The organism is Halobacillus sp. A1-3, from assembly GCF_050971765.1.
Lineage (GTDB): Bacteria > Bacillota > Bacilli > Bacillales > Halobacillaceae > Halobacillus > Halobacillus mangrovi_B.
Map to the genome: position 1 here is coordinate 1 of NZ_JBPCEO010000003.1, position 115,343 is coordinate 115,343.

The window sequence follows — 115,343 nt, forward strand, 5'->3', positions numbered from 1 at the left end:
ACCTTTTAGAGAAGATCCTCTTTTTTTGGGGTACAGACAGCAAAATGTGGAAAACGTACTAAGCATTATGTTGTATAAGCGCCATAATCGTTAAAGGAGTCACCTTTGATATTCTTAGGTCTGCTAAAGTTCTTAGCATGGTGGTGCAACAATTGACTCATTCCACCAGCTGATTTATTTTAATTTTCAGATTTATCATTGACTTTATTAATCTACTGCTGTACAGTGGTAGATAAATTTATACGGAAACGACATCCTTATCAAGAGCAGGGGAGGAATTTGGTCCCGCGATCCTGCAGCAACCTGTCAGTTCTGACAAGGTGCTAACTCCAACAGACGTTAAGTCTGAAAGATGAGGAAGAGAAACGGCCTCTTCCTTATTTGGAAGAGGTCGTTTTTTGTATAAACAACTTAGAGGGAGGCTTCAAAAATGACAACAGTCGGTTATTGGTTTGTCGGTTTTGCTTTAGCGTACACGTTTTTTCTTATTCTTATCAGCCAGGTGGCAAGGAGGAAAGCTTCAAGCGGAAACGGCTACTTTGTAGGTGGAAGAGGGTTTAACACTCTTTTTGTAACGGTTTGTATTACTGGACTTTTCTCAGGTTCTTCTTATATAGCTATTATCGAATTAAGTTATCTGCAAGGCGTATCAGCGATATGGTATGGGGTAGCGGAAACAGTACAAGTCCTCATTATTGCCCTCGTGCTTATTGCCCCATTCAGGAAAAAGGCGCTTGTCACCATCTCTGGACTTTTAGGGGATCGATATGGTGAGAAGGTGCGCGGATTAGCTGGTGCGATTACGGCGTTCACTTTTCCAATGTGGTCGGTAGCAACAGCTTTAGCCTTTGCTTCAGCACTCTCAGTGTTTACCGGGCTTTCTCTCATGCTGTCTGTTGGAGTTACCGCACTACTATTATTTGTATACTTGCAGTTTGGCGGTATGTGGTCTGTGGGATTAACCCAGCTAAGTAATGTCATTGTATTTTTCGTCATGCTTGCGATTGGAACTTATGCCTTTTTTGTCAATCCAGGTATTGATGGTCTGCAGACGCTATTTCAGGACAAGCCAAGTTATGCCTCTGTAGGCAGTGTGGGCGTGCAAACGATCTTAGCTTGGTTCGGAACCTTCCTATTTAATGTTATTCTTGCTCAGGCAGCATTTCAGATGGCCCTTTCCTGCAAGACACCGGAACAAGGCCGCAATGGTTTGCTTTATGCGTCACTCTTAGGTATTCCTCTTATTATTGGGGCAGTAGTCTTCGGATTGGCGGCTGCTCAGGTCGTTCCGGGGGAGACACAAGGGTTGGTTGCGGTTCCTCTCTATCTGATGGAAACTCTTCCGGCTCCTTTAGTAGCCTTATTCTTCTTAGGATTCTGGGCAGCAGCGCTAAGCTGGGGAGCACCTTGTCAATTTTCCGGTGCTACAAGTCTCGGACGTGATGTAGGAAAAGCCCTGAACCCTAAAGCTTCAGATAAACAGCTTGTTACGTATACGAAATGGTCTCTGCTGTTACTTACAGTGCTAATGGTCGGATTTGCTTTCCTGAGGTCAGATCAATCCGCCTGGTGGAACGTACTGGCATGGGTGACACGAAACTCAGCCACCTTCGCACCCGTGGTGGCCGCAATCTTCTGGCCGGTGGTCACAAAAAGGGCGGCGTTCGTTTCCTTGTTTACGGGTTCATTTTCTGGTCTGCTCTGGTACCATCTTGGAGGATGGGGAATTAACGAATTCTACTTGAATATCCACCCGGTGTGGATTGGAATGATGGTTAATATCATTACAATTGTAGCTGTCAGCCTACTTGATCGAAACAACCCATGGGTCTGGAGCGCTTCTGTAACAGGAGCTGGAGCTTACTCCACAGCTTTCGCCTTACTATTGATTGTCGTACTCGTTCCAGGTTTTGATTATCTATATACAACAGGAATTTTAGGTATGGTTTTAGCTTTGATTGTTTCAAGTTTGTTCATCACCTGCATGAGTTTTATTCGAGAAAAATCAACAAAATCTGTAAAATCTCTTCAAACGGGATAATTGAAGAGCCTTTCAGGGTACTAGAAACCCTGAAAGGTTTTTTTGTTTGCGGCTCACTGTTCTACCCAAAGTTTGAGGTATCCTTCCTAATGAGGCGGTTTGTTTAGATATTGGTACCCAGTGGATTGATATGAAGAACATTCCATTTAAACCATTAAATTCGTGGAAACATGGCTAAATTGTTGCAGAAATTTTAAGGATTCTTGAACCTTATGTGACAACTCAGTGAACAAGTCCCTAGAAATCGACGTAATCTGCTATAATCATTCAAGCCTTACTATAAATATCTCGGATACTTATTAGGACAAATTTTATAGATTGATAGGAGTGTGAAACTACATGAAACACAAGCGGCATCGGTCTAAATGGTTGTTATTGATTCCGCTCAGCTTAGTTTTCTTCTTAAGCGGATGTGAACAGATGGTTGTTTTTGATCCTAAGGGTCCTGTGGCTCAAAGTCAAAATGACCTGATTATATATTCTCTTTGGTTCATGCTGGGAATTGTAGTCGTTGTTTTCGGGCTATTCGCCTATATGCTTATCAAATACCGCGATCGACCTGGACGTGGAGATAAAGACTACGATCCTTCTATTCATGGCAATACATTAATCGAAATCATTTGGACAGTTGTTCCTTTCGTTATTGTTATTGCGCTGTCTATACCCACAGTTGAAACACTGTATGATCTGGAAGATCCAGCAGCTGCTACATCCAATGAGGATCCTTCAGAATCCTTAGACGAGGAGCCGTTAGTCGTTCATGCTACAGCGGCCGACTGGAAATGGTTCTTCAGTTATCCAGAGCAGGGAATTGAAACGGTCAACTACCTTCATATCCCAACGGATCGCCCAATTGAATTCCGTTTAAGCTCTGCAGATTCTATGGCAGCCTTGTGGATTCCTGCCCTCGGCGGCCAGAAGTACAATATGGCAGGAATGATGAACAAGCTTTACCTCGAAGCAAGTGAAGAAGGCGTCTATGATGGACGTAATTCCAACTTTACAGGGGAAGGCTTTACAGATCAGACCTTTAAAGTGCATGCGGAAAGTGAAGAAGAATTTAACGCATGGGTAGAGGAGACGAAAAGTGAAGCACCGGTTCTAACTCAGGAAAAGTATAATTCTCTTCTTGAGCCTGGCCTAACAGATAAAATGGAATTCTCATCTACTCACCTAGAGTGGGTCAATCATGGCACGAATGATGGCCGGGATTATGCGATTGAACGTCACCGTGAAGCATACAAAGAAAAACTTCACTTAGATCTTCACGGCGTACCTTCAACACATGAATAGTACTAAACGAAAGCGGGTGAACGAACATGAACATCACTGACATTCTAGTCACTGGTGAACCACTTATATATGGGGCCATGGTTTCGATTGTGCTTGTGACGACTGCAGCCATTTTCCTTTTGACTTATTTCAAAAAATGGGGCTGGCTATGGCGTGAATGGTTAACAACTGTTGACCACAAGAAAATTGGAATTATGTATATCTTAAGTGCTTTGGCAATGCTTTTCCGCGGTGGAATGGATGCTTTAATGATGCGGATACAGCTTGCATTTCCAGGTCTTAACTTCTTAGACTCCCAGCACTATAATGAAATCTTTACAACACACGGAACGGTCATGATTATCTTCATGGCGATGCCGTTTCTTATTGGTTTAATGAACATTATCGTTCCATTGCAAATAGGAGCAAGAGACTTTGCCTTTCCGTTTGTCAACGCGGTCAGTTTCTGGTCCTTCTTCTTTGGTGCAATGTTGTTTAATATCTCGTTTGTTATCGGAGGTTCTCCTGATGCAGGTTGGACAAGTTACACACCGCTTGCCGGTGCGGCAATGAGTCCAGGGCCAGGCCAGAACTTCTACTTAATGGGACTTCAGCTTTCCGGTATCGGAACGCTTGCTACAGGAGTCAATTTAATGGTAACGATCCTTAAAATGCGTGCTCCTGGTATGAAATTGTTCCACATGCCGATTTTTACCTGGTCTACATTAGTCACATGTTTTATTATTGTCTTTGCTTTCCCAATTTTAACGGTAGCATTGGCTCTTATGACGATTGACCGTATTTTTGGTTCACAATTCTTTACATTGACTGGCGAAGGATTGCCGATGATGTGGGCGAACTTATTCTGGATGTGGGGTCACCCTGAGGTCTACATCGTTATTCTTCCAGCCTTCGGTATTTTCTCCGAAGTCATTGCAACATTTGCTCGTAAGCGACTGTTTGGTTATCACGCGATGGTTTGGTCTATGATCATTATCGCTCTTCTCAGCTTCCTTGTGTGGGTACACCACTTCTTTACAATGGGAGCAGGAGCATTTGTAAACTCTGTATTCTCTGTCTCTACGATGTTAATTGCCGTGCCTACCGGAGTAAAAATCTTCAACTGGCTGGCAACCTTATATAAATCGAAAATTGAGTTTACGGTAGCGAATTTATGGGCATTGGCTTTTATACCAAGTTTTGTCATCGGGGGAGTTACCGGTGTCATGCTCGGTATGGCAGCAGCCGATTATCAGTTCCACAATTCCTACTTCTTAATTGCACACTTCCACTACGTGCTGATTGCAGGTACTGTATTTGCCTGCTTTGCAGGTCTTGTGTTCTGGTATCCGAAAATCTTCGGACACAAGCTTAATGAACGTATTGGAAAATGGAGCTTCTGGTTGTTCCTTATCGGCTTCCATGTATGCTTCTTCCCGCAGTATTTCTTGGGACTAGATGGAATGCCCCGCCGTATCTTCATTACAAGAATTGAAGAATGGCTGCCATTGAACGTAATCTCTACAGTGGGAGCGTTCGGTATGGGACTAGGATTTGCTGTATTCGTCTTTAACATTTACTACAGCTACCGTTATAGTGAGCGAGAGAAAACAGGAGATCCATGGAATGGCAGAACGCTCGAATGGGCGACGCCGACTCCAATTCCTTTTTATAACTTTGCGACCATTCCGCACGTCGATGGTATTGATTACTACCTTCCGATGAAGGAAAAAGGCGAAACAACGTATGACGAATCGAAACTTGAGCCGATTCACATGCCTAGTAATTCAGGACAGCCGATTATTATGATGGCATTCTTCGCTTTCGCAAGTTTCGCGTTAGTATTTGAGTGGATTCCTTTGGCAATCGCCGGATTAATTGGAGGCTTCGTCATGATGGGAGTAAGATCCTTTGATTATGATGAGGGTTACCATGTTGAAGTTGATGAAATCAAGCGTATCGAACGCTCGGCGAGGGGGTTATGATATGTCCGCACATGAATTGAAAACAGGACCATTAGAATATCGGACCCAGGAAGGTCGAATGAGCATTCTCGGCTTTTGGATCTTCCTTGGAGCGGAAGTTGTGCTCTTTGCCACTTTATTTGCAACCTATGCTGTATTATTTGGAAGAACCGCAGATGCGCCGCATCCTAGCGAACTATTTGAGATGAAGACGACGTTGATCATGACGTTCTTACTTCTTACCAGTAGTTTTACTTGCGGGATCGCGATTCATGAAATGCGCAGGGGGTCATTAAAAGGACTCATGACTTGGCTGATCATCACCTTGCTTTTGGGTCTCGGCTTCCTTGGCTTTGAAATTTACGAATTTGTACATTACGCCCATGAAGGAGCAACCTTGCAGTCAAGTGCTTTTTGGTCAGGATTCTTTGTTCTGGCTGGTACGCACGGACTCCACGTGACAGTGGGAATTGGCTGGGCAATCTTATTGCTCATACAACTGTCTAGAAGAGGACTTACGAATGTAACAAACCGTAAAGTGTTTATAATCAGTCTCTATTGGCACTTCTTGGACGTTGTCTGGATCTTTATCTTTACAGGTATTTACCTGATTGGGATGGTGATATAAGATGGCCGACCCTAAAAAACGTATACCAATGAACCACGTCATTGGTTTTCTATTGTCTCTTGCGATGACTCTCTTGGCAGCATGGGCAGTTGTAAGCTCTAATCTGCCTGTAAGATGGGTAATTATTTCGATCTTGATCTTAGCCCTTCTTCAAGCTGGTGTGCAGCTCTTCATGTTCATGCATATCACTGAAAAAGGAAGTGGGGGCGGACATGTACCTTGGAACATGATGTTCCATGGGTTCGCGCTTGCGGCTATTATCGTCGCTGGTTCGTTATTTACGATGTCTTTCGGTTTCCATGGTGGTCATGATGGTGACGGAGGTCATCAACAGCAAGAACAACAACAAGAAGAGCATGGCGGTAGTCATTAAAAAGATTTCGTATTAATCTAAGACGGGATGGTGAACAGTTATGGAGCAGGACGATAAACACCTATATAATGTACCCTCAGGTTTGTGGAAAAACGTTATTAGTTTTGTCATATGTATTGCGCTGACTGCAATCTCCCTGGTGGGATTCTTCTATACTGGCTACAGTCCTAAGTTGCTTCTAGCTTTAATCGCTGTCCTTGCTTTCTCACAAGCGATGGTTCAGCTGTTTCGAATACAACCATCGGAATAAACGAAAAAGCCCTTTTCCATATAATTGGAAAAGGGATTTTTTGTTATTCATAGTTAGCTTCAAGGGATTAAACTCTTACAATTTTTCCATAGTTTCTTGAAGTTTTGGATTTGCTTTTACCATAGCAATGATAAACATTACCCATGCGACTTCTGCCACAATTAGACTTAAATAGTAACTGCTCCATGTAATGGAGAATGCCGCTGGTGTGGTAAAGTACAGCACTTGGAAAAAGTACACCCACATTCCTACTAGTAATACGGACTGCACGGCTGCAAAAACTGGTTTCTTTAGTTGAATGAAAAGAAATGGAGTTACTGTTGCAAGCAACAGGAACAATACGGCTACACCCATTGACCACAACTCCTTTTTTATTTTTTTGATACCGTGTAAGCGTTATCTTATTTAATATTGTAACAAATTATTCTCACAATGGACACAAAATGTTCATAATTAGGTATCTATACCTAAATTATTCCACTTCACCTATATAATAAAACCTCTCATGAGCTGCAAAAAACTCCTGAGAGGTTCATGATCTTATTTATCTGCCTGAAATTTTTGAAGAAGAAGGAACCCTGTAACCATCGTAAAGAATACGATTAGAAGACCCATAAATCCTTGTGTAAAATCAGTCTTTTCTACAGCAAAGCCGAAGAGAGGGAAGCTGATCATAATAACGAAGCTCTCTGTTAAACCGATCATCGAGAAAAAGGTGGATCGCACATTACTTGTAAGGAGGTTTTGTACGAACGCCGTAAAGATCGGCTCAAAAAGGCTCAGCAGCTGGGCAAGGAAAAGAAACGAGAGTAGAATCGCCCAATCATTTGCGAAGATGAACAAAATGAAGAACAGCACATAGAGCCCGAGCCCATAATATAAAAGATTAAAGAATTTGAAACGTTCTTCAACCTTATAAGCGATCTTCGCCATGACTACACCAAGTAAACCTTCGATCGTAAACACTGCTCCAACAACGACAGGTGAATAGCCTAAATGAATGAAGTATTCCTGCCCGTAAAAGGTGATAATAACCAAAACAGAGGAGGCTAGAATAAATAAAACAACTGGCTTATGAATGATTGGATTGTTCCGCCATACTCGTGCGCCCATTTTAAATTGATGAACCCACTGGTGATACCAGCGTCCGCCAATATCTTCCGTTTTGTCACGCTCAGGTTCCTTCATAAAAAACAGTGGAATCAAGGCAAGTATATGAGTGAATATGGTTGAACCATACACCCATTCCCAGCTCACTTCAGCGAGAAATCCACCGAGAAATTTCGCAAGACTTAAAGAGAGCAGGGCAAGTGCTGTCATACTGCCAACTACCTTTGTATAATCTTTTTCGCGCTTTTCATTTTTTAGGGTATCATAAGCAAAAGCTTGTTCCGCCCCAGAATGGAAAGTAATCATTAGCCCCATCGACATAAAGGCCAGAGTGAAAAGGGAAAAGGATCCGCTGATCATCATGAATAGTCCGTATAGTAAGCTGAAAAAGTTACCAAGCACCAGACTCGTTTTTCGCCCGTACAAATCAGAGACCATTCCTGTTGGTACTTCGAATAAAACAATCGCCAAATGGAGGAATGCTTCCAAGATGCCGATTTGACCGAATGTCATTCCTTTGTCACCAAGATAGATGACCCAGAGGGCACGGTCGAAAAACAGCTGTGCAAAAAATATATAAACATAGAGCATATAAATATTCGTTTTTGTTTTTATCATGTCGTTTGTCTCTCCTTATACATAATTCCATATAAAAAGGCACAGGAAAGTAAGATTCCTGTGCCTTGTCGTTATTTCAGGGAAATCATACTTACGTTCACTAACTATTAAAATGTCAGCTGTAAAAGGACATACGTGTCCCGTGGGCAGCTGAAATTCCAATAATAGACATCATAAGTACGAGATATTTTTTTACTTCCTTGATGTCTAATGCGAACGTAAACATGATATTCCCTCCTTTATGTATAAGCTCTCTATATTATAAACGGCTTTCATTTCGTGAACAAGGGGATTAAGGAGCCAGATTCCATTTAAAAAAGCGTTTGCATTTTTGTGACAATTATGTATAAAATACTAAAAGCAGGTCATCTGATGACCTTATTTTTATGAATAAATTTGTAAGCGTTCACAAATCTAGAGAAATATGAGAACTGGAGGGATTTAGATGATGTTAATGGTGGCATTGAGTGCCATTATAGCTCCTTTTTTATTTTTGGTACTCTTTCGTATGCCAGCAAAAAAGGGGATGTTTTTTAGTGCAGTAATTGTTATAGGCTTAGCATTCCTTAGCTGGGGTGTAAAGGCAGAAGTGATAGCGGCGTCAATTTTAGAAGGGACTCATAAGACGCTGACGATTTTGTTTATTCTGTTTGGAGCCATCGTGCTGCTGAATACACTGAGACATACGGGAGCAGTGAATCGGATCAACCAGGGGTTCAGGAATATTTCCACAGACATGCGTGTCCAAATTGTCATTGTCGCCTTTTTATTCGGTGCCTTGATTGAAGGAGCAGCAGGTTTTGGAACACCGGCCGCTGTTACTGGACCGTTGATGGTCGCTTTAGGCTTTACGCCGATGGCAGCTGCAGCAATTGCGCTGATCGCAGATAGTTCAGCAGTTTCCTACGGTGCAGTTGGCACACCCATTCAAGTGGGGTTAAGTAATCTCCCTGAAGCGGGATTATCGTTTTATCGTGAAATCGGTGTCCAAGTCGCGTTCTTCGACTTGTTTGCAGGTACGTTCATTCCATTGATTTTAGTAGTCGTCCTAACCATGTTCTTTGGAAAGAAGAAAGGGTGGAAGGATGCAGTGGAGATGCTTCCATGGACGTTGTTCATCGGGCTTCTTTATACTTCATCCGCCTTGCTTTATGCTGTGTTATTTGGGCATGAATTCGTAGCAATCCTAGCGTCATTGACTGGGTTAATCGTAGCGACCTTTACCGCTAAAAAAGGTTTTTTACTGCCAAAGTCATCATGGCAGGATGCCCTGCAGGAAGATTTTGTTGTAGAAGAAAAGAAATCGAATATGAGTCTTTTGACAGCCTGGTCTCCATACCTTGTTATCGTTGCCTTACTGTTACTTACAAGAATTGTCCCATCCGTGAAGAACTTTACGCTGACCTGGGTGGATCTCACATGGACAAACATCCTTGGGGTGGACGGAATTACTTCCAAATGGCAAGTGCTATACTCTCCAGGATCCGTGCTCGTTTTTGCTGCTATTTTAGCTGTAGTTATCCAACGTAAATCATTCCGTAATTTTACGAAAGCAGCGAAGGAGTCAATTCTTTCTATGAAGGACGCGGCATTGGCTTTAGTTGCAACGCTTGCGCTTGTGCAGGTGTTTACAAACTCTGGGATGAATGCCAATGATTTTGTCAGTATGCCTCAGTACATAGCTCAAACGTTAGCGAGCGGATTCGGTTCGATGTGGGTGTTAGCGGCTCCGTTTTTAGGGGAGCTCGGTGCTTTCATAACGGGAAGTGCTACAGTTTCGACGCTTACGTTTTCGCCGATTCAATATAGTATCGCTGAAGAAACTACATTAGCTAAGGATACGATCCTTTCATTACAAGTCATTGGGGCTGCTGCAGGGAACATGATTTGTGTCCACAATGTCGTTGCCGCAGGGGCTGTTGTAGGGTTGTCAGGAAAAGAAGGAGATATTATTAGGAAAACGATTCTACCGGCTCTCCTTTACGGTCTGCTGGTTGGATTTGCAGCTTTGGTTTTCACGTTTATTGGTTAGAAAACGCTTCCCCTTTCGATTCACGGACAATTAGAGTAAAATGAAAGTAATACGTGACTTGAGGTTGGAGGAAGCATGTTGGAATATAAACCAATTAGAACGAAAAAGATTTATGAACAAGTAGCCGATTCCTTGCTCGATTCTTTAAAGAATGGAACTTTGAAATCCGGTGATAAATTAGATAGTGTTGAAGTCCTTGCGAAAAATTTTGATGTAGGAAGATCAGCCATTCGGGAGGCTCTGAGCGCATTAAGAGCGATGGGGCTATTGGAGATGCGCCAGGGGGAAGGAACCTATGTGAAATCATTTGATGCTACACGTTTCTCCTTACCGGTCTCCGTGGCGTTTCTTATGAAACCGGAAGACATGAAGGACTTGCTTGAGGTAAGAAAGATTTTAGAGGTGGGAGCAGCAGGCTCAGCCGCCGCTTCCCGTTCCGAAGAAGACTTAGAACAAATGAAGAAAGCATTACAGGCAATGGAAGAAGCCAAAGGAAATGGAGAGCTAGGAGAACAGGCAGACTTGAATTTTCATATGGCGCTTGTAAGAGCTACCCACAACCAGATGCTGATCAATTTGATGAACAGTGTTTCAGAAATTATGGTTCAGGCGATGCGGGAGACACGGAAACTGCTTCACACAAACGATGGAACGGACAAGCTTTTACAAGAACATAAAAGGATTTTGGCTGCGATTAAAGCGAAAGAGGAAGAGGAAGCGCGGGTAGCGATGTATGCTCACTTGAGCAGTGTTGAACGATCTTTAGCGGGTTATTTGAAATAAGGGATTCTGAGACACTCAGCATCCTTTTTATCCAGTTTAGTCATCAGATGACCCTATGTATAATGTTAGGAGGAAATGCAAATGAAAGTTTCCCTATTTATCACTTGTCTGTGTGACACGATTACTCCAGACGTAGGGAAGGATACAGTACAGCTTCTGGAACGATTCGGATGTGAGGTAGATTTTCCAGTTGGTCAAACATGCTGCGGGCAGCCTGCTTACAACAGCGGCTATAAAACTGAATCAGCAAAAGCCATAAAACAGATGATCAAAGCATTTGAGCCATCTGAACATGTGGTCGGTCCTTCAGGGTCTTGTGTGCAGATGATCAAAGAATATCCAAAAGTTCTAAAAGATGAACCAGAGTGGAGAGAAAGAGCAGAAAGACTGGCAGAGAAAACTTATGAGCTGACCCAATTTCTTGTCGACGTTTTGAAAGTTGAAAATGTAGGATCAACATTCAAAGGAACAGCAACCTATCACCCCTCTTGTCACATGACAAGGCTGTTAGGCGTTAAGGATGCGCCTCGGATTCTATTGGAAAATGTGGAGGGACTGAACTTGATTGATCTTCCTTTGAAAGAGGATTGCTGTGGGTTCGGAGGTACATTTGCAGTAAAAAATTCAGCTATTTCAGGTCAAATGGTCCAGGAAAAAGCCGAGCATATTGGGGAAACGAAAGCTGACTACTTAATTGGAGGAGACATGGGCTGCCTTATGAACATGGGAGGGCGTTTGAGAAGGAATGAACAGGAAGTAAAGGTTCTTCATATAGCACAAGTTCTGAACAGTCAGTAAGAAAGGGGAGGTTACAATGAGCATTAAAATCGGCAGCAAGGCTTATACGGAGCGGATTCAGGAAGGGATCGACAATTCGTTTATGAGAAAAGCCGTCTCCTCTGCCCAGGGCCGTTTTCGTACAGGACGATTGAAAGCAGCCGAGGAGCTGGGGGACTGGGAAGATTGGCGAACGCTAGGCGAAGAAATTCGTTCTCATACAATGGAAAATCTTGATTATTACTTACATCAGCTTAGTGAGGAAGTGGAGAAAAGAGGCGGAACGGTTTTCTTTGCGGAAACAGCAGAGGAAGCTAATGCCTATGTTCAGGAGATTGCTAAAAGAAAAAATGCCAAAAAGGTAGTTAAGTCGAAGTCGATGGTCACCGAGGAAATCGGCTTAAACGAAGCACTTGCCGAAAGCGGGTGTGAAGTAGTCGAATCAGACCTTGGCGAATGGATTCTGCAGCTTGATGAAGACCCTCCATCTCATATCGTTACCCCTGCTCTTCACAAAAATAAGGAGCAGATTCGGGAGACTTTTGTAAAAAAGAAAGGCTATACAAAATCAGACGATCCTGTTGAACTTGCCGCCTTTGCGCGTGAACAGCTCCGTCAAGATTTTCTTAGTGCTGACATCGGGGTTACTGGATGTAATTTTGCCGTTGCGGAATCCGGTGCTGTCACTCTTGTTACTAATGAAGGAAACGCCCGTATGGTAACGTCGCTTCCTGATACTCAAATCTCCGTTATGGGAATGGAACGTATTGTGCCCACATGGGAGGACCTTGAAGTAGTTGTAAGTTTGTTAACCCGTGCTGCAGTAGGACAGAAACTGACCAGCTACATTACGGCTCTTACAGGCACGAGACTTGAAGATGAAGTGGATGGGCCGGAAGACTTTCACCTTGTCATCGTCGATAACGGACGCTCAAAAATTCTCGGTACAGAGTTCCAGTCTGCACTGCACTGTATCCGTTGTGCAGCTTGTATTAATGCCTGTCCGGTCTATCGTCACGTCGGCGGACATTCATACGGATCGATTTATCCTGGACCAATCGGAGCTGTGCTTACACCGCTTCTTGATGGATATGAGGACCATAAAGAGTTGCCTTATGCCTCTTCCTTATGTGCGGCTTGTACAGAAGCGTGTCCGGTAAAGATTCCGCTTCATGAGCATTTGATCAGACACAGGGAAATCATTGTCGAACAGGAAAAAATGAATGCAAAGTCTGAGGAGATCATGATGAAAGGATTTGCTCAATGGGCGTCAACACCAGCGGCTTACAAGCTTTCCACCAAAATGGCGCGGACAGCCTTAAAGCCTTGGACAAAGGATGAACATATTGAAAATGGCCCTGGACCTTTGAAGGGGTGGACAGATCAACGGGATTTTCCTGCTCCTCCGAAGAAAAGTTTCAGAGAATGGTATAAACGCCGGGAAGAAAGGAGGAATGGCTGATGGCGATTCATAATCGGGAAGCCTTTTTAGATAAACTCGCTGGTCGTCTCGGAAGACCACGTCGTACAGAGGTCGCGCCGCCCTCTTATTCTGTAAGACCTCAGGAACGCGTTTTCCAAGGGGCAACACAAGACGAACTCGTTGAAAAATTGGAAGCACAGTGTGAGGTCATCCATACAAGTTTTGAGCGGATTACTCTTCATGAACTTGAAGATACATTAAGAAGAGTGCTGGATGGATATGGAGTGTCTAAAATTGTCAGTGCTGGAGGCCCGCGCATTAAAACGAGCGGCTTAACTGATTTTTACGATCACTTGCTCAAAGAAAATTATGAGGTTCAAATATGGGATGAAGAAAAAGGCAGGGAGAATGTCGAATTTGCTGAACAAGCTGGAGCGGGGATAGTGTTTAGTGATCTCACCCTTGCAGAATCAGGGACAGTAACCCTTTTTAACGATCGTTATAACGGAAGGTCCATCAGCCTACTTCCTGAAACCTTCATTGCCATCATTCCGAAAAGTACGATGGTGCCGAGAATGACTCAGGCTGGCCGATTAATTCACGAAGAAGAAGAGAAAGGGAATCCAGTTTCTTCTTGTGTGAGTTTTGTTACAGGCCCGAGTAACAGCGCTGATATTGAGATGAATCTAATCGTAGGGGTGCATGGCCCTGTGAAAGCTACTTATATTGTGGTTGATGATTTGTAGCCACTCTTTCTCCGTTAAAAATGAACCTGATGTGACAATTTCATGGCTTAGGAAGGAAAAGCTCCTTTTTTGTCGAATGGATGTAGTGTTAAGTGAGGTTTAACGACGAGGAGGATCTACAAATGTTCAAAAAGATCGCAAGCGATGCTCTCGGTTTAAGTGATATTGGCCGGATCATTAGTAAAGAAGATTTCGATAAAACACAGTCCGATGACTTTGTCCTGACAGAAGACGGTGAAAAGATCCACTTCCTAATCAAGTCCAAGTCTGATGAATATTGCTTTACGAACAGAGCGCTGATTCATCTTGATGGCGAGAAAGCATCCAGCAGCAAACGAAACATTTACCGTTATGACTATTATCAAAATCATATTAAAGATGTATCGATTGAAACAGCAGGAACGATTGATTTGGATCTTGAGATCAAATTCACAATGGGGAGCAGGATTTTCAGTATCGATATTGCAAAAGATGAAGGCGAAGCAATCGCTGACTTGTACAAGTCTTTAGTAGCTATCTCGCAAATCCAGGAAGAAAACCGTCTCCATACAGAGTTTTCTAAGGATAGCATCGGCAACGCATCAGCTGTTATTCAAGATAACCGTTTTCATGATAACGACATTTCCAGGGAATTCGAACAGATCGTGAACTTTTCTTACAATTGGTATGAGCAGAAGCACCGTGAGAACACGCAGAAGGATTTCAAAGAGATCTTTGAGAAGTATATTCATAACTGATTAGGCCGGCTAAGGGACGTCCACTTTTTAAAGTGGGCGTTTTTGTATAACTTTGTTAAATCTTCTTGTTGATTAGTTACCAACGTGCCAGGCTGACTGCCATTTTGAAAATAGCCTCCGTATGCTGAACAAAAGATAATTAGATGGGTTGGAACCTTCTCGGGCGTAAGGGGGGATTATTGTTGGAAAAACTTAACTCTTCTAGTGTAAAAGTCGCAATGAACGCTTTTTTGCTGTTATCAAATAAAAATCAGTTTCTGAAGAATATTAAGAAAATGTTACAAACTAAGTTGCTGCACAAATTCTGCGCAAAAAATTGTTAAAATAGCCCCAAACGATTTTTTAAATAGAGGAGAACAATCATGAAACTCCAAGATCTTGTCTACGAACTTGAAACTCGAATGAAATTAACAACGATCAACATCGATGAAGATATAACGATTGAAGGACTAGCAGATAATTCAAGGGATGTTAAGGAAAACTATCTATTTGTTGCCGTAAAAGGGTTTGATAAGGATGGTCACTCCTTTATTAACCAGGCTGTCAGTGACGGGGCCACTGCAGTAATAGGGGAAGAAGACCTTGCTGATGAACTCGAAGTCCCTTATATAAAAGTCCCAAATTCTCGCAGAGCTTTGGGGATCCTGAGTAACAAATTCTATCATTTCCCAGCTAAAGATAAATGGCTGATCGGAATAACAGGAACTAATGGAAAAACCACGACAAGTTATCTGCTTAAAGAGATTATTGAATCTTCAGGGAAATCGTGTGCAGTCATTGGGTCGATCCAGAACATTGTGAATGGCAGAGTGTACCCAACTCAAAATACGACACCAAGTTCTCTTAAGATCAATCAAATGCTGGCCTTAAGCACGGACGATGTTGTTATTATCGAAGTAACCTCCCATGCTTTAACTCAACATCGAGTAGAAGGGCTGGCGTTTGATATGGCTCTTTTCACAAACTTGAGTCATGATCATCTCGACTACCATTCTTCAATGGAGGAATATTTTGAGGCAAAGAGACGATTATTCAAAATGCTGAAACAAGATGGAAAAGCGGTTATCAATACTGATGACTCATGGGGAGCGCACCTGGAAAGGTTGCTTAAAGAGGAAGGAAAGTCAGTCTTTACTGTAGGAAAAGAAGAGGGAAGAGATTTTCACATCGCTCAAACCGAAGCTAATCCTCCTAAACTAACGGTTAAAGATGAAAATGGTGAAACAACCATCTATTCAAGCATGTCTGGCATGCACAATATGTACAACATGACGATGTCCTTTGCTGCAGCTGACCTCGTCGGTGTGGACAAGCCCATAATTTGTGAGGCAATAGAGAAATTTGAAGGAGTAAAGGGCCGTTTTCAAGTGATAAAAATCAATGAAGTTACGGCTGTGGTGGATTATGCACACACACCCGATGCTATTTACCATTGCTTAAATACAGCCAAACAAGCTGGTGCAAGGAAGATTATCCATGTATTCGGATTCAGGGGAGATCGAGATTCGACAAAGAGAAGAGAGATGATGGGAATTACTTCGGAAATAAGTGATCACTATATTCTTACATTTGATGACTTGAATAGCGTTTCTGGTGAAGAGATGGAAGAAATGCTTTGGAAGGTCCAAGACATGTATGGAAACGGAAAAGGAAAGGTGATTACAGACCGAACCCTTGCGATAAGAGCAGCTGTCGAACTTGCTGATGATGGGGATTGGATTCTCGTTACTGGTAAAGGAAATGAAAGCTATCAACAGAACTACTCTTTACCGACTGAATCTGATGAAGAAACGATCCATTATTTTGCTTTAGAACAAAGTAAAGGTTGAATAGTACCCACGGCTTGCTTTTGGATGGAGGTAAGGAATGTATCAGTTTTTCAATCAAATCAGCAATTTTTTCAGCCAACCTTTTTTTAATTTAGCGAACCAGTGGGAAGGGATTCCTATCTTAAGTGCTCTACTTCTTGGTTTAGTAGGTGCAGCAGCTCCATGTCAATTTACAGGTAATTTAGGTGCGATTACGATTTATGGAAATCGTTCCTTACAGGAAAACATTCCTTGGCTGTATATCTTTCTATTCATTCTAGGAAAGATTGCTGTTTTCACTTCGCTGGGTGCTGTCGTATGGATTTTTGGTAAGGAATTTTATGACTACTTCACTAAGTATGTCCCCTTTATAAGGAAGCTGATCGGACCTCTTCTCATTTTGATCGGACTTTTTATGGTTGGTCTTTTTCATATGCGTTGGAATATAAAGTTGGGCACCATTCCAGAGCGGTTACTAAAGGATAGCAAATCAGGCAGTTTTTTAATGGGGGTCAGTTTTACTCTAGCTTTTTGCCCTACGATGTTTGTCTTGTTCTTCATGACCCTCATGCCAGTTGTCCTATCAACCTCCTATGGTGTTGTCCTGCCATCAATATTTGCGCTGGGCACATCGATTCCTTTACTAGTTTCTATTTTTATTATCTGGTACTTCGGCATGGGACGGATGTTTATGAAACGAGGAAGGAAGTTAGGTGGAATTGTGCAAAAAGTGGCGGGGTGGACGTTAGTCATTCTTGGGTTGTTGGACACCATCACTTACTGGTGATTTATTAAAATACGTATACCCCGTATATGTTTCGTGTATTCTCCTTTAGGTTATAAAAAAATAAATACCTAAAGGAGGTTGCCTATGTTAACGCCAGATATCCACCAGTTATTCGGTGAAATGAAAGATGGAGTAAAGCATTTTGAGCTTACAGCTGAACCTGTTAAACAAGAAATATTGAAAGGCTTATATATGGAGGGATGGGGGTACAATGGGTCCATTCCAGGTCCTACCCTGGTAGTTAACCCAGGAGATAAGGTCTCAATTAGAGTTAATAATCAATTACCAGAGCCTACAAGTGTCCACTGGCACGGATTAGATATCCCTGAAATAGCGGATGGTGGAGTAGAACTTCAACCCTCTCCCAGTATAGAACCCGGCCAGTATCATGATTATGAATTTACAGTTATAAACTCGCCCGGCGCTCACATGTATCATACTCATTACAATCCAATGAAACAGCAGATGATGGGTTTAGCTGGAGGGAGGGTTTATTATTAAAGAGAAAGATGATCCGGTCGATAAAGATTATTTACTCTTACTTCAAGAATTTGCATTGAAAGAATTAGAACATGGAAAATTAGAAGAAGGTACCTACCAAATTAATCCCCATTCCCATCAGTTTAATTTTTATACGATTAATGGTCGTTGCTTCCCAAATCTAAGTCCTTTGGAAGTAAGAGAAGGAGACCAGGTAAGGGTTAGACTCGGAAGTATTGGGCACAGCCCACACCCAATGCACATTCACGGCCATCAGTTTACTATAGAAAACCAGGATGGAAACCCATTGCCTGCAGCCCTTAAAATGGAAAGAAACAGTGTAACTCTCTCCCCAGGAGAGACTTTCGATATCATGATTAAAGCCAATAATCCAGGCGAGTGGCCATTTCATTGTCATACTCCGCACCATATGTCGAACAACGGAACGGAAGGTCATGGAGGGATGATGACCTCATTGAAGTACTTAAATTCATAAAGCAAACACGGATTTACACAAAGAACCCAATCTAAAAGGATTGGGTTCTTTTTTTGGTAGGAAAATTCCAATAATTATCCATGAAAACTGCACAGATTATGCATGGATATAAATTACATTCATAATTAAGGATGGTGATCATATTGAAGATATTGTTAACGGCTTTGGTATCAGCTGGTATTTTAGTATTAGCTGCCTGTGGCCAACAAGAAATCAAAGTGGATAAAAATGTAGAAGAAAATAAAAATGGAAGTGGAAACACCCAATCAGCTGAAATCAAAGAATTTGATATAACAGCGAAAGAAGTCAAGTGGGAGCTGAGTAAGGAACATCAATTTACAGCATACACTTACGGGGGGATGGTTCCTGGTGAAGAAATACGGGTACAGGAAGGCAAAACTGTAAAAGTTAATTTTACAAATAATCTCAATGCACCCGCCACCATTCACTGGCACGGAGTCCCTGTCCCTAATGATCAGGATGGGATTCCAGGTGTAACTCAGGATGCTGTTTTACCTGGAGAAACATATACTTATCAATTTACTGCAGAAGACCCAGGGACATATTGGTATCATACCCATCAAAATGGAACAGAAATGATTGATAAAGGCTTGTATGGCACATTCATTGTCGAGCCTGAAGAGAAGACCCCTATAGATAAGGATTATACATTGGTTCTTGATGAATGGGAGTCTAGTAAATTAAATCGTGAGGTTTCAAGTCATCCTGGAGATGCTATGGATCACGGAGCGCATTCTTCGGACCAGGCGCAAGGGATGATGGGGCACGATATGTCCTCCTATGATATCTTTACTATCAATGGGAAGACCTATGAGTCCAGCTCTCCTTTAAAAGTAAAAAAAGGTGACAAAGTAAAACTTCGCTTTGTTAACGCGGGTTACATCGTGCACAGCATGCATATTCCTGTTGAATATAAAGTAACACATGTGGATGGGCAGGAGATAAATGCTCCAAAGGTTGAAGATGGCTCAACCCTTGAGATTGCCCCAGGGGAAAGGTACGATATAGAATTCTCAGCTGATGGAGAAAAGAGTTTCACGATAGATAACCATGGAAGCGGGAAGGCTGCTGAAGATATGAAAATTGATGTAGTTTACGATGATGGGAAGACGGAAACTACATCTCACCCTGAAGAATTGAAAGAAGTGGACCTTACTAATTTAGGTGAATACAGAGAAGGACCTTTCTCATTGGAAGATTCATTTGATGTTGAATATGAAATGGATTTAGGAACAGCCATGTCAGACCAAGGAATGAAGATGGTTTGGACGATTAATAATGAAGTGTATCCCCACACAAAACCTTTTGAAGTAAAGAAAGGGGAAAAAGTAAAAGTAAGGTTAGTCAATAACAGTATGGATGATTCAGTTCATCCCATGCATCTGCATGGTCACTTTTTCCAGGTTTTAAGCAAGAATGGAAAACCGTTGGAAGGCTCTCCCATTATAAAAGATACCCTTAATGTTAAGCCTGGTGAAACCTACCAAGTGGCTTTTCTAGCGGATAACCCGGGAAATTGGCTGTTTCACTGTCACGATCTTCATCATGCCTCGAATGGAATGGTAACTACGCTGGAATATGAGGGTTTTGAACCAAGTTATACAGATACCGGCAAAGTAGAGAATCAACCAGAATAAAATGTACCATTCATACGCTGTTTCAATTTGAACAGCGTTTCTTTATGATTATTAATATACGGTTCGTGGTATGGGTATAATAAAAGAAGTGAAGGAGTTGAACAGAAATGGTTGGAATGATGAATGGAAATGGAATGGGTGGAGGGTTCTTTGGCTTCGGATTTATTGGTTTGCTCATTATAGTTGCTATTATTCTCGTCATAGTTTGGATGATGAAGCCAAATGGCACTGATAAATCAAGCTCAAAAAACAGCGATTCCCTGGAAACATTGAAAAAACGATTAGCTAATGGAGAAATATCAGAAGAAGAATACGATCGATTAAAGAAAAAACTAGAGGACTAGAACGTTTAAGGGAAGAAGAGGTGAAATGATGAGACGAAAAGTGATAGGCTCCCTTTTAATTGCAATTCTTTTATCGATGGGAGGGTGGCTGTACTTCAATACGCCTTTTGCAAGTCAAGGTGATCAAGCCTTGCCTGCAAGCGTCAAGCAAGAAGGTGTGAGTATAGTAGATTTAGAGAAACAAGAAGCTGGAGATCGTCCCGTAAAAACGATTAATTTAACCGCTGAGTCTACGGCTTGGAACATAAATGAAAATAAACAAGTCGAAGCCTGGACCTATAATGGTAAGGTGCCTGGCGAAGCAATTCGTGTTACGGAAGGTGATTTTGTCAGAGTTCACTTAAAAAATAATCTAAATGTTCCTGTAACCATCCATTGGCATGGGATGATATTGCCTAACCAAATGGATGGAGTGCCAGGTTTGACGCAGAATGCGGTACAGCCAGGAGATACGTTTACTTATGAATTTGTAGCCAATGATGCCGGCACGTACTGGTATCATTCTCATCAGCATAGCTCGAAGCAAGTGGATAAAGGATTGTATGGTCCTCTTATCATTGAAGAGAAGGATAAGTCCACACAACAGGATAAAACGTTTATTCTGGATGAATGGGCGGTAAACCAGGAGAAACAGAGTTTATCGAATATGGGCGGAATGATGATGGGATCTATGTCAGGCGATGGTGAAGCTGATACGAAACAAATGTATGACACGTTAACGGTGAATGGAAAGTCTGCGGCTGCGATTAAACCACTTGAAATAGAGGCAGGAGAAACTGCCCGCCTGCGATTTATCAACGCTGGGTATCGAAAGCATCGCCTGGTTTTTCCAAAAAGCTCTATAAAAGTTTTGGCTATTGATGGTGAAGAAGTCAAGGGGAAAGAAAACTCATCCAATACGGTCGAGGTTGCTCCTGGAGAGCGTATAGACGTCGCTTACACCAAACAAGGCAAGGAACCTGAGGTGATTGGTGAAGATCCTCAATGGCAGGATGCCGACCAGATGAGAATCCCTGTAGTATCTAAGGATAGAGCCACACCAGTAGATTCTAGTGAAGTCCCTGTATCTACAGCCTCCTCTATAGCTGATGGAACGTCAAATGGGAGTAAGAAACTTCTATTTAATGGTCAGCCAAAAGTTGATGTCTACTATCATATGGATTTAAGTATGGGAATGAATATGGGAGAAGGAATGGTCTTCCAAATCAATGATGAAGTCTTTCCCGATACCCCAATGATGAAGGTAGAAGAAGGGGATGTTGTGAAAGTGAAAATCACGAACTCAGGTAGACTAAATCATCCTATGCACTTACATGGACATCGTTTTCAAGTAGCATCTAAAAATGGACAACCTTATCAAGACCCTATCGTCAAGGATTTGATTCAGGTGGAACCTGGAGAAGAGTACACCCTCTATTTTAAAGCAAATAATAAGGGGGAATGGCTCTTCCACTGTCATGATAATAACCATGCAGACCTTGGGATGGTAACCATCGTGGATTACCAGGGGGTCTATTCACCCTTTGAGTTAGGGGGAGAAAATAACAATCAACCATGATGGTGAGAAAGGCATTTTAAAGCTTTATGCTTTTGTGCATGATAGAGTAATTCTCTATTCGTTTAGAAATTAATTTCATTAAAGTAGAAGTCATTCCAGATCAGGGACCTTTATAAATTAAGAAAAGATGGGCTTTCTGCAGTCAGGGAGTCCATCTTTTATTTCTATGAATTATCAAAAAAGTTATTTAAGAAATAAAAAATCTAAGATTCTTCACAGTTTCTCGATATTTTTTTGTGAAGGTAATAGAAGACTGTTTGAGGAGTGTTTATAAATGAAAAAAATTCTATTTATCTCTTTTTTAATCGTAATAATCATATTAGCAGGATGCAGTCAATCGAATCAGGAGGAAAGCGGAGACCAGCCTTCTGATCAAGAGCAATCTGCGAATGAGGCTACTTCTTCTTTTGAAGGGAGCTTAGAGCATGTACATGGAGTGGGATACACAAATGAAGACACAATAGCCTATGCCGCTCATTCTGGAGTGAAGCTTTACAAAAATGGAGAGTGGTTAGAAGCTGTTCATCATAAAAATGATTACATGGGCTTCACTGTAGTTGAGGATGGCTTTTATACTTCAGGGCATCCAGGTCAGCAAAGCAGCCTCCCCAACCCGATTGGGCTTCAAAAAGGGAAGGTTTCAGAAGAAGGTTTAAGTTCTCTAGCTTTTGAAGGGGAAAGTGATTTCCATGCGATGGGAGTAGGATATCGCAATCAAGCGGTTTATGTCCTGAATGGACAACCAAACTCGAAAATGGAGAAAGGCCTTTACAGAAGTTTTGATCAAGGAAAGTCATGGGATAAGCTAGCAGCTGAAAATCTAGGAGAGAAAATCTTTCAAATCGCAGTTCATCCTGATAATGAGAAGATCTTGGCGATAGCTGGTGCAGAAGGAATTTATTTAAGTGAAGATAAAGGCGAGAGTTTTACGAGAATTTCAGACCAGGGACAAGGAAGCGGACTATTTTTCACGAAAGATCGTTTATTATATGGCCTCTATACTGGCGAGCCCTTCTTGTATAGTTATCAATTAGAAGAGCAATCGAAGCAAGAAATCTCTCTTCCAGAACTTAAAGAAGATGCAGTTATGTATGTGTCTAAACACCCTGAAAATGAAAAAGAAATAGTCATCTTCACTATTAAAGGCAGCAGCTATACGACATCTGATGGAGGAGAATCTTGGAAGCAAATAATTGACCAGGGGAAAACGAAATAAGAGAGAAAAAATTCCCTCCATAGAAAGTGAGGTTCTTTTGAATATACAAAAAAAGAAAAAACGTTTGATGATGAGAGCAGGCTTACTTAGTTTCTTTGCCTTATTAGTTGGTTTTGTCCTTTATCAGAATTTCACCAAAGACTCAGCTGTCATTCAGGCGGGTGACATGGCCCCTGATTTTTCACTGAAAACCTTATCTGGAGAAACCATACAGCTTAGTGATTATGAGGGACAGGGGGTATTTCTGAATTTTTGGGCTACGTATTGTAAACCGTGTGAAAAAGAAATGCCCTACATTGAAAGTCAATACCAGCAGTTTAAAGACAAAGGGGTTAAAGTTTTAGCCGTGGATGTAGGAGAGAACGAGTTGACCGTCTCTTCCTTTGTCGAAAGGAAAGGAATGACCTTTCCTGTATTGATGGATCGAGGAGAGCAATTACTTGAAGCCTATGGAATTGGTCCGATCCCTGTCACTTTCTTAATTGATAAGAATGGAAAAGTGGTTGACCGCATAACAGCTGGAATGACGGAAGAGGAGATTCATGGATACATGAAGAGAATTCAGCCGGAAAAATGGAGGGGTGCCAATGGCTGATGTCAATATTTTTTTAGCTTTTGGAGCGGGGTTCTTATCATTCGTATCTCCTTGCTGTCTGCCACTCTATCCAGCCTTTCTTTCCTATATCACTGGAATGTCTGTCGATGAATTACAGAAGAAGAAGTTATTTTTACAGAAACAGCCCCTTTTGCATACCTTGTTTTTTCTATTAGGTTTTTCGATCATTTTTATTGCCATTGGCTTTTCCACCTCTTGGATAGGAGGCTGGTTTTTACGTTATAATGATCTAATACGACAGCTAGGGGCTATACTGATTATTTTCTTAGGCTTGGTAGTAGTCGGTTTTTATCGACCAACCTTTTTTATGAAGGAATATAAGGTTTCGTTGAAAAACAGGCCGCCCGGTTACTTTGGTTCCGGTGCAGTAGGAATGGCATTCGCTGCTGGCTGGACACCTTGTACGGGTCCGATCCTGGCAGCTGTTATTGCATTAGGAGTCTCTTCCCCAAATGAAGCGGTCATTTATATGATCAGCTATGTTCTTGGTTTTTCCATCCCATTCTTTGTCATGGCCGTATTTATTGGGAGAATGAAATGGATAAAAAAGCATAATAGGAAGATTGTAGCCTTTGGAGGCTACACGATGATCTTCATGGGGGTTTTCCTGTTCTTTGGCTGGATGACGCAGCTGACTTCTTTTATTACCAATCAGTTTTTTGGCGGTTGGACGGGCTTTTAAAAGTCACTCTAGCTCAAAGGGGTATATATGAGAAAACGAATTTCTTTAAAAATAGGGGTCCTATTCTTTATATTAATGATACTGATCGAACTTTCTTTGTTCTTTGTTTTATATACGAATATATCAAACCACCAGATAAATGAGGTACTTGATGGTCTTTTAGCACGGGGGAGTGGCCATAGGGATGTGCTAGAGAAAAAATTTGACCAGACAACTATGGAGCATGTCGCATTGATGGAGACAGAAGCCATCACCGATGTAGTCATTACAGATGAGCGAGGAGAGATCCTTGCAAGCTCCTCCGGTCTTGATAATTATCAGGAAAAGCTGATTCAAAGTTATGGTCAAACGGAGAAGGAGGAGGACAGTATTATTGAAAGGGAATGGAAAACGGCCCCCTACGTGGCTACGCTCTCTCCGATAGAAATTGAAGGAGAACGTAAGGGGTATGTCTATATGTTTTCCCCCTCAACGGTTATCCGAAATCTTACCTCCTATCTCTCTAATCAATTTATTTTTGTTATGGCACTTACATTAATCATCACTTTGATTGTAGTGTTTACCCTCTCTAAATTAATAACAAAGCCATTAATACGAATGAAGGAAGAAACAGAGAAGCTTAGCAGAGGAGAAACAACGGTAGAATTAAATGATCACTATAATGATGAACTTGGAGTTTTAGCACGCTCGATTAATAAATTATCTGAGGATTTAGAGAGAATGAAACAGGAACGAAATGATTTTCTATCATCCATCTCTCACGAACTCAGGACACCACTTACTTATTTGAAAGGCTACGCTGATATTGCTTCAAGAGAACATACAGATGAAGCCAATAAACGAAAATATTTAGATATTATAAAAGAAGAATCAGAAAAGTTGGCATCAATGGTTCAGGAGCTTTTTCAATTGGCTAAGATGGACGAGAATACTTTTACGATTCAACCCGAAATATGTGAAATCAAACCTTTGCTCATTCAAGCGGAGGAAAGCATGTATCCTATATTCTCCAAAAACAAGATTGCAGTGACCAATACTTGCCCTTCTGGTTTGTGTTTCTATGCGGATCCTGTTCGTTTTAAACAAGTCATCGTAAATATCTTAGAGAATGTTATTCAGTATAGCGGCCCTGATTCTAACGTTCATATCGCTGTGATTAATCAAACAGCTGAAGTAGAAATCAAGATTAAAGATGATGGACCCGGGGTGCCAGAAGATTCGCTTCCTCACTTGTTTGACCGGCTTTATCGGGTAGAAAAGTCAAGATCAAGGGAATTGGGAGGATCCGGTCTAGGTTTGGCTATCGTTAAGGAAATTGTGAAAATGCATGGCGGAAGCGTGAAGGCGAAAAATGAAAAAGGATTAGCGATCATAATGAAATGGCCGAAAGAAGGAGACCTATGATTCGAATTTTACTTGTAGATGATGAGCAAAGAATGCTTGATTTACTTAAGTTATATTTAAGCCCACATGGATTCACCTGTGATCAAGCGTTAAGTGGGATTGAAGCATTGGATAAATTAAATGACCATTCATACGATTTGGTGCTGCTGGATGTGATGATGAAAGATATAGACGGTTTTGAAACGTGCAGGCAAATGAGAAAAGTGACAACAATCCCAATTATTATGGTAACTGCAAAAGATCAAAAGCAGGATATCCTGCAAGGTCTGCAGATTGGAGCAGACGATTATATTACGAAACCTTTTGATGAGGATATTCTAATTGCACGAATAGAAGCTCTTTTGCGAAGGGGTTCTAAACAAAGGAAAATTATCCAGAATGATTTAGCCTGGAACCAAGAAACTCACCAGCTGCATTACTCTAGAAATGAAATTCATTTGACTCCGAAGGAATTTCAGCTTCTGGGGTTATTACTAAAACGGCCGAATCAAGTGTATGCCAGGGAAGATTTGCTGCAATTGGTTTGGGGATTTGATTCGGAAACAGAGGGGAGAACGATTGATTCTCATGTTCGGAACTTAAGGGAGAAAATTCGTAAACACGGGTACCCAATCGATAATCATCTCAAAACGATTTGGGGAATTGGTTATAAGTGGGTAGAGTGAAGAAGACATAATATGGATGATATGTAGTTCGTTTAAGTTGATCGTCCTAAATAAAACAAGGTCTTCTCATGAAAAGGGAGATCACGACAAAAATATATATAGTTTTCTTGATGATCAGAAAGGAGTACATTTCCTTCACTGATCATTTTTTGTTCATGAGATATTTCCCTTTTTCTAACCAAATTGTACTAGTTTATTTATTATTTTTTTCTGATTTTCTTTAATATGGTAATTTGATAAAGGATTTGGTGAATGATACGCTAAACTCTAATACTTATATAATTAGGAGGAATTAGAGTGAGAAAAAGGCTTTGCCTCATCTTATCCATACTCGCTATCATAGCTATCCTTGGGGGATGCAGCAACTCAGATCAGTCTTCTTCTGCCGAGGAGAACGGGGAAGAAGCGAATACAAGTGAGACTGATTCTGGAGAAGGTCAGGAAGAAGATAAAAAAGAAGAGGAAAAGGAAAGCGGTGAAAGTGAAAAGTCTGGAAGCAGTAAGAAAGTTGTCTACGATGAAACCAATAATGTTATCAATGTCTCTGCCTTTGAAATGGGGTACGATCCTAAAGAGATCATTTTAAAGAAGGGGGTAGAATACGAGCTAATCATGACCAATGATGGTGAGGTATTTCATGACCTTACGACCAAAGAGTTGAAAGCTGATATTACATTCAAAGGTGAAATGGCGGATCACCCAGAATCAATGTCTATGATTGATCAATTATTTGGAGTGAAAAAAGTACATGCGGATGGCGGAGGACATGAGAAACAGAGCTTTCATATGAACGCGAAGCCAGGGCAGACCGTCAAGCTAAAGTTCATACCAACCGAAGAAGGGACCTATGAATTTGGTTGCACCGTACCTGGTCACAAAGAGGCAGGTATGGCAGGGACGATAAAAGTAGTTGAATAACATCAAAGAGCAGGTAATCCAAATAGGATTCCTGCTCTTTTTATATTCTGTTATTAATGCTTCATGACGTAATCTGGATAAATCGTAATAACTCCGTCGACGCCTGCCTTTATCAAGGACTTCACGGATTCAAGTTCTCTTACATCCCAGGGATAGGTTTCCATCCCGAATTTGTGGATGCGTTCCACTAAATTTTTATCGATCATCGTTTTGTTAGGGTTTACGTATTCAGCAAAGGAAGAGAATTCCGTAAGCTGCTGATCGGAAACTCCATCTGGATTAAAATCGAGCAGTACTCCTACAGGTACCTCAGGAAGGATGGAGTGAAAAGCTTTCAAAGATTCATGATCAAAGGATTGTACGATGATTTCGCTATTAGTTGGAGAATCCATATTACGATTTTTAAGTGTATCTGCGATTTTCTGTTCAATACCCGGGTAAAGAGAGGGAGACTTCATTTCAATAACAATTCCCATTTTTCCTCTATATTCATCAAGCACTTCCCCTAGTGTAGGTATCTTCTCGCCAGTAAACTCTTTACTAAAATGGCTGCCTGCATCAAGCCTTTTTAATTCTTCATACGTAAGGTTTCCCACTTTCCCAGCTCCGTCTGTCGTACGATCAACAGTTGTATCATGTATAACAACCAATTCACCGTCCTTACTCATCTGAACGTCTAACTCCAACATCTCTGCCTTCATTTCAAAAGCTTTTTCAAATGCTGCCATTGTGTTTTCCGGGGCATATCCAGCTGCGCCCCTGTGAGCGATCGAAAGCACTTTATTGTCTCTCTTAGAACTGTCTGCATTTGCCAGAACATTGTTTTCCGATGCTGCAAACACCATCACTATTAAACCAATCACCATAAAAACAGTGGACAAATATTTCATTCATTTTTCTCCCTTCTATATTTTCACTGTGAAGTTAAACCAACGGGTCATTCTGGCATATATAATACGGTGATTTTTATTTATTTTTGTTTGTTTGTTTCAATCAAAGGGTTCTACCATCCTATTCTCCTTAATATTGTACTGAATAAATTTTTTATTCGCATAGAACTTTTTTCTTGTTTCATATTAAAAATAGACCAAGAATAAAGGAGGGAGCATCCATGAAAATTGCCATCATGGGAGCAGGGTTATCAGGTCTTGCTTGTGCGATCACGTTAGAGAAGTACGGTTATCAAGCAGATATTTTTGAAAGGCGAGGGATGGTAGGCGATCGTTTCTCTATAGCAGAGGCAATGTTCTCTATGTTTCATACCCCGTATGATGATGCCGTTAAATATCTATCCGAAACCTATGATATCCATTTGAAGCCCTCGAGTAACTTGCAGAAAGTATACTTCTACTCAGAGAATGAGATGTCTTTTATTGATGGACATTTAGGTTTTACAAATATGAGGGGAAAGCATCCTGAATCGTTTGAAAAGCAGTTAGCCTCTCAACTGAAGGGTGAGGTTCGCTATAATCAACAGGTCTCTTATGAAGAAATTTCAAAAGAATATACCCATGTGGTTTTAGCCACAGGCGATGCGTTGGATACGAAGAAGCTTCAGCCGTATGATGTAGCATTCAAGGCAAGCTTTCATGGGGCAGTTATAAGGGGAGATTTTAACCAAACAGAGGCCCATGCATTTTTCAATAACGATTTTGCACCTAAGGGAATGGCGTACTTGCTTCCTCATGATGATTATGAAGCATCGCTGGTATTAGTTTATCCTCAATACCCAGAGAATGAAGCGCTAGATAAGGAACAATTATGGACACAGTGTTTTAATGAAGTTTGCAAGAGATTGGATCAGGATTTTGAAATCGTTCACGAATATTCGATTAAAGATTATCGGATAGGAAAAACGGAAACAGCTCGGATTGGAAATACTTTCTTTGTAGGAAACTGCTGGGGAGCGATCACCCCCGTGTTTGGGTTTGGACAGTTTGAATCGATGTTAACTGGAATTTATGCGGCTCAGGATATTGCAGGTGTTGGGGATTATGAGAAGCTTGTGAAACCATTGTCTCAAAGTTATCATGATTCTCTTTCGCTAAGAAGGAGTTTAGAAAAGTTAGATAACAAACAGCTGGACCTTGTCACAAAATCGATTAACAATCAATTATTGGAAAGCATGATTACGAGTAAGAAGCTCAATTTCTTTAAGATCATCAGTCGAATCATCCATCCATTTAGCCGACATGCGTAAACTTTGAAGTGGAATGTTTGTCGAAGTAAGTTCTCTGTTATTTATTCACCCAGCCTAATTTTAAAATTTTCTAAAAACTATATTGACTATTTGCCACACCCACATTATTATTAAAGTACAGTCATCGAGTAAAGACTGTACGCTTATAGCGTTTATAACACTCCAAAGGGGAGTAGCTTACAGGTATGTCGCCATTACGTGACACTAAGTCACCGGCATAACTGGCAACGAAAGTTGTTTGCGAGACCTTTGCCAAATTGGTAAAGGCTTAAATTTGTAGAGACCAAACCTTTACCATAATTCTGGTGAAGGTTTTTTTAATGGAAAAAAACATAGTTCAGGAGGTCTAAGGAATTGATTACGAAACTGTTAAGTCTCTTAAAGTTAGGCTCACCGAAAATTGATCTAGTCTTAGATCGGAATGAAATTAGTCCTGGAGGAACCATTGGTGGTTCGTTCCATCTCAAAGGGGGCTGGACCAATCAAAAAATTAAACGACTGGAATGTGATTTAGTGAAAGATGGTAAAGGAAAGAAACCAACGCTGATCCAGCCTGTGACAACTGTATTGATGTCTCAGACGATCAATCGGAAAGATAAAAAGGAGTTTCCATTCCATTGTCAACTTCCTGAGGAATTAAATCCTTCATCTGAGAAAGTTAAATATCGCTTACAGACAAAGCTGGTGTTTGTTGATGATGTGAAGAGTATCGACCATGACGAACTGATCGTCACTAAATACGAGTAAAGGGGAAAAAGGCTAAATGGATATGGCGCTTGTGATGGAATATAGCTGGGTTTTGTTAATTTTGATAGGTCTTGAAGGAATATTAGCTGCAGATAATGCACTTGTTATTGCTACGATGGTTAAACATCTGCCACGTGAAAAGCGGAAGAAAGCATTATTTTATGGGCTTGCTGGAGCTTTTGCATTCAGGTTCGGTTCTCTGTTTGTCATCTCTTACCTTGTCCATATTTGGCAAATCCAGGCTATCGGTGCTCTTTACCTTATAGGAATCGCCCTGTACCACCTTTTGAAAAAGCATGTCTTAAAACCACGAGTTAAAAAATCGATGGAAGAAAAGAAAGGGTCTGGGTTCTGGACGACAGTCATCAAAGTGGAGCTTGCTGATATCGCTTTTGCCGTAGACTCTATACTTGCGGCTGTTGCTCTAGCTGTTATGCTCCCGGTTACAACGCTTCCTTCTATTGGAGGAATGGATGGAGGGCATTTCGCTGTAGTTCTTGCCGGAGGAATTATCGGCCTTGTGATCATGCGTTTTGCTGCCGGCTACTTTGTCGTCTTACTCGATCGCCGACCAGGACTGGAATCTGCAGCCTACTTGATCGTTGGCTGGGTGGGCGTGAAACTGTCCGTTTATACGCTTTCTCACCCTGAGCTATCCGTTCTTGAAGAAGGATTTTCGAAAAGTGTCACCTGGAAATTGATCTTCTGGTCTGTATTACTTCTAATCGCTGTCGGAGGATGGTTCCTATCAAAAGAAAAGCCCCAGCCCTCATCAGAAAATGAGGCTGCGGCAAATAGCTGACGAAAGGGCTTCTCACCTATTCATGGATAGATTTTAAGAGCGACGAGTTTTCTAGTCAGAATGTGAAGCGTAGTAAACCCGCCGATATACATTAATAACGTGTAGAAAAGATTCCATTCCTCATCATAGGAGACGGTTTCTATGGCGAGGGCGATAGCTTCGATTCCTGTCATTCCTAATATGAAAGCAGCATACACCCATAAAGGATTTTTCTGTTTATAATACAACAAAAAAATAAACCAGACAGAAACGACTGTGAAAATTCCGAAGTCTAGAAAAATAGAATCCAATAATACGACCATCGGCATGTGGTGGACCTTCCATAAGCCAAGGTGTATGCCAAGTTGATTTAAGGTAAGTGCAATAAGGGCGCCAACAGGGGCGACGGTATAGAAGAGCTTTGGCGCATGGTTATAAACGTAAGGAGCCGTTAGCCATGGGATGATAAAACCTAGTACAATGATTAATAGCATACGAATCACCTCTTCTTCCACAGCATGTCTATGTAAAGGTGTAGTTTATACGTGGAAATAATATGGAAAATGATAGAATAGATTCAAGAAAGGAGAATGTTGTTATGTACGAAGGGATTCATCATGTGTCTATCCTAGTGACAGATATTGAAAAATCGAAGAGATTTTATGGAGAAGTGCTAGGCTTTCAAGAAAGTAATGCCCGGCCGGAATTTGGTTTTCCAGGGGCGTGGTATCAAATAGGTGATACACAGCTTCATTTAATTGTGTACGAGGAAGGGAAGACACTTAGAGGAACAGAAAATATTGACTCAAGGGATGGACATTTTGCGATTCGCGTGAATGATATAGAAGGATTTATTGAAAGAATGGAAGCCAACCAAGTTGAGATGCTGAATAAGCCTCATAACAAAACGGAGTGGCATCAAGTGTACATCAGTGATCCAGATGGAAATATTATCGAATTTAATAAGTAAAGGTGAAGTGACGAGCATGGTGGTGCTCGTCACTTTTATTTTTCCAATCCAACTTCTTCAGCACTCCATTCCCACAATTGCTTCGCTAATAATTTATTTTGCGCCCTTTCAGACCTTGCGGCGACTTTCCGTTTATAAAAATATTCCCCACTGATTTTAAGATCAGGATCAGTTGCGAGGTAAATCGCTGTATCTGCTCCTTGTTGAGGGGTAAGAAAAAAAGGTCTTAGCATGGCATGGATGGTTTTGCCGAAGCCGCTGCCTCTGTTGACGCCTAGATTTGTACTGACCGCTCCCGGATGCACACAGTTTACGAGTACTGAAGTGTTTTCAAGTTTTTCATCAAGCTTTAGTGTAAAAAGGATATTCGCAAGCTTAGACTGGCTGTAACCTTTAATGACGCTATATTTCCTTTTTAAATGTGGGTCATCAAAATGGATGTTTCCCGCTTTATGAGCTCCTGAAGAGACAGTTACAATCCTGCCTTGCTTCGAACACTGGATTTTATCAAGAAGTAAATTTGTCAGGAGAAAGTGACCTAGATGATTGATTCCCATCATGCTCTCAAAGCCGTCCTCGGTTGTCGTGCGCTTTATGGAGACAACTCCGGCATTGTTTATAAGGACATCAAGCTTAGAATAGTGAGCATTAAATTCCTCATTAAAGCGGTGTATGCTTTGGAGCGAAGCTAAATCGCCAATCATTAACTCAGCTTTGTCAGAACCACTTTCCTGCATTGCTGAACGCAGCGCTTCTTTGCCTCGCGGTTCGTTTCGGCACAGCATAATGACGTGGTAGCCTTTTTTCATAAGCTCAACAGTGGAGGCAAGTCCCATGCCAGAGTTGGCACCTGTAACTAGAGCTGTTTTCTTATCTGTAGGATTGAATTCATGGTGCATCGTATTCACATCCGTTCGTTTTCAAATATTCTTTATTTTATTAAAGATACTGTTGAATATCTTGCGGGCAAAGATAGTAACAGGTTCAATGGGGAGTCATTATTCGATGAGCCTAATATTCAAAATATGATCGAAGAAGTTCAATTTAAGAATAAGATTATGATATTTAAGAATACTTAGTTTGGCAGACTCTCACAAACAACTCCATCATTATCATTTCCGTCTAATTGATGTGGATCAACAGCAGGGCCACCGGCAGCTTTAAAGAAGGACTGAGCCTCATGTTGAGTCTCAAAGTCCCCGCAGTCTCGGTCGGCACCTTCAGGGTCATACGGTCCAGAGTAGACACTTTTCATTTCCTCACTACTGGATTCGGTAGACGATTCTTCTTTATTAAATCCGCTTTCCGTTACATAGCCATTAATACTCCATATGTTTTTATTAGCATTCGCCGCTCTGGTTTGCGCTTTAACGAATATCTCATAGTGGGTGTAGGGCGGGTCGAAAACATAAGCGAGACGAGCAAGGCCTTGTTCTAGCAGCATTTGGTTAAAGTTCTCACCATCAATCCATAAGTAGGCTAGCAGACGGCCGTATTTATCCCGTTTAGGTCCATCGTATTCAACGCGTACTTGTTTATCATTCAGCGTATCCTCAGCGAATTGACTGGCTTCCGGTCCGTAAGGCTGAACGGGCAAATCAGGATGTTTCGTTTCTGGTGTATCGACTAGAAGTAATCGCACATCCTCTGTTTTTCCGTTCATTTCTATTTCAATAGTGTCTCCGTCTATGACTCTTGTAACCGTTGCTGCAGGAAGACTATCTAATGGATTTTCTCTTTGCTTATTATCGCTGCTCTCTTCGTTAACTTCTGCTTCATTTGTTTTCTCATTAGAAGTCTTCTCTTGTTTTTCTCCCTGGTTAGTAGAAGCTTCTTCAGGTGCTTCACACCCCACCACAAATAAGCTGATTAGAAATACGATAAAAATATGGTTATAACGGGAGTGAGCAAAGGGGAACCACAGGAGTAGGGCAATGGCCACAACTAATGAAATCAGTAGAAATTCCAATTTCCTCCTCCTTTATTAGGTGATTTTCAATCTTTATAATCGGATAAAAAAGTATATTTATAGCTTTATCATCTCAAATTTTCAAACTTCAAGCCAATCGCAATCTGTGACGATCCTTTTAAACATTTTATAAAGCTATAGTGTTTTTTAATAAAAAATAGGGAATGAGAATTTTGAGTATCATAAAAAAGGAGTGAATGACATGTATCAGTTCGTTTCACCTAAAAAGGTTTATTACGGAGAAGGATCATTGAGCAGGCTGCAAGATGTATTACAAGAGCTTAATGTTCATCGGGTATTTGTAGTGGCAGATCCTGCTTTAAAAGACTTGCAAGTGATCGATCCTATCATACATATCTTAGAGGGGGAGGGTGTTGAAGTTACGATTAGCACCGATGTTGTCCCTGAACCTTCTTTGAATGTGGGAAATCAAATTGTAGAACAAGCAAGAGAAGCGCAAGCCGAACTTGTCGTAGGGGTCGGAGGAGGAAGTGCGCTAGACCTTGCGAAAGCAGCGGCTGTATTCATCGATAACAAAGGCAGAGTGGAAGATTTCTTAGATTTAAGTGGGGAACAAAAATTTGAATCAAGAGGGGTACCAAAAGTTTTAATTCCGACTACATCAGGAACTGGTGCCGAAGTGACGGATATCTCCGTATTTTCTTTGGAAGATACAAAAGATGTGATGACTCACCCTTATCTACTTGCTGACTATGCAATTATCGATCCTGTTATGACCTATACCTTACCGCCAAACGTTACAGCTTCTAGCGGTATGGATGCTCTTACACATGCGATTGAGGCCTATACGTCGAAGCATGCCACGCCTTTAACAGATTCTTTAGCTTTAGAGGCAATTGGGAGAATTAGCAGAAATATAAGATCCGCTGTCTGGAACGATCGGGATTATAAAGCACGAGAGCAGATGGCGCTTGGCAGTATGCAGGCAGGAATGAGTTTTTATAACGCCGGTGTAGCAGGTGTGCACGCTTTAGCTTATCCTTTAGGGGGTATACACAAAGTTCCCCACGGGGAGTCCAATGCTGTTTTGCTTCCTTTCGTCTATGATTCTATTTTTCCAGCGTGTTTAGATAAGATGGCTGGAATTGGAAAAGCGCTTGGCGTTCCTGTTGATGGAAAAACAAACCGGCAAGTGGCTCAAACCGTCGTTCGCTATTTACTACAATTGGTAGAGGACGTAGGGCTCCCGACAAAACTAAGCGTCTATGATATTGAAGAAAAAGATATGGAGCGCCTTGTAGATAACGGTCTGCAACAAAACCGTCTGTTGAAGCGCAGTCCAAAACCTCTCTCAGAAACAGCTGTGCGGCAAATTTATTTTAACGCTCTACGAGGAGAATTAACTCATAGCTAGGTCCCGGGAGGAAGTACCATGTACAAAAAAATATTAGAGCCACGGGTCTCAGAAACAGATGGGGTCGGTCATATCAACAACACAACCGTCCCGGTCTGGTTTGAGGCCGCTAGAAATGAGATTTTTAAACTCTTTACACCTGACAGTTCTTTTGATAATTGGAAAATGATCATTCTGAATATGAACGTCGATTATCTTGGTCAAATCTACTTTGGGACAGATGTAACGATTTATACGTGGGTGAAAAGAATCGGAAATTCTAGTTTAGAATTATACGAGGAACTCTGGCAGGATGGGCGTTTATGTGCTAAAGGCGCTGTTACCTATGTAAATTTTAATTTGCAAACACAAAAGTCAGAACGGATCCCAGATGAGGTTCGGAAAGAGTTAGAGGTGCATATGTATCAAGTGTCTTAATAAAGAAAACCGGAGTCCAGGAGGAGAGCTTTATTTTGAAGTATTCAAAAATCCTATTTATCGGGGACAGTATCACAGAAAGCGGAAGATTTGATGACACTATGGGAATCGGGAATGGCTATGTACATAAAGTGGTAGAAAAATTAGGCCTGCCACTTGATAACGTGTTGAATCGAGGCTTAGGAGGCGACCAGATTGTAGATCTTGCAAAGAGATGGGAACAGGATGTTCTTGCTGAACGTCCTGACCTTTTATCCATTTCCATAGGGGTCAATGATGTCTGGAGGCAGTTGGATTCACCAGAAATGAACCAAATTTCGCATGAGCAGTTTAAAAAAACGTATGTTGAATTACTCGAGAAAACTTTAGGAGAATTGAATCCTTCAATTGTTTTGATGGAGCCTACGATCATAGGAGAAGATCCTGAGTCAGAAGGAAACAAGAGGCTTAAAGAGTATGTCCAAGCGGTGAGGGAAGCGGCTGAGCAATTTGAATGTAGTTATGTTCCGCTTCATGGGGCGTTCATTAAGCAGCTGCGCGGTAAAGTTCTGACTCCGCTTACGACCGATGGGGTTCATATGAATGAGCGAGGTGACGAGCTGATGGCGGTGGAATGGGTCAAAGCAACCCGCCACTTGTTTTAACCTCTTCACAATCTTTTATCGATCGTTCCCTATTTCTTCGATTAAATAGCATTATTATTCTTGAAGACTCAAATTTGAGATAAATTGGGTTTATATTCGTAATAGGGTAAGGGATGGCTGGAAAATAACTCGCTTTCCTGTGGGGGAACTGCCGAGCCTCCTCGTTTCGCTGCGCTCTCTGTGGGGTCTCGTCTAGGTCCTTCTCCCACGGGAGTCTCGTCATTTTCCAGCCATCCCAACTTTCATTAGCCTCCCAAACCCACCTAGTATCAGCATTTAGTATGAGGCTAATTGAATTTACTATAATGAAAGCATCTTGAAATCCAGTACAATCCTTTCTGAGAGGATAAACGATAGTGAATCATCAGAATTAAATAGACTGTTTCTACTTTTGCATGTGTTTCCGTTCCGCTAATAAATAGTAAGGTGAGAGGGGAAATGGCGAGACTCCTGCGGGAATGGTATGGCTGTCAAGATCCCGCAGGTTGACAAACCTAGGAAGCTTGCCGTCATCCCCGCGGAAAGCGAGCCATTTCCTCGAACACCTTTCCAGGATACAAGGTAACGGAAACAGCCCCATCTAAACAAAGTCATTATCTTGGATTCAAGTCTTCAGGAAGACTTGAATGGAAGGAGAAAGTTAATAGTGAAAAGGCATAAATAAGAAGCGGCCTTTTGTAAGGCCGCTTCTAGATCATCTATCTATTTAATTAATATACATATCGACACCTGGGCCGAATGGAATACCTAATAGCGCAAATGCGATCAATAAGATCACCCAGATGATAAAGAAGATAACACTGTAAGGAAGCATCAGAGATATCAATGTTCCTAAACCAGCTTTCTTGTTGTACTCTCTCATGAAAGCTAACACGACGATGATATACGGGTTCATCGGAGTGATAATGTTCGTTGATGAGTCAGCAATTCGGTAGGCTGCCTGAATAAACGCCGGATGATAGTCTAATAGATAGAACATCTGCAGGAAAATCGGTGCTTCCAATGCCCACTGCGCAGATCCACTAAAGATTAGCAGGTTCATAAGCGCTGTCAGCATAGAGAATCCTACCACAACAGGGAGACCAGTCATATTCATAGATTCAAGCATGTTCGCTCCACTGACGGCTACCCACGTTCCGATGTTTGTCCAGCTGAAGTAAGCAATAAATTGGGCAGCAGCAAAGATCAATACAATAAAGCCTGACATATCTTTCATAGCTTCACTCATAAAGCCGGAAATATCTCTTGTGGATTCAATTTTATTTACTGTTACCCCATACGTAATACCGATGGTGATGAAGAAGAACAAAATGATTGGTACAATTCCATCTAAAAATGGAGATGGAATAATTCCTCCCTCTTCATTTCGCAGTGCAGATCCAGGCCAAGCAAGCGCAAGGATTAATACTCCAATAAATACAAGACCAGCTATAACAGCATTTTTAAACCCTTTTTTCTCTAAAGGTGTGCTAGCCTCCATTTCATTTGCAGAAGCTTCCCCTTTATATTCACCTAATCGTGGTTCAATAATCTTTTCAGTAATTAGAGCGCCGGTAATAGACAGGACAACAACAGATACAATCATGAAATACCAGTTATCAACGGGAGTAACAACAATGTCAGAACCAATGCTTTCCATGACTTCTGTGGAAATTCCAGAAAGTAAGGCATCTGTACCGGCAATGATGATATTGGCGGTAAAACCAGATCCAACTCCGGCAAAACCTGCTGCTAGACCTGCCAGCGGGTGACGCCCAATTGTATAGAAGACCATCGCAGCTAATGGTGGTACGATAACGAAGGCTGCATCTGATGCTAAGTTACCTAATATTCCGACAAAAATAACTGCATAAGTGATTAATGACTTAGGTGCTTTTAAAATGGTACTTTTAATCGCAGTTTCCAGTAATCCAACTTTATCGGCTAAGCCGATACCAAGCATCATCGCCAACACGAGGCCGAGTGGGGCGAATCCAGTGAAGTTATCAAGCATTGAAGTCAAAATATAGTTAAGACCTTCTCCTGACACAAGACTTTTAATATCGACGACTTCACCTGTCCCTGGTTCCTCAACGGTCACACCAAATAAGGAAACAATCCAGGAGAACACTATTGTAAACGCTGCTAAGTAAACAAATAACATAAATGGCTCAGGCAGCTTGTTACCTGCTTTTTCAACAAAGTTCAGAAACCTTGCCATCCCTTTGTTCGTTTTTTCGGTGGTGTTTGTACTCATATGTTTCACCCTTCCATTTAATTTAGGAAATTATCCTTAATACTTCCGTATTTAACCAAAAGCTGGGTTTACAAGAGGTAATGATAAAGAGGGGCTCCCCTTAATTCGTTTAGGAAAAGGGGAGGAATTGATAAACTTTACGCGGCCGGCCTCTTTCACCCGATTGGGTTTCACCGGCTTGTTCGACTATGCCGACGCGCTCCATCTCCGAGAGAATTCTTCGTCCGTTCCTTTCTGTACTTTTCAACCATCGGGATAAATCCTGGGAGGAAAAGCTCTCCCTGCCATACTGTTTTACATAAGCTAGTATCTTCGAAACGACCCCAGGACTTAAATTGGCATCTTTCAATTTGTCCTGCCAGGCTTGGCCGATGTCCGTCGTTTGATAGGCGATTTGATCTTTTTGCTCCTTAAGTGAGATGGATTGATCATCGTCGACGATGAGTATCATCGGTTTTTTATAGTCTTTTACATGTCTGAAACCCATCCGGACATGCTGCTCAGCCTGCAAAACGGTTTCGCCAAATCCTATCGATACTTTAACTTTTAAGTTCGTCTGAGCACGGATATCATCAATTAAATTGAACAAATCCGCTTCTGACTCATTGCTCAGTTCTCCGCGGGTGGTGAAAATGAAGAACAGTCCATCTCCCATTTGCATGACTGATCCATTGGTTTTTTCCGCAATGGAGAAGAGCTGGCGGCGCACGTCCAGTTCTTGATACTTCGTTTTAAACGAGTAATAAAGCTCCTCTAAATGATCAGGGTCCATTTCGATTCTGCAGCCGATGACGGCTACTTGTGAATTTCTATAAAGGTTTGATTGTGCACGTTCTTCGAGATATTGAATAATCATCTTAATCGACAAATAGGAAGGAGTCACACGGAAAACAGGAATGCTTCTTTCCTTTAATTTTCTGTACACATATTTGATCGATGTGATGGCTACTTCCGTTTTTCCTTCTTCATACAATTGGGAGTGAAATTCGACCAGCTTGTCAGAACTTTTTTCCCTATCAAAAGGGTGGTTGTAATAAGTCAAGCTATCTAGCTGGTAGTAGGATAAGATTTTATCGAACTCTTCACTCTCAATCGTGTCGATGCTTACTTCTCTGTAGACTTTATTGGAAGCGAGTTGTGCCTCCAGGAGAATGCCGAAGAAGCTTGCTCCGTGTAAAGGAGGATAAGCTCCTTCTTTTTCTGAGATAAGGTCATTCTCAAGAGCGTAGGTATAGTTCAACACTCCTGAGAAAAACCATTGATCGACTTCATATCGGTGCTTCGTCAAGATGTCGCTCACTTCCGTTAACTGTTCATAGGGATATGGGACGAAAGTTATGTTATCAAACTCCTTCGCTACATACATGATGAGCTGTAAAGAGTCATGAGGCGCAATAACACCAATGGTTGTCTTCATGAACACTCACTCGTTTCTACTCGTAAGTACTCGGCAATAACTTTCGTTCCTTTTTCCAGATCTTCGATAGAAGCATATTCCCTGGGGTGATGACTGATGCCTTCTTCACATGGAATGAAGATTAGCCCTGAAGGCCATTTGTTTGCGATGTTCATGACATCATGTCCGGCTCCACTGTCCATAGTTAATGGTTTGATATCAAGTTTGTCTGTAACAGCAGTAAGTTTTCCCTGTATTGTTTTGTCCAGGAAGACGGAGTCATTATCGACAAGTGTTTGCACATCCACCTTAATATTGCGACTGCTTTCAATTTCTTTACAAAAGTCTTGAATACGCTCAGCGAGTTTCTTTTTCAATGAATCGTCAACGCTTCGTATATCGATTCCTAGCTCGACTTCGCCAGGTATCACGTTCATCACGTTCGGACTCACATGGCCAGTGCTGACTGTCGCTACTAGAGGAAGAGTAGCGCCCTCATTTAAAAGATTAGCTTGTTCTTCGACAAAAGTAATAAGCGGGGCAACAGCAGCAAACGCATCTGAGCGTCGGTTCATGGGGGTGGTGCCTGTATGGTTCGCCATTCCAATTGCTGTTACCTTTAAGCGGATTGGGCAGGCAACACCTCTTACAATACCAATTTCAGCGGCATTATCTACGATTTGAGTGCCCTGCTCAATATGAAGTTCAAGGAAGCTTTCCAGATCCTTTTCCTCGCGTTCTGCGTGCTGAATCGTTTCCCATGATAAGCCGAAGGATTCGATTGACTGCTTGATGGTAATACCGTTTGCATCTTCCACATTTGCAACATCTTCTTTATCAAGCAAGCCGCTTATCGCTTTACTGCCAATTGTAGAAACGCCGAAGCGAGCCGATTCTTCTGATGCAAAACAGATGATCGTGATGTTTTTCTCTGGCGTAAAGTTCTGGTCTTTTAAGAATTTGATCGCCGCTAAGCCTGTCAAAACTCCAGCGACTCCGTCATATCCGCCACCTGAACTGACCGTGTCGACGTGAGAACCGACAGCTATTGTAGGTGCTTCTTTGTCAACATTCCAGGTGGCCCAGAGGTTTCCGGCTTGGTCGGTCTGGACTTCTAATTGTAAGCTTTCAGCGATGTGTCGAAAGGCCTCATGAGCTTGTTTCTCTTCATCTGTATAGCTCAACCGCGTGAATCCGTTTTCATAATCCATTTCATTTGTAAGATTCAGCTTGAGCAAATGCTCATGGAGCCATTTGGTTAAATTATTCAAATAAGTGACCCCCTTTAACAATGTGAATGTACGTATCTAGTGCTACAGTCAATACTTCTTCTTCATAATCAAACGCAGGGGAGTGGTGATTGTCCGAAAGCTTAGTGCCGAATAACATGTACGTAGCTTTTCCCCCATGAGATTGAACCGCGTTCATCATGAAACTGGCATCTTCAGATCCAGATACATTGGCGATGTTAATGATGTGCATGATATTAGAGCTCGATTGACAAGTTTCTTTGACGATTGAAATCATCTCATCGTCGCAAATCATCGGTTCTGTTTCTCCCACAAAATCAATGGTTGCATCGACGTTATGCATGTCAGCAGATGATCGGATCATCCTTCTTGCTTGTTCTTGCATGTAATCATTGATAGATTTCGTTTCTCCGCGAGTTTCCAGTTCCAAATAGCCATAGTCTGAAATGATATTTCTTCCGTTTCCTGCTGAAAGTTTACCAACATTGATTCGGCTTACTCCTTCACTGTGGCGAGGGATTGTATAGAGCTGAGTCGCAGCAGTAGCGGCAGCCAGAAGGGCATTCCGCCCATCTTCAGGCTTCATTCCAGCGTGGGAGGATTGACCTTTGAAAGTAACATTCCATTTTGATGAGGCGAGAAATCCTTTGGTTGATGCTGCGACTGTGCCAACAGGGAGATCCTGTATTCCGATGTGACCAGAGTAGAAGTAATCAACTTCGTACAGCCATCCCTTGTCCGTCATTGCCTTTGCACCCCGACCGCCTTCTTCAGCGGGTTGGAAAAGGAAGGTGAACTTCCCGTTTAACTCTGAAGAGTGACTGGCGATGAAGTGCGCAAGCCCTAATCCAATCGCAGTGTGTCCATCATGACCACATGCATGCATGACACCCTGATTTTGGGAATGAAAGCCTTTCTTATAAGGAAGGTGCTGGTCGTCTGCTTTTTCTTTAATGGGCAGTGCATCAATATCGAAGCGGAAGGCCAGATGATCTCCTGTTCTTCCGGTGTTCCAGACGGCAACTAATCCAGTGTGACCGCCCTTCATTTTATTTAACCATTCCTCTTCCATTGAGGAGGAAATGTTCGCTTCATGCTGCTGGATTTCTTTAGAAGAGGGAACACCATAGCGAGATGTACTCTTTAGTGCATCTCTTCCGATATAAAGAGTGAATCCCAGAGCTTCCAGTTCTTTACCGATTGCATAAGTTGTTTCATACTCCATAAAACCCAGCTCTGGATTTCTATGGAATTGACGTCTCCATTCTACTAATTTCGGCTGTATGTCTTGGATAAACTCATGATGAATGGACATCCGTATCACCATCTTTTTGAAGTTGTAAAGTGTTCAACGTATCCAAAGCGACCTGAGCTAAATAGCGGCTTCCAATTGGCAAGGCTTTTTCATTAAGCTGAAAACCTGGGTCGTGAAGAGGTTTTTGATTTTCTGCATCTTCAATTTGAGTACCCAGCCATATGAAAGCTCCAGGGTATTGAAGTAAGAATCGTGAGAAATCTTCTCCAGCTAAAGCAGGATCCAGAGATGGCGTGGATTCACTCCCAAGGAGCTTTTGTGCAGATTCTCGAGCTTGCTGTGCCCACTTTGGTGTGTTGATCGTCGCAGGATATCCGTCTAAATAATCGATTTCTGCCTCAGCCTCGAAAGCCTCTGCCGTTTGCTCAATGATGGTATGAAATCGGCTTTTCACCTTTTCTTTTACTTCCGGCTTGAACGTGCGTACTGTGCCTTCAAGAACGACTTCATTTGGAATGACATTGTAACTATAACCGCCTTCAATACGGCCGATTGTAACTACGGCCGATTCTAGAGGATTAACGTTTCGGCTGACGATCGTTTGCAGACTGGATATAATCTGATTGGCTATGAGCAGCGCATCATTTCCGTCATGCGGCATACTGGCATGTCCGCCTTTTCCTTTCACGGTTACTTTGAAGCGGTCAGAAGCTCCCATCATTTCTTTATCCCTAATTCCCATTTGACCGACAGGAAGACCTGGCCACACATGCTGTCCGTATATAACATCAGGGGTATATTCATGAAACACTCCGTCCTCCATCATAGCTTGAGATCCCCCGGAAGGAGAGTTTTCTTCAGCGGGCTGGAAAACAAGTAGAATTGTTCCTTTAATGTCTGCTTTCATTTGTTGGAGGGCATAACCAGCCCCAAGCAGCATCGATGTATGGGCATCGTGTCCACAGGCATGCATCTTACCGTCGTTTTGAGAAGAGAATTTGTGCGTGTTGACCTCTTGTATAGGCAAGGCATCCATATCGGCTCGGAGGGCAACCGTCCCTCCTGGCAAGTCGCCTTTAATAATGCCAAGCACCCCTGTACCAGCAAATCCCGATTGCCATTCAATTCCGTAGGCCGTAAGCTGCTCTTTTACCAGAGAAGACGTGCGGTATTCTTCATTGCTGAGCTCAGGGTGTTGGTGCAGTGTCCTTCTTATATGAATGATGTCATCTTTAATGGATGAGATTAGTTCTTCGATGTGATTCAAAAATGCTCCTCCTTTAATTAAGGACATTTTCCTTTAATGTTCCGTTATTTGTAGTATAACAGTAAATCTACCTTTTTCAACAAAAAATTTAGAAAATTCTATTATGATCTCGGGAACCGTTTTGTTCCTGGAAAGGCTTCTCCTGCATCTAATACCTACACGGTAAAACCAGTTGATACTTTATACAGAATCGCTTTACGATACGGAACAACAGTTGACCAGTTGGCTTCAGCGAATAAGTTGAATAACCCAGGATTGATCTAGAGCTGGGCAAATATTAGTCATTCCACTTTCTTCTAAAATGTTGAACACTGTTCGGACGGGTGATACCCTTTCCAGTATTGCAAGAAAATATGGGACCACTGTTCAAATGCTTGCCGATACGAATCAAATCTCCGATCCTGGCTTAATTTTATCCAGGGGTAAAATTGGTCATACCGACTTAAACCGACACAATCTCTCGAACAGTGTATAAGTTGTTCGGGGGATTTTTGTTGAAAAAAGTAAAATTTATTTAAGAAATATATTTGAAATATTTATTTTGGGGTAAAGGTAAGGGTGTGAGGGCTTAGGGTGCGGAAAAAAAGGAAATTTTTTGCTGTTACATAGTTTCATAGAAGGATAGTAGATGATATGGTAGATAAGGTAGAAAGGAGAGGGATGCTGTGGACGAATTAGTTTATTTGGCGATTTTTGCATTTATTACCCTCGCACTTGGAATAAGAGAGAAGGAAAAGCTTGATCGCAATATAAAGAAAATCCCCACACGTATTTTAGTAAACGGTATTCGTGGAAAGTCAACGGTTACCCGTTTAGTAATGGGTATATTGAAGCAAGATCAGCGGAAAGTTGTCGGTAAAACGACAGGGACCTCCGCTCGCATGTTTTATTGGGATCAGGAAGAAGAGGAGCCTATTATTCGAAGTTTGCAAGGTCCTAATATTAACGAACAAATGAAGATCACTAAAAAGGTCGTTGATAGAAGAGCCGATGCGTTTGTAAGTGAATGTATGGCGGTCAACCCTGAATATCAAAAAGTATTTCAGGAGCGACTAGTGAAAGCGAACATAACGATTATTGCAAACGTTATTGAAGATCACCTTGATGTCATGGGTCCGACCTTGGATGATATCGCGGAAGCTTTCAGTTCCACTATTCCAGAAAATGGTTATGTTATCATTCCTGAGACACCTTATCAGCGTTATTTTGAAAAAGTAGCGAAGAAAAAAGGTTCTAAGGTTATTGTAGCGGATGAAAGTTCAATTGATGAGTCTTATTTGAAGAAGTTCCCATTTATGATCTTCCCTCAAAACGCGGCTCTTGCTCTGGCTGTTGCAGATTTATTAGAAATTGATCGTGAAGTTGCGCTTGAAGGAATGCTTAAAGCACCTGTCGACCCCGGTGCTATGCGTGTTCATAGGTTTGGAAAGAAAAGATCCCCGAAATATTTCTTCAATGGCTTCGCTGCTAATGATGTGACGTCGACGTTGAATATTTGGGAGCGAATTAAAGATCTTGATTATCCATCTAATGAAAGTACGGTCGTTATGAATTGCCGTAGTGACCGTGTTGAACGTACGATTGATTTTGCAGAAAAGGTGCTTCCTTATATAGAAATGGACCGTCTTGTCTTAATGGGTGAGAGTGTACAGCCGATCTTGCAAGCCCAGGAAGAAGGGAAAATCTATGTTTCTAACATTATTAATCTAGAAAAAGCACCGACGGAAACAATTATCAAGCATCTGCAAGAAATCCCAGGAAACAGTGTAATTTATGGAATCGGTAATATTAATGGTGGAGGAGAAGAGCTGGCAGCAGCAATTCAAGACCTTGAAGTTGTTCCTTCGCTCTCCGATTATGCTACTAGCTGGGGAGAAGACGTGATCGAAACTTCTTTCAATAAAGAACCGATTCGGGAAAAAGACTTACAAACAAATAAATAGTGTGATTGCATGTTGAAAAGGAGTTGGAGATCCATTGTTCGGTACTGATTTATATATAGCAATTGTCCTTGGTGTACTTTTAAGTTTGCTGTACGCTGAGAAAACAGGGATTATGCCTGCGGGCTTAGTAGTCCCTGGCTACTTAGCGTTGATTTTTGATCAGGTCATGTACGTTTTAGTAGTAGGCTTGATCAGTTTGATTACATACTTGCTTGTTTCGCAGGTGTTGGCAAGGTTCACGGTGTTGTACGGGAGACGGAAGTTTGCGGCGATGCTAACTGTTGGTGTTCTTATGAAGATGGCGATGGATTACTTATATCCATTAACCCCCTTCCCTGTTATGGAACTGAGAGGAATTGGGGTCATCGTCCCAGGTCTGCTCGCCAATTCTATTCAGAAGCAGGGAGTCCTGCCGACATTTAGTGCGACGTTCGTGATCGCTTTTGTAACCTTCGTATTGATTACGGCTTATAGTTTGTTTTAGAGGAGCGTATCCATGAAAGATAAAGACTTAAAATACAGAATGAAAGTCTGGACGAAGAAACATCAGAAAAAAGCGTTCAAACACTCGCTTATTTTGCTGGTGATTCTAGCTATTCCTTTTTTCGGCCATCAGTGGCTGGATAAGCCTGATATTCCAGAGAATACAAGGCCTGACGATGTTGATTATCGAATATCGATGGTGGGAGACATGATGCTTGGCCGCCACGTCCGTGAGGCTGCTTTGAGAAGTGGGGAATCACCTGGCAGGGTGTTTGAATATGTTAAGCCATTTTTGGATCAGTCCGATTATGTGACAGGAAACTTTGAAAATCCTGTCCTTGATACAAAGGATCCGGAAGTGAAGAAAGTAATGGAAGACTTTGAGCTACAAAATAAAGCGATTCATTTGTATGCTGAAAAAGGTACTGAAAAAGCCATTGAACAAGCTGGCTTTGATTCTGTCAATCTAGCTAACAATCATGCAATGGATTATGGAAGTCTCTCATTGGAAGAAACGTTAAAGCACATGGAAAAAGTGGATGTCGATCTTCTTGGTATTGGTCGGGCACTCAATCCTTCTGAAGATTTATTCGAAGAGGGAGAAAAGTCGACGGATGCAGGAAAAATCCATTATTTTGATGCTGACGGTAAAAGAATTGCCATACTAGGATTTACTGATGTGTATGTACAAGGTTACAGTGCAAGCGAATATGTTGGTGGTGTGCTGACCAATTCCGGGCTTGGAGTGTTACAGAGCCGAATTCGAGAAGCAAAAAAGAATGCCGATGTTGTCATGGTCCATTCTCACTGGGGCGCTGAATATCAGGCCAGCGCTAATCAGGATCAGGAAACACTTGCTTATCTAATGACAGATATGGGAGCTGACGTAATTATTGGCCACCACCCTCACGTTTTAGAACCAGTGACACGTGTACATATTGAAGGAGATCCAAATGACCCGCAAGATACGGATAAAACTTCAATCGTAATGAACAGCCTCGGCAACTTCGTTTTTGACCAGGGTTGGTCAAGAACGAAGGACTCGACGATGGCTCAGTTGGACTTCCTCAAAGATGGAGGCGTTGAACTATCCTTTGTGCCGATGCAAATTTCGGATACACGTCCGCGTGAAACAAATGGAATATTAGAACCTTTACGGAATTTCCGGATTTTCAGGACACTTAGAAAAGATTTGGATTCTGAATATTGGCGTATGGAGAACGACCGGCTTGTGATCGACCTGAAAAAAGCTGGCGTCATCGAAGGATAGGAGGGCAGAGTTCTTGAACTATTTACGAATAACCTACATCATAGCCGGAATCGTCTTCGTCGGGCTGGTCGGCTGGAATTTCTACTTTGAGGATGAGTTCGATCAGTTCCGTGAGCCCTATACCGTGGAGGATCGTCAAGAAACTGTGGAAGTGAATGCATCAGACGGAGAAGATGCTTTTGTTTACGGAGTCAGTGCGGTCCATCCATTAGCTGTTGAAGCTGGCATGAAAGTTTTGAATGAAGGTGGAAATGCTGCCGAAGCTGCGATTGCGGTGTCCTTCGCCCTCAATGTGGTGGAACCCTATGGATCCGGTATCGGAGGCGGGGGACAGATGATCGTCCACGAGCCTGGAAAACAAGCGATGACTTATGACTATCGTGAAGCTGCACCGATGAGCGGAGCGAAACCTCAACGGGATATTGCGGTTCCTGGGTTTGTCAAAGGCATGGAAGCCATATATGAAGACTATGGAAATAATGTTGAATGGAGTACGCTTTTAGAGGATGCTGTGACTCATAGTGAGGAAGGCATCAAGGTAGGCCGTATTTTCCATGAGCAGTTACAGAATTCTCGACGTTTTATCCAGACAGGGAATAAGAACCCTGAAATTTACAACATGTTTTATCCAGAAGGCCGTGCTCTACAAATCAATGACACATTGGTCCAAAAAGATCTGGCTAACACGTTGAAGACTCTTCAAGAAAAAGGTCCGGAAGCTTTTTATAAAGGGGCCCTCGCAAAAGAACTTGCGAATAAAGTTGGTTTTGGGCCAAATGATCTTGCCAATTATGAAGTAGCTAAGCGCCCCGCACCTGAGGGGGATTTTAAAGGACAAAAAGTTTATGCAGGTTCTTCACCAACATCAGGGATTATTGTCATTCAAGCTTTGCAGATGATCGAGCAGCTTGAAGGAAACCTTGAAAAAGTATTGCGGGAAGAATTTGAAAATCAAAATGGCCAGTTGCCGCCATTTCTTGCTGATGGTCTCCCGACAAGTATGGAACAAGTGGTAAATGAGCCGCAGTACAAGGATCTTTATATCCATCTTGTAAATAAAGTAGTCAACCGTGTCTACGAAGACAGGGTGCATACCCTTGGGGACCCAAGGTTTGTTGATGTGCAGGAAGAAAAGCTGACTTCTACCAGCTATGCGAAACAATTGTTTGAGGAAGAGTTCTCAGTTGGCGGCCAGGAATTAACAAGTTCGAGTGAGCTATTTGTTTCTCCTGGTGAAAAGCAAGATACAAGAAACACGACTCATTTTGTTGTCGTAGATAAAGACGGCATGATGGTCTCGGCAACCAATTCACTAGGTAAGTTCTTTGGTTCAGGTATGTACGCTAACGGATTCTTCTTGAATCACCAGTTGATTAATTTTGATACAGTCGAAGGGTCTATGAACGAGTACGAACCTGGTAAACGTCCACGTTCCTTCGTTTCTCCGCTCATTTTCGCTGAGGAAGGAAGAGCAGTACTTGGTATAGGTTCTCCTGGTGGTAAAAGGATCCCGGCGATGCTGATTCAAACACTTATGCAGTATGAGTATGGTATTAATCAAGATACAGGGGATCCGCTTACGCTTCAGCGAGCGATCGCCCGTTCCAGGTTCTACACGGAAGATAACGTGGTCCACCTCGAAAAGATGGTTGATCAAGCAGCTGTTAACCGTCTAAGGAGTGAAATGGATTATTCCGTTATCACTCACGATTCACCTGTCTTTTATGGAGGAATTCAAGGACTGGGGATCCGTAAGAACGAAGATGTTATTCAAATGTACGGTGGCGGTGATCCTAGACGTCTCGGGACATGGCAAATTGGTAATCAGAATGGTATGAACGAGGTTAATGGATCTGAATAAGTCTGTAAAACTCTGCAGGGTGCCCTGCAGAGTTTTTTGTTGTCTGGGAAATTATAAAATCTCTTATGCATTTTGCAAAGGAAGGATATCGGCAGTTCCTGGTACATCGAAGTTATAAGTCAATCGACTCTTTTAATAAAAAGCCTTCAAACCATCGCTTGTCTTGTGCTTGTCGGTTGCCCTCAGGAAGAGGTCAGTTCAACGTAGCAGCAGGAAGTGCCGAGTTGAACAAAGTTAAGATTTATTGAATGACTATGTCAGGCACTTACGCTTTGCTTCTGTTAGACTCAAGAAATTGACAAAAACCTGGATTCATAATATATTTATCTTGAAACTGAGATAATTTCTGAGATGTAAGATAATATAATGGGAGGGAAAGAAATGAACGAATTAAAAGGAATTCACCACGTCACAGCGATTACCAGCAGTGCAGAAAAGAACTATGATTTTTTTACGTATGTGCTTGGTATGAGGCTTGTAAAGAAAACGGTGAATCAGGACGATATCCAGACTTATCACTTGTTTTTTGCAGATGACGAAGGGAATCCAGGAACAGATATGACATTTTTTGATTTTCCCGGTATTCCAAAAGGGTCCCATGGAACGAATGAAATTTCCAGAACGTCCTTCCGGGTGCCTAGTGATGAAGCTCTGAGTTACTGGGAGAAGCGCTTCAATCGTCTTGATGTGAAACATAAAGGTATTCAAGAACGCTTTGGAAAGAAGATCTTGCCTTTTGTGGATGTTGACGATCAATCTTATGAACTTGTTTCTGATGAAAATAATGAGGGGGTTTCTGCGGGGACGCCGTGGCAAAAAGGGCCAATTCCTTTGGAATACGCCATTGTTGGTCTGGGGCCACTCCACGTCAGGGTAGATAACATTAAATACTTCAAAGACATGTTGGAAAAGGTACTTCTATTCAAACAAATTGATCAAGAAGGTCCATTCCGTTTATTTGAAACAGGTCATGGTGGAAATGGTGCTCAAGTCATCGTAGAGTTTAACAATGTTCTGCCACCCGCACGTCAAGGGTATGGGACAGTTCACCATGCAGCTTTTCGGCTCAATAATCGGGAGGAATTGGACAATTGGGATCAATGGATGTCCCGTTCCGGATTCCGGACTTCTGGATTTGTAAATCGTCACTACTTCGGATCGCTTTATGTGAACGTAGCTCCTCAAATCTTATTTGAATTTGCGACTGACGGACCTGGTTTCATGGGAGATGAACCTTATGAAACTTTGGGCGAAATGCTTTCGCTTCCACCAAAGCTTGAGTCGAAACGTGAACAGATTGAAAATAATGTCCGCCCGATTGATACGGTGAGAAGTACAAAATTGTTTGAAAAGGAATATGAATGAGAAAGAAAAATGAGGAGTTCTCTGACTATTGGGGGCTTTTCATTTCCTGTGGATTTAAAGGTTGAGGTGTAAAAGAAGAATTATTTCATATTTGAGATTCTTTCATTTGAGGAATTTTATGACGACACTAACACAAATTTAGAATTATATGGTATTTTAAGTGTAAGCCATCTCAAAATAAAGATAATTCTAAAAGAGACGAAGGTTTGTATAGGTATAGGTGGCGGGGCCCTGGTGTAAAGCTAGGGCTTTTTATTATGATAAAATTATGCGCTTTTTAATTGATTTAGTAACTGGTCAAGCTTTTGGGACAGTCGCAAAACTTCTTCATAATCACTATTATTTTTATAAGCTTCATACATTTTTCCCCTGGTGCATTCAATATTTTTTTCAAGCGGGGACTGATTGTTCATTATTCTCACTCCTTTTCATCTTACCCAGTCATAATGTGACATGGTTTTACATGGTTCTAAAGTTTTATGAAGAAATTCGACATTTAGTATATAGGTACTATTTGGAATTCATTTTACCATTACGCAGGTCAGATGTACATATGTTACTTTACTAAACTTTATCTATTCATAAAGAAAATTGTCAGTAAATTTTTGTAATTAATGGATACTGTTATAAACTTTTTCATAAAGGTACGTAAAGGGGTATAAAAATAAAAAAATTGACATTAATTTTAATTTCAAATTCCTTGGAACGAATGTTTTTCCTTTTATACCCATCCATTCACATGTTTTGTCCCATAAGCAGGTATATAGTATAGTTAAAACGAGAGTGAGTTTTCAGAAAATAGTGTTCAAGGAAGAGAGGGGTACACCGAATGACTCAGCAAACATTTTTACTTCAGCCAAAGGTCTCAGAAGTTTTGAACAATATCAATAAAGTGATGATCGGAAAAGAGGAAGCGGCTTTATTAAGTCTTGTGGCTTTGTTGGCGAAGGGACACGTCCTGCTGGAGGATGTACCGGGTGTCGGAAAGACGATGCTCGTCAAGACCCTTGCAAAGTCACTGGACTGTGACTTTAAACGGATTCAGTTTACTCCAGACTTGCTTCCATCTGACGTCACTGGTGTTTCTATATATAATCCTAAAACGATGGAATTTGAATTTAGACCAGGTCCAATTTTAGGGAACATTGTGCTAGCCGATGAAATCAATCGGACATCACCAAAGACACAGTCTGCATTACTTGAGGGGATGGAAGAGACGAGCATTACGGTAGATGGAAGCCCTGTCCCGTTAAGTGATCCATTTTTTGTTATGGCGACACAGAACCCGATTGAGTACGAAGGGACGTACCCGCTTCCTGAAGCTCAATTAGATCGCTTTCTTTTAAAAATGAAAATGGGTTATCCGTCAGCCAAACAAGAGATGGAGATGCTTGCACGGACTTCAGGAGCTCACCCCATTCATTCCATCTCTTCCGTTATTACGAAAGAGGAGCTGGTTGGTCTTCAAAAAGAGGTCGAAGAGGTCTATGTTGATAAAACAGTCAACCGATACATCATCGAATTGACGACAGGAACACGTAATCATACCGGCGTTTACTTAGGCGTAAGTCCGCGTGGCTCAATTGCTTTAATGAAGGCAGCTAAAGCTTATGCTTTCACCCACGACCGCGATTATGTCGTACCTGACGATGTGCAGTATTTAGCTCCTTATGTTCTATCGCACCGGATGATTCTAACATCTGAAGCGAGGTTTGAGGGAACGACAGCTGAAGATATCATTGAAGAATTGATTTCTTCCACTTCAATTCCTGTCAAAAGGAATATTAGTGAATGAGGCAAACGTTCCAATTCGCTGCTAAGCTGATCGTCGTTGCCCTATTATTCGGTGTGCTCTTTTCCTATGCGATGTTTCAAGGTGGGTTCGTCAGCTGGTTTCTTTTTTATGCATTTCTTCCTTTTCTGCTTTACATGTTAGGTGTGCTCCTTTATCCCATCCATGATTGGAAAATTACTCGGGACTTATCGAAGCGCATTGCTACTGGAGGGGAAACAATCGATGTAGAAGTTACCTTGACACGCAGAATCCCGTTTCCGATTTATTATTGCGTAATTGAAGAGTATTTACCTGATTCTCTTAAAAAACGTGATGATCATTTAGAGAAGTACCGCCAAATGGATGAACCAGAAATTTTGGAAGAACAAAGGATCATCAAGCGCGTTATTTTCCCTTGGTTTAGGAAAAGTATTCATTATCGATATTCTCTTGACCATGTTCCAAGAGGCGAGCATTTTTTAAAAGCGGTCAGGGTGAAAACTGGAGATTTCTTCGGTTTTGTAAAAAAAGAACATGTTTATATGCTAAATAACCGTCTGCTTGTTTTTCCATTCCAGAGGCCTGTGAAATTAAAGGAACGCGTGTACAGCTTTGAACAGGGAGCCAGCCCTTCATTTAAGTTAAATGAAAAAAATACGAACATAGTCACTGGTGTTCGTGAATACATGCCAGGCGATCGATTTGCTTGGGTGGACTGGAAAACGACTGCACGGAAAAACGAAATGATGACAAAAGAGTTTGAACAGGAAAAAAGTGTGGATATGCTTGTTATATTAAATGCTGTGTATCACCCTTCAATGAATCCTGTAAGTTTTGAGGGAGCGGTTGAGTTCAGCGCTTCTCTATTGAATGAGCTGCACACGAAGTCCTCTCGAATGGCTTTTATGACTTTAGGGGATGGACGAGGGTACTTTCCGTTCCAGCAAGATTACACTCATAAACAAATGATTCAAGGCCATTTGGCTAAAATCCGACCGATTGGGCGAACGCCGTTTGCTCAGCAGCTGGAGCGCGAGCGTGCCCAAATTCCCGCTGGGATCATTGCCATGGTTGTAAGTCATCAACTCGATGCAGATATTCAGCAAGCACTAGTGAAATTATCCAAAAAGAGCAAGCGTCTTGTTTTTTTCTACGTTCGCCCTCATAAGCAGATGACATTCCAGGATCACCAAATCATCAAACAGATGAAAAATCAGGGAATCCTTGTCAATGTGCTTTCAGAGGAGCAACTGATTCAACGTGAATTCGAGGTGAACACGTAATGAATGAACAACCCCAAGAACAACAGACGTTCATCTACCGGCTTATTATTTACATTACAGGGTTCTTGCTCTTTTGTGAGTGGCTAAGGCCACTGGAATCCGTAACCAATACGAATGACGTGACGATCTTTTTCATTTATGCTGCGTTCTGCTTTTTTATTTCTTTCTTGCAAATCCAGTGGTTTCTTTCGATGCCTTTGAAACTACTTGGCATGGCTTTTATCATTGATGGCTTGTACATTGGAGAGACTATCTTCACAAGAAATTGGTTCTCTCTTGTTTATGACCAGATTATTTTCAATGCTCAAGTCATCCAAACGAGAGAATGGTGGCAGATGACTCCGTTATTTCGAAGTCTACTGTTCCTTATCCTGCTATGGCTGATGAGCTATTTGTTGTACTACTGGTTTATTGTCGCTAAGAGAATGTTTGTTTTTGTATTAATGACGCTCATTTATGTGACGGTCATTGATACCTTCACTGTCTATGACGGAAAGTGGGCAATCATTCGTACATTTATTCTCGCAATGGTGGCTTTAGGTCTATCAAGTTTCTCCAGAGAAATGGACAAGGAAGCCATTCCTTTTCACGGCTTGAAAAAAGCACACCTTTGGGCCTTGCCGCTTGTTGTGATTATCATGTTTTCAACCGTAGCAGGCTACGCTTCACCTAAGCCTGATCCTCAGTGGCCTGACCCTGTACCTTACTTGAAGAGTGCGACAGGAGGGGCTGGACCTGGCGGCAGTGGTGTCGTACAGAAAGTCGGATATGGGGAGAACGACAGCCGCCTTGGGGGTTCCTTCATTCAAGACGACACAACTGTATTCACTGCAGTTGCAGATGGAGATCGTTATTGGCGGATCGAATCAAAGGATACGTACACCGGTAAAGGATGGGAAGACACTCTAGAGGAGCCGACTACTATTGTTTCTCCGGATAATATTCCTTATGAAACCTTTTCTGAGGACGTGGAAGTCGAAGAGCAGTCCGCATTTCTTCGAATGACACGTGCCGCTGAGTTCAGGAAGCTGGTCTATCCCTATGGAACCAAGTCTGTAGCTATGGTATCCCAGGATTACAATATCCGCCTTCATGAAAACACAGGGGAAATGGATACTTTAAAGGGAGAGTCAGAGGCAAAATGGAATGAGTTTGCGATTAACTATGACTTTCCGTCCTTTGAATACAGTCAGCTTAGAGAAGCAGGTTCAGAAGACCCTGATTACATTCAGGATCGCTATTTACAGCTTCCGGATAATTTGCCGAACCGGGTGAAAAATCTCGCCAGTCAAATTGTAGAAGGCGAAGATAATCGTTACGACAGGGCAAAAGCGGTCGAGTCGTATTTTTCCTCCAACGGCTTTGAATACTCGACGACAGATGTCCCTGTTCCGAGGGAAAATCAAGACTATGTAGATCAATTTTTATTTGAATCCCAACTTGGCTATTGTGATAATTTTTCTACTTCGATGGTCGTTATGCTCAGGTCTGAAGGTATCCCTGCCCGCTGGGTAAAAGGATTTACAGGCGGAGAGCGAATTGACACGACTCAGTCGGAAGATGGCGAGGAAGTGAAGAATGTTTATGAAGTCACAAGCGGAAATGCTCACTCCTGGGTAGAAGTATATTTTCCTGACATCGGCTGGGTACCGTATGAGCCGACAAAAGGCTTTACGAATAACGCAGATTTCTACACAGAAGTAGAAACAGAAGAGGATGATTCTGCTGCTTCCGGCCAAGATGCAGAGCCACCAGAAACGAATATGGGAAATTCTCAGGAAATGGAGGATGAGCAGGCGAGTCAAAGCCAAGGTGCTCTTGGTGGTAACAGTGACCAAAGCTATACTTGGATCTGGGTGCTAGCAGGAGTTATTGGTATAGGAGGAACGATTCTGTTCTTTACCCGCTATCATTGGATGAGTTTCTTGTTAATCAGGCGTTATCGTAATAACCAGGATGAAGAAACGTATGAAAAAGCTTACCAGTATTTATTGAAAGTTTTGGAACATAAAGGAATAAAACGTCATCCCGAACAAACATTGCGAGAATATGCCCGAGTCGTCGATAGACACTATCAGTCCAATGATATGAGGCGATTGACGAATGATTATGAAAGACTTTTATATCGAAATGAACACCAAAGTGCACGATGGCCGAAAGTCACTGAATTATGGGAAAATTTAATTAAAAAAGCATTGTCTTGATTCCTCTGTTTGCGGTTGATAGAATGAATGGAAATTAGACGCATTCTTCCTTCGTATATCCTCGAGAATACGGCTCGAGAGTCTCTACCGGGGCACCGATAATGCCCTGACTATGAAGGTGGGAATCTCGTGATGTGTATCTTCATGGATGGATTTCTGCCTTCGCTTATGGTTATTTTGAACCACTAAGAGCAGAAATCCATTTTTTTATTGTACAATCATGCGTTTTATATAGGAAAAGGAGTGGAGAGAAGTGGAACAAGTTCAAGGAATGATCTTAGTACTTGATTTTGGCAGTCAATACAACCAATTAATCACTCGTCGAATCCGTGAATTCGGTGTGTACAGTGAGTTGCGTTCTCACAAAATCAGCATCGAGGAGATTAAAGAATTAAATCCGAGTGGTATCATTTTGTCCGGAGGGCCTAACAGTGTTTACGGTGAAAACAGTTTCCGTTGTGATGAGGATCTCTTTGAACTCGGGATCCCGGTGCTGGGCATTTGCTACGGCATGCAGCTGATGACTCACCATTTTGACGGGAAAGTAGAACGTGCGAAAGAGCGTGAATATGGTAAAGCGGATATCAATATTGCAGAAGATCCTGTCCTTTTCCGTAAAACGCCTAAGGAACAGACAGTCTGGATGAGTCACAGTGATAAGGTGATTGATCCACCTGCAGGCTTCCAAGTTGATGCGACAAGTCCATCCTGTCCGGTTGCGGCCATGAGCAACGACGATACGAAAATGTATGGTGTTCAGTTCCACCCGGAAGTCCGCCATTCAGAATATGGCAATGATATTTTGCGCAGCTTCGTATTTGACGTCTGTAATGCTACAGATGACTGGACAATGGAGCACGTTGTAGAAATGGAAGTCGAAAAAATTCGTGAGCAAGTTGGGGATCGCAAAGTCCTGTGTGCATTGAGCGGAGGTGTGGACTCTTCAGTAGTAGCTGCACTCATTCATAAAGCGATCGGTGATCAGTTGACGTGTATATTTGTCGATCATGGATTGCTGCGTAAAAATGAAGCCGATGACGTGATGCGTACCCTTGGTGATGGGTTCAACATGAATATCATCAAAGTGGATGCAAAGGACCGTTTCTTGAGTAAGCTGAAAGGCGTTTCCGATCCAGAAGAAAAACGTAAGATTATAGGAAATGAATTTATTTATGTATTTGATGATGAAGCAGAGAAACTGAAAGACATTGATTTTCTGGCACAAGGAACCCTTTACACGGATATCATCGAGAGTGGTACAGAAACTGCTCAAACCATTAAGTCTCACCACAATGTCGGCGGTCTTCCTGAAGATATGCAGTTTGATCTGATAGAGCCGTTGAATACATTGTTCAAGGATGAAGTGCGTGCACTTGGAACAGAGTTAGGTGTACCTGACCATATTGTTTGGCGCCAGCCGTTCCCAGGACCCGGGCTAGGAATCCGAGTATTAGGGGAAATAACTGAAGAAAAGCTAGAAATCGTTCGTGAATCTGATGCGATTCTTCGTGAAGAAGTGAAAAACGCTGGGCTCGAACGTGAAATCTGGCAATACTTCACGGCTCTTCCAGACATTCGTTCTGTCGGGGTTATGGGAGATGAGCGTACGTATGACTACACCATCGCAATTCGTGCGGTAACCTCGATTGATGGAATGACATCTGATTGGGCGCGCATTCCGTGGGAGGTCCTTGAGAAAATTTCCACCCGTATCGTTAATGAGGTCGATCACATTAACCGCGTGGTTTACGATGTGACGAGTAAGCCGCCTGCAACGATTGAATGGGAATAACGAACATTAAGTTTGTAAAATGATAATATTGTTCGGAAATAGGGTTGACGAACTTTGTCGATTGAGTGTATGATATAACCAAATCAATCAAATTAGCTACACCTTCGTATAATTTTGGGAATAGGGCCCATAAGTTTCTACCGGACCACCGTAAATTGGTCTGACTACGCTGGTGAATTGACGATACTTAAGAGAGGTTCTTCTCTTGGGGTTCGTCCATTTACGCGTAAACAGGTAGACACTCTGGGATTTTCCAGAGTGTCTTTTTTGTTAGACGCTGGTTCTATGGGAATCTTGTTGGTATCAGATAAAGAATACAACCAACCGATACCTGACGCCACAAGAGAGAAAAAGGGCACCTGTTACAAAAAGAGAAAAATGGGTGCCGGAAAAGGAAGAGGGAGGAAGTTATCATGAAGCAATATTTCAAGTTTAAGGAATTAGGCACGAATTATCGTACAGAGTTCATGGCAGGTCTAACGACTTTTCTTGCTATGGCTTATATTTTGTTCGTTAATCCTTCAACGCTAGCTCTGGATGGAATTGAACAGTTGCCGGAGGGCGTAACAAGGATTGATAAAGGTGCGGTCTTCACAGCTACGGCAATAGCAGCGGCTGTTGGTACGTTGATTATGGGGGTTTTCGCGAAGTATCCGATCGCTTTAGCTCCAGGTATGGGACTCAACGCGTTTTTTGCTTACACAGTAGTATTAGGATTTGGGATTCCGTGGGAAACGGCGCTAGCAGGTGTGTTGGCCTCTGGACTTATTTTTATCGTATTAACTGTTACCGGCCTGCGCCAAATGATCATTGATGCCATACCAGGGAATTTAAAGCTTGCGGTTGGTGCCGGTATTGGATTGTTTATCGCCTTTATCGGATTTCAAAATGCAGGAATTGTTCAAAACAGTGATGCAACACTTGTCCAGCTGGGGGATTTAACGGCTGGTCCAACTCTCCTGGCGATTTTCGGAATTATCGTATCCGTTATTTTACTTTCTCTTGGGATCAAGGGTGGCATTTTCTACGGGATGATTCTTACATCCATCGCAGGAATGGTCACGGGGTTAATCTCAGCTCCTACTGGTGTGGGTGATGTTGTTTCTGCAGCGCCTAGCGTTGCGCCGACATTCGGAGCTGCTTTCACTCACTTTGGCGAGATTTTCACTATACAAATGCTTGTGGTAATCTTAACGTTCCTATTCGTTGATTTCTTTGATACAGCTGGTACGTTGGTTGCGGTTGCGACTCAGGCTGGCTTTATGAAGGACAATAAGTTGCCTCGTGCAGGACGTGCTTTGTTTGCGGACTCTGCTGCAACCGTAGTCGGTGCGGCAGTCGGAACATCAACAACCACCTCTTATATCGAGTCGACGGCTGGTGTAGGAGCAGGGGGCCGTACCGGCTTTGCATCTATAGTCACCGCAGGGTTTTTCCTATTAGCTTTGTTCTTCTCACCATTACTTTCAGTCGTGACAGCAGAAGTGACGGCTCCTGCTCTCATTATAGTTGGAGTGCTAATGGCGTCTACTCTTAAAAATATTGATTGGGATCAGTTTGAGATCGCTGTCCCAGCATTTTTCACCATCGCTGCTATGCCACTGACGTACAGCATTGCAACAGGGATTGCAATTGGTTTCATTTTTTATCCAATTACAATGATTTTGAAAGGTCGTACAAAAGAAATCCATCCAATCATGTACTTCCTATTCATCATATTCGTATTATATTTCATCTTCTTAGCTTAATTGTAAGTGTGGAAGCGACTGAACTGAAAACTACCAACCAATGAAATAAAAAAAGAAACGGCAGTCCATCGAGGCTGCCGTTCTATTCATCTTCTATGTGGCGAATGCTGATTGGACGCTGCTTTGAAGAATCAGTGATTTGGCGGTAAAGCTGGATGACTAGTAAGCCGTGCTTGTAAGTAGCTTCAATCTTGTCATCACGGACTGGAAAAGGCAGATCGACGCTTCGTTCGAAAGTGCCGTCCGCAATTTCGGATAGGATTTGATGGCCGCCACGGTGGTTGATTTCAATTTTGCCTTTAAGCGTGAGGATGGAGTGGTCAACAAAAACATCAACGTTTTTCGGATGGTTCATGCCGGGGATGTTTACGAAACATAGTAGTTCGTTATCGTACTGATACATGTTGACATAGGGGATGGAAGGTTTCATCATGCCTTCAAAATCGCCCCAGAAATCCTGGCCAAAAAATCTGTCCAAATTGGTTTTCCAATCTTTAAATTGGTTCATCGCTTCAACCTCCAAAATTTGTCATTATTTGCGGTGGGTTTTCATTGTGCAAAGGACTTCTCATGGTTTATAGTGTATGCATGAAAAAACAGCTGGGTGAATATCTTGTGGGGACAAGATTCAGCTTTAGTTAGGAGGCTTCATGCATGTTAGAAAACCCTTGGTTAGTTATTGTCATTATTTTGGCGGTGAACATTGTCTATGTGACCTTTTTTACACTTCGAATGATCTTTACGTTAAAAGGTCAGCGCTACTTTGCAGCATTCATTAGTATGTTTGAGATCGTCATTTATGTGTTTGGTCTAGGGTTGGTGCTCGATCGTCTTGACCAGATTGAGAATGTAATTGCCTATGCTTTAGGTTATGGGCTTGGGGTAATCGTCGGGATGAAAATTGAAGAAAAGCTCGCTCTCGGTTATATTACGGTTAACGTGATTTCATCAGACCCAGATATCGAATTTACGCGTAAGCTTCGTGACAAAGGGTATGGGGTGACCAGTTGGTACGCTTATGGGATGGAAGGGGATCGTCTAGCCATGCAAATTTTGACCCCAAGAAAATATGAACTCCTCCTTTATGAAACCATACGTAACATTGATCCGAAAGCCTTTATCATTTCGTATGAGCCGAAGCAGATCCATGGCGGTTTCTGGGTGAAATCTGTAAAGAGAGGAAAGATCGAAGATGCCCAAAAAGAACAGCAAGAACAACAAGAAGCGCTTTGAAGTTGGAGAAAAGGAATCAATCGACCAGTGTCTTGACCGTATTAAAAAAGAAGGGTATATGCCGATTCGTCGTGCAGAGGAACCAATCTTTCGTGAAGAAATAAAAAATGGTGAAAAAGTTATGGAACCTGTAGGGAAAACGATCGTCTTTCACGCTGTTAAACAATAAACACGAACGTTTAAATTAAAAAACAAAAATATTGTTCGTTATTTGCGTTGACATGACTTTGTTCCTCTTGATATGATGAAGATAGAATTGCATAAACGAAACCTCATATAAGACGGGAATAGGGCCCGTTCGTCTCTACCTGGGAACCGTAAATTCCCGGACTATGAGGGGAGATTCAAGCATCTACAAATCATTTTTCTTGAGATACGTATGCCTGTTTAGCTCCTCTCTAGAAGAGGCAGTTAAACAGGCTTTTTTTAATGAAAGTGGGGATTATATGGCTAAAGTAGGCGTCATTATGGGAAGTATTTCGGATTGGGAAACGATGAAACAAGCTTGTGAAGTACTCGATGAATTAAATATTCCATATGAAAAAGAAATCATTTCTGCCCACCGCACCCCGGAAGATATGTTTACGTATGCAGAAGAGGCGAGACAAAGAGGGCTTAAGACGATTATTGCAGGGGCAGGAGGAGCGGCTCACCTGCCGGGGATGGTAGCATCAAAAACGACGCTGCCCGTCATCGGAGTACCGGTACAGTCGAAGGCTCTTCAAGGGTTGGATTCTCTTCTTTCCATCGTTCAAATGCCTGGAGGAGTCCCTGTCGCTACGGTAGCGATCGGAAGTTCAGGAGCAAAAAATGCAGGACTTTTAGCAGCGGAAATGCTTGGAGCTTTTGACGAAGAGATCGCTATGAAACTAGAAGATTATCGAAAACAAATGGTTGATAAAGTCGAAGGAATGAGGAGCGATTTACGTGGATCATAATGTCGTAAGACCCGGACAAACCATTGGTATTCTCGGAGGAGGGCAGCTAGGACGGATGATGGCGGTTACTGCCCGGCATATGGGTTACCGCATTGCAGTCATGGATCCGACGGAGGATTGTCCGTGTGCTCATGTAGCAGACGAGCATATTGTAGCTGCTTATGACGATGTGGAGGCAGCCAAACAATTGAGTAAAATCAGCGATGTAATCACATATGAATTCGAGAATGTCGACCTGGAAGTGGCGAAATTATTCGAAGCTGATGGTAAACTTCCGCAAGGTGCTTATTCTTTGGAAGTTACGCAGAATCGTTCGAAGGAAAAACAAGTAGCCGTTGATGCAGGACTTTCTGTTCCTGACTATGTCATTGTTCATACGTATGAAGAAGCGGTTCAAGCGCTTTCGACGATTGGTTTCCCGGCTGTTATTAAAACGATCAGCGGAGGTTACGACGGAAAAGGACAACTGAAGCTTGAACATGAGGAAGTGTTGGATCAGGCAGAGTCTTTCATTAAAGATGGTGGTACCTATATCGTAGAGTCCTGGCTTGCTTTTGATCTGGAAATCTCTCAAGTATTTACGCGCAGTCTAGACGGAGAGATCGCTTATTTTCCAATAGGAGAGAACCTTCATAAAAATCATATTTTACATGAAACGAGAGTGCCTGCCCGAATTTCTGATGCTGTTGTCGAAAAAGCCCAAGAAGCTGTAAGTCTACTTGCTGAGAGAATGGACATTGTTGGAACGTTTGCGGTCGAGATGTTTGTGAAGGATGATGACATTTACATTAACGAAATGGCGCCGCGTCCTCATAATTCAGGGCACTATACGATCGAGGCTTGCAACGTCTCTCAGTTTGAGCAGCACGTGAGAGCGATCTGCGGTTTGTCGTTGCTCCCGGTTCAATCGTTTCCGGCTGCAGTCATGATTAATATACTCGGAAAGCATCGAAACATTTTAATTGATAAACTAGAGCAGTACCATGGTTTTCATCTCCACGATTACGGCAAGAAAGAATCGCGCCAGAACCGTAAGATGGGGCACGTAACATTCATAGGAAACAATTTAGATGAAATCGATGAACGAATTGTAGAAAACCAAATTCATTTATGGTAGTCAACGAGGAGGAAGACGATGATTGAACGTTACACAAGACCCGAAATGGGCAGCATTTGGACCGAGGAAAACCGCTATCAAGCATGGCTTGAAGTTGAGCTTCTAGCTTGTGAAGCCTGGAGTGAGCTTGGAGTTATCCCTAAAGAGGACGTGGAAAAGCTTCGTGAAAAAGCATCCTTTGATGTCGAGCGCATTCATGAAATTGAAGCAGAGACACGTCACGACGTGGTCGCTTTTACAAGAGCGGTATCAGAAACCGTTGGCGAAGAGCGTAAATGGGTTCACTACGGTCTCACCTCCACAGACGTTGTGGATACGGCGTTGTCTTATCAATTAAAGCAGGCGAACGAAATTATTCGCAAAGACCTCGTAAATTTTATTGAAATTCTTGGTGAAAAAGCGAAAGAACATAAACATACTGTCATGATGGGGCGGACACACGGTGTTCATGCTGAGCCCACGACATTTGGGTTGAAGCTCACGCTTTATTATGAAGAAATGAAGCGTAACCTTGAGCGATTGGATCTTGCGATTAAAGGCATACAAGTCGGCAAGCTTTCTGGAGCTGTCGGCACCTATGCCAACATCGATCCATACGTAGAAGAGTACGTTTGCGGAAAGCTTGGACTTGAAGCGGCACCTGTTTCTACTCAGACGCTGCAACGTGACCGTCATGCTCACTACGTTTCGACTTTGGCTTTAATTGCAACTTCTATTGAGAAAATTGCCGTTGAAATTCGCGGTTTACAGAAAACAGAAACTCGTGAAGTTGAGGAATTTTTCGCTAAAGGGCAAAAAGGGTCCTCAGCGATGCCTCACAAACGGAACCCGATCGGATCTGAGAACATGACGGGAATGGCACGTGTCCTGCGCGGTGAAATGCTGACCGCTTTTGAAAATGTTCCGTTATGGCACGAGCGTGATATCTCGCATTCTTCTGCTGAGCGAGTCATTTTACCTGATGCGACAATCGCTATTAATTACATGCTGAACCGTTTTGGAAACATTGTGAAGAATTTAACCGTCTTCCCTGAGCGGATGCAGGAAAACATGGAGAAAACCTATGGCTTAATCTTCTCCCAGCGTGTCCTGCTTACGTTGATTGATGAAGGCATGGTCCGTGAAGAGGCCTATGATCTCGTTCAGCCGAAAGCGATGGAAGCATGGGAGCGCGGTGTTCCATTCCGAGAACTGATTGAAGCAGATGACAAGATTACATCAACGTTGTCTCAAGAGCAGTTGGACGCTTGCTTTGACTACAAGCATCACCTGAAAAACGTAGACCGCATCTTTGACCGCATCGGCCTGTAATATTATTTCCAATATCTGTATGACCTGAGGTGAAACTGTTTCACCTCAGGTCATACATAAATTACCAATTCGAGTGAGGTGTTCCACATGAAGGGTTCGTTGTTATATGAAGGAAAGGCGAAGAAAGTTTACCACGTCAATGATCACGAAGATCAATTGATTTTATCTTATAAAAATGATGCCACTGCATTTAATGGAAAGAAAAAAGATCAGTTTGAGGGTAAAGGACGCCTGAACAACTTGATTACCTCGAAAGTCTTTGAATATTTGAAACAGCACCAAATTGACTCCCACTTTATTAAAGCGTTGAACGATACCGAACAGCTTGTTCAGAAGACTACCATCATCCCACTAGAAGTGGTTGTTCGCAATGTTGCTGCCGGGAGCATCACTCGCCGCCTCGGTATCCAGGAAAAAACACGCTTTACCCCGCCTATTGTTGAATTGTTTTATAAAAAAGATGAACTCAATGATCCGATCATCAACGATGTCCATGCCTACCACCTGACAGACATCACTGAACAAGAATTGGTCTTCATCAAAGAAATGGCTCTCACCGTTAACGAACAGCTCACCAAGCTTTTCAAAGAAGCGAACTTGCAGCTTGTTGATTTCAAACTGGAATTCGGACGACTCGCTGACGGGACGATTGTTCTTGCTGATGAAGTTTCCCCCGACACATGCCGTCTCTGGGACCTGGAAACTGGCGAGAAAATGGACAAAGACGTGTTCCGTGAAAACATCGGCGATTTAATCTCAACCTACGAAAACATATTACAACGACTGGAGGCAAACACACATGCGTAAAGTAAAGATTTACATCACATTAAAAGAAGGCGTACTTGATCCACAAGGAAAGGCTGTTCAAAATTCTCTTCACTCTCTTGAATATAAAAACGTCAACGAAGTACGGGTTGGAAAATATATGGAAGTGATGCTTGAGGATGCGGAAAACCTTGAGGAACAAATCGATAAAATGTGTGACCAGCTTCTAGCAAACCCGGTCATTGAAGACTATACGTACACAATCGAGGAGGTTGTCTAAGTGAAGTTTGCCGTCGTTGTATTTCCCGGTTCAAACTGTGACCGTGACATGTATTATGCAGTGAAGGATGCGCTTGGCGAAGAAGCTGATCTCGTATGGTATAAGGAAGCTGATCTATCAAACTATGACTCTATTCTCTTGCCAGGAGGTTTCTCTTATGGAGACTACCTTCGCTCAGGTGCGATTGCGTCAACCTCTGATATCATCGAGCAGATCCGTTCAGCAGCGGAAGCTGGGAAGCCGATTCTAGGTGTTTGCAACGGATTCCAAGTCCTGCTTGAAATGGGACTGCTTCCAGGAGCGATGCTTCCTAATAAACATCTAAAATTCATGTGCCACTATGAAACGCTTATTGTAGAAAACGCGGAAACCCTTTTTACCAACCAATATGATGAAAAAGAAAGAATCAGCATCCCGATCGCTCATGGGGATGGGAACTATTATTGTGACGAACAAACGTATCAAACTTTGAAAGAAAACAACCAGATCGCTTTCACTTATGAGAAGAACCCGAACGGCTCTGTCGGAGATATTGCAGGCATTACGAACAAAGCTGGCAATGTACTAGGTATGATGCCGCACCCGGAACGTGCTGTTGAGAGCCTTCTAGGAAACGAAGACGGATTACGATTATTTCAGTCCATTTTGACACATTGGAGGAATAGACATGCCATCAATGCTTGAGATCAGCCCAGAGCAAATCGAAGAACAACGCCTTTATAGTGATATGGGATTGAGCGATGACGAATTTCAATCCATCAAAAAAATCCTAGGTCGCAAGCCAAATTATACCGAAACAGGTTTGTTCTCGGTGATGTGGTCCGAGCACTGCAGCTATAAGAATTCTAAACCGCTGTTACGGAAATTTCCGACAGAAGGTCCTCAAGTGCTACAAGGTCCCGGTGAAGGTGCAGGAATCATCGACATCGGTGATGAGCAGGCAGTCGTGTTCAAAGTGGAAAGCCACAATCACCCGTCCGCAGTTGAGCCCTATCAAGGTGCAGCGACAGGGGTCGGCGGAATCCTTCGTGACGTCTTCTCCATGGGCGCGCGTCCTGTTGCTTTACTAAATTCACTAAGATTTGGTTCCCTTCAGCAGCCGCGTGTTAAATACTTATTTGAAGAAGTTGTCCGCGGTATCGCTGGCTACGGAAACTGTGTCGGCGTCCCTACGGTCGGTGGAGAAGTTCAGTTTGATAATGCCTATAACGGCAATCCTCTTGTTAATGCGATGTGTGTCGGTCTGATTGATCATAAAGATATTCAAAAAGGGATTGCAGCTGGTGTCGGGAATACCGTCATGTACGTCGGTGCGAAAACAGGGCGCGACGGCATCCATGGAGCGACTTTTGCATCGGAAGAATTGTCGGAAGAGTCCGAAGAAAAACGTCCTTCTGTTCAAGTCGGTGATCCATTTATGGAGAAACTGTTAATAGAAGCTTGCCTTGATGTCATCCACCATGAAGCGCTTGTAGGCATTCAAGATATGGGAGCAGCAGGTCTTACTTCATCGGCTAGTGAAATGGCGAGTAAAGCCGGTACGGGAATGACGATGAATTTGGATCACGTGCCACAGCGTGAACAGAATATGACAGCTTACGAAATGATGCTGTCCGAATCGCAAGAACGTATGCTTCTCGTCGTTGAAAAAGGCCGGGAAGAGGAAATTGCGCAAGTATTCCGTAAGTACAATTTAGAAGCTGTAGCGGTCGGCGAAGTAACTGATACGAAGCGTTTCCGCCTTGAACATCACGGCGAAGTTGTTGCAGACGTTCCTGTAGATTCGCTTGCTGAAGACGCTCCGGTGTACCATCAACCGTCTAAGGTTCCTGCTTACTATCAAGAATTCCAAGCGATGGAAAACTACGTACCCGCTATAACAGATTATCGCCAAACACTAATAGACCTTTTAAAACAGCCAACCATTGCGAGTAAAGAATGGGTCTACGACCAGTATGATTCTATGGTACAGACGAACACGGTTGTTACACCAGGTTCTGATGCCGCTGTTATTAGGGTTCGCGGAACGAATAAGGCACTTGCAATGACGACTGATTGTAATTCCCGCTACATTTACGTTGATCCGGAAACAGGCGGGAAGATCGCTGTCGCAGAAGCAGCCCGTAACATTGTTTGTTCAGGCGGACGTCCATTAGGCATCACAGATGGTCTCAACTTTGGTTCACCAGAGAATCCGGAAATCTTTTGGCAAATGGAAAAAAGTGTTGAGGGTATGAGTGAAGCTTGTAGAGAGCTGGATACGCCGGTTATTAGCGGAAACGTATCTTTGTATAATGAATCTTTTGGCGGTAAAGCAATATATCCAACACCGATTGTTGGAATGGTTGGGTTAATTGACGAAACAGGTCATATTACCCAGTCACACGTGAAACAATCCGGAGATTTGATTTATATTGTCGGTAAAACGAATCCTGAGTTCGGAGGCAGTGAGCTTCAAGGCATGCTTGAAGGACGCCACTTTGGGAAAGCACCAGCCATAGATCTGGAAATAGAATCACGCCGCCAGAATCAGGTGCTAACAGCGATCCGATCTGGTCTTATAGAATCCGCCCATGATTTAGCTGAAGGCGGTCTTGGGGTAGCCCTAGCGGAGAGCCTGTTTGATCAGGAGCTCGGTTGTGAAGTGTATGTTGAAGGCGATGTTACAACAGCTTTATTCTCTGAAACCCAGTCGCGCTTTCTGATCTCAGTCAAACCAGAAAATAAGAGAGCGTTTGAGCAAGCGGTGACAGACGCACGTTTAATCGGAACTGTAACCCATGACGGCATTTATCGTGTGAAAGCTGGTGATCAATTGGTTTTGGAAGAGCAGACATCTGTGCTGAAACAAACTTGGAAAGGAGCTATTCCATGCTTGGTGAAATCAAAGGCTTAAACGAAGAGTGCGGCATTTTTGGGATATGGGGACATCAGGAATCGGCTCAACTGACATATTATGGGTTACATGCATTGCAGCACCGCGGGCAAGAAGGGGCTGGAATTATCACGAGCGATGGAGAACAATTGAAGCTCGCGAAAGGGCACGGTCTAATCAACGAGGTTTTTTCTCAACATCAATTGGAGGAGCTGAAAGGTCATGCTTCCATGGGCCATGTCCGTTATGCGACGGCAGGAGACGGGGGTTATGAAAACATACAGCCCCTTTTATTCCGTTCTCAAACAGGCGGACTTGCACTTGCCCACAATGGGAACCTCGTCAATGCCCAAGCGCTGAAAAACCAGCTTGAAGCACAGGGCAGCATTTTACAGACGACTTCCGATACAGAAGTCGTCGCTCATTTGATCAAACGGGCACGACACCTGGAACTTGATCAAGCGATCGCAGAAGCGCTCTCCATGATCAAAGGGGCCTATGCATTTCTAATGATGACCGAGGATAAAATGTTCGTTGCCAATGATCCGCGTGGGTTACGCCCGCTATGTCTTGGTCATTTGGGGGAATCATGGGTAGTCTCTTCAGAAACATGTGCATTCGATATTATCGGTGCAACATATGACCGTGAAGTTAAGCCTGGGGAATTGCTGATCATCTCAGATGAAGGTGTGGAATCCAAACGTTTCTCAGCACCAATCCAGCGTACGCTTTGCTCAATGGAATACGTTTATTTCTCTCGTCCGGACAGCAACTTAGATGGGAAAAATGTCCACGCATCCAGGAAACGTATGGGGAAAGCCTTGGCTAAAGAATCACCAATTGAAGCCGATGTCGTAACGGGAGTGCCGGACTCAAGTATTTCAGCTGCCATCGGATACGCCGAAGAAGCTGGACTTCCGTATGAGCTTGGGTTGATTAAGAATCGTTATGTCGGTAGAACATTCATTCAGCCGTCTCAAGAGCTTCGGGAACAAGGGGTGAAAATGAAGTTGTCCGCGGTGAGAGGAATCGTCGAAGGAAAACGCGTCGTAATGGTTGATGACTCGATCGTTCGCGGGACAACGAGCCGACGAATTGTAAAGATGCTGAAGGAAGCGGGAGCGAAGGAAGTGCACGTGCGAATCGCCTCTCCTCCGATTAAGAACCCTTGTTATTACGGTATTGATACCTCAAACAGCGGTGAACTGATCGCCGCTAATAACACAGTTGAAGAAATTGAAGAGCAAATTGAAGCGGACAGCTTAGCCTATCTAACTCCGGAAGGCTTGAATGAAGCCATATATGAAGGGGAAGAGTCGATGGAGCACGGTGGCTGCATGGCTTGTTTTACCGGAAACTATCCGACGGAGATTTATCCGAATACGGTTCACCCATATGAAAAAGCGTAAAGAAATGGAGGAGCAGCGATGAGCCAATCCTATAAACAGGCTGGGGTCGATGTTGAAGCGGGCTACGAAGCCGTCGACCGTATGAAAAAACACGTACAGCGAACGATGCGCAAAGAAGTGCTCGGCGGCCTTGGTGCTTTTGCCGGACTGTTTGACATAAGCGAGATGACTTACGAAAAACCAGTGCTTGTCACAGGAACCGACGGCGTCGGCACTAAGCTGAAGCTTGCATTCCAAATGGATAAGCACGACACGATTGGGATCGATGTTGTAGCGATGTGTGTGAATGACATCGTTGCACAAGGAGCAGATCCACTTTTATTTCTTGACTACATTGCCTGTGGAAAAAATGAACCCGAGCGAATCGAGCAGATCGTCAAAGGGATTGCTGATGGTTGTGAACAGTCGGGTGCTGCTCTTGTTGGAGGAGAAACAGCTGAAATGCCAGGCATGTATGAGCTTGATGAGTATGACCTTGCCGGTTTTGTCGTCGGAATGGCGGACAAAGACAGTATCATCACAGGGGACTCGATTCAGCCTGGCGACATGTTGATTGGGCTCCCATCAACGGGCGTCCACTCAAACGGTTTTTCCCTGGTCAGGAAGATCATCGACAACAGTGGACTCGATTTGAATAAAACTTATCCTAAATTCAGCCGTCCACTTGGCGAGGAGTTACTCACCCCGACGAACATTTATGTAAAAGCGATTCAAAGCTTGAGAGAAGCCGTCAGCGTTAAAGGGCTCGCCCATATTACAGGCGGTGGCTTTTATGAGAACGTTCCCCGTACTTTGCCGGAAGGGCACGGAGCACTTATCGAACCGAACAGCTGGCCTGTACTGGAGATTTTTAACTTTTTACAAAAAGAAGGCAGCATTCCTCATGATGATATGTACGGCATCTTTAATATGGGAATCGGTATGGTTGCCGTTGTCGCCGAAGAGGAGACTGAAGCAGCTCTTGCTTCCCAGGAGAATGCTTTTGTTATCGGAAAAGTCACAGAACAGGAAGGAATTCGCTGGTCATGATGAAATTAGCTGTATTTGCTTCAGGTACCGGTTCGAATTTTGACGCTATCATCCAGGCCATTGAAGAAGGAAAGCTTGATGCGCAAGTTTCTCTTCTTGTTTGCGACCGGGTGGGGGCACCTGTTATTGAGAAAGCACAGCGCCAATCTGTTGATACGGTTGTTTTTACGCCGAAGGTTTATGAAAATAAAGCGGCTTATGAGCGAGCTTTACTTGAAGATTGTCGTACAAGAGATATCGATTACATCATTCTTGCCGGCTATATGCGCTTAATTGGACCAACATTGCTTGAGCCTTATCAAAACCGGATTCTGAACATCCATCCATCGCTTTTACCAGCATTCCCTGGAAAGGATGCCATCGGACAGGCGTTCCAGAAGCGTGTGAAGATTACGGGTGTCACCGTTCATTTTGTGGATGACGGGATGGACACAGGACCGATTATCGATCAGGAAGCGATCCGGATTGAAGAGACCGATACCGAAGAAGATGTAAAAAGAAAGATTCAAGCGGTCGAGCATCGCCTATATCCAGAAGTTATTCAATCACTACTCGTCAAGGAGGAATCTCTATGAAAAAGCGCGCCTTACTCAGCGTATCAAATAAGCAAGGGTTAACCGATTTTGCTAAACAACTACACGAACTAGACTATGAGCTTGTTTCTACAGGGGGCACCAAACGAGTCATCGAGGAAGCTGGCATTCCGGTTCGTTCGATTTCAGAAATTACGGAGTTCCCGGAAATCATGGATGGTCGCGTCAAAACCCTGCACCCATCTGTTCACGGAGGCCTGCTTGCTAAACGAAGCAATGACGACCATATGAATCAGATCGAGGAGCTTGGTATCCAACCGATCGACCTTGTTGCTGTCAACTTGTATCCGTTTAAAGAAACGATTGCAAAAGAAGACGTTACAGAAGCAGAAGCCATTGAAAACGTTGATATCGGTGGTCCGACAATGCTCCGTGCAGCTGCAAAAAGTTTTGAAGATGTGGCTGTAGTGGTCGACCCAACTGATTACGAGGAAGTCATCGAAGGATTGAAAGCTGAAAACTTAAGCTATGAAGTACGTCGTAAGCTGGCTGCGAAAGTGTTCCGTCATACAGCCAACTATGATGCAATGATCGCTGAATACTTCACGACCTTAACAGAAGAAGCTTATCCAGAAACGTATTCCGTTACGTATGAAAAAGTTCAGTCCTTACGTTATGGAGAGAATCCTCATCAGTCTGCTTCTTTTTACAAAAAAGCCAACTATGAAGGGGCATCACTTGCCAATGCCGAGCAGCTGAACGGAAAAGAACTGTCCTACAACAACATACAGGATGCAAATGCTGCCCTAGAAGTAGTGCTCGAATTCAATCAGCCCGCAGCCGTTGCAGTGAAGCACATGAATCCTTGTGGTGTAGGTGTCGGTGATACACTCTATGACGCTTACGTGAAAGCTTATGAAGGAGATCCCGTTTCCATCTTTGGCGGAATTGTCGCGTTGAACCGTGAAGTCGACGCAGACACAGCGGCTAAACTGAAAGAGATCTTCCTGGAGATCATCATTGCACCATCTTTCAGTCAAGAAGCGCTTGATTTATTAACGAAGAAAAAGAATCTTAGACTGTTAACTGTAGATATGAAGAAGCCTAAAGCGCAAACGCATAAGCTGACAAGCGTTGGCGGTGGCTTACTTGTCCAGGATACTGACGAAGGTTCTTTAGATGATGTAGAACTTGAAATCGCAACGGATCGGGAGCCGACAGAGCAAGAACTGCATGACTTGAAACTCGGATGGAAAGTCGTGAAACATGTGAAGTCGAATGCGATCGTCGTTGCCAAAGGAGACCGGACAGTAGGAGTTGGTGCAGGCCAGATGAACCGTGTAGGTGCAGCTAAAATCGCACTTGAACAGGCAGGGGACAAAGCGGAAGGGAGCATCATGGCATCTGACGCATTTTTCCCAATGCCAGATACGGTGGAAGCAGCTGCAGAAGCTGGTGTAAAAGCGATTATACAGCCGGGTGGATCGAAGCGTGATCAGGATTCAATTGATGCTTGTAATAAGCATGGCGTGGCAATGGTCTTTACTAGAATGCGTCACTTCAAACATTAAATCACAGGGGTGAATAGGATGAATATTTTGGTGATCGGTCGTGGAGGCCGTGAGCATAGTCTGATACAGAAGCTAGCTGAGAGCAAACAGGCAGACAAGATTTTTGCTGCACCAGGGAACGCTGGTATGGAAGAAGTTGCTGAGCGGGTTGCGATACCTGAGACCGATCAGAAGAAGCTTGTTACTTTTGCGAAAGAAAATGGAGTAGACCTAACGATAGTCGGACCTGAAAATCCTTTACTTGAAGGGGTTGTCGATATCTTCCAATCGGCAGGGCTGAAGGTTTTTGGACCGACTTATGCAGCCGCTATGATTGAAGGAAGTAAGCATTTTGCTAAACAGATCATGTCGAAGTATGAGATACCTACGGCAGACTACCAGGCATTCACAAATTTAGAAGCGGCTAAAGGTTACATTCGTGAAAAAGGCGCACCAATTGTTGTCAAAGCTGACGGGCTGGCAGCAGGAAAAGGTGTGGTCGTTGCGGATAAAGTGGAGGAGGCGCTAAAAGCAGCTGAGGATATGCTTGAAAAAGGGCAGTTTGGCGAGGCAAGCAAAGAAATCGTCGTTGAGGAATTTTTGCAAGGAGAAGAGTTTTCTCTGATGGCGTTTGTCAATGGAGCTAACGTGTACCCGATGATTCCTGCAAAAGATCACAAGCGTGCATTTGAAGGGGATCATGGTCCAAATACTGGCGGCATGGGTGCGTTTGCTCCCGTTCCAGAACTGCCCGAAGCGGATTATCAGACTGCGGTCGAATCCATCCTGAAGCCTGCGGCAGATGCACTTGTCGAAGAAGGGCGTCCGTTTACCGGAATTCTCTATGCAGGGCTGATTCAGACAGATAAAGGCCCGAAAGTGATTGAATTCAATGCGCGTTTTGGTGATCCTGAGACGCAGGTAGTCTTACCTCTATTAGAAAACGACCTTGTCCAGGTGATTGTAGATGTGCTGAATGAGAAAGATCCTGAACTACGTTGGGCAGATAAAACTTGCGCAGGTGTGGTTGTTGCTTCGAGCGGCTATCCGGGGGGATATGAGAAAGGGCGGCCCGTTCCTGTTGTAAGTGGAAAAACTCACGTCTATACAGTGCATGCGGGTACGGAAATAAGCGAGCATGGCTATGTATCCAGTGGAGGGCGTGTCCTACTCGTTGGAGCGGTAGAGAATAGCCTCCCTCAAGCACTGGAAGAAGTCTATGAACATTTACAGATGTTCGAAGGCAATAAAGACTTTTACTACAGACGTGATATCGGAATTTCATCGATTTCGTCGACGCATCCCTACGTAAAATAGAGCGGCTATGGTGCCAATAACTGTTACAATCACGAATCCGACATCAGTGAAGTATTCTAAAAAATCCATATCGTTTTCATCCTTTATAGAAAGGACGGGGATTGTCCCCGTCCTATTTTATTTATGTCCTCAGACAATTGGCGAAAGTTCCTTGTTAAATAGTGCAAGGAGCACGGGAAATGATGCACCCTAGCTTTTACATTACTTCTTCAGTAAATTCTTGATCCCAATCTTCCTCTATACCGTCATCTTCATAAACGATCTCATCGTACATTGCTGTCATCGGGCAGTAGCGAACGATTCCTTCCGCCACCTTCATTGCTGCAATGATAACCATCATACGCTGAACAAACGAATCCTCCTGCTTCTGGCCTTGCATTGACAAAAATGTCAGCATGCTCAGCCCAGCAGTGATACGAACCATAGAGTTGATAATCCCGATATTTTGTATCACGTAGGTTCCTCCTTAGCAGATAGGGTTTTCCTGTGTTACGATAGAACATATTGAAACAAGGAGGACGCTCCATGAATGAAACACGATTCCGTTGGCGTAACCGGCAGTTGCGTGAACATGCGGCTGTCATCGATGGCACACAAGCGCCAACTAAACTGATCAAAAATACAACCTATTTGAACGTATATATGAAACAATGGATGACAGGGCATATCTGGCTGTATGAGGATCGTATCCTCTACACAGGACCGGAGCTTCCTGCGAATACAGACGGAACAGAAATCATTGATGGGAAGGACAGTTATATTGTCCCGGGCTACGTTGAGCCTCACGCCCATCCGTTTCAGTTATATAATCCCCGAAGCTTGGCGGAATATGCAGCCAGGACAGGGACCACCACGCTGATTAATGATAATCTTATGTGGCTTTTTTTAACAGAAAAAGAGAAAGCGTTTTCTTTATTGGAAGAATTCATGGATCTTCCCGCAACGATGTACTGGTGGGCGCGTTTTGACCCTCAGTCCGTGCTCAGGGAAGAAAAGAAACAGCACTTTGATGAACAGGTGCTCTCATGGATTGAACATGATGCAGTCATCCAGGGCGGAGAATTGACGGCATGGCCAGATGTTCTCTACGGCGGTGACGAACAAATTCTTCATTGGATGCAGGAAACGAAGCGGGCAAGAAAACCGCTGGAAGCCCATCTTCCTGGTGCTTCACAAAAAACACTTGTCAAAATGAGACTGCTTGGCATGGACTCAGAGCATGAATCGATGACGGCGGAAGACGTGATCAAACGTCTCGAGGTTGGTTACCAGACCGGACTTCGCTATTCCTCTATTCGCCCTGACCTTCCCGATATTCTTAAGGGACTGAAAAAGCATAATCATACCCACTTCGATCATATGATGTACACAACGGACGGGTCTACGCCTGGCTTTTATCGTGAAGGATTGATCAATCAATGTATTCAAATTGCGATTGAAGAAGGTGTTCCGGTCCTGGATGCATATATGATGGCGACTTATCAGCCAGCCCGGCATTTTGGTATTGAAAATCGGGTTGGAAGTGTTAACGCAGGGAGAGTGGCTCACCTCAACTTTTTGAAAGATCCGAAAGACCCGACTCCTCATTCAGTTATTGCAAAAGGAGAATGGGTGAAGCGGGATGGCGAGATGATTCAAACCGATTCAACGATTCCTTGGGAGAAAAATGGTGTGACCCCGTTATCGTTGGATTGGGAGGTAGCAAAAGGGGATATGCAGTTCTCAATGCCGATTGGAATGGAAATGATTAATGATGTGATCATGAAGCCGTACGCAATCGATATTGACGCCTCAGCAGAACGTCTGTCTCACGAGACAAATGAAGCTTTCCTCATGTTTATGGACAGGGATGGCGAGTGGACAGTCAATACGTTGTTGAAGGGTTTCACTAACTCTCTAGGGGCAATTGCCAGCTCTTATTCCAATACAGGCGATTTGATCCTTATCGGAAAATCACGTTCTGACATGAAAAAAGCCTTCCAAAGGATGAAAGAACTCGGAGGCGGAATTGTGCTCGTGAATGATGGAAAAGTGACCTTTGAACTTCCTCTTCCATTAGGCGGTGTCATGTCTGATTTGCCACTTCCAGAGCTTATGGAAAAGGAATCAAATTTGAAACAACACTTGAAATCTCACGGTTTTTCTTATTCCGATCCAGTCTACACACTGCTCTTTTTATCTTCCATGCATTTGCCTTACATCCGTATCACGCCACTTGGTATCATGGATGTGAAAAAGAAAGAGGTACTCTTTCCCTCGATAATGCGTTAAAATAAAAGAGGGAAGTGTTAAAATTGAGAAAGCTTACGTTTTTAAGTGTCACCGTTCTCACCCTGGTTCTACTTAGTGCCTGTGCATCTGTAGGAAAAGGGATGGAAAAAGAACAAGAGACGACGGTTGAACAAGAACCAAAAGAGATAGAAGGTTCACAAGACAAAGAACAACAGCAAACGGACGACAACATATATCCTTTAACAGGACAAGCGATGGATGAAGTCAGTCATCATCGGGTCATTGGTGTAATGGTCAATAACCATACGAAGGCAAGGCCGCAGTCGGGCCTAAGCCAGGCAGATATCGTCTATGAAGTGTTGGCAGAAGGGCAGATCACACGCTTCCTCGCTTTGTTTCACAGCCGGATTCCTGATACAATTGGACCGGTAAGAAGCGCGAGGCCATACTATTTCGAAATCGCTTCGGCTTTTAATTCGGTTTATTTTTATCATGGAGCAGCAACAGCTATTAACCGTCAGATTGCAGCCAATGGTATTCATTATCTGGATGGATCGATGTATGACAACAATGGCTGGTTGTTTCAGCGATCTTCAGAGCGGTCAGCACCGCACAATTCCTATTTGATTACAGCAGGGCTGGATCAGGCGCTGACCAATAAAGAATATCCTCGGGACCATGAAATCGCTCCACTTCCATTTTCAAAAGAAAACCAGGTTATAAATGGAACGGATGCCAAGGATGTGACCATCACCTACTCCGGACATCCCGAAGAGGTCGTCACGTTCACCTATGATGAGGCGAGCGGCCAGTATTTGCGTTCGAGTGATGGAAAACCTTCATTTGATGCCGCCAATGAAGAACGTCTTGCTGTTGATAATGTAATGATCGTCGAAGCCGAACATCAAATCATCGATAGCAAAGGCCGGCGGGACATTGATTTAACATCCGGTGGAAAAGGGTATTTAATACAAAAAGGGAAAGTAAAAGAAATAACATGGAAAAATATCGATGGACGCATTTTGCCCTTTGACAATGAAGAGCCATTATCCTTTGTTCCAGGGCAGACGTGGGTAAATATCACTCCTAAGAATGCAGCCATCACTATTAACGATTAGAGGAGGACTGATGCTATGCAAATAGATAAACTACGAGGAAAAACACTTGACCAGCTTTTTGAAGCCATCTTATCCCTGCAAAATGTAGAAGAATGCTACGAGTTCTTTGATGACTTAGCGACAATGAATGAGGTGCAGTCACTCGCACAGCGTCTAGAAGTTGCACGGATGTTGAGAGAGGGCTACACGTATCATAAGATTGAGACGGAAACAGGAGCCTCAACGGCGACGATTTCCCGCGTGAAGCGCTGCTTGAACTATGGGAATGATGCCTACACGCTTGCACTTGATCGAGTGCAGGAAAAGAAAACTGAATAGGTTTGGGAAGGGCTGCCTCTCATTGAGCAGTCTTTTTTTGTTTGAGTCCGGGCTGACATAAAAGCCCCATGCCGCGTTTACTAATATAATTCACCTTCTAAGATGAGCTTGACAAGCATACGCTAGAAAAAACTTGTCTATCTTGAAGGGGATTTTTATAATGAAGTCCTTTCTTAAAAAAGGAATAGCGATTATTGCTGGAAGTCTGCTCTTGTCGCTCGGAATTAACTTTTTTCTAATCCCTGATCATGTGCTTGACGGCGGTATGATCGGACTTGGCCTCATCGCTAATTACGTATGGGGACTCAAAGTCGGCTTTACGATCATTTGCTTCAGCATACCAATATTTACGCTGGCGTGGTTCCATTATCGGGCTTATTTTTATAACAGTCTCCATGGACTGCTCGTTTCCTCTCTTTCGATCGATGTTTTGAGCGGTCTTCGCGACTATCACCTGGCACTCGATCCGGCGGTGAGTTCTATCCTGGGGGGAGCACTAGTGGGCGGTGGTATCGGATTAATGCTTCGGAATAAGACGAGCACGGGCGGTACAGACCTTCTCGCTCAGATGATATCCGATTGGCTGAAGATGAACGTCGGCTTTGTTATTTTTGCATTCGATTTATTAATCATAGGTGTAAGCGGCTACCTTTTTTCCACACAAACGCTCCTGCTGTCGACGATTACGATTTTGAGTGTTGCTCTGGTTACGATGCTGTGTACCTCTTCAAGGTTTCTTCATCATGCAACCCCTCACTAAAAACTGCTTTCTTTGGGAGGCGGTTTTTTTGCTGAAAAAGGAGATCGGGAACAATCACAATGAGTTAGGGAACAATACCCTCACGTTAAGTGACAAGCCAGACTAGCTAGGTAACAATTCTCTCTCCACACACGCCGCTAATCAAAAAACTTCATCAATTTTTATTGGTCGTATCCATTCATTCCATGTAGCAAAGTTTGCTATAATGAGTGAATGGATATCTGTTTTTTTGGAGGACAGAAATGGACAAATTGAACGAGTGGGATCATGTGTTTAAGCTTGATCCCAACAAAAAGATTAGCGACCACGACCTGCAGTCCGTTTGCGAATCAGGCACAGACGCGATCATTGTAGGTGGAACGGATGGAGTCACATTTGAAAATGTACATGATCTATGGGAACGGCTTGAGCCTTATGCGGTTCCTTGTCTAATGGAAATCTCGGATATAGAAGCAATCACCCCAGGGTTCGATGGTTACCTTATTCCGATTGTCCTGAACAGTCAGGACAAGAAGTGGATGCTGGATACCCAGCATCACGCAGTGAAAGAATATGGAGACATCATCGACTGGAAGAGCATGGCCACAGAGGGGTATTGCGTGTTGAATCCTGATGCAAAAGTGTTCCAGCATACTGATTGCTATCTACCCGATGACGAAGACGTTCTTGCATATGCACGTATAGCGGAGCATCTCTTCCAAATACCCATTTTTTACTTAGAATACAGCGGAACTTACGGGGATCCAAAGCTCGTTGAAAGGATTGCCGAAGAACTGAAACAAACCACATTGTTTTACGGCGGTGGCATCCAATCACCTGAGCAGGCTCGGGAAATGAGTGCTCATGCGGATGTGATCGTCGTCGGAAATATCATTTATGAAAATATACACGCCGCATTGGAAACGGTGCAGGCGGCAAAATCAACCTAAGGATGGTGGACCATGACACAAGCAATGAATCCTTTAGTAAAAGGTTTGAACGAACAGCAACGAAACGCAGTGATCCATACCGAAGGACCACTTTTGATTATGGCAGGGGCAGGAAGTGGTAAGACACGTGTACTTACTCACCGTATCGCTTACTTATTAAGTGAAAAAGATGTAGCGCCTCGGAACATTTTGGCAATTACATTTACAAATAAAGCCGCACGCGAAATGAAAGAGCGTGTCGAGAGCCTTGTAGGCAAGGACGGAGAAAAAATCTGGATGTCAACGTTTCACTCGATGTGCGTAAGAATTCTTCGTCGTGATATCGATCGTATCGGCTACGACAGAAACTTTTCTATTTTGGATTCCAGTGACCAGCTCTCTGTGATCAAGCAGGTGCTTAAGGAAATCAATCTTGACCCGAAAAAATGGGATCCACGCGCGATGTTAGGTGCGATCAGTAATGCGAAAAACGAATTAATGACAGCCGAAGACTATGCGAAGCAGGCTGGGAATATGCACGAAGAGCAGATTGCTGAAATTTACAAAGGCTACCAGAAGAAGCTGCGTAAAAACCAGTCGCTGGACTTTGATGATCTGATTATGCAGACGCTGTCTCTCTTCGACCGTGTTCCTGAAGTGCTTGAATACTATCAGCGCCGCTTTCAGTACATTCACGTTGATGAGTATCAAGATACGAACCATGCTCAGTACCAGCTAGTGAAGCACCTGGCGAGCCGCTATCAGAATCTGTGCGTTGTCGGTGATTCTGACCAGTCGATTTATGCATGGCGCGGGGCTGACATTCAGAACATCTTGAACTTTGAAAATGACTACCCGAATGCGAAAACCATTTTGCTTGAACAAAACTACCGTTCTACCGAGCTGATTCTGAACGCTGCAAATAACGTGATCGATAACAACTCAGGTCGTAAACCGAAGCGCCTGTGGACCGATAATAACGGTGGAGAGAAGATCCATTACTATCAAGCTGGTACGGAACGTGAGGAAGGTCTTTTTGTTACAGATAAAATTGAGGATCTTGTTCGTCAGGGCCGCTTCCAATACAAAGATGTAGCAATCCTTTACCGTACGAACGCCCAGTCCCGTACGATTGAGGAAACGTTCGTTAAAGCCGGTGTCCCTTACCAGATGATCGGCGGCACGAAGTTCTATGATCGGAAAGAAATTAAGGACATGCTTGCCTACTTGCGTTTGATTGCTAACCCAAACGACGACCTCAGCTTTCAGCGTGTTGTTAACGAACCGAAGCGCGGTGTTGGAAAAACGAGCATGGATAAAATGATGGCGTATGCTGCTGATCACGACATCTCGCTTTATGAAGCAGCAGCAGAAGTCGATTTTGTCGGCGTTAGTGCCAAAGCAGCGAAGTCCATCATGAACTTCCGTAAGATGATTCAAAACTGGACCCAGCAGCAGGAATTCATATCAGCAACTGACATGGTTCAGGAAGTCATCGATAAAACCGGATATGAAGAGATGCTCATGAATGAAAAGAGCATTGAAGCCCAAAGCCGCCTTGAAAATATTGAAGAATTTAAATCTGTTACGAAAAACTTTGAAGAGAACGCAGAAGACAAGACATTGATTGCATTTTTAACAGATCTTGCGTTGATTGCGGATATCGATTCTATGAATGAAGACCCTAGTAGTGACGACACCGTAACTTTGATGACGCTGCACTCTGCCAAAGGGCTTGAGTTCCCTGTTGTGTTCTTGATCGGAATGGAGGAGAGCGTCTTCCCGCATAGCCGTGCGCTTATGGACGATGAAGAATTGGAAGAGGAACGCCGCCTTGCTTATGTTGGAATTACTCGTGCGGAGAAGCAGCTGTTTATTACTCATGCGAAGATGCGTACGCTATATGGTCGTACGAATATGAACCCAATCAGCCGTTTTATTAACGAAATCCCTGAAGAACTCTTAGAAGGCAAAGAACAGAAAGAAGAGCTACCATTTTTCAATAAGAAAAAAGAAGCGTCTCCTTTCCAAAAACAACCACCTCGTCCGGAAAAACGGTCAGCGAAGAAAATCGAGAAGAACAAGGGTACTGGTGCGGAAAAAGCGAGCTGGCAGCCTGGCGACAAAGCTGTGCATAAAAAGTGGGGCGAAGGAACAGTTGTCAAAGTACAGGGTGAAGGAGATGCGATGGAGCTGGATATCGCCTTCCCGGCACCGACAGGTATCAAGCGTCTACTCGCCCGTTTTGCCCCGATTACGAAAGCGTAAGGATGTGGAAGGAAGATGAATGGATCTGAAGCAAAAGAGAGAATCGAGTCTCTGAAACAAGAGCTCGAGCAATACAATTATGAATACCACACGCTTGATAATCCAAGTGTTTCAGACTATGAATATGATAAGAAAATACGCGAGCTGATGGATTTAGAGGAGGAGTTTCCGGAGCTTCAGACGCCTGATTCTCCATCTCAGCGCGTCGGCGGGGCTCCACTTGAAGCTTTTGAAAAAGTCCAGCATATCATCCCAATGCTCAGTCTTGGAAATGCCTTTGATGATCAGGAGCTGCGCGATTTCGATCGCCGCGTACGTAATGGAACCGATGAAGACGTTAATTATGTCTGTGAGTTGAAAATCGATGGTCTCGCCGTATCTCTTCGTTATGAAGATGGCCTGTTCGTCCGTGGCGCCACTCGCGGTGACGGTACGACAGGTGAGGACATTACGAAAAACTTGAAGACGATTCGCAATATCCCTCTTCGTCTTAAGACACCAGAGACGCTTGAAGTTCGCGGAGAAGCGTATATGCCGAAACGTTCGTTTATGGCCTTGAATGAAGCGCGTGAAGCCAATGAGGATGAACCATTTGCAAACCCTCGTAATGCAGCCGCTGGTTCGCTGCGACAGCTTGATCCGAAGATCGCTGCTAAACGTAACCTTGATATCTTTTTATATGGGGTCGGCCAGTGGGAAGATGATCCAACTGACGCCCACAGCGAGCGCTTAGAAAAGTTAAAAGACCTTGGATTAAAAACAAATCCGGAATGGAAAAAGTGTAACGATATCGACGAAGTGATCGACTATGTTCATAGCTGGGTTGAACGCAGAGCGGACCTTGATTATGAAATTGACGGCATCGTTATTAAAGTTGATCGTCTCGATCAGCAGGAAACCCTGGGATTCACAGCGAAAAGCCCACGCTGGGCAACAGCTTACAAGTTTCCAGCCGAAGAAGCTGTGACGCACCTCCGTCGTATCGAGCTCAGCGTTGGTCGCACTGGAGTCGTAACACCGACTGCCATTCTTGATCCGGTGAAAGTCGCAGGTACAACCGTACAACGAGCATCACTTCATAACGAAGACCTGATTCGTGAAAAAGACATCCGCATTGGGGATACGGTTGTGATTAAAAAAGCGGGTGATATCATTCCGGAAGTTGTCCGAGTAATGGAAGATCAGCGTGAAGGTAACGAAGAGCCGTTTTCTATGCCTGAGACATGTCCTGAGTGTGACAGTAAACTCGTCCGTCTGGAAGAAGAAGTAGCACTAAGATGTATCAATCCGAACTGTCCGGCGCAGCTTCGTGAAGGGCTAATTCACTTTGTTTCAAGAAATGCGATGGATATTGAAGGACTAGGGGAAAAAGTGATTGCACAGCTTTTTCAGGAAAAACTCATCCATAACATTGCTGATCTTTACAAGCTTGAACGTGAACAGCTCTTGGAGCTTGAACGTATGGGTGAAAAATCGGTGCAGAATCTCCTGCAGGCCATCGAAGCTTCGAAAGAGAATTCGTTGGAGCGTCTGCTTTTCGGGCTCGGCGTCCGTTACGTCGGAACTAAAGCTGCGAATACTTTAGCCCGCGAATTTGAAACGATGGAGAACCTGCTCGAAGCGGATGCTGAAAGACTAGAAGCTATCCCGGAAATCGGAGAGAAGATGGCTGACTCTATAGCGCGTTACTTCGCTAAACCTCAGGTCATCCAGTTATTGGAAGAGCTGAATGAGCTCGGCTTGAACATGGAATATAAGGGACCGAAGAAGAGTGAACAGCCGGAGAATTCACCATTTAAAGACAAAACAATCGTACTTACTGGAAAGATGGAAAACTACAGCAGGTCAGAGGCAAAGAAAATGGTAGAGGAGCTCGGAGGCAAGGTAACAGGAAGTGTCAGTAAAAACACAGACCTTCTGATTGCTGGGGAAGACGCCGGTTCCAAATATACAAAAGCTTCTGATTTAGGTATTGAAATTTGGGATGAAGAAGAGTTTACGAAAGCTTTATCCAACTAGGGAGTGGAAAGACCATGAGGAAGCTGCACGCACTGTTGTTAAGTTCGTTGCTGTTTATAAGCGCGTGTACCCCGGTTTTTGACAATAGAGAAGAGGTCATTCAAGAAACGAAAGACGAAAATAGCAACCAGACAGCCATCGTCCCAAACTATACGATGTCAGAGGAAAATTATCGGATGATTTTAACGGAGAGCAGTCCCAAAGTAGCTAGGGCAAGAACGGTGACGACCAATCAAATGGGGAATCGAATGGATATTGCCGAATTCGAAAGTGGCCTTCGACGTCATTCAAAAGAATATTTCAGTCCAGAAGAGTACTTCTTCCAGCCTGGGCAGTTCCTTTCACAAGAAACACTTTTAAGCTGGCTATCTAGATACACGAAAAAAAATGAAGAAGGCTTGAACCCTGAATTGAATGAAGACGAAGCTTCTGAGGAGGAGTTTCGAGAAAACCCGAAATACATCTCCAATATCATTGAACAAGATTATCTTGTAAAAAAAGATAAGAAGGTCGTTGAAGTACAAGGTGTGACTATAGGCATTTCACTTCGTACAGTCTATAATTTCACGACTGAGGATCGAGATTATAAGGAAAATCACTCCACTGAAGAACTTTTGAAAAAAGGAAAAGCGTACGCCGGAGAAATTTTGACACGCCTTCGAGAACGTAAAGAATTGAAGGACGTACCGATCGTTTTTGCTCTTTATGAAGAGGAAGAGGCGAGGTCTAAGGTGCCAGGCAAATTTCTTAGCAAAACGTATGTGGATGGATCGGATAAAAAAATTAAAGATTGGAAGCCGATCAATGAGAAACACGTACTTTTCCCATCAAAAGAAGCAGAAAAAGACTATTTTGAGGATTCACAAATTTTTTCAGACTTCCGTAAAGAGGTCTCTGATTACTTCCCTAACTTTGTAGGCATGATTGGAAACGGATTTTACATGGATGACGAATTGCAGCAGGTATCTATTGATATCCCAATTCAGTTCCATTCGCAATCAGAAGTTGTTGGGTTCACTCAATATGTCTACAGCCTTGTTGTCGAAATGTTCCCTGAGCACTATTCCGTCGAGGTGAACATTAAAAGCATGGACCGACAAGAAAGTCTAATTGTGAAAAAGGCAGGAAAAGAAGAACCATTCGTCCACATATATGAATAAAATCTGATGCCGTATGGATATTAATATCCATACGGTTTTTTTAGGAAGTTTTTCATACGATCACTCAAATAAAGGGGGTAATCGTCGAAATTACCTTACAATCAACCATCCATTTACAGTAATTATTCAATTTCACTCTCGAATCGCTCAACGTCTATTTTTCGACAAGAAATGCAATGGAGAAATATAAGAAAGTAAATTAGATTATGAGAACGATATCAGAGTGAAATCGCAAAATTTAGGGACATTTGACCCTAAATCAACGAATTTAGGATGAAAGAATTTGAACTGGCGAGATGGTTACGATAAAATTATGAATGGAAACGCTTGATGTGGTAATTTTCGAAAAATTACGTGGCGTATAACCTCATTTACTTTCAAGGAGGCGGTTTAGCATGGTAGTACCTTACAAACATGAACCATTTACCGATTTTAGCGTGGATGAAAATCGTAGAGCTTTAGAAGCTGCGATTAAACAGGTTGAGTCTGACTTAGGCAAAGACTATCCGTTAATTATCGGTGGAGAGCGGATCATGACTGATAACAAGATTAAAGTCGTGAATCCAGCAAATAAGAAAGAAGTTATTGGTTATGTTTCAAAAGCGAATCAGGATTTGGCTGAGAAAGCTCACCGAATCGCAGACGAAACGTTCGACTGGTGGCGTAAGACCAAAGCCCAGTTCCGTGCGGACATATTGTTCCGTGCTGCAGCGATCGTCCGCCGTCGTAGGCATGAATTCACTGCGCATCTAGTTAAAGAAGGCGGAAAGCCCTGGAAAGAAGCAGATGCAGATACAGCTGAAGCTATTGATTTTATGGAGTTTTACGGACGTCAGATGCTTGAGATTGATAAGGGCGTAGAAATCAACTCACGTCCAATCGAAAATAACCGTTTCCACTACATTCCGCTCGGTGTCGGAGTTGTCATTTCTCCATGGAACTTCCTCTTCGCCATCATGTGCGGAACGACGGTTGCGGCCATGGTTTCCGGAAACACCGTATTACTTAAACCAGCAAGTGCAACACCGATTATCGCTTATAAGATGATGGAAGTGCTTGAAGAAGCAGGTCTTCCTAAAGGTGTTATCAATTATATTCCAGGAAGCGGGAAAGAAGTGGGAGACTACCTCGTTGACCATCCACGCACTCGTTTTGTAAGCTTCACTGGATCCCGTGAGGTTGGAACACGCATTTTCGAACGTGCGGCGAAAGTTCATGAAGGTCAGAAATGGCTAAAGCGCACGATTATCGAAATGGGCGGTAAGGATACTATCGTCGTTGATAAAGATTCCGACCTTGAACTAGCTGCAGATGCTATTACGTATTCTGCTTTCGGTTTCTCCGGTCAAAAATGTTCGGCTTGCTCCCGTGTCGTAGCGCATGAGGAAGTATATGACGAGCTTCTTGATCGTGTTGTTCACAAGACGAAAGAACACGTCAATTACGGTGATCCTACAGACATCAGCCATTACATGGGGCCGGTAATCGACCAAGGTGCCTATGACAAGATTATGGACTACATTAAAATCGGTAAAGAAGAAGGTAAGCTAATGGCTGGAGGAAAAGGCGACGACAGTAAAGGTTGGTTTATTGAGCCGACTGTCTTTGCTGACCTTGCCCCTGATGCAACAATTATGCAAGAAGAAATTTTTGGACCAGTCTTGGCTTTTACTAAAGCGAAGTCATTCGATGAAGCTTTGGAAATCGCGAACAATACGGAATATGGTCTGACAGGTGCGGTCATCTCCAATAACCGTGCCCATATTGAAAAAGCGCGCGAAGATTTCCACGTTGGAAACCTTTACTTCAATCGCGGATGTACAGCGGCTATCGTAGGTTACCATCCATTTGGCGGCTTCAACATGTCTGGAACCGACTCCAAAGCGGGTGGGCCGGATTACTTGATTCACCACATGCAAGGGAAAACAACGTCTGAAATGCTATAATAGAAAAAAATTAAATAATCCCCTTTCTTACTTTGAAAGAGAGGGGATTATTTTTTTCATTCCGTACATAATAAAAAAGCAAATCAAAGGAGAAAATCTTCCAAATTTGCTTTTTGTCAAAAAAAATTCAAAAAAATTTTGTGAATGTTTATAGTCGATATGACTTATATACGTATTTTTATACAGTATATATGTATATAAATACACATTCGACTGAAACACACAATTTTTGCAATGTTCTAACAAATATAATATGATATGGTTGTACCTGTGTTTGGATTTTTAAGCTTCTATGACTTAAGAACCATATGTCGGCACGAATGCATAGGAGTGCATAACAAAAAGATTAGAGGAGGTGGGAGAGTGTTTGAACTAGCCACAACAGCAACAACAATTCAAGGGGCTACATGGTTCTGGTTGTTTGTCCCAATGCCAATTTTAATCATTCTATCAATTATTACACTATTCACTGAGAGGAGCGAATAACAAAACATGAGTACTGCAACGTTAATTACGTTTATAGTTTATCTGATTGGTATGCTAGGGATCGGTTTTGCAGCATACCGTTTAACAAGTGATTTATCCGATTATGTATTAGGTGGTCGTCGATTAGGTCCAGGAGTTGCCGCGTTATCCGCAGGTGCCTCTGACATGAGTGGCTGGTTGCTATTAGGTTTGCCAGGTGCTATTTACGCGGGAGGATTGTCCGCAGCTTGGATTGGTGTAGGTCTTGCTATTGGTGCTTACTTAAACTGGCAATTCGTGGCGCGTCGTCTACGTGTGTTCACTGAAGTGGCCAATGATTCAATCACGGTTCCGGACTATTTAGAGAACCGCTTCCGTGACCACTCCCATATCTTACGTGTCATCTCTGCATTTGTAATTCTTTTATTCTTCACTTTCTACACGTCTTCCGGTATGGTTGCCGGCGCGAAGCTGTTTGAAGCATCCTTTGAATTGAGTTACACTCAAGCTCTTTGGATTGGTGCAATTGTAACCATTTCTTATACGTTCCTAGGAGGATTCCTAGCTGTAAGTTGGACAGACTTTGTTCAAGGTATTCTAATGTTCTTCGCATTAATTGCTGTACCAATTGTAGCTGTAACTGAGTTAGGCGGTTGGGGCAACGCTGTAGATGCTGTTGCTCAAATTGACCCGACTTACTTGAACATGGTTCAAGGTGTAGGTGCCCTTGCTATTCTTTCATCTCTTGCATGGGGACTTGGTTACTTCGGTCAACCGCACATCCTTGTACGTTTTATGGCGCTACGTTCACCTAAAGATGTACCGAAAGCACGCTTCATTGGTATCGGCTGGATGATTCTTGGTCTTTACGGAGCGATTTTCACAGGTCTATTCGGTCTTGCGTTTATTAACACTCAAGACGTTAATACACTTGGCAGCTTTAATGCTGAAATCATTACTGAAGGCGGCATCCAAATGCTTGCCGACTCTGAGAAGATTTTCATTACCTTCTCACAAATCTTATTCCATCCGGTAATTGCAGGTATCTTACTTGCAGCGATCCTTTCTGCAATTATGAGTACGATTGACTCTCAGCTACTTGTATCTTCTTCTGCGCTAGCTGAGGACTTCTATAAAGCCATTTTCCGTAAGAACGCTTCTGAGCGTGAATTGGTATGGGTCGGTCGTTTCGCAGTTGCTGCTATCGCATTGATTGCGGTATTACTTGCAGGTAACCCGGACAGCACGGTACTTGGACTTGTATCTTACGCTTGGGCAGGATTCGGAGCCGCATTCGGTCCGATCATCATCTTGTCCCTATTCTGGAAAGGTATCACCCGTAACGGTGCGTTGGCTGGTATCATCGTAGGTGCCGTAACCGTTGTCGTATGGGCTGACTTCCTGAGCGGCGGAATTTTCGATCTTTATGAAATCGTACCTGGTTTCTTACTGAATACGATTGTTACAATAATCGTAAGTAAGATGGGTACACCGCCAAAAGAAATTGTTGAAGAGTTCGAAAAAGCGAAAACTCTATAATAAGTTAAGGAATGAAGAATCTCCGGTTCGCCGGAGGTTCTTTTTTTTGCCCTTAGAGGGACGGTACCCTGCTAATTTTGTGATAAACGTAAAAATGGTAGCGCTTTCTTTTGTGGTGTATGTAAAAACAGAGTTCTTACTGAGAGGGAAAGTGCCTTAACGATGAGGCAAAGTGTCCTAACGTGAAAGGAAAGTGCCCTAACGGTGAAATAAAGCGCCCTAACGTGATAGAAAAGTGTCCTAACACTCAAATAAAGCTCCTTAACTCGAAAGAAAGCCAGCCCACTAATTCCTCCCCAAGATAAGACAGCCCCCGTCTGGATATGTTAAGATAGGGAGGGTGAAAAAACGTACGTTGATTATTGATTCAGATATTTGGTATGATCATATATTATGTGAGATCGAAATGGAGGTCGCATTATGTCCAGAATTAGTAAAGACGAAGTGAAGCACGTTGCCAACCTGGCACGCCTTGCTATCACAGAAGAAGAAGCAGATATGTTCACGAAACAGCTTGATGACATCATCACGTATGCTGAGCAGCTGAACGAATTAGATACAGAAGGTGTTGAACCGACGACACACGTTCTTGATTTGAAAAATGTTCTTCGCAAAGACGAGCCGAAGCGATGGATTTCAAAAGAAGAAGCACTTAAAAACGCACCAGATCAACAGGATGGTCAATTCAAAGTACCATCTGTATTGGAATAAGGAGGTTCGATGATGTCTTTATTTGAGTACTCGTTACGTGAGCTTCAAGAGAAGCTACATAGCAAAGAAATTACAGTTACAGAGTTAGTTGAGGAATCATACAAACGCATCAATGAAGTTGATGATCAAGTTAAAGCATTCCTGACCTTGAACGAAGAAGCAGCTAGAGCCCAGGCCGCTTACCTTGATAAACAGCAAGGGGAAGAAGACGCACCGCTATTCGGTCTTCCGATCGGTGTCAAAGACAATATCGTAACCAAAGGCTTGCGCACGACTGCCGGAAGTCAGATTCTCGATAACTTTGAGGATCCACTTTATGATGCTACTGTTGTAAATAAATTAAATGACGCGAAGTCCATCACAATTGGTAAACTTAACATGGACGAGTTTGCGATGGGTTCTTCCAACGAAAACTCAAGCTATGACGCTGTTCGTAACCCTTGGAACACAGACTACGTTCCAGGCGGATCCAGCGGTGGTTCTGCAGCAGCAGTTGCAGCAGGAGAGGTACCTTATTCTCTTGGTTCTGATACTGGCGGATCGATTCGCCAACCAGCGGCTTACTGCGGTGTTGTAGGTTTGAAGCCGACATACGGCCGTGTCTCCCGTTTTGGTCTAATTGCATTCGCATCTTCTTTAGATCAAATCGGTCCAATCACACGTAACGTTGAAGACAACGCGTTCCTTCTAGAAACGATCGCGGGTCACGACGAAATGGACTCAACTTCTGCAAATGTTGAAGTTCCAAAGTACACGGAGTCTCTTACTGGTGATGTAAAAGGCTTAAAGATCGCTGTACCGAAGGAATACCTTGCAGAAGGGGTTTCTGCTGAAGTGAAAGAAGCTGTTCAGACTGCTTTGAAAAAATATGAAGAGCTTGGCGCAACGTGGGAAGAAGTTTCTCTTCCACACTCTAAATATGCTCTTTCCACATATTACTTGATTGCGTCTTCAGAAGCGTCTGCTAACCTGGCACGTTTTGACGGTGTCCGTTACGGTAAGCGTGCAGAGGACGTTGAGTCTATGCTGGATATGTTCAAGCGTTCCCGCGCAGAAGGCTTTGGTGATGAAGTGAAGCGCCGGATTATGCTTGGAACATTTGCTCTAAGTTCCGGATACTACGATGCTTATTACAAAAAAGCTCAGCAAGTGCGTACATTAATCAAGAACGACTTTGAAAAAGTATTTGCTGACTATGACGTCATCATTGGCCCAACGACTCCGACACCAGCCTTTAAAGTCGGCGACAAAGTGGACGACCCAATGACGATGTATGCAAACGATATTCTGACGATCCCTGTTAACCTTGCAGGCGTACCTGGAATTTCCGTACCATGTGGATTCTCTGGTGACGGACTTCCAATCGGTTTGCAGATCATCGGGAAACACTTCGATGAAGGAACCGTCTACCGTACGGCTCACGCCTTCGAACAGGCAACAGAATTCCATAAACAACGCCCGTCTCTTGGAGGTGCGCACTCATGAACTTTGAAACGATCATAGGACTTGAAGTCCACGTTGAATTAAAAACGAACTCGAAAATTTTCAGTCCTTCACCGAACATGTTTGGTGATGAGCCAAATAGCAACGTCAACCCAATCGACCTTGGGTACCCAGGCGTTCTTCCTGTTTTGAACGAGGAAGCCGTTAACTTCGCTATGAAAGCGGCGATGGCCCTGAACTGTGAAATCGCAACAGACACGAAGTTCGACCGAAAAAACTATTTCTACCCGGATAACCCGAAAGCTTACCAGATCTCTCAATTTGATAAGCCAATCGGAGAAAACGGCTATATCGACATCGAAGTTGATGGGGTGAAAAAGCGAATCGGCATCACACGTCTTCACATGGAGGAAGACGCTGGAAAGCTGACCCACAGTGATGACGGCTATTCGCTTGTCGACTACAACCGTCAGGGTACTCCGCTTGTTGAAATCGTATCCGAGCCGGATATCCGCTCGCCAAAAGAAGCGTACGCGTACTTGGAAGCCTTGAAGAATATTATCCAGTACACAGGCGTATCTGACTGTAAGATGGAGGAGGGCTCCCTTCGTTGTGACGCCAACCTTTCTCTACGTCCGATCGGTCAGGAAGAATTCGGTACGAAGACCGAGCTTAAGAACTTGAACTCCTTCTCCTTTGTACAGAAAGGACTGGAGTTCGAAGAGAAGCGTCAGCGTGCAGAACTGCTTTCCGGTGGAGTAATCGGGCAGGAAACTCGCCGTTATGATGAGCAGACGAAAGAAACGATCCTGATGCGTGTCAAAGAAGGTTCTGACGATTACCGCTACTTCCCAGAGCCGGACCTTGTACCTCTTCACATTGATGAAGCTTGGAAACAGCGTATCTATGATCAGATTCCAGAGCTTCCGGATGCACGTAAGAAGCGTTATATCGAAGAACTTGAATTGCCTGAGTACGACGCCATGGTGCTTACGAACAACAAGGAGCTATCCGACTTCTTCGAAGAAACCATTGCGGCAGGCGGTGACATTAAACAGTCTTCTAACTGGCTGATGGGTGAAGTTTCTGCGTACATGAACAAGCACTATAAAGAGCTTCATGAGCTTGAATTGACACCAGAATCACTGGCTAAAATGATCAAGCTGATCGAAGACGGGACGATTTCTTCTAAGATTGCGAAGAAAGTATTTACAGAGCTTGTTGAAAAAGGCGGCGACCCAGAGAAAATCGTCAAAGAGAAAGGACTCGTCCAAATCTCTGACGAAGGTCAGTTGACGGAAATCGTCGTTGGCATCATGGATAACAATCCACAGTCAATTGAAGATTATAAGAACGGAAAAGATAAAGCGCTCGGCTTCTTAGTTGGTCAGGTCATGAAAGAGACCAAAGGTCAAGCCAATCCACCAATGGTTAACAAAATCATTTTGGCAGAAATGGAAAAGCGCTAATTACCATATGAACAGAGAAAGCGGAAGCACGCACGATTTTGACCGTGCGTGTTTTCGTATGAGTGGAGACAACCCATCATATACTATAAAAAGTGTTTTCAAATTCAGGAAAAAGAGCTATGATGTAATGTGGAACATGCCTGGATGAGGGGGTTAAAGAATGAAACGGGCCAGAATTATATACAACCCGACCTCTGGACGAGAAGTGATCCGGAAGGTTTTACCCGATATCTTACAGCGCTTCGAACAAAGTGGTTACGAAACATCAACACATGCGACAACGTGTGCAGGAGATGCCGCACAAGCAGCCAAATATGCCGTTGAACGGGAATTCGACGTCGTCGTCGCTGCAGGCGGGGATGGAACCATTAACGAAGTGATCAATGGAATTGCCGAACAGGACCACAAACCAAAACTCGGCGTCATTCCAGTCGGAACAACTAACGATTTCGCACGTGCCCTTAGCATACCGCGAAACATTCATAAAGCCGTCGATATTATTTTGGAAGGGTACACCCACCCACTCGATATCGGCCGCGTAAACGACCAATATTTCATGAACATTGCCGGGGGCGGAAAAATCACTGAGGTTTCCTACGAGGTCCCAAGTAAATTAAAAACGATGATCGGCCAGCTTGCTTATTATCTGAAAGGGATTGAGATGCTGCCATCAATCCGTCCGACCTACGTCGAAATGGAATATGACGGTAAGTGGTATGAAGGCGAGATCATGTTATTCCTCGTCTCCAACACCAATTCAGTCGGTGGCCTTGAGAAGCTAGCTCCAGCTGCTCGAATGGACGATGGACTATTTGACCTAATGATCATCGAAAAAATGAACATTGCTGAATTCGTCCGCCTTGCTACACTTGCCATACAAGGTAACCATCTGACTCATCCGAAGTTCATTCACACGACAGCCAGTCGCGTAAAAGTGAAGACGGAAGAGAAAATGCAGCTAAATATTGACGGGGAATTTGGCGGATTATTGCCCGGGGAATTTGTCAATTTGTATCGCCATATTGACTTCTTTGTACCAGAAGAGAAGTTTTATGAAGAAAAATAAGGGAGAGCGCTGCTGTTTTTAGCGGCGCTTTTTCTGTGTTTAGAGGGGACTGCTGAGGAGATGTGCCAAGTAGAAGAGAGTTTGCAAAGGCTTATGGTTTGCTTGTACTCATTTGGAACATTCTTGCGCCATTTGGCGTAAAGTTTGCACCAATTCCGGCATAGTTTTCGTCAATTCCTCAAAATTTTGCACCAATCGCCACCCGATATATGTGATACAGTCTCATAGACGTGCGAGTCGCTTTCATATTGTGATAAACTACAAAGACAGAGTACATTGAAAAGGACGGATGAATCATGGCGAAACCAAAACCGCCTGTACAGAAAAACCAAACGATTGAACTGACATTCGAAGATTTGACTCACGAAGGCAATGGGGTAGGGAAAGTCGATGGCTATCCGCTTTTCGTACCGTATGGCCTTCCTGGTGAGCAAGCAACCGTAAAAGTCATCAAAGTGAAGAAAAACTTCGGCTTTGGCAAATTGCTTGAAGTGAAAGAGGCTAGTGACGACCGTGTGGAACCGCCTTGTGACGTATTTTATCAATGCGGAGGCTGCCAACTGCAGCACATGAGTTATAAAATGCAGCTACAGATGAAGCACAAGCAAGTAAAAGATGCGATGAAAAAAATCGGCCATCTTGAACACGTACCGGTACACGATACGGTTGGTATGGATGATCCTTGGCGCTACCGAAACAAGGTTCAGATTCCTGTCGGTGAAAAAGAAGACGGGGAACTAATGACCGGCTTTTATCAAAAACGCAGCCATAACATCATTGATATGGACACTTGTTTGATACAGGATGAAATGAATGACCGCATGGTGGAAGCGGTTCGCCGTATCGCTTCAAAGCTTGGTATATCAGCGTATGATGAACAGACACATCGCGGCACGATACGACATATTATGGTGCGCACAGGTCAAAATACAAAGGACATCATGGTTGTCATCGTAACGAAAACGAAAAAGCTCCCGCATAAAGAGAAGCTGATCGATGAGATTCGCGATGCCTATCCAAATGTAAAATCGATCGTTCATAACGTTAATCATGCTAAAACTAATGTGATTTTAGGAAAAGAAACGAACGTCATTTACGGTGACGAGTATATTTACGATACAATAGGCGATATCAAATTTATGATCTCTCCTAAATCGTTCTATCAGATCAACCCGACCCAGACTAAAAAACTCTATGATCAAGCATTGGAATACGCTGATCTTAGAGGTGGCGAAACGGTTATTGACGCGTATTGCGGCATCGGCACCATATCGCTTTTCCTGGCGCAAAAAGCGAAGAAAGTTTATGGAGTGGAGATTGTCCCTGAAGCTGTTACCGATGCGAAGAAGAATGCCCGGCTGAATAAAATGGAGAACGCCGAGTTCTATGTAGGACAAGCAGAAGAGCTTATGCCATGGTGGCGCAACCAGGGTCTGCGTCCAGACGTTATCGTTGTTGACCCTCCACGCAAAGGCTGTGATAAAGAGCTCTTAAAAGCTATGGTCGATATGGAACCGGAGCGTATCGTTTACGTATCGTGTAATCCATCAACTTTAGCGCGTGATTTACGAGTGCTTGAGGATGGAGGTTATGAGACGAAAGAAGTTCAACCTGTTGATATGTTCCCGCAGACAATGCACGTGGAGTGTGTGACATGGTTGGAGAAGAAAGAAAAATAAATCCCAATGGTATTTCCAAAGGCAGGTTCTCGAATGGAAGCGAACAAAAAGTGGTTATCATTACCTCAAAATTTCAGAAAGAAACTCATAGCAAACGTTCGTTGCACCACTTGTAATGATATGGTCACCATTACAGACTTCATTATCGTCGATCACCCTGTGGGAGTTATGTTGGATGGTAAATGCAACGACTGTGGAAACAAAGCAGTAAGAGTAGTAGAGATGGAAGAATAAAGGTTTTTATGAAGTGGTCAGGCACTAAAAATTTTCTAAACATGAAAACCCCTTACGTGATGCCGCCTAAGCGGCATCTTAGTAAGGGGTTTTTTACTTATGCGTTATGATAAGCCAAATCTTTGTTTACCTTAAGATCGAAACGGTCAGCATTCATAACCTTCACCCATGCATCTACAAAGTCACGCACAAATTTTTCTTTATTATCATCCTGTGCATAAACTTCTACAAGAGAGCGCAAGACGGAGTTTGAACCAAATACGAGGTCTACACGTGTCGCTGTACGCACGAGTTCACCTGTTTGGCGGTCACGTCCTTCGTATAGGTTGTAGTCTGACGGCTTCCATTCGATGCCCATGTCAAGCAGGTTTACGAAGAAGTCGTTCGTCAGTGTACCTACATTGTCTGTGAACACGCCGTGTTCTGTGCCTTTATAGTTCGCACCTAGGACACGCATACCACCGATCAACACTGTCATTTCTGGTGCAGACAGACCAAGCAGCTGAGCTTTGTCTACTAATAGTTCTTCTGGGCTCAGTGTGTAGGCTTTCTTCTCATAATTACGGAAACCATCTGCCATTGGCTCTAAGACTTCAAAGCTTTCTGCATCTGTCTGTTCTTGAGAAGCATCTCCGCGTCCAGGAGCAAATGGTACGGTGACATCAACCCCTGCATCTCTAGCTGCCTTTTCTACGGCTGCGCTACCTCCAAGGACAATCAAATCAGCAATGCTGACTTTCTTCTCAAGTTTGCTTTGAATGTCTTCATAAACAGTAAGCACTTTCTCTAACATCTCAGGCTCGTTTACTTCCCAATCCTTCTGCGGTTCAAGACGGATGCGTCCACCATTTGCGCCGCCACGATTGTCAGAGCCGCGGAACGTACTTGCAGAAGCCCAAGCTGTTTTAATCAGTTCGCTTACTGATAAACCAGTATTGAGGATTTTCCCTTTCAATTCTTTTATTTCATCGTGTGATAGACCATAATCAACAGTTGGGATTGGATCCTGCCAGATGAGATCTTCTTCCGGTACTTCAGGTCCAAGATATCTGGATTTAGGTCCCATGTCACGGTGAAGAAGCTTGAACCATGCACGTGAGAAGGCATCAGCAAATTCATCCGGATTCTCATGGAAATGACGAGAAATCTTTTCATATTCAGGATCCATACGTAACGCCATATCTGCAGTCGTCATAAATGTAGGAACTTTTACAGATGGATCTTCTGCATCTGGTGCAAGGTGTTCATCTTTAGGGTTTACAGGCGCCCACTGATTTGCACCTGCACGGCTCTTCGTTAGTTCCCATTCGTAGCCGAATAACAGGTCGAAGTAGCCGTTATCCCATGTCGTTGGGTTAGCTGTCCATGCGCCATCTACACCACTGGTGATGGTGTCACGGCCTTTACCGCTTCCGTGCTTGCTGTGCCAGCCCAGGCCCTGTTCTTCAATATCAGCCGCTTCAGGTGCTGCGCCGACTTTTTCAGGGTCTCCTGCGCCGTGTGCTTTACCGAATGTGTGACCCCCGGCAATCAAGGCAACAGTTTCGTAATCGTTCATCCCCATACGTGCGAATGTTTCACGGATGTCTCGACCACTGCCCAGTGGATCTGGCTCTCCGTTTGGACCTTCTGGGTTAACATAGATGAGACCCATCTGCACGGCAGCAAGCGGATTTTCTAGCTCACGGTCGCCTGAGTAACGGTTGTCAGCCAGCCATTCTTTTTCCGTACCCCAATACACATCTTCTTCTGGATGATAGATATCTTCGCGTCCTCCGCCGAAACCAAATGTCTTCAAGCCCATGGACTCAAGTGCAACATTCCCAGTAAGTACAAGTAGGTCAGCCCAGGATATCTTGTTTCCGTATTTTTGTTTGATCGGCCATAGCAGGCGGCGAGCTTTATCAAGGTTCGCGTTATCCGGCCAGCTGTTTAGTGGTGCAAAACGCTGATTTCCTGTCGCACCGCCACCGCGTCCGTCGCCTGTACGATACGTCCCGGCTGCGTGCCATGACATACGGATAAAGAGCGGACCATAGTGTCCATAGTCTGCTGGCCACCAGTCCTGGCTGTCTGTCATCAAATTATGAAGATCTTGCTTCAGGGCATCATAATCTAGTTTTTGAAATTCTTCTTCATAATCAAAGTCTTCACCCATTGGGTTTGTCTTCTTATCATGCTGTCGAAGGATGTCCAGGTTCAGCTGATTTGGCCACCAATCTTTATTGGTTGTACCGACTTTTGCGGTCGTAACGGCGCTTTCTTCCTCCGTTTTGTGATGAGATACGGGACACTGCTCAGCACCAGCTTTACTTTCGTGCATTTCATTCTTGTCCATGTGTGTATTTCTCCCTTCTTTATATGTGAATAAAAATTATAACCTCTATTAGATTATAATTATAATAAACTGGATTTAGAATTGGAAGTAAGATGCACTAAACTTTCAAAGAAAGATTTTCAATTAGGTTACAAAGGAATAAAAAGTAGACCAGGATTTCATGTGTCTTAGAAGTGGCGTGTGGGGAGAGCAAAAGCGCTCTTAACTCTTATCTTAGTAAATTGACTGAAAATAAAGTAGATTTTACTCTTTTTTGACGGTGGGTTAATAGTTTCTAATACACTAAAAACAGTTCTCACTAAATGGATGTATCTGTAAAGAGCTTTAAAAGAAATGATTGGCGCGATAAATGGAGGATTCTTTGGGTTAGAGTCTAGATGTGTTGCTTCTTATGAATAATCGTAACATATTATTACGCTTATGTAAGCGCTTCAGGTTCTTGTTTGAGAGGTAAGGTTGAAAGAAACGTTCCAAAGCACTTTATTTACAGTTTGGTCTATGTTGTTTTGAAAGCTTAGTTTCAAGATATTGATGCATTATTTGGCGGACCTTGATTTCGTGAATACGTATAAGTAAACTAACTTTATATACCTAAATTGGATTTTAGGTTATCGACTAAGCCATAATAAGTATAAATACCTTTGATTTTTTCTATATCAATTGAAGTGACGGCATTGACCGAAAGTTACAATAACAAAGACAGGAGATGTTGAAATGAAAGCAGTACAAGTTACCGGGTACGGAGACGTAGACAAGCTAGAAGTAGTAGACATTCCAGTTCCAACGCCTAAAGAAGGTGAAGTTCTGCTCAAAGTAAAAGCATGTGGAATTAATAATACTGAAATTTGGATGAGGGAAGGAGCTTATGGACAGGGAGGAAAATCAGGCTGGCGTCCGGAAGGTGTTCAATTCCCTAGAATTCCTGGTTCCGATATCACAGGGGAGGTTGTAGAAGTCGGGGCGAATGTACCTGAGTCTATGAAAGGTAAAGATGTCGTCTTATTTCCTTTCACATCCAGCGGTGAAAATGGTCTTGAACATATCTCTGAGGACATGTCTTTTATAGGGTCTGAATATGATGGAGGTTATGCAGAATACGTCGTATGGCCCTATGAGCTTTGTTATGATATGCCACTGGCAACTTATAAGGATAGTGCAGCATTTACGGTAAGCGGACTCACAGCATGGCACATGGTTGAGCAAATCAAAGCTAAGCGTGGCGAGACGATTGTTGTCACAGGTGCGAATGGTGGTGTCGGATCATTAAATGTCCAAATTGCATCTAAAGTTTTTGGCGCAAAAGTGATTGCGATTGTGGGAGATATGGCTCTTGAAGAGAAGATGAAGGAATTAGGAGCTACTCACGTCTTAACTTATAAATCAGAAAATCTTGCGGATGACATCGTAAAGGTTAACAATGGCCCAATAGACTCTGTCTTAGATGTAGTAGGAGACGCTCTCTTTTCAACCTTGCTCCAAGTATTAAAGAAAGGCGGTAAATATTGCATCTCAGGATCTGCTGGTGGCCAGAAAACGGAGCTAGATTTTAGAACCTTATATTTAAAGCATATCACTTTATTTGGCTCTGTGTTAGGAACAAGAGAAGAGTTCCAGAAAATGCTCGACGCTATAGCTAATGGTCAAATCAAACCAGTTATTGACCGTACGTATCCTCTCGAAGAAGCAAGAGAAGCTCAAACTTATTTTAAAGATTCAGGGAAGTTAGGGAAGATTATCTTGCTTCCTTCAGAAGAATAATACATGTGTAAAAGCCACTTCCTATTGGTAGTGGCTTTCATTTCATAACCTGTATGTAAGGTAGACTATTAATGAGTAATCTTTTCCACCATTAAGGGAATATCCCCCGAATAAAACGCCTACTCTAAGAAGCGTTATTATTCGGGGGGTTGTTCATTAATTATATTTTTTCACGAAGCTTCTTCAGTAAGCTTTACAATCGTTCTGCCTCGGACTTTACCATCTAAGATAGATGATAGGACCTCTGGCAATTCTTCTAGAGATATTTCATTCATGATATCGCCGATCGTATCAGGTTTCAGATCATCCGCTAGTCGTTCCCATAATGTTCTTCTTACATCCATAGGGCAGTAAACAGAGTCAATTCCTAATAGGTTTACACTTCTTAGTATAAAAGGAAATACAGTAGTTGGAACATTTCCGCCAGCAGTTAGTCCGCTGACAGCAACAGATCCTCCATACTGAGTTTGACTTAAAATCGTTGCTAGAGTTTTTCCTCCAACAGGGTCGACCGCACCGGCCCAACGCTGTTTGCTAAGGGGACGTACTTTTTCAGGAGATAATTCTTCCCTTGAGATGATTTCTTTAGCTCCTAAATCTCTCAAATAATTATGCTCTGATTCTTTTCCAGTACTAGCTGTAACGTGGTAACCGTTTTTCGAGAGCATAGAAACAGCCATGCTGCCCACACCGCCTGTGGCACCAGAAACTAGCACCGTTCCATCTTCTGGTTTTACCCCGCTCTGCTCAAGTTTATGAACAGATAGTGCTGCAGTAAATCCGGCTGTACCAAAAGCCATAGCCTCTTTTAAGGTCAATCCTTCCGGTAAAGGAACGACCCAATTCCCTGGGACACGGGCATATTCACTGAAGCCGCCAAAATGAGAGACTCCTAATTCATAGCTTGTCACAATCACTTTATCGCCTTGTTGATAGCGTGAATCGTCAGAAAAAATAACGGTTCCGGCAAGGTCAATGCCTGGCACAAAAGGATAGGATTGGACGATCTTTCCATTTGGTGAACTTGCAAGTCCATCTTTGTAATTTACGCTGGAATAATGAACTTGAATCGTAACATCACCCTCTGGCAAATCATTGAAAGATAAATCCTCAATTTGGACTGAAAACTTTTCCTCTGCCTTGTTGACCATAAGAGCTTTAAATTTTTCTGCCATTTGATATTGTCTCCTTTCCTATCTATCTTCTCTTGCATCATAATATTTTTATTCTGACTGGTCAATATTTTTATTTTGTCCAGTCAGAATAATAATTTCACACATGGGTAACGATTATGTATAATAAGCCTAGATATGGATGTGGAGGGTATCTAATGGTCAAAAAAGCGGAGCAAAGACGGGAACAAATATTAAAGGCAGCCTTTGCGGCTGTCTCAGAAAAAGGATATAATGCTGTGACCTTGCAAGATATAGCTGACTATGCCGAAGTCAGTAAAGGTGTCACTAACTATTATTTTAAAAATAAAGTAGATGTGTTCGCGAACCTTCTAGAATGGACAACCACGAAAATTTACGAAAAGGAAGCGGCTTCCATTACAAAAAAGGATACAGCTGTGGAGAAATTGGAAGCTTATATGGAGCAAGTATTCATTGGTCCAAAGGAAAATAAAACCTTTTACCGTGTTTATTTAGACTTTCTTTCTCAAGCCAAGAATGTGGAGCGTTATCGAGAAATTAATTTACAGTTTTACAAAAATTGCTGGGAAATTGGAAGAGAAATTATTACCAGGGGTATTGAAGAGGGAGTATTTGATGTTGAGGATGTTGATCAATCAGCTAAAAGCATTCGAAGTATGATTGATGGCAGTCTAATCCAGTGGTTGATGAGGGGAGAGGATGACCTGCATCATGACTACAAGATGATGTGTCATAAGGCAGCTCTCCGTTTGTTAAATTATCAAGCGTCTTAGATAGGAAGTTAACTTCTTGCTTTTTAAAGGGGGCCGTTCTTAAACGGCCCCCTTTCTTCATTCAGGGTGAATCATTTTTTATTCACAGATGCATCGTGAATGGAGTCTACCGCATTCTTCAGCGTTGCGTTAAACTCTTCGTCCGACTGATTAGCGTTTAGATCTCCGGCTAGTGCGCGGGAGAAACTTGCAATCAAACCGTCGTTCTCTTTAAGCTTTTCATTAGCTTCTTCGCGAGAATAGCCTCCGGAAAGAGCAACAACACGAACTACACGAGGGTGATCGATCAGTTCTTTATACTGATTCGGCTTCGTAGGGATCGTGAGTTTCAGCATCACATTTTGATCATCGGAAAGGTTATTCAAATGTTTGAGGATTTCCTGTTTAAGAATCTCCTCACATTTTTCCTTGTTTTCACTATGAATATCGACTTCTGGTTCAATGATCGGAACTAATCCAGCTTCAATAATGCGCTTTCCGATATCAAATTGCTGATCAACCACATCTTTGATGCCTTGTTCGTTCGGCTCGTGGACGACTGAGCGCATTTTAGTACCGAAAATGTTTCGTTCATTGGCACGTCTAAGAGTTTCATCTAGATCATGAATTGGTTTCATAAGCTGTACGCCATTTTCTTGTTCAGCGAGCCCTTTATCCACTTTCAGAAAAGGGACAACCCCTTTATCGGCAAGATAGTCTGCTGTATATTGCCCTTCAATTTCTCGATCCATCGTTTGCTCAAATAGAATGGCACCGAGAATCTGATCGGAATTGAAAGACGGGGACGTAATGATTCTTGTACGCATCTGGTGGACAAGATCGAACATTTCGTCTTCACCAGAATAGGAATCCTCTGGAACTCCATAAGCAGCTAATGCTTTAGGCGTGCTACCGCCACTCTGGTCCAGGGCTGCGATAAATCCATTTCCACTTTTGACCTTATCAAATTGTGCTTGATTCATCTGTTACACTCCTCCTTTTTTATGGTCCACTATACTCTTCCCATTCACCCACTATTTGTAACACGAATCGTGTTTCCTGGAAAGAAATATCCATAGGTTAAGATGGTTCAGAGGAATCGTATAATATTTCATCCGCTTTATTTTCTGCTTCTTGTTCAGGGAGCTTTTCAATGATTTCGAGCATTTTATTCGTAATGCTTTCAATCTCCCGGCGGCTGTAGCCAAGTTCGTTCATAGCAATTGTTGTGTAAGCAAGAGAGTCACTTTTATCCACGATCGTTCCTCCTTCTATTTATTGATCTCTTTTAGTGTGCGCGATTTATGGTCTGCTATTACCAATATCTTCATTACTCTGTGAGTCAAGAGATCGAGTGACTTTATATCGTAGTAGGGAGGAAAACGGATTCACTCCTGTGGGATGAACATGCTAGGCGAGATCCTGGAAGACTTAGTGTGAGGAGGGTCAGCACATGTCCATGGAAAGCGAGGTGATCTTCCATCCACCATCATTAACATTAAAGTATCGAAACTGAGCTTCTGGATAAGGTGGCTTAACTGATTAATAATTTCTTCAATCTAAGTAAAATTTCCCGACAAATTTTCAGAAAAAGTGAGCAAATTCATTCACTTTCGTTTACAATGAAAAGTAATTACATATTGGAAAAGTAGGCGCGATTGAATTATTTCAATGGCTTAAAAGGGAAGTTGGTGCAAATCCAACACGGTCCCGCCACTGTGAAAGGGAGTAACTTTGCCGGTCCACTGTGCTTAGTACGCATGGGAAGGAGCAAGGAAGCAATGATCTGAAGTCAGGAGACCTACCTGCTTTTTACACCAATATAACCTACGCGGATAGGGAGGTGTGTCGGAAGATCAGGAGTCCTTTCTATACATAGTGGTCTCATGACGGTACACATCTTTTTATCAAAAGATGTGTTTTTTTGTGTGTTCAAATAACAAAAGGAGGATTTAAGAATGAACCATTTTTGGAAGAAATTATTATCTTTATTTCTTGTTATCGGCTTATTAGCTGGCTGTGCTCTTGGGGGGGATAAGGAAGCCGGATCGACAAGTGAAGATTCACAAGACCAGCCAGAACAAGCGAATAGCGGAGAAGAAACAAATTCGTCTTATCCGCTAACTGTGACCGATGCGTTGGGGCAAGAGGTGACTTTTGAAAAAGAACCTGAGAAGATCATTAGCACGATTCCGAGTAATGGGGAGATCCTTTTTACACTTGGCCTTTCTGAAGAAGTTGTCGGCGTAAGTGATTATGCAAATTATCCTGAGGAAGCCACTCAAAAAGAGAAGATCGGCGGTCAGGATCTAAATGTAGAGAAGATTCTTTCCTTAGAGCCTGATTTAGTCCTTTCTCATGCATCAGGAGCGCACAATTCTGAACAAGCTTTAAAGCAGATTCGTGATGCTGGTATAAAGGTGTTTGTTGTACAGGAGGCTACGTCTTTTGAAGCGGTGTATGAGAGCATTCAAACGATTGGAAAGGTTACGGGAGCTTCTGAGAAAGCAGAAGAAATTGTAACTGGCATGAAAGAAGATTTAGAAGCGATCAAAGAGAAAACCAGTGGAATAACTGAAGAAGATAAGAAAGAGGTTTTTATCGAAGTATCACCTGCTCCCGAAATCTATAGTGGAGGAAAGGAAACATTTTTAAACGAAATGCTTCAAGTCATCAACGCGAAAAACGTGGTCGGTGACCAGGAGGGCTGGTTCAAAATGAATAACGAGGCGATTGTCGAATTACAGCCAGAAGTTATCATAACTACGTATGGCTATTATACAGAAAATCCGAAAGAAAAAGTGCTTTCTCGTGAAGGTTGGGATTCTGTGCCTGCGATTGAACAGGAACAGGTCTATGATGTCCATTCGGATCTCGTTACACGTCCTGGACCTCGCTTAGTTGAAGGAGTAAATGAACTTGGTAAAGCAATATATCCAGAAGTTTTCAGTGAATAGACCTTTTCAATATACTTCTAGTTCGTTATTTTTGGTGTTTTGTATTTTTTTAGGAACATCTATAGGAAGCGTATCTATTTCATTTGAGGTCATTGCTCGTATTATAGGCGAGCAATTGCTTCCTTTTTTACATATGGCAGAAGGTGTCGATGACATGCAGAAGGCGATTATCCTGAAAATTCGCCTGCCTAGAGTGATTCTGGCTGCGCTTGTCGGAGGGGCGTTGGCCATAGCGGGAGCCGCATTTCAAGGCCTTTTGAAGAATCCGCTGGCCGATCCTTATACGTTAGGAGTTTCTTCAGGTGCTTCTGTCGGAGCAGTTGCTGTGCTTTTTTTAGGAATCACTTTACCCTTTGCAGGGGGATTTACCTTACCAGTTGTTAGTATCATAGCAGCTATTACAACGATTTTTCTTGTCGTTGGATTTACTAGATTGGTCGACCGTTCCATGTCGATGATGACGGTTATCTTAACAGGAATTATCTTCAGTTCCTTCTTAGGGTCACTGATTTCGTTAATGATTGCGTTGACAGGAGAAGAGCTTAGGCAAATTGTGAACTGGTTGTTAGGCAGTGTAGGAATGCGTGGCTGGAATTATGTTTATTTGATGCTCCCTTTTTTCATAGTGGGTATAGTTCTCTTGCTGGTTTCGGGTCAGGAATTGAATGCGATGACATTTGGAGAAGAGCGCGCAAAGCAGTTAGGCGTCCATGTAGACCGTCAAAAGTATATCGTTTTAATTGCGGCATCGATTTTGACAGGTGTCTCAGTTGCTGTTTCTGGGACGATTGGATTTGTTGGACTTGTTGTTCCGCATATTTGTAGAAAGCTTTTCGGCAGTGACCACCGCCATTTAATCCCGCTCTGTGTGCTAAATGGCAGTGCCTTTTTGATTTTAGCCGATCTGTTTGCTCGTACAGTTGTTTCTCCTTCAGAGCTGCCGATCGGAGTTGTGACAGCCTTAATTGGTGCCCCTATGTTTGCCCTGATTTTAGTGAGAAGACGGAGAGGAGGACAATCGGCATGATTGAGGTCAATCATCTATACGCCGGGTATGAGACGGATGTATTAAAAGATGTTTCATTTACTGTTCAAAAAGGAGAGATGTTTGGAATTCTTGGCCCGAACGGAAGTGGGAAGACGACTCTCTTGAAAGCTCTAAATCAAACACTATCTAATGTAAAAGGAGAAATCAGGATTGAAGGGCATCCGGCGGCAGATTTAACTCCAAAACAAAGAGCGAAGGAAATGGCGGTTCTTCCTCAGCATCACACACTCTCTTTTTCCTTTCCTGTTGAGCAGACGGTATTAATGGGACGTTATCCATATCAAAAGGGGCTTCTTAAGCAGTGGACAGACGAGGACTACAAGATTGTAGATGAGGTGATGGAACAAACAGGAATTAAGAGGTTTCGTAATAAATCGCTGCTTTCCTTGAGCGGTGGGGAGCGACAGAGAGTATTCCTCGCACAGGCAATGGCCCAACAGCCTCAGATTCTGTTGCTTGATGAGCCGACCAATCATTTGGATTTCAGTTACCAAAAGACTATGTTAGATGCGCTAAAGGATAGGTCGATTCAAGAAGGTCTGACTGTCATTGCCATCTTTCATGATTTGAATCTAGCTAGCCTCTATTGTGATCGACTGCTACTTTTAGAGGAGGGGCGCGTCAGAGCGTTACATACTCCGGAAAAAGTATTAGAAGAGACGCAGTTATCTGAAGTTTACCAGTCGAGCATAAACGTGCATGCCCATCCTTATTTCTCGAAACCACTGACGAATGTCGTTCCAAGTTTTACAGAAAGGTTAGAAAAAGCAAGTGTACACCCGAGTTATCTTGATATTTGCTCCGATCGAATTCATTACAAAAGTCCACGCCCCTTGAAATGTTATTCATCGGCGGTATTGCACCCAGGCTTCGGATGGTATCGTAATTTTATTAACCTCCATGTCGACCATTCGTTTAATTATGAAGATCCTGTTATGTATGTGAAAAATTATGCGGATGAAGAAGGGTTTCAGACCTGCGAAACGGTAGGGATGATGACGGCAGCAATGGTCGAAGACGTCTGTTATCAATACATAAAGGGAGGCGGTTTTTGCTTGCTTGTAGTTGTTACAGCAGGTACTAGCAATGCCGTGGACGTTGTGCATGCAGGTGATCATATAACAGAGACCGTACCAGGAACAATTAACACATGGGTTTTTATAGATGGTGATTTGTCAGAGCAAGCTTATGTGCAATCGGTGATGACTGCGACAGAAGCTAAGGTAAGAGCCATGATGGAGCTTGAAATCCGCGATCCTGTCACTCGGACGCTTGCGACCGGAACATCCACGGATAGTATATTAATTGCAAGCACTCAGGAAGGAGAGAGATTAGAATATGGAGGTCCCATTTCTCCTTTAGGGAGGAAGTTAGGTAAAGCGGTATTTGAAACAACAAAGTTGGCAATTGAACGCTATTTAAAACGAAGAGGTGAGAACTGATGGTGTCTCATCTGATCGCTATTACGCTAGCGTACGGACTAGATCGGTTATTCGGGGATCCAAAAGGAATGCCTCATCCAGTCATAGGGATGGGCAAGCTGATATCTTTTTTTGAGAAATTTTGGAATCAAGGCAGAGGTAGAAAAATCAAAGGGGGATTAATGGGGATACTCGTCATTGGTTTCAGTTTTTTCTTCAGTTTTGGACTAGTTGAGCTGTTAGCCGCTTGGAATCACTATGTAGCGATTGGATTGGAAGCTGTACTGATTTGGACGACCATCGCAGAAAAAGGACTTCGTCAAGCTTCCATGGATGTTTATCGGCCATTAAAGGAGGGAGACTTTCCGCGCGCGAGAAACCATCTATCTTACATCGTTGGGCGCGATACTGATCATTTAGAAGAGGCTGGGATAGCTCGTGGTACGGTGGAAACAGTAGCGGAGAACATTAGCGATGGTGTAACCGCCCCGCTTTTTTATGCGCTGATTGGAGGAGCCCCTCTTGCTATGGCTTACCGAGCCGTAAACACATGCGATTCCATGGTAGGTTACAAAAATGCACGCTTTAAGGAATTTGGATTCATCTCTGCAAAATTAGATGACCTCTTCAATTTAATTCCAAGCAGGTTAACGGCGTTTGTGATGATTATCTCTTCCACTATTTCATTAAAAGAAAAACAAAAGCTGCTTCGGGAACTCCCCATACATGCCCGCCGACACCCAAGCCCAAATAGCGGATGGGGAGAAGCAGCTGCGGCTCTAGTACTTGGTGTGCAGTTAGGTGGGATCAATTACTATTTTGGTGAAAGATCAGAACGCCCGACGATTGGAAACGCTGTGCGAGCACCGATGGCGTACGATATTGAAAAGGTAAATTACCTGTTATCTAAAACGGTCTGGATATGGATTTTATTACTTTGTTTAGGAGGAATGGGAATTGAACTGGCCTTCACATGGAGCGAATCCGATTAAGCTTTATAAAGAAATGAATGCAGAGCAACCATCGTCTGTGGTTGATTTCAGTGTGAATACCAATCCATTTGGTTCGCCGGATGGATTGAGGTCACATTTAGAAAAAAGCCTCGAAAAGACTCACAGCTACCCTGATCCAGACATTGAACGTTTGCATCAGAGACTAGCTAAACAACACGAAATAAATCAGGACCATGTATTAGTCGGAAACGGCGCATCCGAAATCATTTACCTATTAGCCCAACTTTGGCAGGGGAAGCGTGTGGGTATTGTCCAGCCTACATTTTCTGAGTATCAAAAGGCGTGTGAAGCCTATGGATGCAAGGTTTATCCAATTGCGTTAGAGGAACAGGATCAGTTTAATTTAGCCCCGTCAAATTATGAACCTTTTCTCGATGTCATTGATGTCCTTTTTCTTTGTCATCCGAATAACCCGACAGGTGCCATATACAAACCGCATATCTTACAGGATCTCATCGATCAATGTAAAGAAAAAGAAGTAGTGGTTGTAATTGATGAGGCGTTTTACGATTTCGTGGCCGACGTTCCATTTTATTCTCCACACGTTATTGAGAATTCAAATGTGATTCTCCTTCGTTCCCTAACAAAAATGTTCGCAATTCCTGGACTGCGTCTCGGGTATGCGGTGGGTGAGCCTTCTTTAATTAAGCGGATGAAAATGTACCAACCGACCTGGAGTGTCAATGCTTTTGCAGAAGAGGCAGGACTATATTGCTTAGGTAAGTCTCTTTTCCAACAACAGACTGCACAAGCGATCTCTAATGAGAAGCGTTCCCTATTTACTAAACTTAAAGAGCTGGGGTATCAGCCAATGATGACACATACGAATTACTTTTTAATGAAGGATCCCTATCATGCTGATACAAGGGTGATGATCGAATTTTTGCTAAGGCAAGGTGTAATCGTAAGGCATACCTACAATTTTTTAAATCTAGAAGGAAGGTTTGTGCGGATAGCGATTAAACGGAAAGAAGAGAATGACCGGCTCTTATCCGTGCTTCAAAGGTGGAGTTCTTTATGCTCACCTTGATCATCGGTGGAGTACGCAGTGGAAAAAGTACACTTGCGGAAAAGCTGGCTATCCAATCACATAAGAACCCTATCTATTACATAGCGACGAGCGTCAATACAGATGGAGAAATGAATGAACGGATATTGAAGCATCAAATAGCACGAAAGGCAGCTCCAAAACAATGGATAGTCTTTGAGAATCCTACTCGACCATCCACTATCAACCTTCCACTAGATGCTACGGTTCTGCTTGATTGTGTGACAACTTGGGCCACCAATGAATGGATGGAGAGAGTAGAAAAAGAAACGATTGATGAACTTATTAACCGAATGGTGGCAGAGGTCGAGGGAATGATGCAATGCGCCGCAAACCTTATCTTAGTCTCAAATGATTTGTTTTCAGATGCTATAGAATATGGACCAGCGATAAAGGACTATTTACGATTGATTGGGACGATTCATCAAAAACTTGTGAAAAAGGCCGATCGTGTCGTAAAAATGGAGTTTGGCTGTACGCAAGTAAAGAAAGGAAGAATTCTATGAAAGGACTCATGATCCAGGGAACGGCATCGAACGTTGGGAAAAGTTTGGTGGTGACTGCCATCTGCCGCTGGTTGAGGAATCAAGGGTATCATGTCGCTCCTTTTAAATCCCAGAATATGTCTAACAACTCGTATGTTACAGAAGCAGGAACAGAAATCGGCAGGGCGCAAGGGGTACAGGCGGAAGCGTGTAAAGCGATCGCTCTGCCTGAAATGAATCCCATATTATTAAAACCTAAAAATGATCGGACTTCAGAAATCATTTGCCTGGGAAAATCAATAGAATCGCTCTCTGGAGCAGGCTACCGAACTCATTTTTATGAGACAGGAAAAAAGGCGATCATAGAAAGCCTCGCCCTATTAGAAACACGCTTTGACTATACAATCATCGAAGGAGCAGGGAGCCCTGTGGAAGTGAATTTAAACGACAGAGAGCTTGTGAATATGGCGGTTGCAGACATGGCGGATGTGCCCGTCCTTCTCGTTGCGGATATCGACCGAGGCGGTGTATTTGCATCCGTAGTTGGGACCCTTAAACTCTTACCAGAAGCCCATCGAAAGAGAGTAAAAGGAATCCTTATTAATAAATTTCGTGGAGACCCGGAGTTGTTTACCGATGGGGTTGATTGGCTGGAGGACTACACAGGAATTCCCGTGCTAGGTGTTTTACCCTACACGGCTCATGAAATCGAAGCAGAGGATTCATTGGCTATTAGAGAAGATAAAGTGTCTTCAGTAGACAATGCATTGGACATCGCTGTTATTGTATTTCCTTATCTATCAAACTTTACAGATGTCGATCCGTTTTATCAGGAAGAAGACGTGAGCATCCGTTATGTTTATCGAAAAGAAGAATTAGGTACCCCGGATGCTGTGATTCTGCCGGGGACGAGAAGTACGATTGAGGATTTAGAGGAGATACGGAATCGTGGCATTGAAGATGGCTTGCTTGATTATATTCATAAGGGTGGAACAGTTGCAGGGGTTTGCGGTGGGTATCAGGTACTTACCAATCAATTAATTGAAGGAGATAAAGTGATCAGAGGTATGGGGGTCTTTCCTGTTACCACTCTTTTTCATGAAGTAAAAACGACTCAGCGAACGAAAGGAGTTGTTTATTCAAGGAGTGGATTTCAGTCTAGTGTAGTAGAAGGCTATGAAATTCACCTTGGTGAAATGAGAGAGGAAAAAAAGCTTATTCCTTTATTCTTACTTGAAAATGGAGAAGAAGGAGCTGTGTTTGATGGGGGGAGAATCATTGGAACTCACCTGCATCACGTCTTTCACAATAAAGACTTCCGAACAGAATGGCTGAACCGATTAAGATTGAGAAGAGGTCTCTCAAAACCTGGTGCTGCTTTATTAAGAAAGGATCCGTATGATCAGCTGGCTGAATGGTTGGAAAGCGAAGTAGACACAGATGCACTACTTAATCTTATTAACAATGGAGTGCGGGCGGAATGAAACCATACATACAGGGATTCATTCTAGCTATTCAATTCTTCTCAGTTTTTCCAATCAATCGTGAAATTCCTATGAGGAAAAAGCATCTAAGAGGAGCGATCTTCAGCTTGCCATGGGTGGGTATGATAACAGGGTTGCTACCCCTTATTTTTACTTGGCTCTTCCTTAACTATACGCCAATGTCCATGGCTGGTGCAGCTGGAATCGCTATAGTAACAAGTATTCTTGGAAGCGGGGGTATTCATATAGACGGATGGATGGATACGAGCGATGCATATTTTTCCTATCAACCAAAAGAAAAACGGCTTGCCATTATGGAAGACCCTCGAACAGGTGCGTTTGGTGTTCTTTCTGTCATCGTCCTTCTTTTCCTCCGTTTTATTTTTATTTATGAGACGCTGACTGTTTCTTTTTCAACGTTTGCGTTCGGGGTGCTGGTCATCCCGTTTCTCTCCCGGCTGCTCCTTGTCTTCCATTTTTCCTGGACACCCTTAGCAAAACAAGAAGGACTCTGTTATTGGTTTGCCTCAGCTTTTTCAAAAGGTGTGCTAATAGCAAGTTTAGCCAGCTTTATCGTATTAGGAGCTGCGGCTTTACTAATTGACCTCGACTTTTTATATAAGCTGACCTTTTTATTTCTTGCCGCAGCCGGTATCTACACTATGAGTCGCTCAACAGCTCTCCGATCATTTGGAGGGATGACAGGGGATGTGCTCGGGGCAACAGTAGAAGGAGGCGAAACCTTTTTATGGATCGTGTGGTGGATCTCTACATTATTCGTCACGGGATAACAGAAGGAAATATTAGAAAACAGTATATTGGCTGGAGTGATCTCCCGCTCCACCAGGATGGGGTAAAAGCTTTACACATCATCCGTCCTCGCATCCCTAGTGTTGATATGATATGGACTAGCGATCTAGTCCGGTGTATAGACACCGCTGCACGTCTTTTTCCAGAGAAGAGAGTAAAGAAAACGCAGCTGCTTCGTGAGATCCACTTTGGAGATTGGGAAAGGCGTAGCTACGAAGATTTAAAAGCCAATCCCTTATACCGGAAGTGGGTAGCAGCACCTTCCTTAACGTCTCCTCCGGGGGGAGAGCTTTATCAAGTGTTCCAGGCAAGGATTGAACAATGGCTTTTGAGTTTTTTCTCTGAATTGGATGAACATCGAGAATTGAAAAGCGCAGCTGTCATCACTCATGGTGGGGTACTACGAGAACTTATGCATTGGCTCTATGGAGACTTAACATCGACTTGGAACTGGAGCGCCGCACCTGGTGAGGGTTATCATCTTCAGCTTAAACAAAGGAGGGATCAATCGTGGACTTTGTTACAGGGGGAGCTTATAACGGCAAAGCCGAATGGGTAAGGCAGACACTTCTCATAAACGAACGTGGGGTAACATGGATAGATGTGTCTAGCGAAGAAATTGTCCTTCCAGAAACGAATACGCTAGTTTTGGAAAATCTGGAATACCTAGTGAGAGAAAATGAGATTACAAATGTTGAAGAAAAACTTGAAAAAATAATTTATTGGGAAAAAGGAAATGGCAGCCGTACTGTTGTCTTAATTGGAACCGATATAACCAAAGGGATTGTCCCTCTTGAACGGTCAGACCGGGAGTGGCGTGATCGAACGGGGTTTCTCTATCAAAAAATGATGAAGAAAGCAGATCGTGCTTATCTCATTTGGTTTGGATTAGTCGAGAAATTAAAATAATAGGAGGAATTTAAGATGAGACTTTATACAAAAACGGGAGATAAGGGACAGACGAGTGTAATAGGCGGTCGCGTGGACAAAGATGATGTGCGAGTAGAAGCGTACGGGACTGTTGATGAAGCGAATAGTTTTGTAGGTAAAGCTAGGACAGAGTTAAATCTATCTAACGAAAAATTGAAGCAAGTAGATCAAGAACTGGAGCGAATCCAACATGAGCTTTTTGACTGCGGAGGGGATTTAGCCAATAAAAAATCAAACAGGGAACTTAAATTGGAGGAGGATAGTATCCTCTGGCTGGAAGAACGAATGGATGCTTATATTGAAGGAACGCCTGAATTGAAGCGATTCATCCTTCCGGGAGGATCCAATGCAGCAGCAACCATTCACATTGCACGAACCGTTACAAGAAGAGCGGAGCGGCTCGTTGTTTCTCTAAAGAAAGTAGAAGAAGCCCCTGAAGTGTGCTTAAGGTATTTGAATCGACTATCCGATTATTTCTTCGCTGTGAGCCGCTATATCAACTATGTCAGTGGTAATCCTGACGTGGAGTACATACGAAGTGAAGAAGTTTTCCGAGGGAAGCCAAAGAAGAAGGACAAAAAATGAAGCGTTTTGTGCTTATAGCTCTGTTTGTTTCTCTAGCGGCTGTTGGCGGCCTGATTAAGATTCCCGTAGGTGTAGGAAGTATCGCCTTGGATGCTGCTCCTGCCTTAGCTGCATCGATAATCTTAGGGCCCTTCGGCGGAGCCGTAGTGGGTGGACTTGGACATCTTTTGTCTGCCTTAACCGGCGGTTTCCCTCTGGGGCCATTCCATCTCTTTATTGCCCTGGAAATGGCGCTTCTCTATGCTAGTTTCTCTTATCTTTACTCGGTTCAGAAGTGGCTGGGACTTGTTTTCTTCTGGGGTGGAAACAGCTTACTGCTGCCTCTTCCTTTTTACTTCTTGATGAGTGCAGCTTTTTACTATACGTTAGTGCCGGCGCTTCTGATGGGTTCGCTTATCAATCTTATTCTATTTATACTCGTTATTCCTAAAATCAGCTTATTGTCCAGTGATAATCAGGAGGTAGTGAAACCATGAGGGATCTTAGCTACGTTATCATTGATGATACCTATGAACTTGTCATTAGTTCAGATAATGCAGCCAATATCGGAGAAAAGGAAAAAGACCAAATTCAGGCTCCCTACAGCTTAGTAGCCGAGTCATTATTCCGAGTAGCGTTTATGGAGAATCGATCGATTGGTGCTCATCCCATAGCAGTGGTCTTATATAACTTTACGGATGAATCCGTATGGCGGGAATTTACTCAAACCATAAAGAAGAAAATGAACGCAATGGGATTTGAAGTCCCGATTACAGGAAGTACAGAATCAAATTTCCCTTTGCCACATTCGGCTTTTGGGTTATCCATCATTGGGAAAGTTGAAAAAAGAAATAAAATAGACTGCCAAACCCCAGCGAACGCAAGGTTTGCGGTGATTGGAGAACCTCTTGTAGGTGAAGAAGTAATCAGGCATAGGGAGCGTATGGCACCGTTGGCGTTATTCGAAGAGCTGGTGAAAAACAAAGATATCTATGAAGTATTGCCGGTGGGCTCGAAAGGGATTGAGAAGGAAGTAAAAGCTTTGCTCCAAGCTAATGATTTTTCTGAAGATGTACAAGTGAAGTGTTCTTTAGATCTCTATAAATCAGGGGGGCCTGCCACCTGCTTTGTTATTACTTACAATCCTGGTGAGGAAGTAAACATTCGAGCATTGGCGGGAGATGTTTTTCATCATTTAACCATTGCAAAATACTAAAGAAGGACAAGGACCTTGTTGTGGTCCTTATCCTCCGCCTACAGTTCTATTAATATCATTCACCAAAAACCTCAGGAAGCATCTTGAACCCGTCAATTTCTGCATCCTCTTCCACCTCAATCATAATATAACGTTTCCCCTTGTTATTTACTTGTTTCACATATTGCAAGTCCTGAGGGCTAATCGAAATGTTGGCGACTTTGGTGTTGATTTTGATCGATTTTGATTTGTATTTAGGTACGATGCTGCTTGCTTTTAGTTCGTAGGCGTCTTCTTGAGTTACTCGTTGAAAAGCTGTTTTGACTTTTTCTGAATCGACTTGTTCACCGCTTTGGGTTAACACACGCTCCACATCTTTATAATCAAGTTTAGGCGGTTCATCATCTTCATTTTCTTCCACCACACGGTTGATTTCTCCATAGACATTCGCAAGGGTGGAGGGGTTCATTTGATCACCGACCACATCTTTAATGACTTCTTCGAATACTGCTTTGTCTTCTTTTGCCGTCATAACCTCTTCGCCGTTTAACACATCTTCTATAAAGCGATAATCTGGTTCGTTGGCTTTACCAGCAGAATAAAGGACATGATTTATATCAGAAGTGCCTTCGGTAATGCATGGAAAAAGAAAGCCGGACATCGGATTTTTAAGGTCAATGACAGGGTCCACTTCAATTTTGTATTTGAATTCCTTTTCGACATAGTCAAATTGAATTTCTTTCTTAGGTTCCTCTGTTTTGTTAATGCTGCACAAAATGAAGGGATTGGAGTACACGGCATCCCGTTCACTTTCTTCTGCTTCGTCATTTCGGCGTTTCGTCGGCTTCAAGTATTCAGCACGAATGAAGCTGATGACAACATCCTTTTCATAGGGATTGTCCGAGATTATTTTCTCAGTCATTTTCAGCATTTCAGCTTTCCAATCCTCGACTTCGCTGCTTAATAATCCTTTATGTAAGATAAGTTGGCTGTGATCTTCAGCCTCGCGTTGAAATTTCAATTCGAACAACTTTTCATCAAGCTGGCCGGTCAGCACTTTTTTGAAATTGTTCATAAA

Annotated in this window: 109 protein-coding genes and 5 riboswitches (1 of these 114 running past the window's edge); of the genes, 89 read left to right on the forward strand and 20 right to left on the reverse strand. The window is 43.0% G+C overall.

The window, feature by feature from the left end; genetic code table 11:
* Positions 1–254 precede the first annotated feature (254 nt).
* Positions 255–359: riboswitch (SAM riboswitch) on the forward strand.
* Between the two features lie 71 nt (positions 360–430).
* The 6 genes from ACRYKC_RS05470 (at position 431) to ACRYKC_RS05495 (ending at position 6,528) form a co-directional block, all read left to right on the forward strand.
* Positions 431–2,041: a sodium:solute symporter family protein gene (locus ACRYKC_RS05470; RefSeq protein WP_433805720.1), complete on the forward strand. Its 1,611-nt coding sequence runs from the start codon at positions 431–433 to the stop codon at positions 2,039–2,041.
* 339 nt (positions 2,042–2,380) lie between these two features.
* Positions 2,381–3,334 (forward strand): cytochrome aa3 quinol oxidase subunit II, encoded by a 954-nt coding sequence (gene qoxA, locus ACRYKC_RS05475; RefSeq protein WP_433805722.1) that lies wholly within the window; start codon positions 2,381–2,383, stop codon positions 3,332–3,334.
* A 26-nt stretch (positions 3,335–3,360) separates the two neighbouring features.
* On the forward strand, positions 3,361–5,298 hold the full coding sequence (qoxB, locus tag ACRYKC_RS05480; RefSeq protein ID WP_433805724.1) for a cytochrome aa3 quinol oxidase subunit I: 1,938 nt from the start codon (positions 3,361–3,363) through the stop codon (positions 5,296–5,298).
* Position 5,299: 1 nt separating this feature from the next.
* Positions 5,300–5,905, forward strand: a complete 606-nt coding sequence (gene qoxC, locus ACRYKC_RS05485; RefSeq protein WP_433805726.1) for a cytochrome aa3 quinol oxidase subunit III — start codon at positions 5,300–5,302, stop codon at positions 5,903–5,905.
* A gap of 1 nt (position 5,906) precedes the next feature.
* Entirely contained in the window at positions 5,907–6,278 is a 372-nt protein-coding gene (gene qoxD / locus ACRYKC_RS05490; protein WP_433805728.1) for a cytochrome aa3 quinol oxidase subunit IV, read from the forward strand.
* 82 nt (positions 6,279–6,360) lie between these two features.
* Positions 6,361–6,528 carry a hypothetical protein gene (locus ACRYKC_RS05495; protein WP_433805730.1) on the forward strand — a complete coding sequence of 56 codons (168 nt, stop codon included), beginning with the start codon at positions 6,361–6,363 and terminating at the stop codon, positions 6,526–6,528.
* 75 nt (positions 6,529–6,603) lie between these two features.
* Here ACRYKC_RS05495 and ACRYKC_RS05500 read toward each other — a convergent pair whose 3' ends face one another.
* The gene (locus ACRYKC_RS05500; RefSeq protein WP_433805732.1) at positions 6,604–6,882 is read right to left on the reverse strand and encodes a spore morphogenesis/germination protein YwcE; all 279 of its coding nucleotides are present in this window, start codon (positions 6,880–6,882) and stop codon (positions 6,604–6,606) included.
* A gap of 186 nt (positions 6,883–7,068) precedes the next feature.
* Entirely contained in the window at positions 7,069–8,256 is a 1,188-nt protein-coding gene (locus tag ACRYKC_RS05505; protein WP_433805734.1) for an MFS transporter, read from the reverse strand.
* A gap of 445 nt (positions 8,257–8,701) precedes the next feature.
* Here ACRYKC_RS05505 and ACRYKC_RS05510 point away from each other — a divergent pair, with 445 nt between their 5' ends.
* The 19 genes from ACRYKC_RS05510 (at position 8,702) to ACRYKC_RS05600 (ending at position 27,386) form a co-directional block, all read left to right on the forward strand.
* Positions 8,702–10,288 carry an L-lactate permease gene (locus tag ACRYKC_RS05510; RefSeq protein WP_433805736.1) on the forward strand — a complete coding sequence of 529 codons (1,587 nt, stop codon included), beginning with the start codon at positions 8,702–8,704 and terminating at the stop codon, positions 10,286–10,288.
* 78 nt (positions 10,289–10,366) lie between these two features.
* The gene (locus tag ACRYKC_RS05515; RefSeq protein WP_433805738.1) at positions 10,367–11,071 is read left to right on the forward strand and encodes a FadR/GntR family transcriptional regulator; all 705 of its coding nucleotides are present in this window, start codon (positions 10,367–10,369) and stop codon (positions 11,069–11,071) included.
* Positions 11,072–11,152: 81 nt separating this feature from the next.
* Entirely contained in the window at positions 11,153–11,869 is a 717-nt protein-coding gene (locus ACRYKC_RS05520) for a (Fe-S)-binding protein (protein WP_433805740.1), read from the forward strand.
* A 16-nt stretch (positions 11,870–11,885) separates the two neighbouring features.
* Positions 11,886–13,310: a LutB/LldF family L-lactate oxidation iron-sulfur protein gene (locus tag ACRYKC_RS05525; protein WP_433805741.1), complete on the forward strand. Its 1,425-nt coding sequence runs from the start codon at positions 11,886–11,888 to the stop codon at positions 13,308–13,310.
* Complete coding sequence (locus ACRYKC_RS05530) at positions 13,310–14,017, forward strand: LutC/YkgG family protein (protein WP_433805742.1); 708 nt, start codon at positions 13,310–13,312, stop codon at positions 14,015–14,017. The genes ACRYKC_RS05525 and ACRYKC_RS05530 overlap by 1 nt, the downstream gene beginning before the upstream one ends.
* Before the next feature lie 122 nt (positions 14,018–14,139).
* Positions 14,140–14,754: a PH domain-containing protein gene (locus ACRYKC_RS05535; protein ID WP_433805743.1), complete on the forward strand. Its 615-nt coding sequence runs from the start codon at positions 14,140–14,142 to the stop codon at positions 14,752–14,754.
* 362 nt (positions 14,755–15,116) lie between these two features.
* Complete coding sequence (locus tag ACRYKC_RS05540) at positions 15,117–16,583, forward strand: UDP-N-acetylmuramoyl-L-alanyl-D-glutamate--2,6-diaminopimelate ligase (RefSeq protein WP_433805744.1); 1,467 nt, start codon at positions 15,117–15,119, stop codon at positions 16,581–16,583.
* A gap of 37 nt (positions 16,584–16,620) precedes the next feature.
* On the forward strand, positions 16,621–17,349 hold the full coding sequence (locus ACRYKC_RS05545) for an urease accessory protein UreH domain-containing protein (RefSeq protein ID WP_433805745.1): 729 nt from the start codon (positions 16,621–16,623) through the stop codon (positions 17,347–17,349).
* An 84-nt stretch (positions 17,350–17,433) separates the two neighbouring features.
* Complete coding sequence (locus ACRYKC_RS05550) at positions 17,434–17,850, forward strand: multicopper oxidase domain-containing protein (RefSeq protein WP_433805746.1); 417 nt, start codon at positions 17,434–17,436, stop codon at positions 17,848–17,850.
* A 55-nt stretch (positions 17,851–17,905) separates the two neighbouring features.
* Positions 17,906–18,325 carry a multicopper oxidase domain-containing protein gene (locus ACRYKC_RS05555; protein WP_433805747.1) on the forward strand — a complete coding sequence of 140 codons (420 nt, stop codon included), beginning with the start codon at positions 17,906–17,908 and terminating at the stop codon, positions 18,323–18,325.
* Positions 18,326–18,468: 143 nt separating this feature from the next.
* The gene (locus ACRYKC_RS05560; RefSeq protein ID WP_433805748.1) at positions 18,469–19,983 is read left to right on the forward strand and encodes a multicopper oxidase family protein; all 1,515 of its coding nucleotides are present in this window, start codon (positions 18,469–18,471) and stop codon (positions 19,981–19,983) included.
* Positions 19,984–20,090: 107 nt separating this feature from the next.
* Positions 20,091–20,327 carry an SHOCT domain-containing protein gene (locus ACRYKC_RS05565; protein ID WP_433805749.1) on the forward strand — a complete coding sequence of 79 codons (237 nt, stop codon included), beginning with the start codon at positions 20,091–20,093 and terminating at the stop codon, positions 20,325–20,327.
* A gap of 28 nt (positions 20,328–20,355) precedes the next feature.
* A complete protein-coding gene (locus ACRYKC_RS05570) occupies positions 20,356–21,885 on the forward strand; it encodes a multicopper oxidase family protein (protein WP_433805750.1) in 1,530 nt (509 codons plus the stop codon).
* Positions 21,886–22,159: 274 nt separating this feature from the next.
* Positions 22,160–23,101 (forward strand): F510_1955 family glycosylhydrolase, encoded by a 942-nt coding sequence (locus ACRYKC_RS05575; RefSeq protein ID WP_433805751.1) that lies wholly within the window; start codon positions 22,160–22,162, stop codon positions 23,099–23,101.
* Between the two features lie 43 nt (positions 23,102–23,144).
* A complete protein-coding gene (resA, locus tag ACRYKC_RS05580) occupies positions 23,145–23,696 on the forward strand; it encodes a thiol-disulfide oxidoreductase ResA (protein WP_433806174.1) in 552 nt (183 codons plus the stop codon).
* Positions 23,689–24,399: a cytochrome c biogenesis CcdA family protein gene (locus tag ACRYKC_RS05585; RefSeq protein ID WP_433805752.1), complete on the forward strand. Its 711-nt coding sequence runs from the start codon at positions 23,689–23,691 to the stop codon at positions 24,397–24,399. Before resA ends, ACRYKC_RS05585 begins: the two co-directional genes overlap by 8 nt.
* Before the next feature lie 75 nt (positions 24,400–24,474).
* Positions 24,475–25,803, forward strand: a complete 1,329-nt coding sequence (locus ACRYKC_RS05590; RefSeq protein ID WP_433805753.1) for a sensor histidine kinase — start codon at positions 24,475–24,477, stop codon at positions 25,801–25,803.
* Positions 25,800–26,468 (forward strand): response regulator transcription factor, encoded by a 669-nt coding sequence (locus ACRYKC_RS05595; protein WP_433805754.1) that lies wholly within the window; start codon positions 25,800–25,802, stop codon positions 26,466–26,468. The genes ACRYKC_RS05590 and ACRYKC_RS05595 overlap by 4 nt, the downstream gene beginning before the upstream one ends.
* Before the next feature lie 297 nt (positions 26,469–26,765).
* The gene (locus ACRYKC_RS05600; protein ID WP_433805755.1) at positions 26,766–27,386 is read left to right on the forward strand and encodes a plastocyanin/azurin family copper-binding protein; all 621 of its coding nucleotides are present in this window, start codon (positions 26,766–26,768) and stop codon (positions 27,384–27,386) included.
* Between the two features lie 53 nt (positions 27,387–27,439).
* Here ACRYKC_RS05600 and ACRYKC_RS05605 read toward each other — a convergent pair whose 3' ends face one another.
* Positions 27,440–28,276: a glycerophosphodiester phosphodiesterase gene (locus ACRYKC_RS05605; RefSeq protein ID WP_433805756.1), complete on the reverse strand. Its 837-nt coding sequence runs from the start codon at positions 28,274–28,276 to the stop codon at positions 27,440–27,442.
* A 221-nt stretch (positions 28,277–28,497) separates the two neighbouring features.
* Between ACRYKC_RS05605 and ACRYKC_RS05610 the strand changes: the two genes are divergently transcribed.
* The 3 genes from ACRYKC_RS05610 to ACRYKC_RS05620 all read left to right on the forward strand — a co-directional run bounded on the left by ACRYKC_RS05610 (position 28,498) and on the right by ACRYKC_RS05620 (position 31,135).
* On the forward strand, positions 28,498–29,586 hold the full coding sequence (locus ACRYKC_RS05610) for an NAD(P)/FAD-dependent oxidoreductase (protein ID WP_433805757.1): 1,089 nt from the start codon (positions 28,498–28,500) through the stop codon (positions 29,584–29,586).
* A 354-nt stretch (positions 29,587–29,940) separates the two neighbouring features.
* Positions 29,941–30,333, forward strand: coding sequence for a sporulation protein (locus ACRYKC_RS05615; protein ID WP_433805758.1), 393 nt, complete (start codon positions 29,941–29,943; stop codon positions 30,331–30,333).
* A 16-nt stretch (positions 30,334–30,349) separates the two neighbouring features.
* The gene (locus ACRYKC_RS05620; protein ID WP_433805759.1) at positions 30,350–31,135 is read left to right on the forward strand and encodes a TerC family protein; all 786 of its coding nucleotides are present in this window, start codon (positions 30,350–30,352) and stop codon (positions 31,133–31,135) included.
* A 20-nt stretch (positions 31,136–31,155) separates the two neighbouring features.
* Here ACRYKC_RS05620 and ACRYKC_RS05625 read toward each other — a convergent pair whose 3' ends face one another.
* Positions 31,156–31,608 (reverse strand): hypothetical protein, encoded by a 453-nt coding sequence (locus ACRYKC_RS05625; RefSeq protein WP_433805760.1) that lies wholly within the window; start codon positions 31,606–31,608, stop codon positions 31,156–31,158.
* Positions 31,609–31,712: 104 nt separating this feature from the next.
* On the opposite strand from ACRYKC_RS05625, the gene ACRYKC_RS05630 reads away from it, so the two are divergent.
* Positions 31,713–32,084, forward strand: coding sequence for a VOC family protein (locus tag ACRYKC_RS05630; protein ID WP_433805761.1), 372 nt, complete (start codon positions 31,713–31,715; stop codon positions 32,082–32,084).
* 35 nt (positions 32,085–32,119) lie between these two features.
* Here ACRYKC_RS05630 and ACRYKC_RS05635 read toward each other — a convergent pair whose 3' ends face one another.
* On the reverse strand, positions 32,120–32,983 hold the full coding sequence (locus ACRYKC_RS05635) for an SDR family oxidoreductase (protein WP_433806175.1): 864 nt from the start codon (positions 32,981–32,983) through the stop codon (positions 32,120–32,122).
* Between the two features lie 176 nt (positions 32,984–33,159).
* Positions 33,160–34,053 carry a thermonuclease family protein gene (locus ACRYKC_RS05640; protein ID WP_433805762.1) on the reverse strand — a complete coding sequence of 298 codons (894 nt, stop codon included), beginning with the start codon at positions 34,051–34,053 and terminating at the stop codon, positions 33,160–33,162.
* 202 nt (positions 34,054–34,255) lie between these two features.
* Between ACRYKC_RS05640 and ACRYKC_RS05645 the strand changes: the two genes are divergently transcribed.
* The 3 genes from ACRYKC_RS05645 to ACRYKC_RS05655 are packed head-to-tail and all read left to right on the forward strand — an operon-like array spanning position 34,256 to position 36,489.
* Positions 34,256–35,428, forward strand: a complete 1,173-nt coding sequence (locus ACRYKC_RS05645; RefSeq protein ID WP_433805763.1) for an iron-containing alcohol dehydrogenase — start codon at positions 34,256–34,258, stop codon at positions 35,426–35,428.
* Between the two features lie 18 nt (positions 35,429–35,446).
* Entirely contained in the window at positions 35,447–35,845 is a 399-nt protein-coding gene (locus ACRYKC_RS05650; protein ID WP_433805764.1) for an acyl-CoA thioesterase, read from the forward strand.
* Positions 35,846–35,880: 35 nt separating this feature from the next.
* Positions 35,881–36,489 carry an SGNH/GDSL hydrolase family protein gene (locus ACRYKC_RS05655; RefSeq protein ID WP_433805765.1) on the forward strand — a complete coding sequence of 203 codons (609 nt, stop codon included), beginning with the start codon at positions 35,881–35,883 and terminating at the stop codon, positions 36,487–36,489.
* A gap of 706 nt (positions 36,490–37,195) precedes the next feature.
* Here the strand turns inward: ACRYKC_RS05655 and ACRYKC_RS05660 are convergent.
* From ACRYKC_RS05660 to ACRYKC_RS05680, 5 genes are all read right to left on the reverse strand, one after another.
* Entirely contained in the window at positions 37,196–38,725 is a 1,530-nt protein-coding gene (locus tag ACRYKC_RS05660; RefSeq protein WP_433805766.1) for an AbgT family transporter, read from the reverse strand.
* A gap of 109 nt (positions 38,726–38,834) precedes the next feature.
* Positions 38,835–40,142: a helix-turn-helix domain-containing protein gene (locus ACRYKC_RS05665; RefSeq protein ID WP_433805767.1), complete on the reverse strand. Its 1,308-nt coding sequence runs from the start codon at positions 40,140–40,142 to the stop codon at positions 38,835–38,837.
* A complete protein-coding gene (locus ACRYKC_RS05670; RefSeq protein WP_433805768.1) occupies positions 40,139–41,392 on the reverse strand; it encodes a M20 family metallo-hydrolase in 1,254 nt (417 codons plus the stop codon). The genes ACRYKC_RS05665 and ACRYKC_RS05670 overlap by 4 nt, the downstream gene beginning before the upstream one ends.
* The gene (locus ACRYKC_RS05675; RefSeq protein ID WP_433805769.1) at positions 41,385–42,686 is read right to left on the reverse strand and encodes an amidohydrolase; all 1,302 of its coding nucleotides are present in this window, start codon (positions 42,684–42,686) and stop codon (positions 41,385–41,387) included. Before ACRYKC_RS05675 ends, ACRYKC_RS05670 begins: the two co-directional genes overlap by 8 nt.
* A complete protein-coding gene (locus tag ACRYKC_RS05680; RefSeq protein ID WP_433805770.1) occupies positions 42,670–43,893 on the reverse strand; it encodes a M20 metallopeptidase family protein in 1,224 nt (407 codons plus the stop codon). The genes ACRYKC_RS05675 and ACRYKC_RS05680 overlap by 17 nt, the downstream gene beginning before the upstream one ends.
* A gap of 301 nt (positions 43,894–44,194) precedes the next feature.
* Here ACRYKC_RS05680 and ACRYKC_RS05685 point away from each other — a divergent pair, with 301 nt between their 5' ends.
* The 6 genes from ACRYKC_RS05685 (at position 44,195) to ACRYKC_RS05710 (ending at position 50,815) form a co-directional block, all read left to right on the forward strand.
* Positions 44,195–44,368, forward strand: coding sequence for a LysM peptidoglycan-binding domain-containing protein (locus ACRYKC_RS05685; RefSeq protein WP_433805771.1), 174 nt, complete (start codon positions 44,195–44,197; stop codon positions 44,366–44,368).
* A 190-nt stretch (positions 44,369–44,558) separates the two neighbouring features.
* Positions 44,559–45,836 (forward strand): poly-gamma-glutamate synthase PgsB, encoded by a 1,278-nt coding sequence (gene pgsB, locus ACRYKC_RS05690; RefSeq protein WP_433805772.1) that lies wholly within the window; start codon positions 44,559–44,561, stop codon positions 45,834–45,836.
* A gap of 34 nt (positions 45,837–45,870) precedes the next feature.
* Entirely contained in the window at positions 45,871–46,320 is a 450-nt protein-coding gene (gene pgsC, locus ACRYKC_RS05695; RefSeq protein WP_085031068.1) for a poly-gamma-glutamate biosynthesis protein PgsC, read from the forward strand.
* Positions 46,321–46,332: 12 nt separating this feature from the next.
* Positions 46,333–47,589 (forward strand): CapA family protein, encoded by a 1,257-nt coding sequence (locus ACRYKC_RS05700; RefSeq protein ID WP_433805773.1) that lies wholly within the window; start codon positions 46,333–46,335, stop codon positions 47,587–47,589.
* A gap of 13 nt (positions 47,590–47,602) precedes the next feature.
* Complete coding sequence (locus ACRYKC_RS05705; RefSeq protein WP_433805774.1) at positions 47,603–49,450, forward strand: gamma-glutamyltransferase family protein; 1,848 nt, start codon at positions 47,603–47,605, stop codon at positions 49,448–49,450.
* Between the two features lie 381 nt (positions 49,451–49,831).
* The gene (locus tag ACRYKC_RS05710) at positions 49,832–50,815 is read left to right on the forward strand and encodes a ring-cleaving dioxygenase (RefSeq protein WP_433805775.1); all 984 of its coding nucleotides are present in this window, start codon (positions 49,832–49,834) and stop codon (positions 50,813–50,815) included.
* Between the two features lie 266 nt (positions 50,816–51,081).
* Here the strand turns inward: ACRYKC_RS05710 and ACRYKC_RS05715 are convergent, their stop codons facing one another.
* Positions 51,082–51,228 (reverse strand): Spo0E family sporulation regulatory protein-aspartic acid phosphatase, encoded by a 147-nt coding sequence (locus ACRYKC_RS05715; protein ID WP_433805776.1) that lies wholly within the window; start codon positions 51,226–51,228, stop codon positions 51,082–51,084.
* 416 nt (positions 51,229–51,644) lie between these two features.
* Between ACRYKC_RS05715 and ACRYKC_RS05720 the strand changes: the two genes are divergently transcribed.
* The 5 genes from ACRYKC_RS05720 (at position 51,645) to ACRYKC_RS05740 (ending at position 59,616) form a co-directional block, all read left to right on the forward strand.
* Complete coding sequence (locus ACRYKC_RS05720; protein ID WP_433805777.1) at positions 51,645–52,610, forward strand: AAA family ATPase; 966 nt, start codon at positions 51,645–51,647, stop codon at positions 52,608–52,610.
* On the forward strand, positions 52,607–53,872 hold the full coding sequence (locus ACRYKC_RS05725; RefSeq protein ID WP_433805778.1) for a DUF58 domain-containing protein: 1,266 nt from the start codon (positions 52,607–52,609) through the stop codon (positions 53,870–53,872). Before ACRYKC_RS05720 ends, ACRYKC_RS05725 begins: the two co-directional genes overlap by 4 nt.
* Complete coding sequence (locus ACRYKC_RS05730; protein WP_433805779.1) at positions 53,872–56,076, forward strand: transglutaminase TgpA family protein; 2,205 nt, start codon at positions 53,872–53,874, stop codon at positions 56,074–56,076. Before ACRYKC_RS05725 ends, ACRYKC_RS05730 begins: the two co-directional genes overlap by 1 nt.
* Positions 56,077–56,107: 31 nt before the next feature.
* Positions 56,108–56,209, forward strand: a riboswitch (purine riboswitch).
* 138 nt (positions 56,210–56,347) lie between these two features.
* Positions 56,348–57,868: a glutamine-hydrolyzing GMP synthase gene (gene guaA / locus ACRYKC_RS05735; RefSeq protein ID WP_433806176.1), complete on the forward strand. Its 1,521-nt coding sequence runs from the start codon at positions 56,348–56,350 to the stop codon at positions 57,866–57,868.
* Between the two features lie 84 nt (positions 57,869–57,952).
* Positions 57,953–58,055, forward strand: a riboswitch (purine riboswitch).
* A 226-nt stretch (positions 58,056–58,281) separates the two neighbouring features.
* Positions 58,282–59,616 carry an NCS2 family permease gene (locus ACRYKC_RS05740; RefSeq protein WP_433805780.1) on the forward strand — a complete coding sequence of 445 codons (1,335 nt, stop codon included), beginning with the start codon at positions 58,282–58,284 and terminating at the stop codon, positions 59,614–59,616.
* 82 nt (positions 59,617–59,698) lie between these two features.
* Here ACRYKC_RS05740 and ACRYKC_RS05745 read toward each other — a convergent pair whose 3' ends face one another.
* Complete coding sequence (locus ACRYKC_RS05745) at positions 59,699–60,124, reverse strand: Hsp20/alpha crystallin family protein (RefSeq protein ID WP_433805781.1); 426 nt, start codon at positions 60,122–60,124, stop codon at positions 59,699–59,701.
* A 146-nt stretch (positions 60,125–60,270) separates the two neighbouring features.
* On the opposite strand from ACRYKC_RS05745, the gene ACRYKC_RS05750 reads away from it, so the two are divergent.
* From ACRYKC_RS05750 to purD, 14 genes are all read left to right on the forward strand, one after another.
* On the forward strand, positions 60,271–60,849 hold the full coding sequence (locus tag ACRYKC_RS05750; protein WP_433805782.1) for a DUF2179 domain-containing protein: 579 nt from the start codon (positions 60,271–60,273) through the stop codon (positions 60,847–60,849).
* A complete protein-coding gene (locus ACRYKC_RS05755) occupies positions 60,809–61,018 on the forward strand; it encodes an NETI motif-containing protein (RefSeq protein ID WP_433805783.1) in 210 nt (69 codons plus the stop codon). The genes ACRYKC_RS05750 and ACRYKC_RS05755 overlap by 41 nt, the downstream gene beginning before the upstream one ends.
* Positions 61,019–61,101: 83 nt before the next feature.
* A riboswitch (purine riboswitch) is annotated at positions 61,102–61,202 on the forward strand.
* Positions 61,203–61,295: 93 nt separating this feature from the next.
* The gene (gene purE, locus ACRYKC_RS05760) at positions 61,296–61,787 is read left to right on the forward strand and encodes a 5-(carboxyamino)imidazole ribonucleotide mutase (protein ID WP_433805784.1); all 492 of its coding nucleotides are present in this window, start codon (positions 61,296–61,298) and stop codon (positions 61,785–61,787) included.
* On the forward strand, positions 61,777–62,904 hold the full coding sequence (purK, locus tag ACRYKC_RS05765) for a 5-(carboxyamino)imidazole ribonucleotide synthase (RefSeq protein ID WP_433805785.1): 1,128 nt from the start codon (positions 61,777–61,779) through the stop codon (positions 62,902–62,904). The genes purE and purK overlap by 11 nt, the downstream gene beginning before the upstream one ends.
* Before the next feature lie 18 nt (positions 62,905–62,922).
* On the forward strand, positions 62,923–64,215 hold the full coding sequence (gene purB, locus ACRYKC_RS05770) for an adenylosuccinate lyase (RefSeq protein WP_433805786.1): 1,293 nt from the start codon (positions 62,923–62,925) through the stop codon (positions 64,213–64,215).
* A gap of 87 nt (positions 64,216–64,302) precedes the next feature.
* The gene (purC, locus tag ACRYKC_RS05775) at positions 64,303–65,022 is read left to right on the forward strand and encodes a phosphoribosylaminoimidazolesuccinocarboxamide synthase (protein WP_433805787.1); all 720 of its coding nucleotides are present in this window, start codon (positions 64,303–64,305) and stop codon (positions 65,020–65,022) included.
* Positions 65,015–65,260 (forward strand): phosphoribosylformylglycinamidine synthase subunit PurS, encoded by a 246-nt coding sequence (gene purS / locus ACRYKC_RS05780; RefSeq protein ID WP_433805788.1) that lies wholly within the window; start codon positions 65,015–65,017, stop codon positions 65,258–65,260. The genes purC and purS overlap by 8 nt, the downstream gene beginning before the upstream one ends.
* Positions 65,261–65,944, forward strand: a complete 684-nt coding sequence (purQ, locus tag ACRYKC_RS05785; protein WP_433805789.1) for a phosphoribosylformylglycinamidine synthase subunit PurQ — start codon at positions 65,261–65,263, stop codon at positions 65,942–65,944.
* Complete coding sequence (gene purL / locus ACRYKC_RS05790) at positions 65,928–68,156, forward strand: phosphoribosylformylglycinamidine synthase subunit PurL (protein WP_433805790.1); 2,229 nt, start codon at positions 65,928–65,930, stop codon at positions 68,154–68,156. Before purQ ends, purL begins: the two co-directional genes overlap by 17 nt.
* Complete coding sequence (purF, locus tag ACRYKC_RS05795) at positions 68,132–69,544, forward strand: amidophosphoribosyltransferase (protein WP_433805791.1); 1,413 nt, start codon at positions 68,132–68,134, stop codon at positions 69,542–69,544. The genes purL and purF overlap by 25 nt, the downstream gene beginning before the upstream one ends.
* Positions 69,545–69,562: 18 nt before the next feature.
* On the forward strand, positions 69,563–70,573 hold the full coding sequence (gene purM / locus ACRYKC_RS05800) for a phosphoribosylformylglycinamidine cyclo-ligase (RefSeq protein WP_433805792.1): 1,011 nt from the start codon (positions 69,563–69,565) through the stop codon (positions 70,571–70,573).
* The gene (gene purN, locus ACRYKC_RS05805; protein WP_433805793.1) at positions 70,570–71,148 is read left to right on the forward strand and encodes a phosphoribosylglycinamide formyltransferase; all 579 of its coding nucleotides are present in this window, start codon (positions 70,570–70,572) and stop codon (positions 71,146–71,148) included. Before purM ends, purN begins: the two co-directional genes overlap by 4 nt.
* The gene (gene purH, locus ACRYKC_RS05810) at positions 71,145–72,677 is read left to right on the forward strand and encodes a bifunctional phosphoribosylaminoimidazolecarboxamide formyltransferase/IMP cyclohydrolase (RefSeq protein ID WP_433805794.1); all 1,533 of its coding nucleotides are present in this window, start codon (positions 71,145–71,147) and stop codon (positions 72,675–72,677) included. The genes purN and purH overlap by 4 nt, the downstream gene beginning before the upstream one ends.
* A gap of 18 nt (positions 72,678–72,695) precedes the next feature.
* On the forward strand, positions 72,696–73,973 hold the full coding sequence (gene purD, locus ACRYKC_RS05815; protein ID WP_433805795.1) for a phosphoribosylamine--glycine ligase: 1,278 nt from the start codon (positions 72,696–72,698) through the stop codon (positions 73,971–73,973).
* Here purD and ACRYKC_RS05820 read toward each other — a convergent pair.
* The gene (locus ACRYKC_RS05820; RefSeq protein ID WP_433805796.1) at positions 73,938–74,042 is read right to left on the reverse strand and encodes an EYxxD motif small membrane protein; all 105 of its coding nucleotides are present in this window, start codon (positions 74,040–74,042) and stop codon (positions 73,938–73,940) included. The genes purD and ACRYKC_RS05820 overlap by 36 nt on opposite strands.
* Before the next feature lie 127 nt (positions 74,043–74,169).
* A complete protein-coding gene (locus tag ACRYKC_RS05825; RefSeq protein WP_433805797.1) occupies positions 74,170–74,427 on the reverse strand; it encodes a YgaP family membrane protein in 258 nt (85 codons plus the stop codon).
* A 71-nt stretch (positions 74,428–74,498) separates the two neighbouring features.
* Between ACRYKC_RS05825 and ACRYKC_RS05830 the strand changes: the two genes are divergently transcribed.
* The 17 genes from ACRYKC_RS05830 to ACRYKC_RS05910 all read left to right on the forward strand — a co-directional run bounded on the left by ACRYKC_RS05830 (position 74,499) and on the right by ACRYKC_RS05910 (position 95,308).
* Positions 74,499–76,244, forward strand: a complete 1,746-nt coding sequence (locus ACRYKC_RS05830) for an adenine deaminase C-terminal domain-containing protein (RefSeq protein ID WP_433805798.1) — start codon at positions 74,499–74,501, stop codon at positions 76,242–76,244.
* A 23-nt stretch (positions 76,245–76,267) separates the two neighbouring features.
* Positions 76,268–77,323: a DUF3048 domain-containing protein gene (locus tag ACRYKC_RS05835; protein ID WP_433805799.1), complete on the forward strand. Its 1,056-nt coding sequence runs from the start codon at positions 76,268–76,270 to the stop codon at positions 77,321–77,323.
* 15 nt (positions 77,324–77,338) lie between these two features.
* Complete coding sequence (locus ACRYKC_RS05840) at positions 77,339–77,641, forward strand: YerC/YecD family TrpR-related protein (protein ID WP_433805800.1); 303 nt, start codon at positions 77,339–77,341, stop codon at positions 77,639–77,641.
* A gap of 160 nt (positions 77,642–77,801) precedes the next feature.
* Complete coding sequence (locus ACRYKC_RS05845; RefSeq protein ID WP_433805801.1) at positions 77,802–78,401, forward strand: YitT family protein; 600 nt, start codon at positions 77,802–77,804, stop codon at positions 78,399–78,401.
* A gap of 242 nt (positions 78,402–78,643) precedes the next feature.
* Positions 78,644–79,330 carry a heptaprenylglyceryl phosphate synthase gene (pcrB, locus tag ACRYKC_RS05850; protein ID WP_433805802.1) on the forward strand — a complete coding sequence of 229 codons (687 nt, stop codon included), beginning with the start codon at positions 78,644–78,646 and terminating at the stop codon, positions 79,328–79,330.
* Between the two features lie 12 nt (positions 79,331–79,342).
* Positions 79,343–81,577, forward strand: coding sequence for a DNA helicase PcrA (gene pcrA, locus ACRYKC_RS05855; protein WP_433805803.1), 2,235 nt, complete (start codon positions 79,343–79,345; stop codon positions 81,575–81,577).
* Positions 81,578–81,592: 15 nt separating this feature from the next.
* The gene (gene ligA / locus ACRYKC_RS05860) at positions 81,593–83,596 is read left to right on the forward strand and encodes an NAD-dependent DNA ligase LigA (RefSeq protein ID WP_433805804.1); all 2,004 of its coding nucleotides are present in this window, start codon (positions 81,593–81,595) and stop codon (positions 83,594–83,596) included.
* Between the two features lie 14 nt (positions 83,597–83,610).
* Positions 83,611–84,756: a CamS family sex pheromone protein gene (locus ACRYKC_RS05865; protein ID WP_433805805.1), complete on the forward strand. Its 1,146-nt coding sequence runs from the start codon at positions 83,611–83,613 to the stop codon at positions 84,754–84,756.
* Positions 84,757–85,151: 395 nt separating this feature from the next.
* The gene (gene pruA / locus ACRYKC_RS05870; RefSeq protein WP_433805806.1) at positions 85,152–86,702 is read left to right on the forward strand and encodes an L-glutamate gamma-semialdehyde dehydrogenase; all 1,551 of its coding nucleotides are present in this window, start codon (positions 85,152–85,154) and stop codon (positions 86,700–86,702) included.
* A 363-nt stretch (positions 86,703–87,065) separates the two neighbouring features.
* The gene (locus tag ACRYKC_RS05875) at positions 87,066–87,188 is read left to right on the forward strand and encodes a hypothetical protein (protein WP_433805807.1); all 123 of its coding nucleotides are present in this window, start codon (positions 87,066–87,068) and stop codon (positions 87,186–87,188) included.
* Between the two features lie 6 nt (positions 87,189–87,194).
* Positions 87,195–88,706 (forward strand): sodium/proline symporter PutP, encoded by a 1,512-nt coding sequence (gene putP / locus ACRYKC_RS05880; RefSeq protein ID WP_433805808.1) that lies wholly within the window; start codon positions 87,195–87,197, stop codon positions 88,704–88,706.
* A gap of 420 nt (positions 88,707–89,126) precedes the next feature.
* Positions 89,127–89,417 carry an Asp-tRNA(Asn)/Glu-tRNA(Gln) amidotransferase subunit GatC gene (gatC, locus tag ACRYKC_RS05885; RefSeq protein ID WP_085031032.1) on the forward strand — a complete coding sequence of 97 codons (291 nt, stop codon included), beginning with the start codon at positions 89,127–89,129 and terminating at the stop codon, positions 89,415–89,417.
* Between the two features lie 12 nt (positions 89,418–89,429).
* Positions 89,430–90,902 carry an Asp-tRNA(Asn)/Glu-tRNA(Gln) amidotransferase subunit GatA gene (gene gatA, locus ACRYKC_RS05890; RefSeq protein ID WP_433805809.1) on the forward strand — a complete coding sequence of 491 codons (1,473 nt, stop codon included), beginning with the start codon at positions 89,430–89,432 and terminating at the stop codon, positions 90,900–90,902.
* Positions 90,899–92,329: an Asp-tRNA(Asn)/Glu-tRNA(Gln) amidotransferase subunit GatB gene (gene gatB / locus ACRYKC_RS05895; protein ID WP_433805810.1), complete on the forward strand. Its 1,431-nt coding sequence runs from the start codon at positions 90,899–90,901 to the stop codon at positions 92,327–92,329. Before gatA ends, gatB begins: the two co-directional genes overlap by 4 nt.
* A 160-nt stretch (positions 92,330–92,489) precedes the next feature.
* On the forward strand, positions 92,490–93,395 hold the full coding sequence (locus ACRYKC_RS05900; protein WP_433805811.1) for a diacylglycerol kinase: 906 nt from the start codon (positions 92,490–92,492) through the stop codon (positions 93,393–93,395).
* A 296-nt stretch (positions 93,396–93,691) separates the two neighbouring features.
* Positions 93,692–95,074, forward strand: a complete 1,383-nt coding sequence (gene rlmD, locus ACRYKC_RS05905; RefSeq protein WP_433805812.1) for a 23S rRNA (uracil(1939)-C(5))-methyltransferase RlmD — start codon at positions 93,692–93,694, stop codon at positions 95,072–95,074.
* A 6-nt stretch (positions 95,075–95,080) separates the two neighbouring features.
* A complete protein-coding gene (locus tag ACRYKC_RS05910) occupies positions 95,081–95,308 on the forward strand; it encodes a hypothetical protein (protein ID WP_433805813.1) in 228 nt (75 codons plus the stop codon).
* A 97-nt stretch (positions 95,309–95,405) separates the two neighbouring features.
* Here the strand turns inward: ACRYKC_RS05910 and katG are convergent, their stop codons facing one another.
* Entirely contained in the window at positions 95,406–97,646 is a 2,241-nt protein-coding gene (gene katG, locus ACRYKC_RS05915) for a catalase/peroxidase HPI (protein ID WP_433805814.1), read from the reverse strand.
* A 714-nt stretch (positions 97,647–98,360) separates the two neighbouring features.
* On the opposite strand from katG, the gene ACRYKC_RS05920 reads away from it, so the two are divergent.
* Positions 98,361–99,404 (forward strand): zinc-binding dehydrogenase, encoded by a 1,044-nt coding sequence (locus ACRYKC_RS05920; protein ID WP_433805815.1) that lies wholly within the window; start codon positions 98,361–98,363, stop codon positions 99,402–99,404.
* A gap of 170 nt (positions 99,405–99,574) precedes the next feature.
* Here ACRYKC_RS05920 and ACRYKC_RS05925 read toward each other — a convergent pair whose 3' ends face one another.
* Positions 99,575–100,579 carry an NADPH:quinone oxidoreductase family protein gene (locus ACRYKC_RS05925; RefSeq protein ID WP_433805816.1) on the reverse strand — a complete coding sequence of 335 codons (1,005 nt, stop codon included), beginning with the start codon at positions 100,577–100,579 and terminating at the stop codon, positions 99,575–99,577.
* A 155-nt stretch (positions 100,580–100,734) separates the two neighbouring features.
* Here ACRYKC_RS05925 and ACRYKC_RS05930 point away from each other — a divergent pair, with 155 nt between their 5' ends.
* Complete coding sequence (locus ACRYKC_RS05930; protein WP_433805817.1) at positions 100,735–101,331, forward strand: TetR/AcrR family transcriptional regulator; 597 nt, start codon at positions 100,735–100,737, stop codon at positions 101,329–101,331.
* Positions 101,332–101,402: 71 nt separating this feature from the next.
* On the opposite strand, the gene ACRYKC_RS05935 is transcribed toward ACRYKC_RS05930, so the two are convergent.
* Together ACRYKC_RS05935 and ACRYKC_RS05940 are read right to left on the reverse strand one after the other, a co-directional pair.
* Positions 101,403–102,293, reverse strand: coding sequence for a fructose bisphosphate aldolase (locus tag ACRYKC_RS05935; protein ID WP_433805818.1), 891 nt, complete (start codon positions 102,291–102,293; stop codon positions 101,403–101,405).
* Between the two features lie 97 nt (positions 102,294–102,390).
* Complete coding sequence (locus ACRYKC_RS05940) at positions 102,391–102,567, reverse strand: hypothetical protein (protein WP_433805819.1); 177 nt, start codon at positions 102,565–102,567, stop codon at positions 102,391–102,393.
* A 376-nt stretch (positions 102,568–102,943) separates the two neighbouring features.
* A riboswitch (cobalamin riboswitch) is annotated at positions 102,944–103,133 on the forward strand.
* Between the two features lie 135 nt (positions 103,134–103,268).
* On the opposite strand from ACRYKC_RS05940, the gene ACRYKC_RS05945 reads away from it, so the two are divergent.
* From ACRYKC_RS05945 to ACRYKC_RS06005, 13 genes are read left to right on the forward strand one after another with little or no spacing between them, the layout of a single operon-like run.
* On the forward strand, positions 103,269–104,267 hold the full coding sequence (locus ACRYKC_RS05945; RefSeq protein ID WP_433805820.1) for an ABC transporter substrate-binding protein: 999 nt from the start codon (positions 103,269–103,271) through the stop codon (positions 104,265–104,267).
* Positions 104,224–105,294, forward strand: a complete 1,071-nt coding sequence (locus tag ACRYKC_RS05950; RefSeq protein ID WP_433805821.1) for a FecCD family ABC transporter permease — start codon at positions 104,224–104,226, stop codon at positions 105,292–105,294. Before ACRYKC_RS05945 ends, ACRYKC_RS05950 begins: the two co-directional genes overlap by 44 nt.
* On the forward strand, positions 105,291–106,757 hold the full coding sequence (locus tag ACRYKC_RS05955) for an adenosylcobinamide amidohydrolase (RefSeq protein ID WP_433805822.1): 1,467 nt from the start codon (positions 105,291–105,293) through the stop codon (positions 106,755–106,757). Before ACRYKC_RS05950 ends, ACRYKC_RS05955 begins: the two co-directional genes overlap by 4 nt.
* 2 nt (positions 106,758–106,759) lie before the next feature.
* Entirely contained in the window at positions 106,760–107,728 is a 969-nt protein-coding gene (gene cbiB, locus ACRYKC_RS05960) for an adenosylcobinamide-phosphate synthase CbiB (protein WP_433806177.1), read from the forward strand.
* Positions 107,694–108,779 (forward strand): threonine-phosphate decarboxylase CobD, encoded by a 1,086-nt coding sequence (cobD, locus tag ACRYKC_RS05965; protein ID WP_433805823.1) that lies wholly within the window; start codon positions 107,694–107,696, stop codon positions 108,777–108,779. Before cbiB ends, cobD begins: the two co-directional genes overlap by 35 nt.
* Positions 108,767–109,303 carry a bifunctional adenosylcobinamide kinase/adenosylcobinamide-phosphate guanylyltransferase gene (locus ACRYKC_RS05970; RefSeq protein ID WP_433805824.1) on the forward strand — a complete coding sequence of 179 codons (537 nt, stop codon included), beginning with the start codon at positions 108,767–108,769 and terminating at the stop codon, positions 109,301–109,303. The genes cobD and ACRYKC_RS05970 overlap by 13 nt, the downstream gene beginning before the upstream one ends.
* Positions 109,300–110,766, forward strand: a complete 1,467-nt coding sequence (locus tag ACRYKC_RS05975; RefSeq protein WP_433805825.1) for a cobyric acid synthase — start codon at positions 109,300–109,302, stop codon at positions 110,764–110,766. Before ACRYKC_RS05970 ends, ACRYKC_RS05975 begins: the two co-directional genes overlap by 4 nt.
* On the forward strand, positions 110,763–111,557 hold the full coding sequence (locus ACRYKC_RS05980; RefSeq protein WP_433805826.1) for an adenosylcobinamide-GDP ribazoletransferase: 795 nt from the start codon (positions 110,763–110,765) through the stop codon (positions 111,555–111,557). Before ACRYKC_RS05975 ends, ACRYKC_RS05980 begins: the two co-directional genes overlap by 4 nt.
* Positions 111,515–112,135 carry a histidine phosphatase family protein gene (locus tag ACRYKC_RS05985; protein WP_433805827.1) on the forward strand — a complete coding sequence of 207 codons (621 nt, stop codon included), beginning with the start codon at positions 111,515–111,517 and terminating at the stop codon, positions 112,133–112,135. The genes ACRYKC_RS05980 and ACRYKC_RS05985 overlap by 43 nt, the downstream gene beginning before the upstream one ends.
* Positions 112,087–112,485, forward strand: a complete 399-nt coding sequence (locus ACRYKC_RS05990) for a bifunctional adenosylcobinamide kinase/adenosylcobinamide-phosphate guanylyltransferase (protein ID WP_433805828.1) — start codon at positions 112,087–112,089, stop codon at positions 112,483–112,485. The genes ACRYKC_RS05985 and ACRYKC_RS05990 overlap by 49 nt, the downstream gene beginning before the upstream one ends.
* 15 nt (positions 112,486–112,500) lie before the next feature.
* Positions 112,501–113,091 (forward strand): cob(I)yrinic acid a,c-diamide adenosyltransferase, encoded by a 591-nt coding sequence (locus ACRYKC_RS05995; RefSeq protein WP_433805829.1) that lies wholly within the window; start codon positions 112,501–112,503, stop codon positions 113,089–113,091.
* Positions 113,088–113,567: an ECF transporter S component gene (locus ACRYKC_RS06000; RefSeq protein ID WP_433805830.1), complete on the forward strand. Its 480-nt coding sequence runs from the start codon at positions 113,088–113,090 to the stop codon at positions 113,565–113,567. The genes ACRYKC_RS05995 and ACRYKC_RS06000 overlap by 4 nt, the downstream gene beginning before the upstream one ends.
* On the forward strand, positions 113,564–114,286 hold the full coding sequence (locus tag ACRYKC_RS06005) for a hypothetical protein (RefSeq protein WP_433805831.1): 723 nt from the start codon (positions 113,564–113,566) through the stop codon (positions 114,284–114,286). The genes ACRYKC_RS06000 and ACRYKC_RS06005 overlap by 4 nt, the downstream gene beginning before the upstream one ends.
* Before the next feature lie 55 nt (positions 114,287–114,341).
* Here ACRYKC_RS06005 and ACRYKC_RS06010 read toward each other — a convergent pair whose 3' ends face one another.
* On the reverse strand, positions 114,342–115,343 hold the 3' portion of the coding sequence (locus ACRYKC_RS06010; protein ID WP_433805832.1) for a DUF4317 domain-containing protein. The gene runs 165 nt beyond the window's last position; only the last 1,002 of its 1,167 coding nucleotides appear in the window; its start codon lies beyond the right edge, outside the window; it ends in the stop codon at positions 114,342–114,344.

Excerpts from the sequence above, each read along its gene's own strand:
- ACRYKC_RS05470 (WP_433805720.1), top strand. The coding sequence starts at position 431 with ATGACAACAGTCGGTTATTGGTTTGTCGGTTTTGCTTTAGCGTACACG.
- qoxA (WP_433805722.1), top strand. The coding sequence starts at position 2,381 with ATGAAACACAAGCGGCATCGGTCTAAATGGTTGTTATTGATTCCGCTC.
- qoxB (WP_433805724.1), top strand. The coding sequence starts at position 3,361 with ATGAACATCACTGACATTCTAGTCACTGGTGAACCACTTATATATGGG.
- qoxC (WP_433805726.1), top strand. The coding sequence starts at position 5,300 with ATGTCCGCACATGAATTGAAAACAGGACCATTAGAATATCGGACCCAG.
- qoxD (WP_433805728.1), top strand. The coding sequence starts at position 5,907 with ATGGCCGACCCTAAAAAACGTATACCAATGAACCACGTCATTGGTTTT.
- ACRYKC_RS05500 (WP_433805732.1), bottom strand. The coding sequence starts at position 6,882 with ATGGGTGTAGCCGTATTGTTCCTGTTGCTTGCAACAGTAACTCCATTT.
- ACRYKC_RS05505 (WP_433805734.1), bottom strand. The coding sequence starts at position 8,256 with ATGATAAAAACAAAAACGAATATTTATATGCTCTATGTTTATATATTT.
- ACRYKC_RS05510 (WP_433805736.1), top strand. The coding sequence starts at position 8,702 with ATGATGTTAATGGTGGCATTGAGTGCCATTATAGCTCCTTTTTTATTT.
- ACRYKC_RS05520 (WP_433805740.1), top strand. The coding sequence starts at position 11,153 with ATGAAAGTTTCCCTATTTATCACTTGTCTGTGTGACACGATTACTCCA.
- ACRYKC_RS05525 (WP_433805741.1), top strand. The coding sequence starts at position 11,886 with ATGAGCATTAAAATCGGCAGCAAGGCTTATACGGAGCGGATTCAGGAA.
- ACRYKC_RS05530 (WP_433805742.1), top strand. The coding sequence starts at position 13,310 with ATGGCGATTCATAATCGGGAAGCCTTTTTAGATAAACTCGCTGGTCGT.
- ACRYKC_RS05535 (WP_433805743.1), top strand. The coding sequence starts at position 14,140 with ATGTTCAAAAAGATCGCAAGCGATGCTCTCGGTTTAAGTGATATTGGC.
- ACRYKC_RS05540 (WP_433805744.1), top strand. The coding sequence starts at position 15,117 with ATGAAACTCCAAGATCTTGTCTACGAACTTGAAACTCGAATGAAATTA.
- ACRYKC_RS05545 (WP_433805745.1), top strand. The coding sequence starts at position 16,621 with ATGTATCAGTTTTTCAATCAAATCAGCAATTTTTTCAGCCAACCTTTT.
- ACRYKC_RS05550 (WP_433805746.1), top strand. The coding sequence starts at position 17,434 with ATGTTAACGCCAGATATCCACCAGTTATTCGGTGAAATGAAAGATGGA.
- ACRYKC_RS05565 (WP_433805749.1), top strand. The coding sequence starts at position 20,091 with ATGGTTGGAATGATGAATGGAAATGGAATGGGTGGAGGGTTCTTTGGC.
- ACRYKC_RS05570 (WP_433805750.1), top strand. The coding sequence starts at position 20,356 with ATGAGACGAAAAGTGATAGGCTCCCTTTTAATTGCAATTCTTTTATCG.
- ACRYKC_RS05575 (WP_433805751.1), top strand. The coding sequence starts at position 22,160 with ATGAAAAAAATTCTATTTATCTCTTTTTTAATCGTAATAATCATATTA.
- ACRYKC_RS05585 (WP_433805752.1), top strand. The coding sequence starts at position 23,689 with ATGGCTGATGTCAATATTTTTTTAGCTTTTGGAGCGGGGTTCTTATCA.
- ACRYKC_RS05590 (WP_433805753.1), top strand. The coding sequence starts at position 24,475 with ATGATACTGATCGAACTTTCTTTGTTCTTTGTTTTATATACGAATATA.
- ACRYKC_RS05595 (WP_433805754.1), top strand. The coding sequence starts at position 25,800 with ATGATTCGAATTTTACTTGTAGATGATGAGCAAAGAATGCTTGATTTA.
- ACRYKC_RS05605 (WP_433805756.1), bottom strand. The coding sequence starts at position 28,276 with ATGAAATATTTGTCCACTGTTTTTATGGTGATTGGTTTAATAGTGATG.
- ACRYKC_RS05610 (WP_433805757.1), top strand. The coding sequence starts at position 28,498 with ATGAAAATTGCCATCATGGGAGCAGGGTTATCAGGTCTTGCTTGTGCG.
- ACRYKC_RS05620 (WP_433805759.1), top strand. The coding sequence starts at position 30,350 with ATGGATATGGCGCTTGTGATGGAATATAGCTGGGTTTTGTTAATTTTG.
- ACRYKC_RS05625 (WP_433805760.1), bottom strand. The coding sequence starts at position 31,608 with ATGCTATTAATCATTGTACTAGGTTTTATCATCCCATGGCTAACGGCT.
- ACRYKC_RS05630 (WP_433805761.1), top strand. The coding sequence starts at position 31,713 with ATGTACGAAGGGATTCATCATGTGTCTATCCTAGTGACAGATATTGAA.
- ACRYKC_RS05635 (WP_433806175.1), bottom strand. The coding sequence starts at position 32,983 with ATGCACCATGAATTCAATCCTACAGATAAGAAAACAGCTCTAGTTACA.
- ACRYKC_RS05645 (WP_433805763.1), top strand. The coding sequence starts at position 34,256 with ATGTATCAGTTCGTTTCACCTAAAAAGGTTTATTACGGAGAAGGATCA.
- ACRYKC_RS05650 (WP_433805764.1), top strand. The coding sequence starts at position 35,447 with ATGTACAAAAAAATATTAGAGCCACGGGTCTCAGAAACAGATGGGGTC.
- ACRYKC_RS05660 (WP_433805766.1), bottom strand. The coding sequence starts at position 38,725 with ATGAGTACAAACACCACCGAAAAAACGAACAAAGGGATGGCAAGGTTT.
- ACRYKC_RS05665 (WP_433805767.1), bottom strand. The coding sequence starts at position 40,142 with ATGAAGACAACCATTGGTGTTATTGCGCCTCATGACTCTTTACAGCTC.
- ACRYKC_RS05675 (WP_433805769.1), bottom strand. The coding sequence starts at position 42,686 with ATGTCCATTCATCATGAGTTTATCCAAGACATACAGCCGAAATTAGTA.
- ACRYKC_RS05685 (WP_433805771.1), top strand. The coding sequence starts at position 44,195 with ATGTTGAACACTGTTCGGACGGGTGATACCCTTTCCAGTATTGCAAGA.
- ACRYKC_RS05700 (WP_433805773.1), top strand. The coding sequence starts at position 46,333 with ATGAAAGATAAAGACTTAAAATACAGAATGAAAGTCTGGACGAAGAAA.
- ACRYKC_RS05710 (WP_433805775.1), top strand. The coding sequence starts at position 49,832 with ATGAACGAATTAAAAGGAATTCACCACGTCACAGCGATTACCAGCAGT.
- ACRYKC_RS05715 (WP_433805776.1), bottom strand. The coding sequence starts at position 51,228 with ATGAACAATCAGTCCCCGCTTGAAAAAAATATTGAATGCACCAGGGGA.
- ACRYKC_RS05720 (WP_433805777.1), top strand. The coding sequence starts at position 51,645 with ATGACTCAGCAAACATTTTTACTTCAGCCAAAGGTCTCAGAAGTTTTG.
- ACRYKC_RS05725 (WP_433805778.1), top strand. The coding sequence starts at position 52,607 with ATGAGGCAAACGTTCCAATTCGCTGCTAAGCTGATCGTCGTTGCCCTA.
- ACRYKC_RS05730 (WP_433805779.1), top strand. The coding sequence starts at position 53,872 with ATGAATGAACAACCCCAAGAACAACAGACGTTCATCTACCGGCTTATT.
- guaA (WP_433806176.1), top strand. The coding sequence starts at position 56,348 with ATGATCTTAGTACTTGATTTTGGCAGTCAATACAACCAATTAATCACT.
- ACRYKC_RS05740 (WP_433805780.1), top strand. The coding sequence starts at position 58,282 with ATGAAGCAATATTTCAAGTTTAAGGAATTAGGCACGAATTATCGTACA.
- ACRYKC_RS05745 (WP_433805781.1), bottom strand. The coding sequence starts at position 60,124 with ATGAACCAATTTAAAGATTGGAAAACCAATTTGGACAGATTTTTTGGC.
- ACRYKC_RS05750 (WP_433805782.1), top strand. The coding sequence starts at position 60,271 with ATGTTAGAAAACCCTTGGTTAGTTATTGTCATTATTTTGGCGGTGAAC.
- ACRYKC_RS05755 (WP_433805783.1), top strand. The coding sequence starts at position 60,809 with ATGCCCAAAAAGAACAGCAAGAACAACAAGAAGCGCTTTGAAGTTGGA.
- purE (WP_433805784.1), top strand. The coding sequence starts at position 61,296 with ATGGCTAAAGTAGGCGTCATTATGGGAAGTATTTCGGATTGGGAAACG.
- purB (WP_433805786.1), top strand. The coding sequence starts at position 62,923 with ATGATTGAACGTTACACAAGACCCGAAATGGGCAGCATTTGGACCGAG.
- purC (WP_433805787.1), top strand. The coding sequence starts at position 64,303 with ATGAAGGGTTCGTTGTTATATGAAGGAAAGGCGAAGAAAGTTTACCAC.
- purS (WP_433805788.1), top strand. The coding sequence starts at position 65,015 with ATGCGTAAAGTAAAGATTTACATCACATTAAAAGAAGGCGTACTTGAT.
- purL (WP_433805790.1), top strand. The coding sequence starts at position 65,928 with ATGCCATCAATGCTTGAGATCAGCCCAGAGCAAATCGAAGAACAACGC.
- purF (WP_433805791.1), top strand. The coding sequence starts at position 68,132 with ATGCTTGGTGAAATCAAAGGCTTAAACGAAGAGTGCGGCATTTTTGGG.
- purM (WP_433805792.1), top strand. The coding sequence starts at position 69,563 with ATGAGCCAATCCTATAAACAGGCTGGGGTCGATGTTGAAGCGGGCTAC.
- purN (WP_433805793.1), top strand. The coding sequence starts at position 70,570 with ATGATGAAATTAGCTGTATTTGCTTCAGGTACCGGTTCGAATTTTGAC.
- purH (WP_433805794.1), top strand. The coding sequence starts at position 71,145 with ATGAAAAAGCGCGCCTTACTCAGCGTATCAAATAAGCAAGGGTTAACC.
- purD (WP_433805795.1), top strand. The coding sequence starts at position 72,696 with ATGAATATTTTGGTGATCGGTCGTGGAGGCCGTGAGCATAGTCTGATA.
- ACRYKC_RS05820 (WP_433805796.1), bottom strand. The coding sequence starts at position 74,042 with ATGGATTTTTTAGAATACTTCACTGATGTCGGATTCGTGATTGTAACA.
- ACRYKC_RS05830 (WP_433805798.1), top strand. The coding sequence starts at position 74,499 with ATGAATGAAACACGATTCCGTTGGCGTAACCGGCAGTTGCGTGAACAT.
- ACRYKC_RS05840 (WP_433805800.1), top strand. The coding sequence starts at position 77,339 with ATGCAAATAGATAAACTACGAGGAAAAACACTTGACCAGCTTTTTGAA.
- ACRYKC_RS05845 (WP_433805801.1), top strand. The coding sequence starts at position 77,802 with ATGAAGTCCTTTCTTAAAAAAGGAATAGCGATTATTGCTGGAAGTCTG.
- pcrB (WP_433805802.1), top strand. The coding sequence starts at position 78,644 with ATGGACAAATTGAACGAGTGGGATCATGTGTTTAAGCTTGATCCCAAC.
- pcrA (WP_433805803.1), top strand. The coding sequence starts at position 79,343 with ATGACACAAGCAATGAATCCTTTAGTAAAAGGTTTGAACGAACAGCAA.
- ligA (WP_433805804.1), top strand. The coding sequence starts at position 81,593 with ATGAATGGATCTGAAGCAAAAGAGAGAATCGAGTCTCTGAAACAAGAG.
- ACRYKC_RS05865 (WP_433805805.1), top strand. The coding sequence starts at position 83,611 with ATGAGGAAGCTGCACGCACTGTTGTTAAGTTCGTTGCTGTTTATAAGC.
- pruA (WP_433805806.1), top strand. The coding sequence starts at position 85,152 with ATGGTAGTACCTTACAAACATGAACCATTTACCGATTTTAGCGTGGAT.
- putP (WP_433805808.1), top strand. The coding sequence starts at position 87,195 with ATGAGTACTGCAACGTTAATTACGTTTATAGTTTATCTGATTGGTATG.
- gatC (WP_085031032.1), top strand. The coding sequence starts at position 89,127 with ATGTCCAGAATTAGTAAAGACGAAGTGAAGCACGTTGCCAACCTGGCA.
- gatA (WP_433805809.1), top strand. The coding sequence starts at position 89,430 with ATGTCTTTATTTGAGTACTCGTTACGTGAGCTTCAAGAGAAGCTACAT.
- gatB (WP_433805810.1), top strand. The coding sequence starts at position 90,899 with ATGAACTTTGAAACGATCATAGGACTTGAAGTCCACGTTGAATTAAAA.
- ACRYKC_RS05900 (WP_433805811.1), top strand. The coding sequence starts at position 92,490 with ATGAAACGGGCCAGAATTATATACAACCCGACCTCTGGACGAGAAGTG.
- rlmD (WP_433805812.1), top strand. The coding sequence starts at position 93,692 with ATGGCGAAACCAAAACCGCCTGTACAGAAAAACCAAACGATTGAACTG.
- ACRYKC_RS05910 (WP_433805813.1), top strand. The coding sequence starts at position 95,081 with ATGGTATTTCCAAAGGCAGGTTCTCGAATGGAAGCGAACAAAAAGTGG.
- katG (WP_433805814.1), bottom strand. The coding sequence starts at position 97,646 with ATGGACAAGAATGAAATGCACGAAAGTAAAGCTGGTGCTGAGCAGTGT.
- ACRYKC_RS05920 (WP_433805815.1), top strand. The coding sequence starts at position 98,361 with ATGAAAGCAGTACAAGTTACCGGGTACGGAGACGTAGACAAGCTAGAA.
- ACRYKC_RS05925 (WP_433805816.1), bottom strand. The coding sequence starts at position 100,579 with ATGGCAGAAAAATTTAAAGCTCTTATGGTCAACAAGGCAGAGGAAAAG.
- ACRYKC_RS05930 (WP_433805817.1), top strand. The coding sequence starts at position 100,735 with ATGGTCAAAAAAGCGGAGCAAAGACGGGAACAAATATTAAAGGCAGCC.
- ACRYKC_RS05935 (WP_433805818.1), bottom strand. The coding sequence starts at position 102,293 with ATGAATCAAGCACAATTTGATAAGGTCAAAAGTGGAAATGGATTTATC.
- ACRYKC_RS05945 (WP_433805820.1), top strand. The coding sequence starts at position 103,269 with ATGAACCATTTTTGGAAGAAATTATTATCTTTATTTCTTGTTATCGGC.
- ACRYKC_RS05950 (WP_433805821.1), top strand. The coding sequence starts at position 104,224 with ATGAACTTGGTAAAGCAATATATCCAGAAGTTTTCAGTGAATAGACCT.
- ACRYKC_RS05955 (WP_433805822.1), top strand. The coding sequence starts at position 105,291 with ATGATTGAGGTCAATCATCTATACGCCGGGTATGAGACGGATGTATTA.
- ACRYKC_RS05970 (WP_433805824.1), top strand. The coding sequence starts at position 108,767 with ATGCTCACCTTGATCATCGGTGGAGTACGCAGTGGAAAAAGTACACTT.
- ACRYKC_RS05975 (WP_433805825.1), top strand. The coding sequence starts at position 109,300 with ATGAAAGGACTCATGATCCAGGGAACGGCATCGAACGTTGGGAAAAGT.
- ACRYKC_RS05980 (WP_433805826.1), top strand. The coding sequence starts at position 110,763 with ATGAAACCATACATACAGGGATTCATTCTAGCTATTCAATTCTTCTCA.
- ACRYKC_RS05985 (WP_433805827.1), top strand. The coding sequence starts at position 111,515 with ATGGATCGTGTGGTGGATCTCTACATTATTCGTCACGGGATAACAGAA.
- ACRYKC_RS05995 (WP_433805829.1), top strand. The coding sequence starts at position 112,501 with ATGAGACTTTATACAAAAACGGGAGATAAGGGACAGACGAGTGTAATA.
- ACRYKC_RS06000 (WP_433805830.1), top strand. The coding sequence starts at position 113,088 with ATGAAGCGTTTTGTGCTTATAGCTCTGTTTGTTTCTCTAGCGGCTGTT.
- ACRYKC_RS06005 (WP_433805831.1), top strand. The coding sequence starts at position 113,564 with ATGAGGGATCTTAGCTACGTTATCATTGATGATACCTATGAACTTGTC.